This window comes from Herbidospora sp. NBRC 101105 (assembly GCF_030269205.1).
GTDB classification, from domain to species: domain Bacteria; phylum Actinomycetota; class Actinomycetes; order Streptosporangiales; family Streptosporangiaceae; genus Herbidospora; species Herbidospora solisilvae.
In genome coordinates this window covers 679902-793317 of the sequence record NZ_BSSX01000001.1, presented here as the reverse complement: position 1 = coordinate 793317, position 113416 = coordinate 679902, and the positions used below count along the sequence as shown (strand labels likewise).

Genomic DNA, 113416 nt, shown 5'->3' with positions numbered 1-113416 from the left:
TCGCCGACGAGACCCTCGACGAGGCCTACGCATCGCGCGAGCGTTTCGGGGCGCCGGAGTGGGCGGTGGCGGGCTGGGTCACGTCGTATGCGGCGGTGGCGGCCGGGGAGCTCGACGTGGTGACCGACCACGTCGAGAAGGTGACGGGGCATCCCCCGCTGAGCCTGGCCCAGGTGCTGCGCGCCTGAGCGCGGCGGATTCGCGGCGGCGTTCATCTGCGGCCGACACCCGCGGCCGACTCGGGATGTCGATTTCGGGGTGTCTCGTTCGTGTAGGTGGTGAGACCGAAAGGGGCCGCCATCGATGGGCGAGATCGTCGTGACCGAGAGTGTGACGCTGGACGGGGTGATGCAGGCCCCCGGCCGCGCCAATGAGGACACCAGGGACGGGTTCCGGCACGGCGGCTGGGCCGTTCCCTACGCCGACCCGGTGATGATGCGCGTGATGGGCGCGGGCATGGCCGCGACCGGCGCGATCCTGTTCGGGCGCCGGACCTATGAGGACTTCTTCGCCGTCTGGCACGGGCGGGCCGACGGCAACCCGTTCACCGCGAAACTGGACGCCACCCCTAAATACGTCGTATCCAGGACGATGGGCCGGCCGCCCGCCTGGCCGAACTCGACCCTTCTCGAAGGTGAGGGCGTCCCGGCCGTGGAAGCCCTCAAGAAGGAGGTCGACCACGACGTCGTGGTGCTCGGCAGCGGAGAACTGGTCCGGACGCTGCTCGCGCACGGGCTCGTCGACCGGCTGGTGTTGTCGGTGCATCCGCTCGTGCTCGGGTCGGGGCGGCGGTTGTTCCCCGTGGACGGGCCACCGGCGGCCTTCCGGCTGGTGGAGAGCGTGCCGACCGGCACCGGTGTGGTCATCGCGACCTACGAGGTGGAGTGACGTGAAGAACTATCTGCTCAGCATGTACCAGCCGGAGGGCCCCGTCCCCGGGCCGGAGGTCATGGACCGGGTCATGGCCGAGGTCGACGCCCTGCGCCGGGAGCTGGAGTCGGCCGGCTCCTGGGTGTTCGGCGACGGGCTGCACGACCCGGCCACCGCCACGGTGCTGCGGGCCTCGGGCAGCGAGGTGCTGATGACCGACGGGCCGTTCGCCGAGGGCAAGGAGCACCTCGGGGGGATCGTCATCCTCCGGGCCGCCGATCTCGACGAGGCGCTGGCGTGGGGGCGCCGGTACGCCGAGGCCGTCGGCCTGCCCGTCGAGGTGCGCCCGTTCGCGACGGAGGCCGCCGGCTGAGCGGGATCGAGCGGGCCTTCCGCGACGAGTACGGCCGCGCGGTGGCCGTGCTCGTCCGGCTGGCCGGGGACGTCGACCTCGCCGAGGAGGCCGTCCAGGAGGCGTTCGCGGTGGCGGCCGAGCGGTGGCCGCGCGAGGGGACGCCGCCGAGCCCGGCGGGCTGGATCATCACCACGGCCCGCAACAAGCTGATCGACCGCAACCGCCGGGAGGCGACCCGGCCCGGTCGCCACGCCGAGGCGCTCCTGCTGCACGCGCCCGGCGAGCCCGCCGAGGAGGGGGCCGTGCCCGACGACCGGCTGCGCCTGATCTTCACCTGCTGCCATCCCGCCCTGGGCGAAAGCGCCCGGATCGCATTGACGCTGCGCCTGCTGGGCGGCCTGACCACCGGGGAGATCGCCCGTGCCTTCCTGGTGGGCGAGGCCACGGTGGCCCAGCGGATCGTGCGGGCCAAGGCCAAGATCCGGGACGCCCGGATCCCCTACCGGGTGCCGTCCGACGCCGACCTGCCGGGGCGGCTCGGTTCCGTGCTCGCCGTGGTGTATCTGATCTTCAACGAGGGCTACCTGAGCGGGTCCGGCGATCCGGTGCGCGACGACCTGTGCGCCGAGGCGATCCGGCTGGGGCGGCTGCTGGCCGAGCTGATGCCCGACGAGCCCGAGGTCCTCGGGCTGCTGGCGCTGATGCTGCTGATCCATTCGCGGCGGGCCGCCCGGGTCACGGCCGGGGGTTCGCTGGTCCTGCTGGCCGACCAGGACCGGTCCCTCTGGGACCGCGACCTCATCGCCGAGGGCCAGGCCCTCGTCCGCCGCTGCCTGCGGCGCGACCGGCCGGGGCCCTACCAGATCCAGGCGGCGGTCAACGCCGTGCACAGCGACGCGCCGACCGACTGGCGGCAGGTGGTGCGGCTCTACGACCAGCACCTGGCCCTGGCCCCCACGCCCGTGGTGGCCCTGCACCGCGCCGTCGCCGTGGCCGAGGTCGACGGCCCGGCCGCGGCTCTGGGCCTTCTCGACGGCCTGGACCTCGACGGCCACCACCTGTTCCACGCCGTCCGGGCCGACCTGCTGCGCCGCCTGGGCCGGGACGAGGAGGCCGTCCACGCGTATGAAGCCGCTCTCGGCCGCACGGAGAACCCGGCCGAGCAGGAGATCCTGCGCCGGCGCCTGGCTCAGGTACACCCTCTGGAGCAGTAGAAACCAAGACAGAAGGGCAGAGCCGCCCCAAGTCACACTCCGTGGGGAAACGGGCTCTCCGCCCCGACGATCGGCAACGGTCCGCAGCCCGGAAGATGCCCGCAACAAGGACGACCCGGCATCGTCGACCCGGGAGCGTCCATCCGGCGCCGCGACGGCGAAGGGCCGGGCGCCCCCGAATCGGTGGTGCCCGGCCCCTGGAAGACGTCCTACCTGACGGGGTGGCCCGCCTCGCGGAGGGTGTTCTTCACGTCGCCGATCTTCAGTTCGCCGAAGTGGAAGACGCTCGCCGCCAGGACCGCGTCGGCTCCCGCGTCGATCGCCGGGGGGAAGTCCTCAAGCGTCCCCGCCCCGCCCGAGGCGATCACCGGCACCGTCACGGCGGCCCGGACGGCCTTGATCATCTCGATGTCGTAGCCGTCTTTGGTGCCGTCGCCGTCCATCGAGTTGAGCAGGATCTCGCCCACGCCGAGTTCCTGGCCCCGGGCGGCCCACTCGACCGCGTCGATGCCCGTTCCCTTGCGGCCTCCGTGGGTGGTCACCTCGAAGCCCGACGGGGTCGGCGGGCCGTCGACGACGCGGCGGGCGTCGACGGACAGGACGATGCACTGCGAGCCGAACCGCCAGGCCGCCTCGCGGAGGAACTCCGGCCGGGCGATGGCGGCCGTGTTGATGCCGACCTTGTCGGCGCCGGCCCGCAGGAGGCGGTCGACGTCGTCGTTGGTGCGGACTCCCCCGCCGACGGTCAGCGGGATGAAGACCTGTTCGGCGGTCCGCCGGACCACGTCGTACATGGTCGAGCGGTCGGAGCTGGAGGCGGTGATGTCGAGGAAGGTCAGTTCGTCGGCGCCCTCGGCGTCGTAGCGCCTGGCGAGTTCGACCGGGTCTCCGGCGTCGCGCAGGTTCTCGAAGTTGACGCCCTTGACGACCCGGCCCGCGTCGACGTCCAGGCACGGGATCACGCGCACGGCCACGGTCATGACCGGTAGGCCTCCACTTCCACCTCGACCAGCATGCGCGGGTCGATCAGGCCGGCCACGCGCACCGACGTGCAGGCCGGGCGGACCTCGCCGAACAGTTCGCCGTGAGCCTCGCCGACGGCGTCGAAGTCGTCCTGGCTCACCACGAACAGCCGTGTCCTGACGACGTCGGAGAGCGAGGCGCCGGCCTTCTCCAAGGCGTCGAGGGCGACGCCGAAGGCGGTCAGGGTCTGCTGGTAGGCGTCGCCGACGTGCTGGACCTCACCGCCGATGGTGGCGGTGCAGCCGGAGACCAGCACGTGGTTTCCGGCGACGATGGCGCGGGAGTATCCGTAGCGTTCCTCCCACGGACCGCCCGAGGAGATGCGGGTGGGGGTCATGCTCTCACCGCCGCGAGCGCCTCTTCGAGCGTGAACGCCTGGGCGTAGAGGGCCTTGCCGACGATGGCGCCCTCGACGCCGAGGCCGACCAGGCCGTTGAGGGCGCGCAGGTCGTCGAGGCTGGAGACGCCGCCGCTGGCGATCACCGGCTTGTCGGTACGGGCGCACACCTCGCGCAGCAGGTCGAGGTTGGGGCCGCGCAGGGTGCCGTCCTTGGTCACGTCGGTGACGACGTAGCGGGGGCAGCCGTCGGCCTCCAGGCGGTCGAGCACCTCCCAGAGGTCGCCGCCCTCCTGGGTCCAGCCGCGGGCGGCCAGGGTGGTGCCGCGGACGTCGAGGCCGACGGCGATGCGGTCGCCGTACTCAGCGATGATCTTGGAGCACCACGAGGGGTTCTCCAGGGCGGCGGTGCCGATGTTGACGCGGCGGCAGCCGGTGGCGAGGGCGGCCTCCAGGGAGGCGTCGTCGCGGATGCCGCCGGAGAGCTCGACCTGGACGTCGAGCTTGGCGACGACCTCGGCGAGCAGCTCACGGTTGGAGCCACGGCCGAAGGCGGCGTCGAGGTCCACCAGGTGGATCCATTCTGCGCCGGCGTCCTGCCAGGCGAGGGCGGCGGCGAGCGGGTCGCCGTACGAGGTCTCCGAGCCCGCCTCGCCCTGCACCAGGCGGACCGCCTGGCCGTCGGCCACGTCCACGGCGGGCAGCAACACGAGTGACATCTGTTCAGGACCTCCGGTCGAAGAGAACGGTGACGAGCACCGGGACGATCAGGATGGACAGGCCCAGCACCGCGAGCCGCGCCATCATGTCGAGCGTGAGCCAGGCGATGACCTGGACCAGCAGGAACAGCACGAGCATGGCCGCGTTCTGGGCGCGCCGGCGCCGGGCCAGCACCCCGCCCTGCCGGGCCACTCTGACCGGCTTGGGCAGCACGGCCGTGATCCGGCCGCGCAGTTCCCGCCGCCGGGCCGTCCTGGCCTCGCGGCGGGCCCGTTCCTCTGCCAGGCGGGCCTTCTCGGCCTCCCTCTCGGCCCGGCGTCTGGCCCGCTCCTTGCTCATGAGAGGGTGTTCAGCCAGTTCTGGAGCAGGGTCGCCCCCGCGTCGCCGGACTTCTCCGGGTGGAACTGGGTGGCCATGAGCGGGCCGTTCTCGGCGGCGGCCACGAACGACACCCCGTGGGTGGCCCAGGTGACCAGCGGCGCCTTGAACCCCTCGTCGTGGGGGACGAGTTCCCACTCGCGCACCCCGTAGGAGTGGACGAAGTAGAAGCGCGTGCCGGCGTCGAGGCCGGCGAACAGCACCGAGTCGGCGGGCGCGGTGACCGTGTTCCACCCCATGTGGGGCAGCACGGGCGCGTCGAGGCGCTCGACCGTGCCGGGCCACTCGCCGCAGCCCTCGGTGTGGACGCCGTGCTCGACGCCCTTCTCGAACAGGATCTGCATGCCGACGCAGATCCCGAGCACCGGCCGGCCGCCGGCCAGCCGCCGGGCGACGATCTGCTCGCCGCGCACGCCCCGCAGGCCGGTCATGCAGGCCGCGAAGGCCCCCACGCCGGGCACCACGAGACCGTCGCAGTTCAGCGCCTCGTCGAAGTCGGCGGTCACCGTCACGTCGGCGCCGACGCGCGCGAGGGCGCGTTCGGCCGACCGCAGGTTGCCGGAGCCGTAGTCGAGGACGACGACGTTCTTCTTCACTGCCACCACATCACTCCCGCCGTCAGGGCCAGCGCGGACAACGCGCCGGTCACCACCGCGGCCAGCTTCAGCTTCTGCTTGGCGAAGGAGACCACTCCGCCGATCAGGAAGAGGCCGATGAAGATCATGGCGCTGGAGGAGAAGTTCACAACACGCCCTTGGTACTGGGCACCCCGGTCGCCCGGGGGTCGAGCTCGGTGGCCGCGCGCAGCGCCCGCGCCAGGGCCTTGAACTGCGCCTCGACGATGTGGTGGGCGTTGCGGCCGTAGGGGACGCGGACGTGCAGGCAGATCGAGGCCGAGGCGACGATCGACTCCAGGATGTGCCGGGTCATCGTGGTGTCGTAGTCGGGCCCGATCATCGGGGCCATGTTCTCGGGCTCGCTGTGCACGAGGTAGGGCCGCCCCGAGAGGTCGACGGTGACCTCGGCGAGCGACTCGTCGAGCGGGCACGAGGCGTTGCCGAACCGCCGGATGCCCGACTTGTCGCCGAGCGCCTGCTTGAGCGCGGCGCCGAGCGCGATCGCGGTGTCCTCGATCGTGTGGTGGGCGTCGATGTGCAGGTCGCCCTCGGTCTTGACGGTCAGGTCGAACAGGCCGTGCTTGCCGAGCTGGTTGAGCATGTGGTCGAAGAACCCGACCCCGGTCGCGATGTCGACCTCGCCGGTGCCGTCGAGGTCGATCTCGACCAGGACGGACGTCTCCTTCGTCGTGCGTTCGATGCGCCCGACCCTCATGAGAGGACCCCTTCCAGGGCGGCCCGGAAGGCCGCCATCTCGTCACTCGTGCCGATCGATACGCGCAGCCATCCGGCAGGCCCGGTCTCGCGGATCAGGACACCGCGGTCGAGGACGCCCTCCCACACCGCGTGACGATCCGGAAACTTACCGAATAGCACGAAATTGGCGTCGGAGTCAGCCACGGACAGGCCACGTTGCCGTAGCCAGGTCACGGTCGCGTCGCGTTCCCGCCGCAGCGCCTCGACGGTGCCGAGGAGTTCGCCGCGGTGGGCCAGCGCGACCCGGGCCGCGGCCTGGGTCAGCGTCGACAGGTGGTAGGGCAGCCGCACCAGCAGCAGCGCGTCGATCACCGCCGGGTCGGCGGCCAGGTAGCCCACCCGCGCCCCGGCCATCGCGAACGCCTTGGACATGGTCCGCGTGACGATCAGCCGGGGGTGGCGGGGCAGCAGCGTCAGGGCCGAGGGGGTGCCGGTCCGGGCGAACTCGAAGTAGGCCTCGTCGACGATCACCATGCCCGGCGCGGCGGCCAGCACCCGCTCGATCACCGGGAGCGGCAGGGCGGTGCCGGTCGGGTTGTTGGGCGAGGTCAGGAAGACCACGTCGGGCCGGTGCCGCTCGATGAGGGCGACCGCGCGGTCGGGGTCGAGCGAGAAGTCCTCTTCCCGGCCGCCCTCGATCCAGCGGGTGCTGGTGCCGGCGGCGATGATCGGGTGCATCGAGTAGGACGGCTCGAAGCCGATCGCCGAGCGCCCCGGGCCGCCGAAGGCCTGGAGGGCCTGCTGCAGGATCTCGTTGGACCCGTTCGCCGCCCACAGCTGGCTCGCGGTCAGGCCGTGGCCGAGGTAGTCGGCCAGGTCCTTGCGCAGCTCGACCGCGTCGCGGTCGGGGTAGCGGTTGAGGGTCGCGGCGCCCTGCCGGACCGCCCTGGCCAGGTCGTCGAGCAGCGCCTCGGACGGCGGGTAGGGGTTCTCGTTGGTGTTGAGCTGCACCGCCACGTTGAGCTGGGGCGCACCGTAGGGGTGCTTGCCGCGCAGGTCGTCGCGGATGGGCAGGTCGTCGAGCGTGGTCATCAGCCGGGAATCTCCCAATCGAACCGGGCGCGGATCGCGGCGCCGTGGCCGGGCAGGTCTTCGGCGTCGGCCAGCGCGCACACCAGCGGCGCGGCCTCGGCGAGCGCCTCGCGGCTGTAGTCGACGACGTGCACGCCCTTGAGGAACGTCTGCACCGACAGGCCCGAGGAGTGACAGGCGCAGCCGCCCGTGGGCAGCACGTGGTTCGACCCGGCCATGTAGTCGCCGAGCGAGACGGGCGCGTGGGCCCCCACGAAGATCGCGCCGGCGTTCCTGATCCGGGACGCCACCACGGCGGCGTCGGCGGTCTGGATCTCCAGGTGCTCGGCGGCGTAGGCGTCGACGACCTTGATCCCGTCGTCGATCGAGGAGACCAGGACGATGCCCGACTGCCTTCCGGCCAGCGCCTCGGTGATGCGCTCGACGTGCTTGGTGCGGGCGACCTGGGCCTTGAGCTCGACCTCGACCGCGTCGGCCAGCTCGGCCGAGTCGGTGACCAGGACGGCGGCGGCCAGGGTGTCGTGCTCGGCCTGCGAGATCAGGTCGGCGGCGACGTGGACGGGGTCGGCGGTGGCGTCGGCCAGGATCGCGATCTCGGTCGGGCCGGCCTCGGAGTCGATGCCGATGCGGCCCTTGAGCAGCCGCTTGGCCGCCGCGACCCAGATGTTGCCCGGCCCGGTGACCATGGCGGCCGGGGGGCAGTCCTCGGTGCCGTACGCGAACATGGCGACGGCCTGGGCCCCGCCGACGGCGTAGACCTCGTCGACCCCGAGCAGCACGCAGGCCGCCAGGATCGTCGGGTGGGGCAGCCCGTCGGGCGCCTGGGGCGGTGAGGCCACCGCCATCGACGGCACTCCGGCCTCCTGGGCGGGCACCACGTTCATGATCACGCTGGACGGGTAGACGGCCAGGCCGCCGGGCGCGTAGAGGCCGACGCGGTCGACCGGGATCCAGCGCTCGGTGACGGTGCCGCCCGGGACGACCGTCGTGGTGACGTCGGTCCGGCGCTGGTCGCGGTGGACCAGGCGGGTGCGGCGGATGGCCTCTTCGAGGGCGGCGCGGACCTGCGGGTCGAGCGTCTCCAGGGCCGTGTTCAGGGCCTCGGCGGGGACGCGGGCGGTGGGGAGGTCGAAGCCGTCGAACCGATGGGTCAGCTCCCGCACGCCCTCCGCGCCATGATGGCGCACCTTCTCGCAGATGGGCCGCACCTTGTCGAGGGCGGTCTCCACGTCGAGCTCGGCGCGGGGCAGCACGTCGCGCAGGTTCCCCGGAAGGGGCCCGCGCAGGTCGATACGGGAAATCACCCGAACAGTCTACGGACGGCCGGTCCGGAATCCCGCGATGTCCATCATGCGGACATTCGGGGCGACGTAGACGAGCGTCTGCAAATGTGGCGAGTGGAGCGATCCTATCCTTTGCCATAAATAGGATGAGCCGGGTGACCACGATCTCCCCGCCCCTCCCGGTTCCGGCGCGCGACCGCCTCGTGCCGCCGCAGCCCGGCAGCGTGTTGTGGGGATGGCTCGGCCCGTTGATCGTCACGGTGTTCGGCGGCGTCCTGCGGTTCGTGAACCTCGGCAGGCCGCACGAGGTGATGTTCGACGAGACCTACTACGCCAAAGAGGCGCTGTCGCTGCTGCGGTTCGGCGTCGAGACGAAGAGCGTCGAGAAGCCCGACCCGGCCCTGCTGGCCGGTGGCGACGGGGTGTTCCGGACGTGCGCGCGGGTCGCCGAGTGCGGCGATTACGTGGTGCATCCGCCGCTCGGCAAGTGGATGATCGCGCTGGGCGAGTGGATGTGGGGCGTCAACCCGTTCGGCTGGCGGTTCATGGCGGCCGTGGCCGGCACGTTGTCGGTGCTGATCCTGGCCCGCACCGCCCGGCGGATGACCCGCTCGACGCTGCTGGGCTGCCTCGCCGGGTTCCTGCTCGCGGTCGACGGCATGCACATGGTCATGTCGCGGGCCGCGCTGCTCGACATCTTCCTGTCGTTCTGGCTGGTGGCGGCGTTCGCCTGCCTGGTGACCGACCGCGACCACATGCGGGCCCGGCTGGCCGAGTGGCACGCGCGGGCGATCCCCGGCGACTTCGGGCCCCACCTGGGGTGGCGGCCGTGGCGGCTGCTGGCCGGGCTGGCCCTGGGGGCGGCGACGGCGACCAAGTGGACGGGCGCCTTCTTCATCGTCGGGTTCCTGGTGCTAACGCTGTTCTGGGACGCGGGGGCGCGGCGGTCGATCGGGCTGCGCAGGCCCTATCGCGGCTCGTGGAGGCGGGACCTGCCGCTCGCCGTGGCCTGGATGTGGGTCGTGCCGGTGGTGGTCTATCTGGTGTCGTACACGGGATGGTTCGCGAGCGAGCGCGGGTGGGGGCGCAACTGGGCGCAGGCCACCGACCACGGCTGGGCGTTCTTCCTGTTCGACTCGATCAGGTCGCTGGTCTCCTACCAGCTCCAGGCCCTGTCGTTCCACACGGGGCTGGCCTCGGGCCACAGTTACGCCACCGAGCCGTGGCAGTGGCCGCTGCAGTACCGGCCGGTGCTGCTCCACTACAGCTCGCCGCAGGGGTGCGGGGCCGACTCGTGCTCGTCGGCGATCTACGCGGCGGGCACCCCGATCCTGTGGTTCGCGGGGCTGGCGGCGATGGTCGCGATGTTGTCGTGGTACACCGCCACGCGCGACTGGCGGGCCGGGGCGGTGCTGCTCGGCTACGCCACCGGCTGGTTGCCGTGGTTCTACTACGCCATCGCCGACGACCGGACGATGTACCAGTTCTACGCGCTGCCGATGGTGCCGTTCATGATCCTGGCACTGACCCTGGTGGCCGGTCTGGCGCTCGGGAAACGTGAGGCGAGCCCGGCCCGCCGGTCGCGGGGCGCGGTGGCGGTCGGCGTGTTCGCGCTGCTGGTGCTGGCCAACTTCGCCTGGCTGCAGCCCATCCTCACCGGCGACACGATCCCCTACGACGGCTGGCGGGCGCGGCTGCTCTATTCGTCGTGGGTGCCGCCCCAGTAGATCGGGGTGGTCACCACGTCGCGCCCGCCGCCGCGGAAGTGGAGCCGGAAGCGGCCGGGCGGGATCGGCGAGATCCGGAACCCGCCCACCTCGTCGACCGGCAGGCCCGGCCCCGGCCCGGCGCCCGTGACGACGCGGACCTCTCCTTCGGCCGGCGGGTCGAGCTGGCCCAGCAGGGCGTCGCCGCTGACGCCGAGCTCGATCACCAGGCCCGACTCGGTCTGGAAGGCCAGGTCGCGCAGCGCGGCCACCTCGTCGGCCCGCACCAGCGGCCCGGCCGTGCCCGCCGGGCTCAGCTCGGCCAGCTCGGCGTCGACCAGCCGCCAGGTGTAGATCGCCTGCCCCATCTCGACCAGCCCGGGAGGCACCGGGTCGGCGGCCCGCAGCGCGGTCGCGAGCTCCTCCATGAGGGCGTCGTCACGCATGGCAGTCTCCTCCCTCGTGCCAGGGGGCCGCAGGCGGGCGGCCCGTCTGGACACTACAGGGTGAGCTCGGCGAGCACCTCGTCGGCGGACTCGGCCACGATGAGGTCGGCCGCCGCGCGGGCCGAGATGTTCTGCGCGACCGCGCGGGCGGCGATCTCGCCGACCACGGCGGCGCAGGCGAAAGAGGTGCCGCTCCAGGTGGCGTATCCGGTGAACTGCAGTTTGTCCTGTACGGCCACCTCGCCGTTGAGCAGCCGTTCCACCACGTCGACCTCGCCGGTGAGGTAGGTGCTGGTCACCGCGACGCCGTCGGCCAGCACGTTCACCCACGGGACCTTCGGGCTGAACTCGGCGCCCCGGGCGCCCACCGCGACGACGTCGGCGCAGGCGGCCGGCCAGACCGGGGTGACCTCGGTGATCCCGGCCGCCTTCCGCTTCTGCGTGGGCCGGCCGTGGTTGCCGGCCGCCGCGACCAGCACGATCGCGGGCGAGAGCCGCTGCACGGCCCGCTCCAGCACGGTCGGCGGCCGGTTGTCGTGGGTGGTGCAGCCGAACGACAGGTTGAGCACCCGTACGTCGGTCTTCAGGAACCCGACCATGGCCTTGGCGACCGACCACGAGGAGACCTCGACGCCCCTGTTGTCGAGGATCGACCGCATGACCAGAACCGCGTCCGGGGCGTGCTTGAGGATCACGCCCGCGACGAAGGTGGCGTGGCCGACCGGCGAGGGGTGCGGGGCCGGGCCGGTGTAGATGTCCTTGGCCGAGGCGAGGAAGCGGCCCTCCAGGTCGGGGTGCGGAACGATCTTGGAGTCGAGGATGCCGACGTGCGGCCCGACGCCGGGGGCGGTCAGCCGGGCCAGGTCGGCGTTCACTGCCGGGGCCAGCTCGTCGGGCCGGCCGCCGCCGGTGTAGGGCGAGCCCTGGACGCCGTCGAGCAGCCGGTTCTTGGCCATCGGGGGCGACCAGCCGTCGTACCGCTCCTCGAAGGAGGTGCGGAGGGCGTACAGGAGCAGGTCGAGGGCGGGGATCGGGTCGCCGGGGTCGTACTGCTCCTGCCGCGACCGGCGCACGCCCTCCAGGAAGCCCTCGGCGAGCGCCGCCTCGATGGCGGCCAGCTCGGGCAGCTCGCAGAGGGTGAGGCCGAGTTCCGGGCTGGTGTCGACCTCCCGCCAGGTGTGGCCGGTGAGGTCGGTGAGGAGCCGCAGGATCAGCGTCTGGTACCGCCGGTCGACGACGAGCTGGTCGACCTTCCAGGCCTCGGTGTCACTGCGGTAGACGCCGCCCGGGTCGGTGAAAGGCATGGGATCTCCCTCGCGTGATTCGCCACTTCCGATTGATGAGCGGGCACTCACCCGTTTGATACATCCCGTACGGAAACGGAATGGAAAACTGCGACGGGTGACGACGACCGAGGATCCGGCGCGGGCCGCGCTCGTGCTCGCCGAGGCCGATCCGGGGCGGGCGGTGACCGTCGCGGCGGAGCTGGCGGCGTGCGCCCGGGCACGGGGCGACCTGGCCGCGCTGTCGCGGGCCGAACGGGCGATGGGCATCGCGGCCGTCCACCTCGACGACCTGGCGACGGCGGCCCGGCACCTGCGGGCCGCGATCCGCACGGCGGGCCGGGCGGGCTCGCCCGAGCTGGCCGCCGAGGCGCGGATCCGGATGGCGTTCGTGACCAGCATGCGGGGCCGCCCCCGGCAGGCGCTGGCCGACCTGGAGGCCCTGCTGCCCGGCCTGCACGGCGAGCTGCGGGCCCGCGCCGACGCCCAGCGCGCCGCCGTCTTCAACCACCTCGGACGGCACGCCGACGCCCTGGCCGCCTACCGCCAGGCCGTCCCCGTGCTGCGGCGGGCGCACGACCACGTGTGGCTCCAGCGGGTGTTGTCCAACCGCGGCATCGTGTACGGCTACCGCCACGAGTTCGCCGCCGCCGAGGCCGACTTCCACGAGGCCGAGGAGTTGTGCGCGGCCCTCGGGCTCGACCTGTCGCTCGCCGTGGTGCGGCTGAACCTGGGCTGGGTGCGGGGGGTGCGCGGCGACGTGCCGGGCGCCCTGCGCTACCTCGACCTGGCCGAGAGCCGCTTCCGCGACCTGGGCACCCACCAGCTCGGCTGGCTGCTCAGCGACCGGTCGGAGCTGCTGCTGTCCGTCGGGCTGACCGCCGAGGCCCGCGCCGCCGCCGAGGAGGCGGTCGCGGAGCTGCGCCGCCGCCGCCGCGCGATCGTCCTGCCGGAGGTCCGCCTCCTGCTCGCCCGCGCCGCCACCCTGGAGGGCGACCACGAGCACGCGGTCGAGGCGGCCCGGCGGGCGGCCCGCGAGTTCGGCGCCCAGCAGCGCCCCGAGTGGCGCTCCCTGGCCGCGTTCGCGGTGCTGCGATCACGCCTGGCGGCGGGCCACGCGGGCGTCTCGGCGGGCCGGTTCGCGGCCATCGCCGGGGAACTGGCCGAGGCCGGGTGGACGGCGGCGTCGGTGGAGGCGCGGCTGCTGGGCGCCCGGGTGGCGCTGGGCGCCTCGCCGGCCCCGGCAGCCCGCGCCCGCGCGCTCGACCTGCTCACCGTCGCGGCGCGGTTCCGCCAGCGGGGGCCGGCGTTGTCACGGGTGCGGGGCTGGCACGCCGAGGCGCTGCGGCGGCTCACCCTCGGCGACCGGGCCGGGGCGGCGGCCGCGGTGCGGCGGGGCCTGCGGGTGCTCGACGAGCACCGGGCCGCGCTCGGGGCGACCGACCTGCGGGCCCATTCGGCCGAGTTCCGGGTCGAGCTGGCCGAGCTCGGCCTGCGCATGGCCCTCGACCGGGGCGGCCCGGCGCGGGTGCTCGCGTGGGCCGAACAGGGCCGGGCCAGCCATCTGCTGATGCGGCGGGTCCGGCCGCCCGACGACCCCTGGTTGGCCGGGCGGCTGGCCGAGCTGCGGGCGGTGGCGGCGGAGGCGCGGGCGTCCAGAGACCCGTCGGTCACCGAGCGGCAGGCCGCGCTGGAGCGCCGCATCCGCGACCACACCCGCGCCCGGTCCGGCGAGACCCGCGCGCCCGACCGGGCCCGGCGGACCCCCGGCGTGGTCCGGTCGCTCGCTCCCCTGCTGCACGATCGGGCGCTGGTGGAGTTCGTGCTGGTCGACGGGGTGCTGCACGCCGTCACCGTCGTCGGAGCGCGGGCCCGGCTGACCACGCTCGGGCCGGTGGGGCCGGTTCGCGACCTGGTCGAGCGGGTGCCGTTCGCGCTGCGGCGGCTGGCCAGGTCGGGCGACGCGCGCGACGGCTCGTCGGCGGCGGCCCGGATGTTGCGGCACGCCGCCGCGCGCCTCGACACGCTGCTGCTGGCGCCGCTCGGGCTGGGCGACCGGCCTCTGGTGGTGGTGCCGACCGGGCCGCTCCAGGGATTGCCGTGGCCGGTGCTGCCCTCCTGCGCGGGGCGGCCGGTGGCGGTCTCGCCGTCGGCGGCGTTGTGGCGGGAGGCGGCGCTCGGGCCGGGTCACGGCGGCGGGCCGGTGGTGGTGGCCTCGGGGCCCGGGTTGCCCGGCGCGACGGCGGAGGTGACTGAGGTGGCGGCCGTCCACGGCGTCACCCCGTTCGAGGGTGGCGCCGAGGAGACGCTGGCCGCGCTCGACGGCGCCCGGCTCGCCCACCTGGCCGCCCACGGCCGGGTCAACACCGCCAACCCGCTGTTCTCCGCGCTGCACCTGGCCGACGGGCCGCTGACCGTCTACGACCTCGAACGGTTACGGGTCCCGCCCCGGATGGTCGTGCTGGCCGCCTGCGAGAGCGGCCGGTCGGTGGTCCGGGCCGGAGACGAGCTGCTCGGGCTGAGCACCACCTTCCTGGCTCTCGGGACGCGGTGCGTGGTCGCCTCGATGGTGCCGGTGCCCGACGCCCGCGCCCGGCCGCTGATGACCGCCCTGCACGGGCGGCTCGCCGCCGGGCAACCCGCCGCGACCGCGCTGGCGCGCACCCAGCAGGAGGCCGGCGACGACGTGACGGCGGCGGGGTTCGTCTGCATCGGCGCCGACGTGAGCCCCTAACCTAGGCGCGTGGCGAAGACGAAGGGCGGGCAGGGCACCCCCGCGACCGTGGCGCTGACCAAGGCCGGTGCCGATTTCATCCTCCACCCCTACGAGCACGACGCGAACGCGCAGGCCTACGGGGAGGAGGCGGCCGACGCGCTCGGCGTGCCCTACGAGCGGATCTTCAAGACGCTCGTCGCCGAGACCGAGGCGGGGCTCGCGGTGGCGGTGGTGCCGGTGGCCGGGAAGCTCGACCTGAAGGCGTTCGCGGCGGCGCTGAAAGGCAAGAAGGCCGCGATGGCCGAGGCGGCCAAGGTCGAGCGGGTGACGGGTTACGTGGTGGGCGGCATCAGCCCGCTCGGCCAGCGCAAACGGCTGCCGACCGTGGTCGACGCGTCCGCGCTGGCCTTCGAGACGATCTACTTCTCGGCAGGGCGCCGGGGTCTCCAGATCGAGACGGCCCCGGGGAACCTGGTGACGCTCACGGGCGCCATCACCGCGCCGATCGCCAAGGACTAGCCGAAGGGCTAGGCGGGCTCGGCCAGGGAGCCGCAGACGAAGCCCTCTTCACGCTCGGGGTCGAGCTGGACCTGCGTGAGGTTGGTGGTCTCCATGGGGCGGCGGAACGTCTCCTGCTTGTCGCAGTCGTACAGCAGGTAGGTTCCGTCGCTCTCGCCGAGCAGCATCATCCAGCGGCCGTCGTAGAGCGGCTTGTCGTCCTCGGCGTTGGTGAGGATCGCCCACTGGTCCTGGAAGCCGACCGTGCTGAGCAGGAAGTTCGCCTGGCCGGTGTCGCGCATCGTCTGCGCCGCGGAGGCGAGGTTGAGGATCAGCAGGAAGCCCAGGCCGAGGCCGGTCAGGCCGCCGACGAGCACCTTCAGCCCGGCCCGGCCGACGGGCCGGCGGCGCAGCAGCTGGAAGGGCACCAGGAAGGTCACCACGCCCAGCCCGACCGCGATGACGACCATGACCGTCAGGTCGAGGTCGGCGAAGAAGTTGTAGAACCCCCAGTACGTCGCCCCGCTCCACAACGCGGCGATCAGCCCGGCCACCCACGGCCGCGCCCGGATCCACCCGACGAGCCGGCCGGCCCCGCCGAGGGTGATCACGTTGACGAGCCAGGCGAGGCCGACGAGCAGGCCCAGCAGCGGCACGCCCAGCAGCAGGACCAGCACCAGCGTGCTCATGAGGCGGCTGAACAGGACCGACTGGTCGATGCCGGCCTGCTGCGGGTTGATGCCGAACGCCGCGTAGATCTCCTCGACGCCGAGGTAGAGGACGGCGTACAGGGCCACGCCGATCGGGAGCACGACGGAGGCGACGCGTTCGAGCAGGCCCATCACGCTGCCGCGGTCGTCGTTCTCCTCGGTCGGCCGGACTTCCGGCATGTCCCGATTTCTTGTCTCATCTATGGGAATTTCTTGATCTATCACGGTCAAGCAGGGTACAGATCATGACTAGATGAGTGACTGAAAATTCAATTATTTGTTCGCGTGCGGGTCTGTGGCGTTGAGCACAGTCACGACGTGGTCGTAGTCGCCCCGCCGCTCGGCCTCACGCAGGAACTTCACCCGCTCGACCAGGATCTCCTCGGCGTCGGGCCGCGTCTCCAGCAGGGTCATGACCTCGGCCACGAAGTCGTCGAGGGGCAGCGCCCGCTCGTTGTCCCGCTGGCCGGGCATCAGATCGGTCTGGACCGACGGCGGCACCAGCTCGACGACCCTGACCTTCGTGTACTGCAGGCGGATCGACTCGCTGAGCATGTGGATGGCGGCCTTGGAGGCGTTGTAGCTCGGGGTGGCCTTCAGCGGGGTGAAGGCCAGGCCCGAGGAGACGGTGACGATCGTCGGGTCGGGCTGCTTCTGCAGGTGCTCGATGAACGCGGCGATCAGCCGGATCGGCCCAAGGACGTTGGTCGTGACGACCGTCTCGGCCGTGGCCAGGAAGTCGTCGGGCCGGGTCCAGTCCTCGGCGCGCATGATCCCGGCCATGGTGACCAGCACGTTGAGGTCGGGATGACGCCGCAGCACCTCGTCGGCGGCCTGCCGGATGCTGTCGGCGTCGGCGGTGTCGACGCGGACCGTGCCGAAGCCCTCGGCCTTCAGCTCGTCGAGGATCCCGGTCCGGCGCCCGCCGACGACGACGGTGTTGCCCCTGTCGCGCAGGGCCCTGGCCAGAGCGAGCCCGATGCCGCTGGTGGCGCCGGGGATGAAGATCGTGTTTCCGGTGATGTCCATGTCCCCGACCCTTCCCCCTCCGCCGGGAGAGGTGCAGAGACCACTTGTCGGGGGATCGGCGGTCCCTGGTTACCGGTCGCGGGGCGTGCGTAGGTTGGGGACGTGGACCGCTCAGCCCTCTCCGACTTCCTCCGCCGTCACCGGGAGGCGTTGCGCCCCGAAGACGTGGGGCTGCCCGAAGGCGCCCGGCGGCGCGCGCCCGGCCTGCGGCGCGAGGAGGTGGCCGCCCTCGCGCTGATGTCGACCGACTACTACACGCGGCTCGAACAGCGCCGCGGGCCGCAGCCCAGCGAGCAGATGCTCACCGCGCTGGCCCGCGCGCTCCGGCTGACCGGCGACGAACGCGACTACCTGTTCCGCGTGGCCGGCCGGAACGCCCCCGAGACCTTCACCGGCTCGGGCCACGTGGCCCCGGCCCTGCTGCGGGTGCTCGACCGCCTCGACGACACCCCCGCGCTGATCCTGTCGAACCTGGGCGAGACCCTGGTCGCCAACCGGATGGCCCAGGCCCTGCTCGGCGACCGGTCGGGCTACACGGGCCTGGCCCGCAGCGAGATCTACCGCTGGTTCACCGACCCGGAGAACGAACGCCGCCTCTACCCCGAGGACGACCGTCCCCGCCAGAGCCGGGCCATGGTGGCGAGCCTGCGGGCGGCGTACGGGACGATGGGCCCGAAGTCGCGCGCGGGCGAGCTGGTCACGGCCCTCCAGAAGGCCAGCCCGGAGTTCACCGAGATCTGGGACCGTCACGAGGTGGCCCGCCGGTTCGAGGACCACAAGGTCCTCATCCACCCGCAGCTCGGCCCGATCGAACTCGACTGCCAGGTCCTGTTCACCGAGGACCAGTCGCAGACGCTGCTGGTGCTGACCGCTCCCCCGCGCAGCGAGGGCGACGAGAAGCTGAAGCTGCTCGCGGTCGTGGGCCACGAGCGGTTCCCGGTCTAGTCAGACGGGCGAGCCGCAACACTTCTTGTACTTGCGGTCGGAGCCGCACCAGCACGAGTCGTTGCGTCCCGGGGGCCAGGCGACGTCGCCGGCCGGGTCGGTCAGCGTGACCAGGGCCAGGCGCTCCTCCTCGGAGGCGGGGGCGTCGTCCGGAAGACGGACGACCGCGACCCTGGTCTCCAGGTCGGCCTTCCGGAAGCGCGCCTCCAGCGCCCGCAGGTCGTCGCCGGGCACGTAGGGCAGCCGCACGGTCGGCTTCTTCTCGATCACCGGCTGGGTCGGCTTCGGCGCGGCCGGTTCGGCCGTGACGTGGGCCTCGACGCGGTCGGACAGCGGGCCGGGGCCGCCGAAGCGGCGGCGCAGCAGGTCGAGGTAGCGGACCGTCGCGGGCGGGCGGCCCAGGTCGAGCGTGAGCCGCAGGCCCTCGTCGAGGAGGTCGGCGGCGAAGCCGGGGTCGAACGGCCCGGCGATCATCGCGGCGGCCGGGTAGAACTCCTCGTCGCGTTCGTCCTCGGGCAGCCGGGCGAGCTCGGCCCGCCGCGTGCGCAGCAGCCGCAGCGCCGTCGCCGAGTCGCCGAGCTGGCCGTGCAGCTCGGCCATCGGGGTGCGCAGCGGGCCGGTCAGCTCGGGTTCCACGCCGATCAGGTCGTGGAGGAGGTCGAGGGTGTCCTGCTCCCACCCGTCGAGGGTGTAGTCGTCGATGAGCTCCACCACGTAGGCCGGGATGCGCCGGTCGCCCCGGGCCCTCGGGTCCATGAGGGCGTCGGCGAGCAGTTCCCAGGCGGCCTTCTCCTCACCCCGGTCGTAGGCGCGTTCGAGCGCGGCGTCGAGGTCGAGTGGGCCGAAGAGATGGTCCGGAAGCACCAGGGCACCCTACCGAGGGTGTAGCCGAGGTTCACCTTCCCGGAGGACGAAACGGGCATACCTCCGGGCGTACCGTCGGATCACACGGTCGGCGGCGGCGCGGGGGCCCGCCACCGCTCGGATAAGGTGACGCCGGTGACGGAACTGCACTATCTCACCGCGTCGGAGACCTCGGCCCTGCTGCGTGCACGGGAGATCGGCGCGGCCGAGGTCACCCAGGCTCATCTCGACCGCATCGAGGCGGTCAACCCGCAGGTCAACGCGATCGTGACGGTCACCGCCGAGCAGGCCCTCGACCGGGCCCGGGAGCTCGACCGGGGTGAGTGGCAGGGGCCGCTGCACGGGCTGCCGGTCGCCCACAAGGACCTGGTGTCGACCAAGGGCGTCCGGACCACGTTCGGGTCGGCGCTGTTCGCCGACCACGTCCCGACCGTCGACGACCTCATCGTCCGCCGGGTGCGCGACGCGGGCGGGGTGATGATCGGGAAGACCAACACGCCCGAGTTCGGCACCGGCTCCCACACCGTCAACGAGGTCTTCGGGGCCACCCGCAACCCCTACGACCTGACCAGGTCGGCGGGCGGGTCGAGCGGCGGCGCGGCGGCGGCGCTCGCGGCCGGGATGACCCCGCTGGCCGACGGCTCCGACATGGGCGGCTCGCTGCGCAACCCGGCGTCGTTCTGCAACGTCGTCGGGCTGCGGCCGACCCCCGGCCGGGTGCCGTCGAAGTCGACGACCGCCGCGTGGTTCACCCTGGGGGTGTCGGGGCCGATGGCGCGGACCGTACCGGACCTGGCGCTCTTCCTGACCGCCATCGCGGGCCCCGACCCGAGTTCGCCGCTGTCGATCAGGGAGGACGCGTCGATCTTCGGCGGCTCCCTGGAGACCGACGTCAGCCGGTTGCGCATCGCCTTCTCCCCCAGCCTCGGCGGCCTCCCGGTCGACGCCGAGACGGCCGGGGTGACCGCGCGGGCGGCCGAGGTCTTCCGCGACCTGGGCGCGACCGTCGAGCACGCCGACCTGAACCTGGCGGGCGCCGACGAGGCCTTCCGCACCTACCGCGCCTGGTGGTACGCCGCCACCTACGGCGACCTGGAGGGCGTCGGCGAGAACGTGCGCTGGAACGTCGAAAGGGGCCGCGAGGTCACCGCAGAGGACCTGGCGACGGCGGAGAAGCTGCGCACCCGCCTCTGGCACCGCGTGAACGGCTTCTTCGGCACCTGGGACTACCTGATCGCCCCGGTCAGCCAGGTCCCGCCGTTCCCGGTCGAAGATCCCTATGTACGTTTCGTCGACGGCCTCCAGATGCCCGACTACCTGGCCTGGATGCGCTCGTGCTACCTGATCAGCGTGCTCGGCGTGCCGGCCCTGTCGGTGCCCTGCGGGTTCACCGACACCGGCCTGCCTGTGGGCGTGCAGATCATCGGCCGCCCCTGGGACGACCTCGGCGTCCTGCGGGTCGGCCACGCGTTCGAGCGGGTCACAGGGGCGGGATCGACCCGTCCGCCGCTTTCCGCTCCCGGTAGGTGACCGCGAACTCGCGCGCCCAGAACACCCCGGCCGCCAGCACCGCCCAGAACACCAGCACGCCCTTGGCCGTCAGGCCCAGCAGGTCGCGGGTCGCGAACTCCCCCGCCGACGTCGCGGCCCGGACGACCTCGCCCCCCATCGACGACCCGACGAGGAACGCGACGGCCGACCCGGCCAGCCCGCCGGCGCCCAATCCCAGGACGATCGGCAACCCGTCGTCGCCCGCCCGCCGGTAGGCGACCAGCCCCGCGACGAGCCCGATGGTCGCCGTGATCAGCGCGAAGTAGCCGTCGGCCGCGATGAGCGCCTGGGTGTTCGGATCGGCCACCCGCCAGACGCCCTCGTAGAGGACGTATCGGGTGCGGGGCGCGAGGAACGACCACAGGAATCCCGCGGGCACCCCCAGCACCGCGAGGAGCAGGACCGTCCCACCGAAGTACTTCACAGGCCGCACCGTCCCGATGGTACCTACCTAGACCAGGCCGGCCGCGCCGTTAGCATTGGCGGGTGAACGAACAAGCGTGGCTCATCGAACCCTCCGGTCCGCTGCGGGGGGACGTCGAGGTCCGAGGGTCCAAGAACGCCGTGTCCAAGCACATGGTCGCGGCCATGCTCGGCGACGGCCCGAGCACCCTGCACAACGCCCCCGAGGTCGGCGAAGTCCACCTGACCGCCGCCATGCTGGAGGCCCTGGGCATCCACGTCGAGATCGGCGACGGCGAGATCACCCTGGAACGCGGCAGCGTCATCGAGCCGAGGGTCCCGGAGAAGTACACCGGCCTCAACCGCATCCCCATCCTGATGCTCGGCCCGCTCCTCCACCTGGCCGGCGAGGCGTTCGTGCCGATGGTCGGCGGCGACCCCATCGGCCGCCGCCCGGTCAACTTCCACCTCGAGGCGCTGCGCTCCATGGGCGCCGAGATCATCGAGGACGAGAGCGGCATCACCGCCAAGGCCTCCCGCCTCCACGGCACCCGCATCACCCTCCCCTACCCGAGCGTCGGCGCGACCGAGACCATCCTGATGACGGCCGTCCTGGCCGAGGGCAAGACGGTCATCAAGGGCGCCGCCATGGAGCCCGAGGTCGTCGAGCTCGCGCTCTACCTCCAGCGCATGGGCGCGATGATCGAGTTGTCCCCCGACCGCCGCATCGTCATCGAGGGCGTCGAGAAGCTCCACGGCGCCTCGACCTGGCTGGCCGGCGACCGCATCGAGGCCTTCTCCTACCTCGTCGCGGGCCTGGTCACGGGCGGCGAGGTGCGCGTCCACGGCTGCCCGCAGGACCGCCTGGTCACCGCGATCACGACCCTGGCCCGCATGGGCGCCCGGTTCGACATAACAGACGACTGGCTGACCGCCTCGGCCCCCGACGGCCTGCGCGCCGCCGCCGTGCAGACCGACACCCACCCCGGGTTCATGACCGACTGGCAGACGCCGCTCATGGTCCTGTTCACCCGCGCCGAGGGCATGTCGGTGCTCCACGAGACGGTCTTCGAGAACCGCCTCGTGTACGTCCCGGCGCTGCAGAAGATGGGCTGCGAGATCGAGGTCTTCTCCCAGTGCCTCGGCGGCCCGGCCTGCCGCTACCACGACACCAACGCCAAGCACTCGGCGGTCGTGCGCGGCGTCTCCAAGCTCCGCGGCGCCGACGTGACCCTGCCCGACATCCGCGCGGGCTTCTCGGCGGTCCTGGCGGCGGCCGTGGCCGAGGGCACCTCCACCCTGCGCGGCGTGAACCACATCGAGCGCGGCTACCACCGCCCGTTCGACCAGTTCACCTCACTCGGCCTGAAGATCCGCCGGGCCGACGTCTGACCCACCACGACGGCCGTGACCCAGCCGGGTCACGGCCGCGTCAGCCGGCGCCGAACCCCGAGACGAGCCACCGGTCCTTCACCCAGTGCACGGCGAAGGGCTCGATGAAGTCGCCGGTGGGATGTCCGGTGTCCCCGCAGAGGTGCATCGACACGCTCACCCGACGGCATTCGCGTCCTGGCGGGCAGTCGAGGTCGGCGGCGTAGGAGTCGCCGATCTCGATGTCGGCGGCGGCGTCCCAGTGCCGGAACGGGGAGAACGGGCCGTTGAACTCCTCGTCGAAGTCGGTCTCGGGCACCATCACGGCCGTGATGGTCTCGCTGTCCTTGCCCAGCGCCGCGTCGATGTAGGCGGCCACGACCTCCTCGGGCGCGGCCCCGGCCGGCGGGATCGGCACCTCATACCGGCCGGGCACGCAGACGAAGCACCCGGCGAGCAGCGGCACGAGGGCCAGGAGTGCCACGCTCCGGCCACGACTGGCGGTCATGACCGAAGGTTAACGATCATCGATCCCGGTTCGCCCGGGAATCGGGCCGATCAGTCGCGGCGGCGGCGGCCCTCGCCGTCGGCGCGGGCGTTGCCTCGGTAGTAGTCGTCGCGGGGGTCGCCGCGGTAGTAGTCGTCCTCCGGGTACAGGTTGCCGTTCTCGTCCTCGTACCAGTACTCGTACTCGACGTCGCCGCGGCGGCCGCGTTCGGCCTCCATCGCCTCGCGCAGGCCCGGGGTGAAGCCGCCGCCGAAGCGGCCCATGTCCGGGGGCGTGAACTCGGTGGCCGGGGTGTCGCGCAGGGCGCCCTGCATCGAGTCGACCCAGATCGGGCCCGGGAGCGAGGCGCCCTGGACCGAGCCGTAGGTCTGGTCGCCGATCCGGACCCCGTTCAGGGGGTATTTGTACGACCCCCGGATGTCTCCCACGCTCACGGCGGCGGCCAGGTTCGGGGTGTAGCCGGCGAACCACGCCGACGTGTAGTTGTTGTTGGTGCCGGTCTTCCCGGCGGCGGGGCGGCCGATCGACTGGCCCTTCATCGTGCCCTGGGTGAAGACGCCCGACAACACGTCGTTCACCGCGTCGGCGACCGCCGGGTCGATGGTCGCGGAGCAGGCCGGGGGGATCTCCACCCGGCGCCCGTCGCGTTCGACGATCTCGGTGATGGCGATCGGCTTGCAGTACTTGCCGCGCGCCCCGAACGTCGCCACGGCCGCCGCCACCGTCAGGGGGTCCATCTCGTTGACGCCGAGGGTGAAGGTCGGGACCTCCGACAGTTTCCCGCCGTCGGCGCGCTGGATGCCGAGCGCCTTGGCGGTCCGGATGACGTCGCAGAGGCCGACCTCGCGCTCCAGCATCATGAAGAAGATGTTGGACGACTTCCAGGTGCCCAGCTCCAGGCTGTAGGGGCCGCCCTTGCCCTCGCCGGACGCGTTGTAGATCTTGGCACTGGGGTCGTTGACCGGTTTGCCGGCGCAGTCGGTGAAGCCCTCCGACGGGACGAACACGCCGGGCGTGTCGAAGCCCTGGCCGAACTTCCAGCCCTTGGCCAGCGCGGTCGCCAGCGTGAAGATCTTGAACGTCGAGCCGGCCTGGAAGCCCATCCCGCCCCCGTGGGCGGTGTCGGCGGCCAGGTTGAAGGTCGTGTTGGGGCCGATGACCTTGCCGCCGGGGTTGCTGCCGTAGCGCTTGCTGGCCGCCAGCGCCCTGATGGCGCCCGTTCCGGGCTCGACCATCGCCTCGGCCGCCACCTCGGTGTCCTCGGCCGCGACGCGCGCCTCGATGGCCTTGTCCGCCGCCTTCTGGGCGACCGGGTCGAGCGTGGTCTTCAGGGTGAGGCCGCCCCGCTGGAGCCGGCGTTCGCGGTCGGCGCGGGAGTGGCCGAAGGCGGGGTTGGCGAGGATCTCGTGCTGGACGTACACGCAGAAGTAGGGGTACTCCGATTCGGCGCAGCCGCCGGGTTCGGCGCGCATGTTGAGCCCGAGGGCCTGCGACTTGGCGGCGGCGGCCTCGGCGGGGGTGATCTCGCCGAGCTCGGCCATGCGGTCGAGCACCAGGTCGCGCCGCTGCTGGAGCTTCTCGCGCTGCGCCTCGCCGCGCGCGGGGTCGGTCGAGTAGGGCGTGCGGACCGCCCCCGCCAGGGCCGCCGCCTGGCCCAGGGTGAGGTCCTTCGCCGACACCCCGAAGAACCGGCGGGCCGCCGCCTGGACGCCGAAGGCGCCCGCGCCGAAGTAGGCGATGTTCAGGTAGCGCTCCAGGATCTGGTCCTTGGAGTACTTCTCCTCCAGCGCCAGCGCGTAGCGCATCTCGGTGAACTTGCGGCGGATGCTGCGGACCTGCGCGGAGTCGCGTTCCTTCTCCGACTCGGCCCGGTTGACCAGGATGTTCTTCACGAGCTGCTGGGTCAGCGACGACCCGCCCTGGCGGATGCCGCCGGCCTGGGTGTTGGCGATCAGCGCCCGGATGGTGCCGCGCACGTCGAGGCCGGCGTGCTCGTAGAAGCGGGCGTCCTCGATCGCCACGATCGCCTCGCGCATCGGCTTGGAGACCTGGTCGATCGTGACCGACTGCCGGTTCTGGGAGTAGAACTGGGCGAACTGGCGGCCGTTCCGGTCGACCAGCCGGGTCACCTCGGGCAGCGGGTCTTCGCGGGGCGGCGGCGGGAGCTTGGTGACGGTCCCGGCCGCCGTGTTGCTCGCCACCCCGGCCCCGGCGACGATCGGCGCGACCAGCGCCGCCGCCAGGACCCCGCCGAGTGCGCCGCAGACCGCCAGCCCACCGGCCGTCGTGACCCGTGCCATGCCGCTCCCCCCGAAACAGCTCGACAACCAGGGGGAACCAGCGTCAACCTAACGTCAACCTAACACAGCGTAACGCCAGGTAACGCTACGCCCCCAGGCAGGCCGGTCCGAGCAGCTGTTTCAGGTCGCCCATCAGGGCCGGGCTCGGGGTGACCCGGAGGCGGTCGTCGAGGCGCATCACGGTCGTACGCGGCCCGTTGTGGACCTGGAGGTGCACCTCGGTCGTGCCGGGATGGGTCGTCAGCACCTCCTTGAGGCGGCCGACCACCGGCGGGGTGACCCGGGCCATCGCCAGGCTGACCACCAGCGGGCCGCCCGACTCGACCGTCAGGTCGGGCTGGGTGACCTCCATCGCGATGATCTTGGCGACGTCCTCGCGCTTGTCGATGCGGCCCTTGACGAAGACGATCGCGTCTTCGGCCAGGATCGTGGCGCAGAGCTGGTAGGCCGACGGGAAGATCATCACCTCGATCGAGCCGCCGAGGTCTTCGAGCTGGGTGAGGACCCAGGTGTCGCCCTTCTTGGTGACCTTGCGCTGCACGCCGCTGAGGATGCCGCCGACCGTGACGATCTGGCCGTCGGGCCGGGAGTCGTCCTGGAGGGCGGTGATCGAGCAGTCGGCGCCGCTCGACAGGATGTGCTCGACGCCGAGGAGCGGGTGGTCGGAGACGTACAGGCCGAGCATCTCGCGCTCGAACTGCAGGAGGGTGTTCTTGTCCCATTCGCCCTCGGGGATGGTCACCTCGAAGGTCTGGTCCTCCCCGCCGTCGACCGCGCCGAACAGCGAGTCCTGCCCGATGGCCTCGTTCTTCTTGATGTCGATGATCGCGTCGACGGCCTGCTCGTGGATCATCACCAGGCCCTTGCGGACGTGGCCCATCGAGTCGTACGCCCCCGCCTTGATCAGCGACTCGATGACCCGCTTGTTGCAGACCTGGGCCGGGACCTTGCGCAGGAAGTCCTTGAAGTCGGTGAAGCGGCCCTTCTCCTTGCGGGCGGCGATGATGCCGTCGACGACGTTGCCGCCGACGTTGCGGATGGCCGACAGGCCGAACCGGATGTCGGCGCCGCGCGGGGTGAAGTCGAAGTCGGAGTCGCTGACGTCGGGCGGCAGCACCTTGATGCCCATGTGGCGGCACTCGTTGAGGTAGAGGGCCGACTTGTCCTTGTCGTCCTTCACGCTCGTGAGCAGGGCGGCCATGTATTCGGCGCGGTAGTTGGCCTTCAGGTAGGCCGTCCAGTAGGAGACCAGGCCGTAGCCGGCGGTGTGGGCCTTGTTGAAGGCGTAGTCGGAGAACGGCAGCAGGATGTCCCACAGGGCCTTGATGGCCTCCTTGGAGAAGCCGTTGTCCTTCATGCCCTTCTCGAAGAACTCGTACTGCTTGTCGAGTTCCGACTTCTTCTTCTTGCCCATCGCGCGGCGGAGCAGGTCGGCGCCGCCGAGCGAGTAGCCCGCGACGCGCTGGGCGATGGCCATGACCTGCTCCTGGTAGACGATCAGGCCGTAGGTCGTGGACAGGATGTCCTTCAGGGGCTCCTCGAGCTCCTTGTGGATCGGGGTGATCTCCTGCTGGCCGTTCTTGCGCAGCGCGTAGTTGGTGTGGGAGTTGGCGCCCATCGGGCCGGGGCGGTAGAGCGCGAGGGCGGCGGAGATGTCCTCGAAGTTGTCGGGGCGCATCAGCCGCAGGAGGGTGCGCATGCCGCCGCCGTCGAGCTGGAAGATGCCGAGGGTGTCGCCGCGGGCCAGCAGCTCATAGGTCTTGGCGTCGTCGAGCGGCAGGTCGAGCAGTTCGATCTTGTTGCCGGTGTTGAGCTCGACCATCTTCAGGCAGTCGTCGATGATCGTCAGGTTGCGCAGGCCGAGGAAGTCCATCTTCAGCAGGCCGAGCGTCTCGCAGGTCGGGTAGTCGAACTGCGTGATGATCGCGCCGTCGGAGTCGCGGCGCATGATCGGGATGTAGTCGGTCAGCACCTCCGACGACATGATGACGCCGGCGGCGTGCACGCCGGTCTGCCGGATCAGGCCCTCAAGGCCGCGCCCGAGGTCGATGGTCGACTTGACGTCGACGTCTTCTTCGTAGAGTTTGCGCAGCTCACCGGCTTCGTTGTAGCGCGGGTGGTCGCTGTCGAAGATGCCGGAGAGCGGGATGTCCTTGCCCATCACGGCGGGCGGGAACGCCTTGGAGACCTTGTCGCCGAGCGCGTAGGGGTAGCCCAGGACGCGGCCGGCGTCCTTCACGGCCGCTTTCGCCTTGATCGTGCCGAAGGTGGCGATCATGGCGACCTTGTCGGAGCCCCACTTCTCGGTGACGTACCTGATGACGTCGGCGCGCCGGCGCTCGTCGAAGTCGATGTCGACGTCGGGCATGGAGACGCGCTCGGGGTTGAGGAACCGCTCGAAGTAGAGGCCGAACGGGATCGGGTCGAGGTCGGTGATGCCCAGCGAGTAGGCGACCAGCGAGCCCGCCGCCGAACCACGGCCGGGGCCGACCCGGATGCCGTTGTTCTTGGCCCACATGATGAAGTCGGCGACCACGAGGAAGTAGCTCGGGAAGCCCATCTGGACGATGACGCGCAGCTCGTTCTCGACCCACTCGCGGTGCTCGTCGTCGACGCCGCCGGGGAAGCGGCGGTGCATGCCCTTCCAGACCTCCTGGCGGAAGAACTCCTCCTCGGTCATCCCGTCGGGGATGGGGTAGGTCGGCATCAGGTTCTTGTGCTGGAAGAACCCGGTGGGGTCGACCTTCTCGGCGACCAGGAGGGTGTTGCGGCACCCCTCCTGCCACAGGTCGGAGGAGTCGACGGCGCGCATCTCGTCGGCGGTCTTGATGTAGTAGCCGCTGCCGTCGAACCGGAACCGGCCCGGGTCGGAGAGCTGCTTGCCGGTCTGGATGCACAGGAGCGCGTCGTGGGACTGGGCGTCGGACTCGTAGGTGTAGTGGGAGTCGTTGGTGACCAGCGGCGGGATGCCGAGCTCCTTGGAGATGCGGGTCAGCCCGTCGCGGACGCGGCGCTCGATGTCGAGCCCGTGGTCCATGATCTCCAGGAAGTAGTTGTCCTTGCCGAAGATGTCCTGAAATTTCGCCGCCGCCTTGACGGCCTCGTCGTACTGGCCCAGGCGGAGCCGGGTCTGCACCTCGCCCGACGGGCAGCCGGTGGTGGCCATCAGGCCCTCGGAGTGCTCGGCCAGGATCTCGGCGTCCATGCGGGCCCACTTGCGGTGGAAACCCTCGGTGTAGGCGCGCGAGGACAACTTCATCAGGTTGTGGAGGCCGGCGCGGTTGCGGGCCCAGATCGTCATGTGGGTGTAGAAACCACCCGCCGAGACGTCGTCGCTCTTCTGGTGGGGCTCGCCCCACAGGACCGGCTTCTTGTTGAAGCGGGTGTCGGGGGCGACGTAGGCCTCGATGCCGATGATCGGCTTGACGCCGGCCCCGGTCGCCTGCTTGTAGAAGTCGAAGGCGCCGTGCATGTTGCCGTGGTCGGTGATCGCGATGGCGGGCATGCCCTGCTCGCCCACCAGTTTGAACATCTGCTTCAGCCGGGCCGCACCGTCGAGCATCGAGTATTCGGTGTGGACGTGCAGATGCACAAACGAATCGCCCATGAGACCCCCATCTTCCGACCGACGGAGGTAGAGCCTACGCGTGATCACCTCCCCGCACGAATACGGTCGCGGAAGAGATCTTCCGGGGGGAAAAGGTGGAGAAGACCAATCTCGACGAGGGGTACTCGCACGCCCTCGGCAAACGCCAGGTCCAGATGATCGCCATCGGCGGCGCCATCGGCGTGGGCCTGTTCCTCGGCTCCGGAGGCCGCTTCGCCGCCGCCGGACCGGCCCTGGTGATCTCGTACGCGATCGCCGGGATCGCCGCCTTCTTCGTCATGCGGGCCCTCGGCGAGCTGGTCAGCTACCGGCCCACCTCCGGCTCCTTCGTCTCCTACGCCACCGAGTTCGTCGGCCCCTGGGCCGGGTTCGCCAGCGGCTGGATGTACTGGGTCAACTGGGCCGCCACGGGCATCGCGGAGCTGACGGCCATCGCGATCTACGTGCACCTGTGGGCGCCCGACTTCCCGCGCTGGCTCACCGCGCTGATCGCGCTGGGGGTGGTGCTGATCGTGAACCTGGCGTCGGTGAAGGCCTTCGGCGAGATGGAGTTCTGGTTCGCGCTGCTCAAGGTGGTCGCGATCGTGACGTTCCTGATCGTCGGGCTCTACCTGGTGATCTTCTCGATCGAGGGCGCCTCGCCCGCGAACCTGGTCTCCCACGGCGGGTTCTTCCCGCTGGGGTTCGGGCCCGTCTTCATGAGCCTCCAGTCGGTGGTCTTCGCGTACGCCGCCATCGAGCTCGTCGGCATCGCGGCCGGCGAGACCAAAGACCCCGACAAGGTGCTGCCGAAGGCCGTCAACAGCGTCATCTGGCGCATCGCGATCTTCTACGTCGGGTCGGTGCTGCTGCTCGGCATGGTGCTGCCGTGGACGTCGTACGGCCCCGGGGAGTCCCCCTTCGTGACGGTGTTCACGCAGCTCGGGGTGCCCTGGGCGGGCGACGTGATGAACCTGATCGTGATCACGGCGGCGTTGTCGTCGTGCAACTCCGGGCTCTACTCCACCGGGCGGATCCTGCGGTCGATGGGGCAGCGGGGCGAGGCCCCCCGGTTCACCCGGTCGCTGAGCTCCCGGCACGTGCCGGTGGGCGGCATCCTCATGACGGCCTCGGTCTACGTGGTGGGGGTGGCGGTGTACTCGTACATCCCCGAAAGGGCCTTCACCATCGCGGTGGCGATCTCCTCCCTCGGGACGGTCACCACGTGGGGCACCCTGATCTACTGCCAGATCAAGCTGCGCCAGGCCTGGATGCGCGGCGAGCTGCCCCGGCCCGCGTTCCGGATGCCGGGCTCGCCCTACACGAACTGGCTGACGCTGGCCTTCCTGGGGCTGGTGGTGGCGCTGATGCCGTTCGCCGACGAGGACCAGCGGCTGGCGTTCTACCTGATCCCGGTGCTGGCGGGCGGGATCTGGGGCGGCTGGCGGCTGGTCAGCGCGAAGCGGGCGCCGGCCACTCACGTTCAGCAGCGTGTAGTCCCGCCTCAATGACGGCCGCCATGATCGGGCGCAGGCCCGGTTCGCCCAGGCGCGGCGCGCGCTGCGCCATCGCGGCGACCACCCTGCGCTCCCGTTCGGGGTCGCGCCCCGCGAAGCCGCCGACGGGCTTGAGCCGCTGGATCGCCCCGGCCAGTTCGGCGCGGCGCTCCAGGATGACGGCGAGGGCCGCGTCGGTCCGGTCGATCGCCGCGCGGGCCTGAGGCAGGTCCTCCGGCGCCTCGGGGCGCACCACGGCGCCGATCAGCCGGGCGTCCTCCACGGCGGCGTCGACGACCTCGGGCGGCGCGCCGGGGTCGAGCAGGAGCCCGTCGGCGCCCGCCGCGACGGCGGCCCCGGCGAGCGCGGCGTCCTTCCCCAGGTCGACGATCACCGGCCGCCCCGACTCCGCGCGGGCGGCCTTCACCAGCGCCAGGTCGGGCACCGCCTCGCAGAGCACGACCGAGGCGTTCCCCTCGGCCTCGCAGCGGTCGGCGGCGGTCAGCCACTCCATCAGCGACGCCTCGCGTGGCCGTCTGAGGATCACCGGCAGGGCGAGACGGGCGGCGGCCCGGACGAGCGCCAGGTCGTCGACGACGACCGCGACGGCGGGACCGGCGAGGGCGTCGAGTTCGACCGAAGGCGACAACTCGACGAGCAGCGGACCCCCGAGGACCGCGACCGGCCGCCCTTCTCCGATGGTCAGATCCGCGATCCGTACGGACATGTCGTGAGATTACCAGGGCAGTACTGCTCGCGTTTGATCCCTTTGCCATCCATGGGACGATTCATGGGTTCTGGAAGGGGTGGGGATGACGAACGCGGAAGGCCGACTCGTCGGGGGCCGGTACCACTTGATAGAACCCATCGGCCGGGGCGGCATGGGCATCGTGTGGCGGGCCCATGACGAGCTGCTCGACCGCGCCGTGGCGGTGAAGGAGGTCCGGTACGACAGCGCGATGGGCGACGAGCTGCCCGAGCTGAACCGCCGGACCATGCGTGAGGCGCGCGCCGCCGGGCGGCTGACCCATCCGAATGTGGTCGTCGTCCACGACGTGATCGAGGAGGACGGGCGGCCCTGGATCATCATGCAGCTCGTCGAGTCGCGGTCGCTGGGGCAGGTGATCCGGCAGGACGGGCCGCTGACGCCCAAGCGGGCCACCGAGATCGGGCTGCAGATCCTCGACGCGCTCCGGGCCGCCCACGCGCAGGGCGTGTTACACCGTGACGTGAAGCCCGAGAACGTGCTGCTCGCCGACGACGGGCGCGTGGTGCTGACCGACTTCGGCATCGCGCGGGTCGAGACCGACTCGACGATGACCCGCACCGGCCTGGTCGGCACCCCCGCCTTCATCGCGCCCGAGCGGTTGCGCGGCGGCCCGGCCCAGCGCGAGTCCGACCTGTGGTCGCTCGGCGCGACCCTCTACGCCGCCGTCGAGGGCCGCCCGCCCCACGACAAGGGCATGGCCATGGCGACCATGCACGCCGTGCTGACCGAGCCGCCCGACCCCGCCAAGAACGCCGGACCGCTGCGTCCCGTCCTCGACCGCCTCCTGGAGAAGGACCCCGCGACCCGCCCCGGCTACGACGAGACCGCCCGCCTGCTGCGCCGCGCGGCGACCGAGCAGGCCGCGCCCCGTCCCGTCGACGCCTCCGGCTGGCCGTCGCCGCCCTCCCCGCAGCGTTCCGGCCGGGCCAACGGCGTGCCCAAACCGTCGGCGGTGCCCCCGGAGGCCTTCGAGGCCACCGACCCCGACCTCCCGACGACCCCGACAAAACACCCCAAGAAATCCCCTTCCGCACGCCCTGACGACGCCCCGGCCGAATCCCCCGCCGAGAAACCGTCCCCGTCGAGCGGCGCCGAACCGGCGGGGCCGCAGACCGGCGACGCGATCCCGGCCCAGCGGCCGGCCGAACCGGCGAAACCCTCGGCGAAACCGGCCAGGAAGCCGGTGAGACCGGCGACGGGCGCGAAGGCGGCCGGCAAGCCCGCCGACCCGGCCGGGAACGCCCCCGACGACTCCGCCGCGGACAAGGCCGCCGCGGCCGCCTCCAGCCGGGACGCGGCCAAGGCCTCCCCCGGCACGGCGGCCAAGAAGCCCGCCGGAAGCGGAGCCACCGGTCCCGGCGCGGGCACGAAGGCCGACTCCGCCCCCGCCGCCGGCACGACCGACGGTGACGTCAGGCCCGAGCCCGTGCGCGAGTTCGCGCAGGAGGACGGCGCGGAGTCCCGCAAGGAGCCGCCCGCCGAACCCAGGCCCGCTCCCAAGCCCGGCAACCGCAGGCCGCCCAGCGCCCCCTACGGCGGCGCCGGGGTGCGTCCGGGCGCGGGCCGTCCCGCCGAGGCCGCCCGGCCGGGTGAGCCCGCCCCGGCCCGTCCGGCGGCGGCGGGCGCCACCCGACCGGAACCCGCCCGCCCCGCACCGCTCCACGCCGACGAGCCCGGCCACACCCGGCTCGGCGAGCACGCGTCCCTGCCGCTTCGCGAGTCGGGCCGCAACTCCTGGGCGACCGTCGACATCCCCGAGCGGCGCAACGGCCTGCTCAAGGCGGCCCTGATCGCGATCCCGGCGATCCTCGTGGTGGGCGGCGTCGCGTTGTGGCTCGGCATGAAGCAGGCCAACGAGGGCTCCGGCACCGCCGCGACGATCAAACCCCCGGCCACCTCCGCCGCCGCCGACCCGTCGGGCGACCCGACCGGGGAGGCCGGGGCCGAGGAGTCCGGCAAGCCGTCGGCGAGCCCTTCGGAGGACGAGGAGAAGGAACCCTCTCCGGAGCCCTCCGAATCCCCCTCCAAGGAGGAGGACAAGGACGAGGACAAGCTGCCGAAGGGCTGGAAGACGCACAAGAACGCCGCGGGCTTCTCCATCGCCCTTCCCCCCGGCTGGAAGCAGGTGCGCTCCGACAGCGGCAACGTCTGGTTCGAGGGCCCGCTCGACGGCGCCTACCTCCAGATCGGCCACACCAGCACTCCGGGCAAGGACGCGCTCGCCGACTGGAAGTACCAGGAGGCGAACTCGGCCCGCTACTCCTTCTCGGGATACAAGCGGCTCAGCATGAAGAAGGTCGACTACTTCCGCAACGCCGCGGACTGGGAGTGGACCTTCGACACCGACGGTTTCAAGGGCCACATCCTGAACCGCGGTTTCGTCGTCGACGACAAGCACGGCTACGCGATCCTGTGGAAGACCCGCGACAAGGACTGGGACAAGTACCGCCACTACTTCGACAACTTCGCCAAGTCCTTCGAACCCGACAAGTGACCCCCGTTATGGGACGATGCCAAACGGTTCGAAGGGGGATGATGTGGAAGGGTCGCGCCGCCTCGCGGGGAGGTACCAGCTCGAGGAGCGGATAGGCCGCGGTGGGATGGGCGTCGTCTGGCGTGCCCACGACGAGCTGCTCGACCGCCCGGTCGCGGTCAAGGAGGTCCTCTACACCGCGCTCAGCGACGACGACCGCGCCGAGTTCAACCGCCGCACCATCCGCGAGGCCCGTGCGGCGGGCCGGTTGTCCCACCCGAACGTGATCGTCGTCCACGACGTCATCGAGGAGGACGGCCGCCCCTGGATCGTCATGCAGCTGGTCCGCTCGACCTCCCTGGGCGACGCGCTGCGCGAGCACGGCCCCCTCGTGCCCGACCGGGTGGCCGCCATCGGCGCGCAGGTCCTCGACGCCCTGGTGACCGCCCACGCGGCCGGCATCCTGCACCGCGACGTGAAGCCCGAGAACGTCCTGCTGACCTCCGACAACCGGGTGGTCCTCACCGACTTCGGCATCGCGTCCATGACCGAGGACCCGTCGGTGACCCTGACGGGCTCCATCACCGGCACCCCGGCCTTCCTCCCGCCGGAACGCCTGTCCGGCCACCCGGCGACCCCCGAGTCCGACCTGTGGTCCCTGGGCGCGACCCTGTGGGCGGCGGTCGAGGGCCGCTCCCCCTTCGACCGGGGCACGCCGATCGCCAGCATGGCCGCGGTCCTCCACGAGGAGACCCCGGTCTCCCACCGGGCCGGGCCGCTCGCGCCGGTCCTCGACGGCCTGATGTGCAAGGACCCCGTCCGCCGCATGGGCCCCGACGAGGCCATGGACCTGCTCCACCGGGCCGCGAGCGGCCGGTGGAACCCCCAGGGCGGCCAGTCCAGGAACACCCCGCAGAACACCCCCCAGAACGCCGCTCCGGCAGGTCGCCCCGGGGCCTTCGCCGACCAGGGGACGACCGGCGCCGGTCCCCGCGACGGGTTCGGCTCACCCGGCTTCCCGGGGCAGGCCGGTCCGGTGAGCACTCCACCCGACGGCACGGGCGCGCCCGGCCACTTCTCCGGCGGGCCGCCGCACACCGCGCCCGGCGCGTTCGGCGGCCAGGGCGGGCCCGCGCCGACCCCCCAGGCGTTCGGCGCCCCCGCCTACGGTTCGCCGGGGACGCACGGGCACACGCCGGCCGACGTCACGGTCGTCCCGCAGGAGAAGGACCGGGACAAGTTCCTGATCGTCACCCTGGCCACCCTGCTGGTCGCGCTGGTCGGCATCGGGGGCTATTTCGCGTACACGACCCTCAATCCCGCCGCCGACCCGGGCGTCGTCGCCGGCGGTCCCGACCCGGTCACCCAGCCCGCCCTCGAACCGTCGGCCGAGCCCTCGCCCGAACCGTCGGCGGCGCCCTCGCCGGAACCCACGCCCAGCGCCGGCGACGCCCCGCCGCTGCCGCAGGGCTGGAGCGAGTACCAGGACGAGGACCTGCGGTTCGCGGTGGCGCTGCCGCCCGGATGGGAGGCCTACCGGAAGGAAGGGCAGCGGGTCTACTTCAAGGGGCCGGGCATGCCGGGCTACCTGCAGGTCGACCTCACCCCGTGGGAGCGCGAGGACCCGGTCGAGGCGCTCGAGGTGGTCGAGCAGGCCTCGACCACGAAGGGGTACCTGCGCGGCTACAAGCGCATCGCGTTGAAGCGCACCGCCCTCGTCGTCGGCGGGTTCGACGCGCCGGGCGCCGACTGGGAGTTCCTGCACACCACGTCGGCCGGGGTGCAGCGGGTCTACGACCGCGCGTTCCGCATCGACAACCAGTGTTACGCCCTCTACTGGCAGGTCCCGCAGACCTCCTGGGAGAAGGCCGCCCCCTGGTTCCGGATCTTCGCCAGAACGTTCCGGCCGATCTGATGTCCGCGCGGCACGACGCGGTCCGCGCCGGGCTCGGCGTCGGGCTCGCGGTGGGGGTGTCCGGGCTGGCGTTCGGCGCGGCGGCGGTGACGGCCGGGTTGTCGGTGGCGCAGGCGTGCGCGCTGAGCCTGTTCGCGTTCACCGGCGCGTCGCAGTTCGCGCTGGCGGGGGTCGTGGCCGGGGGCGGGGCCCTCGTCCCGGGCGTCGCGGGCGCGCTGCTGCTGGGGGCGCGCAACGGTCTGTACGGCCTGCGCCTCGCCTCCGTCCTCCCGGCCCGCCTCCGCGTGCTCACCGCCCACGGCGTCATCGACGAGACCTCGGCCGTCGCCTTCGCCCACCCCGGCGCGGCCAGAGCGGGCTTCTACACCACCTTCGCCGCCCTCTACGTCACCTGGAACCTGACCACCTTCCTGGCGGCCGTGGGCGCCTCGGCGGTCGCCGACCCGTCGGTGTTCGGCCTCGACGCGGTCGGGCCGGCCACGTTCCTGGCCCTGCTCTGGCCCCGGCTGAAGGAGTCGCCGGAAGACCGGAAGGTGGCGCTGGCCGGGGTGGTCATCGCGCTGGGCGCCACCCCGTTCCTGCCGCCCGGCGTCCCGGTCCTGCTCGCGGCGGCGGGCGCGCTGGCGGTGCTGGTCAGATGAGTCTCTGGTGGGCCGTCATCGCCACGTGCGTAGGCTGCTACCTGCTGAAATACGCCGGGCTCGCGGCTCCGCGCAAGGTGCTCGACCACCCGGGCGTGCGGCGGTTCGCCACGGTCGTGCCGGTGGCGCTGCTGGCGGCGCTGATCGCCGTCCAGTCGTTCGGGCAGGGTTTCGACTGGCCCAGAACGGCGGGATTGGGCGCCGCCGTGGTGGCCCTGCTGCTGCGCGCCCCGTTCCTGCTCGTCCTCGTCGTCGCGGCCCTCGTTACGGGACTGCTGCGAATAACGGGCATGTGATTCCGCTGCCGGGGTAGCCGGGCGGCATGCCCGAGTCTCAGACGTCCGACCGTATCGTCGCCAGCCGTTATCGCCTGATCGAACCTCTCGGCCGGGGTGGCATGGGCACCGTGTGGCGTGCCCTGGACGAAACCCTGGAACGCGAAGTCGCCGTGAAAGAGCTCAACGCCGACCTGTCCGGCGCGGATCGCGAGATCTTCACGATCCGCACCCTGCGCGAGGCGCGGGCCGCCGGTAGGGTGAGCCACCCGGCGGTGGCCGCCGTCTACGACGTCTTCGAGGAAGGCGGCCATCCGTGGATCGTGATGCAGTACGTGCCGTCCACGACCCTGGGCGCGCTGATCCGCGACGAGGGGCCGATGCGCCCCCACCGGGTCGCGACGATCGGCCTCCAGGTGCTGAGCGCGCTGAAGGCGGCCCACGCCGCGGGCGTGCTGCACCGGGACGTGAAACCCGACAACGTGCTGATCACCCCTGACGGCCGGGCGGTCCTGACCGACTTCGGCATCGCGGCGATGGAGGACGACAGCCCGGTGACGAGGACGGGCTCCCTCGTCGGCACGCCGGCCTTCATCAGCCCGGAGCGTGCGGCAGGGGGCCGCGCGGTCCGCGCCTCGGACCTGTGGTCGCTCGGGGTGACCCTCTTCCTGGCCGTCGAGGGCCGCTCGCCGTTCCACCGGGGCCACGCCATGGCGTCGCTGGCGGCGGTCATGTACGAGCCGTACGGCCAGCTCTACCGCGCCGGACCCCTCACCCCGGTCCTGCACGGCCTCCTGGAGAAGGACCCCGCCCGCCGCATGACGGCCGTGGAGGCCGAAAGCCATCTCCACAACATCGTCAGCGGCATCACCTCGGAGCCGACGGCCCCGTTCATCCCGATCCCGCCGCCCCCGCCCGTCAAGGAGAGCCCCCGCAGGAGGTGGCCCTTCACGGCGGTCGTCTCGGCCGTCCTGGCGGTGGGGCTGAGCGCGGGCACCGTCGCGTACATGACGGCGGGAGACGCCCCCGTGAGCCCGGCCGACACGATCCCGGCGCAGGTCCCCGCGAAGAAGAAGGCCACGTCCACCCCCGAGCCCACGTCCGAGGCCACGGCGGAGAAGACGGCCGACGAGGAACCGGAGGCCCCGCCGACCGAACGGGCCCAGGGAGAACGGCAGCCGGAGAGGGCGCAGGCCCCCTCCCCAAAAGCCAGTCCGTCCGGCCGGTCAAGCGAGAAGTCGAGCCCACCGGACGAGGAATCCGAGGAAGAGCCCACCCCGAGCCAGGAGCCCACGGAAGAGCCCGCGGAAGAGCCCTCCATGGAGGAGAGCACCGGGGAGGAAAACCAGGAAAGTCAGGGAAGCCAGGAAAACCAAAGCCTGGAAAGCACAGGTCAGCTTGAGGGCCGACTTCCTGACGAATGATCACCCCTAACGGGGTCACGACCGGGCACGGGACGCACATGGACGACATCACCGGCGGAATCCTCAAACTCACCGACGACCTGGCCCTGACGAGAATGGGCTACGGCGCGATGCGCCTGACCGGCCCGGGGATCTGGGGCCCGCCGAAAGACCGGGCCGAGGCGGTCCGCGTGTTGCGGACGGTCGCCGACCTGGGCCTCCTCCACATCGACACCAGCGACTACTACGGCCCCCACGTGGTGAACGACCTCATCCGCGAGGCGCTGCACCCCTATCCGGAGGGCCTGCGCATCGTCACGAAGGTCGGCGGCCGACGCGGCCCCGACAGGTCGTGGCACCCCGCCCTGACCGAACCGGAACTGATCGAGGCCGTGTACGACAACCTCAAGCGCCTCGACGTCGAACGCCTCGACGTGGTGAACCTGAGGATGTTCGACGCCGGCGACCCGACCGTCCCCTTCAGCGTGCTGGCCGCGCTCATGGACGAGGGCCTGATCGCCCACCTGGGCGTCAGCAACGTCACCGCGGAACAACTGCTGACCTGCCGGGGCATCGCGCCGGTGGTCTGCGTCCAGAACGCCTACAACCTGGTCGACCGGAGCGACGACGCCCTGGTGGACCTCTGCGCCGAGCAGGGCATCGCCTATGTCCCGTTCTTCCCGCTGGGCGGCTTCTCCCCGCTCCAGTCGGAGGTCCTGGACGAGGTGGCGGCGAGCCTGGACGCCACCCCCCAGCAGACGGCGCTGGCGTGGTTGCTGCACCGCTCCCCGACGATCTGCGTCATCCCGGGCACCTCGTCGGTCGCCCACCTGCGGGAGAACGTGGCGGCCTCGGGCCTGCGCCTGCCGGCCGACGCGCTGGCCCGGCTCGGCTCACTCGGCTGAGGTCACGACTCGGCGATCACGTCGAGCGCGTGGGCCAGGTCGGCCGGATAGCCGGCGGTGAAGGTGACCCATTCTCCGGTCGAGGGATGCTCGAAGCCCAGCGTCACCGCGTGGAGCCACTGCCGGGACAGGCCCAGCCGGGCCGAGAGCGTCGGGTCGGCGCCGTACTGCAGGTCGCCCACGCACGGGTGGCGCATGGTCGACATGTGCACCCGGATCTGGTGGGTCCGGCCGGTCTCCAGGCGGATGTCGAGCAGGGAGGCCGACCGGAAGGCCTCAAGAGTGTCGTAGTGGGTCACCGAGTCCTTGCCGCCGGCGACCACGGCCCAGCGTCCGTCGCCGGAGGGGTGCCGGTCGATCGGCGCGTCGATGGTGCCGCGCAGCGGGTCCATGTGGCCCTGGACCAGCGCGTGGTAGCGCTTCTCGACGGTGCGCTCCTTGAACGCCCGCTTCAGCAGGGTGTAGGCCCGCTCGCTCTTGGCCACGACCATGCACCCGGTCGTGTTGGCGTCGAGCCGGTGGACGATGCCCTGCCGCTCGGCCGCGCCGCTGGTGGAGACGCGGTGGCCCGTGCCGAGGAGGCCGCCGATGACGGTCGGGCCGGTCCAGCCGACGGAGGGGTGGGCCGCCACGCCGATGGGCTTGTTCACCACGACGACGTCGTCGTCCTCGTACAGGATCGTCATGCCGGGGACCGGCTCGGCCACCGGCATGGGCGCGGCGACCGGCGGGGGGATGGTGACGTCGAGCCACGACCCGGCCGAGACCCGGTCGGACTTGCCGGCGGGCGAGCCGTCGACGAGCACGTCGCCGCCGACGATGAGCTCGGCCGCGCGGGTGCGCGAGAAGCCGAAGAGACGGGCGAGAGCGGCGTCGAGCCGCTCTCCCTCCAGCCCGTCGGGCACGGGCAACGACCGCTGGTCAGGCATCCTTGACCGCCCCCTCGCGGGTGCCGTCGATCTGGTAGCCGCGCCAGGCCAGGAACACGGCCAGGATGCCGCCGCAGACGATCGCGGAGTCGGCCACGTTGAAGATCGGGAAGTTGGTCGCGGGGAAGACCTGGACGAAGTCGACCACGTGGCCCTGGAACGGCGCCGGCGACCGGAAGATCCGGTCGGTCAGGTTCCCCAGGGCGCCCCCGAGCAGGAGGCCGAGGTCGATCGCCCACGGCAGCGAACGCAACTGCCGGGCGGTGCGGATGATCGCGCCGATCACCACCGCGGCGATGATCGTGAAGACGATCGTCATGCCGGTCCCGATGGAGAAGGCCGCCCCGGGGTTCCGGATGACGTTGAAGACCAGCACGTCGGGGATCAGCACCGTCGGCAGCCGGTCTTCCAGATACTCGACCACGAGGAACTTGGTGATCAGGTCGAATATGTAGATGAGCACGGCCACGGCGGCGAGGAGCTTGATCCGCCGCGCCCGCGTCGCCCCGTCGTCGGTCAGCGGCGTTCCTCCCGCTGCTTGCACGCCACGCACAGCGTCGCCCTCGGGAACGCCTGCAGACGTTCCTTCCCGATCGGCCGTTGGCACGATTCGCACACCCCATATGTTCCCGCGTCGATGCGGGCGATCGCCCGCTCGTTCTGCGCGAGCAGGTCGCGCGCATTCAGGGTAAGGGCGATCTCACGTTCGCGCTCATAGGTCTTGGCTCCGGCGTCGGCCGGGTCGTCGCCGGCGCCCTCGGACGAGTTGCCGAGCGCGAGGGACGCCTCGGCCCGGGCGATGTCGACCTGCAGCTCCTCGATCTCGGTCAGCAACCGGTCGCGGACGGCCGCGAGTTCATCGGCGGACCAGACGTCCTCAGTGACGGCGGTCTTGGCCGCGCGCGTGGCCATGGGGCCTCCCAAATGCAGTGTTGGTGCAAGTCCGGGCATCGTAGGTATGCGAAAACAAGATCGGCAATCGACGCGCCGACGCTTTTACGCCATCCGTACCGGACGGCTTGCTCCTCCCCGTTTGCCGCATACCTCCGCGCCGAGTTGTGGATTCAACACCTACGCCTCGTCGCGTGTTCCGCGCTCCCTACCCCGATATCGGGAAGCCAGCACCCGTGCGCTGCGTTATCTTTGGGAATTGCACGGCATTGATGGGGACGAGTACTCACGCACCCCCTCACATGAGCGACCCGGGGACGGTGGAAGCCCGGGGTGAGGCGCGCGAGGAAGATCACCCCGGAGCCGCCGGAGGAACGGCGTCACGCTCAGTAGAACCGGCAACAAAAGAGTGGGTTCCCCGGAACGGGGGCCAAGGAGGGTGGTACCGCGGGGCCCCACGGCCTCGTCCCTCCGCGCCATTGTCCGAATGAGCGTGGAGGATCCGTGTCCAGCCACCAGTTCCACCCACTGCCCGCGCAGGTCGACCTGCCGCGCCTCGAACACGAGGTGCTGGCCCGCTGGCGCGATGGCAAGGTCTTCGAACGTTCTCTCGAACAGAACTCCACGGGCCCCTCCTGGGTCTTCTACGAGGGCCCCCCGACAGCCAACGGCATGCCCGGCGTCCACCACGTCGAGGCGCGCGTCTTCAAGGACGTCTTCCCCCGCTACAAGTCGATGAACGGCTACCACGTCCCGCGCAAGGCGGGCTGGGACTGCCACGGCCTGCCCGTCGAGGTGGCCGTCGAGAAGGAGCTCGGCCTGTCGGGCAAGCCCCAGATCGAGGCCTACGGCATCGCCGAGTTCAACGCCCGCTGCCGCGAGTCCGTCCTGCGGCACGTCGACGCGTTCGAGGAGATGACCGAGCGGATGGGCTACTGGGTCGACATGTCCCAGGCCTACCGCACGATGGACCCGGCCTACGTCGAGGCCGTCTGGTGGTCGCTCAAGGTCGTCTTCGACAAGGGCCTGCTGTTCCGCGACTTCCGCATCACCCCCTACTGCCCGCGCTGCGGCACCGGCCTGTCCGACCACGAGCTCGGCCAGCCCGGCGGCTACGAGACCGTCTCCAGTCCGTCCGTGTACGTCCGGATGCCGGTCACCTCGGGCCGCTTCGAGGGCGTGGACCTGCTGATCTGGACGACCACCCCGTGGACCCTCGTGTCGAACACGGCCGTGGCGGTGCACCCCGAGGTCACCTACGTGGTCGCCGAGAAGGAGGGCGAGAAGCCGGTCATCGTGGCCGAGCCGCTCGTCGGCGCGGCGCTGGGCGAGGGCTGGTCGGTCCGGGAGTCGTTCCTCGGCACGGAGCTGGAGCACACCCCGTACCGGCGGCCCTTCGAGCTGGTCGACATCCCCGGCGCCCACTTCGTCGTGCTCGGCGACTACGTCACCGTCGAAGACGGCTCGGGCCTGGTCCACCAGGCGCCCGCGTTCGGCGCCGACGACATGCAGGTCTGCAAGAAGTACGGCCTGCCCGTCGTCAACCCGATCGGCCCCGACGGCCGGTTCCTGCCCGACGTCCCGCAGGTCGGCGGCCAGTTCTTCAAGGACGCCGACGAGGGCCTCACGGCCGACCTCGCGGCGCGCGGCCTGCTGTTCCGCGGTTCGCACTTCGAGCACAGCTACCCGCACTGCTGGCGCTGCCACACGCCGCTGCTCTACTACGCGCTCCCGTCGTGGTACATCCGCACCACCTCGGTGAAGGAGCGCCTGCTCGCCGAGAACGAGGGCACCAACTGGTTCCCCGACACGATCAAGAACGGCCGCTACGGCGAGTGGCTCCGCAACAACGTCGACTGGGCGCTGTCCCGGTCGCGTTACTGGGGCACCCCGCTGCCGCTGTGGATCTGCGACGAAGACCACGTCACCTGCGTGGGCTCGCTGAAGGAACTGGGCGAGAAGGCCGGCCAGGACCTGTCGGCCCTGGACCCCCACCGCCCCTACGTCGACGACGTGGTGTTCCCCTGCGGCGACTGCGGCGGCGAGGCCCGCCGGGTGCCCGACGTGATCGACGTCTGGTACGACTCCGGCGCGATGCCCTTCGCCCAGTGGGGCGCCCCCCACGTCAACAAGGAGGTCTTCGAGGCCGCCTACCCGGGCCAGTTCATCTGCGAGGCCATCGACCAGACGCGCGGCTGGTTCTACTCGATGATGACCGTCGGGACCCTGGTCTTCGACCGGTCGTCGTACGAGAACGTGCTCTGCCTCGGCCTCATCCTGGCCGAGGACGGCCGCAAGATGAGCAAGCACCTCGGCAACGTGCTGCGCCCCATGCCCCTGATGGAGCAGCACGGCGCCGACGCCCTGCGCTGGTACATGGCGGTCAACGGCTCCCCCTGGTCGCCGCGCCGCATCGGCCACGCGGCGCTGGAGGAGATCGTCCGCAAGGTCCTGCTGACCTACTGGAACACGGCGAGCTTCTTCACCCTGTACGCCAACGCCTCGTCGTGGACCCCCGGCGCGACGGTCGCCGACCGCCCGCTGATCGACCGCTGGGCGCTGGCCGAGCTCCACCGGACGGTGGCCGAGGTGACCGCCGCCCTCGACGGCTTCGACACCGCCCGCGCGGGCCGCCGCCTGACGGAGTTCCTCGACGACCTGTCCAACTGGTACGTCCGCCGCTCCCGCCGCCGCTTCTGGAAGGGCGAGGAGTCGGCGTTCGCGACCCTGTACGAATGCCTGGAGACCGTCACCCGCCTGATGGCCCCGCTGGTCCCGTTCACCACCGACTACGTCTGGGACGCCCTGCGCACCCCCGACGCCCCGGCGTCGGTCCACCTGGCGTCCTGGCCGAAGGTCGACGCGTCCTACCTCGACCCGGCCCTGACCGAGCAGATGGCGCTGGTCCGCCGTCTGGTCGAACTGGGCCGCTCGGCGCGCGCGTCGTCGTCGGTCAAGACCCGTCAGCCGCTCGGCCGCGCCCTCGTGGGCGCACCGGGCTGGTCGGCCCTGTCGGCGGAGCTGCGCGACCTGATCGCCGACGAGCTGAACGTCCAGGCGCTGGAAGACCTGTCGGGCTTCTCGGCCGACCTGGTCACCTTCACCGTCAAGCCCAACTTCCGGGCCCTCGGCAAACGGTTCGGCAGCCAGACCAAACTGGTCGCCGCCGCCGTCTCGGCCGCCGACCCGGGCATCCTGGCCCGCGCGGTCAGGTCGGGCGGCTCGGCCACCCTGGAGGCGGGCGAGCTCGGCGAGGTGACCCTGGCGGGCGACGACCTCATCATCACCGAGCAGCCCAAGTCGGGCTGGGCGGTCGAGACGGGCGCGGTCGACACCGGCACCGGCGAGACCATCGCCCTCGACCTGGCCATGACCGACGAACTGCGCCGGGCCGGCCTCGTCCGCGAGGTCATCCGCCTGGTCCAGGACGCCCGCAAGTCGACCGGCCTGTCGATCACTGACCGCATCGACCTGTGGTGGTCGGCTGACGGCGACCTGGCGACGGCCCTGCGGGAGGGCGGCTCACTGGTGGCCGAGGAGGTCCTCGCGACCGCCTTCGCGGAGGGCTCCTCCGACGGCCTGCCCACCCACGAGGACACCGACCTGGGGCTGCGCTTCCAGCTCCGCAAGGCCTGACCCCTCGACGTGTGACCCGGAGCCCGGCGGAACCGATCCGCCGGGCTTCTGGGATGAGCTTCACCGACCGGATCAGATCGCGGCCCCGACGGCCCTCCATGGCCACTCGCGGAGCAATGCGCTCTCAGATCGCGGGCCCGACGGCCACCCATGGCCACTCGCAGAGCCATGCGCTCTCAGATCGCGGGCCCGACGGCCACCCATGGCCACTCGCAGAGCCATGCGCTCTCAGATCGCGGGCCCGACGGCCACCCATGGCCACTCGCAGAGCCATGTGCTCTCAGATCGCGGGCCCGACGGCCACCCATGGCCACTCGCGGAGCGATGCGCTGGAGGCCCACCGCGACCACCACACGCCGCTGGCAGCCCTCAACCTCGTGATTTCGACCTGTCGCGCCCGGATCGGCGCATCCTGGTCCCGTGCCGCCCGTCTCCTCCAAGGGACAAATCGCGGTCGGGGTGAATAATCCGGACGTCACCGGGCAGACGCTTGCGCGGGGTGCTACATGGGGCGAAGAAAGGCCCGGCGGATCAGATCCGCCGGGCCTTCTTCATGCGAGGTCTCAGGCTTTGTCGCAGACCGTGCAGGGCGTCAGGCCCGCCTCTTCGGCGGCCGGCTGGGACATGGTCTCGATGCCGTCGTCGTCACCCTTGATCAGCGGGCAGTCGGGCGTGTGGTAGCGCCGGGTGCCCTCCATGACCTTCACCATGGGCGGCGGCAGCTTGCGCTCGACGGTGTCGCCGTCACGGTCCTCGCCGGCCTCTTCCTCTTCGGCCTCTTCCTTGGCGGCCGTAGACGGGGCGGCGGGGCGGGAGAAGGCGTTCCAGGAGGAGGAGGCCTCGGGGATCGTGATGGCCGGCTTGACGGGCCCGTCGGCGGCCTCGGACCGCTCCTTGGCGGGAGGCGCCGGCGCGGCTGCCGGTTCGTCGGCCTCGACCTTGGCGGCCTCGGGGGCGGCCTCGGGCTTCACCGGCTTGAGCTTGGCGGCCTCGGAGGGGGCCTCCGGCTTCACGGGCTTGAGTTTGGCGGTCTCGGAGGCGGCTTCCGGCTTCTCGGCCCTGGGCTTGACGGCCTCGGACACGGTTTCCGGCGCGGCGGCCCCGGGCTCGGCGGCCCCGGGCTTGGCGGCCCCGGGCTTGGCGGCCCCGGCGTCGGCGGCCTTCGGCGTGCCGGGCTCAGACTTGACGGCCTCGGGCCTGACGGGCTCGGGCGTGACGGGCTCGGGCCTGTCGGCTTCGGGCTTGGCGGCCTCGAAGGCCGGAACCGGGCTTGCGGCCTCGGGTTCCTTCTCGGTCTTCGCGCGGGCGGCGGAGTCGGCCTTGGCGTAGGGGTTGCCCCTGGCCGGCGACTCCTTCCTGGCCACCGGTTCCGCGGGGCGGACCGGCTCGGGCCAGCCGCTCGACGCGGCGGGGCGGGAGGTCTCGGACCGGTCGGACGGGACCGGCTCCGGCCATCCGGCCGACGGCGGTTCGGCGCGGAAGACGGCGGTGGATTCCGACGACTCCAGGGAGGGAGCCGCGGGCGGCACGACGGGGACGACGGGAGGGGTGGAGGCGGCCGGAGGCACCGAACCGGCGCGCCCGGGGGTGTCGGCCGGCTCCACCCTCGCTTCCTGGACCGTGGTGGCCCAGGTGTCGTCTGCGGCTGCGTCGACGACGCAGGTCGTGCAGGGCGTGAAGCCCTCTTCCCTGGCCTCCTCGACCGTCAGTTCCTCGGTCTCGCGGCCGACGAGCTGCCGGCAGCCGGACCGGTGGAACCTCTTGCGGCCGGGGATCACCAGGACGATCGAGTCGGGCCCCAGCCCGGGAACGGGCACCGGGGCGGTCACGGTCGGGTTGGGCGGATAGGCAGGGGGAGCCGTCGGCGGCACCGGTGCCGCGGGCGCCATGACCGTCGGCGCACCGTAGACCGGCATTCCCGCGTGGGCCATCTGCGGCGCCATGTGTGGCGCCATCTGCGGCGCCACGGCGGCCTGATGGGCCTCGACGGCGGCCCGGCCTCCGGCGGGGAACAGCTCGTGACGCCTCAGCAGCGCCCCGATCAGCAGGCAGACCGCGCTCAGCACACTGATCACGATCGACCACATCACGAGGAATGCCATCCCGAGTACGACACCGGCGATCAGCAGAACGATCGCCGCGAGAACCAGGGCGGCACTGACAAGGATCACGGGGGGCGGCCTTCCGAACTACCTGTACGCGTGCGAGAAGCGGAAACCCTACCGGCGCTCGCCGTGAGAGCCGTCGGGGGCGGGGAACCCTCCGGTGTGCTGCTCGGTGGCGAACGGGTTGGGGACGGCCTGGATCTGCGGACCGGGGGCGACGGCGTGGGCCATCTGCGGCTGGCCGGGCTGGCCCTGCTGCATGGCCGGGTTGCCGACGATCGGGAAACCGCCGCTGCCCTCGGCCTGGACGTTCAGCTCGGCGAGCTGGTTCTCCAGGTAGAGCTTCAGACGGCTGCGGTATTCGCGCTCGAAGCTGCGGAGCTCGTCGACCTTGCGCTCGAGCTCGTCGCGGGTCTGCACCAGCGAGCCCATCGCCTGACGGTGGCGCTCCTGAGCGTCACGCTCCAAAGTCTCGGCGCGGGCACGCGCGTCGCCGATGACCTGCTCGGCCTGGCGGCGGGCCTTGCCGAGGACCTCGTCGGCCTCACGGCGGGCGCGGGTGACGGTCTCGTCGGCCTCGCGGCGGGCGTCGGCGATCGCCTGGTCGGCGGTCTGCTGGGCCAGCGCGAGCACGCGGGCCGCGGTGTCCATGTTGTCTTCGGCCGGGGGAAGGCCCATGCCGACGGGGACGGGCTCGGGGCGCACCGGCTGCGGCGGAGCCATCGGCTCCGGCTGCGGCACGGGGGCCTGGGGGGTCTCGGCGACGGGAGCGGGGGCCATCTGCATGCCGCCCATGGCCATGCCGCCCGGGACCTTGCCCCGGAGACACTCGGCCAGCTTGGCGCGCAGCTCCTCGTTCTCCTGGATGAGGCGGTCGAGTTCTGCCTCGACCTCGTCGAGGAACGCGTCCACCTCCTCCTCGTCGTAGCCCGGTCGCAACCGGGTGGTACTGAACTGCTTGTTCCGCACGTCGGCGGGCGTCAGCGGCATTTGGGTCTCCTTGGCGCGCTTGGAGTCTGTCCGGAGGGACGGTACCCGATCAACGAAGCGCGGACACGACTTGGATCAAGACCAAGACCACAATGAACAGCACTGTGAAGCTTAGGTCAAAGGCCACCGTACCCAACCTGAGGGGAGGAATGAAACGGCGGAGAAACTTGAGAGGTGGGTCGGTGGCGGTGTATGTGGCCTCCGCCAGGACGAGCACCGGGCCTCGCGGCCGCCAGGATCTGGCGAACGCCTGGACCGTCTCGAAGATCATCCGTCCGATCAGCAGGACCAGGTAGAGGGCCAGGACAGCGACCAAGATCTCACTAACGATCCCCACGGTCGAGCCTCGCCTCCGTCCAGGTCCGCATCCTCCGGGCGTTCGGGCCGCCGGGGAGCCGCTCACTGTTCATACACGGAACTCTAGCTCTGGTTGAAGAAGCCGCGTTCCGCGATCCGTGCCTTGTCCTCAGCCGTCACCTCGACGTTGGCCGGGGACAACAGGAACACCTTGTTGGTAACACGTTCAATGCTGCCGTGTAGGCCAAAAATCAGACCTGCCGCAAAATCGACAAGCCGCTTCGCGTCACTGTCAACCATTTCGGTCAGATTCATGATGACCGGGGTGCCCTCGCGGAAGTGCTCGCCGATGGTGCGCGCCTCGTTGTAAGTGCGGGGATGGAGCGTGGTAATCCGCGCCAGATCGGTCGTACGTCGCTCGATCACGGCCGCGGAGGGTCGCGGCGCCGGGACCGGGGAGTCGTCGTTCGCGTCACGGCCCTGGGTGCCCTGCGGGTTGAAGTCGCCAGGGATGTCGTAGTCGTCGCCGAACTCGTCGGCGTACTCGCGGTATCGGTCGTAACGGTCGTCGTCCTCCACGAGACCGAGGTAGACCGCCATCTTGCGCATCGCGCCGGCCATCGCTCCGTCGTCCTCCGTCTACCGTGCCCAGGGCTGAAGGTCCGTGGCGGAACTCTGCCCGTTGTCTGAGGCAGATTCCCGCGCGAGCCACGGCCGGCCTTCGGCCGTCCGCGTCTCTCGCGGAGGCGAACCGCTGATCGTACCTACTTGTTACTCGGGGGACATTACCTGACGAAGGGCTTCCGGCGGCCGAGCAACGCCGTACCGACTCGCAGGTGTGTCGCGCCGTTGGCTATCGCTTGGGGCAGATCGCCGCTCATGCCCGCCGAGATGACGTCCGCGGCAGGATGATCTTTTTGTACGGCTTGCGCCACCCCGTACAACCGGGCGAACGCGGGAGCCGGGTCCTCCCCCAGCGGCGCGACCCCCATGACGCCCCGCAGGGAGAGCCCGGGGAGCGCGGCCAGGGAGTCGGCGAGCGGAAGGACGTCGGCGGGAAGCGCGCCCCCTCGGCCGGCGCGGCCGTCGAGGGAGACCTGGATGAGGCAGCCGATCTCGCGCCCGGCGCGGACGGCCTCCCGGGACAGCGCCTCGGCGAGGCGGAGCCGGTCGACCCCGTGCACCAGATCGGCGTAGCCGACCACGGACCGGGCCTTGTTGGTCTGCAACTGGCCGATGAAGTGCCAGGTCAGCGCCAGGTCGGCGCATTCGGCGGCCTTGGCGGCCGCCTCCTGGTCGCGGTTCTCCCCCACGTCGGCGACGCCCAGCCCGGCCAGAAGGCGGACGTCGGAGGCGGGGTAGGTCTTGGTCACCGCGATGAGCGTGATCTCGGAGCGGGACCGGCCGGCGGCGGCGCACGCGTCGGTGATGCGGCGTTCGACCTCGGCCAGCCCCGCCGCGATCTCCTCACCCCGGGGGGAGGGTGCGGCGTGGGTCATGGATGAGCGATTACTTCAGGAAGTCGGGCACGTCGAGTTCGTCTTCCTGCTCTTCGAAGACGACCGGGCGGCGCGGCACCGGCTGGGTGACCTTGGAGGTGATCGGCGTCGGCGGCTCGGTCGGGCGCGGGATCGCGAACGGGCTGGTGCCCGACGCGCTCTGCTGCTCGGGCCGGGTCTCGGCGCTCTCGCGGGTGCCGAACGCGCCGGTCGACACGCTGGCCTCCCGCTCGGCCGCGGCGGGCTGCGCCGCCGGGGTGGCCGGGGGCGTGACCGGGGCCGGGGTGGCCGGCGCCGAGGAGACGGGCCGGGCCGGCTGGGCGGGCTGCGCCGGGGCCGGGCGCGGGGCCGGGGCCTCGGCGCGCGGCTCGGGCTTCGGCTTGGGCTGCGGCGCGACGAACGACGAGAGCGTCGGCCGCTCGCGCGCCGGCTGCGCCGCGGCGGCCTGCGTCTGGGCCGGACGGCTCGCGGCGGCCGGGGCGGCGGGCTGCGGGCGCGAGGTCTGCTGCGGCACCGGCTGGGCGCGCACCGGCTCGGGCTCGTCGAACCCGGCCGCGATGACCGTCACGCGCACCTCGTCGCCGAGGGCGTCGTCGATGACCGTGCCGAAGATGATGTTGGCGTCGGGCGCGGCGGCGTTGGAGACGAGCTGCGCGGCCTCGTTGATCTCGAACAGGCCCAGGTCGGAGCCGCCCGCGATCGAGAGCAGCACGCCGTGGGCACCGTCGATGCTGGCCTCCAGCAGCGGGCTGGAGACGGCCATCTCGGCGGCGGCGACCGAGCGGTCGTCGCCGCGCGCGTGGCCGATGCCCATGAGGGCCGAGCCCGCCCCCGACATGACCGACTTCACGTCGGCGAAGTCGAGGTTGATCAGACCGGGCGTGGTGATCAGGTCGGTGATGCCCTGGACACCCGAGAGCAGGACCTGGTCGGCCGCCTTGAAGGCGTCGAGCACGCTGACCTGCCGGTCGCTGATCGACAGCAGCCGGTCGTTCGGGATGACGATGAGGGTGTCGACCTCGGCGCGGAGATTCTCTATTCCGGCCTCCGCCTGCATCGCCCGCCGCTTGCCCTCGAAGGAGAAGGGGCGGGTGACCACGCCTATCGTCAGCGCGCCGAGCGAGCGGGCGATGTTGGCCACGACGGGCGCGCCGCCGGTGCCGGTGCCGCCGCCCTCACCGGCGGTGACGAACACCATGTCGGCGCCCTTGATGACCTCTTCGATCTCCTCGCGGTGGTCTTCGGCCGCCTTGCGGCCCACCTCGGGGTTGGCGCCGGCGCCGAGGCCGCGGGTGAGCTCCCGGCCGACGTCGAGCTTGACGTCGGCGTCACTCATCAGCAGCGCCTGGGCGTCGGTGTTGATGGCGATGAACTCGACGCCCTTGAGTCCCTCCTCGATCATCCGGTTGACGGCGTTGACGCCGCCGCCGCCGATTCCAACGACTTTGATGACCGCGAGGTAGTTCTGCGGTGCTGCCACGACGAGGGGCCTTTCCGCTCGCTTACATATGTCCGTCACGGGCGGGTGCCCGCACTAGCCAACTCTCACCCTCAAGTTGAGATTTAGAGTTATGTCAACCTGAGGATTGATACGGACAGTAGGGTTGCGCGCCGACAGGGTCAACTCACCGCGCCGCAACCGGTCCGGCGTGTCGTGAACGCGTCTCCTCAGCGTACGGTTACGACTTCCGGAGAGCTCACGTCGAACGTCTCGGCCCGCTGGTTCAGCAGCCCGAGAAGGATACGGGTCTTGTCGGCCGCGCGCTCGGGCCCGCCGAAGACGACGGTGCGGCCGTCGGAGAGCAGCAGGGTCACCGAGTCGGCCGTCTTGGCCTGCACCTCGTGGACCTTCCGCAGCAGATGGTCGGGCAGCACGCCGAGCACGGTCAGCGCGGCCCGCACCGCCGGGTCCTGGGGGTCGAGGTGCGGCAGCCGCACCACCGGCAGCCTCGGCGGGGCGACCGCGACGATGTCGAGGACCACGCCGAACCGGTCGACCACGGCCGACTTGCCGTTCATCGGCACCGAGGCCAGCGCGGTGCGCTCGCGGATCCTGATGATGACCGTGCCCGGCCAGACCCGCTCGACCTTGGCCGACTCGACCTCGGTCACCGCGGCCACCCGCTGCCGGACCGCCTCGACGTCGACCGTGGCCATCGGCGTGTCGAGCGGCAGCGCGGCGGCCTGCTCGATCTGCTCGGGCGCCAGCCCCAGCACGCCCTCGACCCTGATCTCCTTGACGCCCAGCACGGGCGAGAGGAACACCAGCCACCCCGAGACGGCCAGCGTGCCGCCGGTGATCAGGGTGGCGGTGGCGAACCGCCAGATGCCCGGCCGCTTGCGGGCCGCCCGCTCGGCGGCGGGCGGCCGGTCGGTGAGGGCCGGGGCTTCCGAAGAGGTCACCGCGACCGCAGCTCCGCGACGATGCGGGGGCCGAGCTCGGTGACGTCGCCCGCGCCCATCGTCAGCACGATGTCGCCGGGACGGGCCCGCTCGGCGACCAGCGCCGGCACGGCCGCCCGGTCGGGCGCGTAGGCCACGTTGCCGGCCGGGAGCGTGACCTTGCCGGCCACCAGCGCGCCGGAGACCCCGGGCTCGGGGTCCTCGCGGGCGCCGTACACGTCCAGGACGATCGCCTCGTCGGCCAGGCCGAGCGCGGCGCCGAACTCGTCGGCGAAGAAGCGGGTGCGGCTGTAGAGGTGGGGCTGGAAGACGGCGATGACCCGGCCCGCCCCGGCCACCACGTCGCGGGCGGCGCGCAGGTCGGCGGCCAGCTCGGTCGGGTGGTGGGCGTAGCTGTCGAAGACGGTGACGCCGTCGGCCTCGCCCTTGGACTCGAACCGCCGCTTGGCCCCGGTGAAGGCGGCCAGGCCGTCTCTGACCTCGTCGAACGGCAGGCCCAGGTCGAGGGCGACGGCGATGACCGCGGTGGCGTTGAGCGCGTTGTGGCGGCCGGGCACCGACAGGCGGACCGCGCCGTGGCCCTTCAGGGTGAACTCGACGCCGAGGCCGCGCGGCACCACGTCGCAGATGCGCAGGTCGGCCTCCTCGCCCTCGCCGTAGGTGACGACCTTCAGGCCCCGCGCGCGGGCGATGGGGGCCAGCGCGGCGGCGCCCGGGTCGTCGGAGCAGAGCACGATCGTCTCGCCGATCCGCTCGACGAAGCGGGCGAAGCTGTCGTAGACGGCCTGCGGCTCGCCGTAGTTGTCGAGGTGGTCGGGCTCGACGTTGGTGACCACCGCGATGCGCGGGGCGAGCATCAGGAACGAGCCGTCGCTCTCGTCGGCCTCGGCGACGAACGCCCGGCCGGTGCCCTCGTCGGCGCCCAGGCCCGTGGTGACGAGCTGGCCGCCGACGCAGTAGGACGGGTCGGCGCCGCACTTCTGCAGCGCCACGGTGAGCATCGAGGTCGTGGTCGTCTTGCCGTGGGTGCCCGCCACGGCGACCCCGGTCTTGCCGGTCATCACGGCCGCGAGGGCGGCGGCGCGCGGGATGATGCGCACGTTCTGCCGCAGCGCCTCCCCCAGCTCGGGGTTGGAGTCGCGGATCGCGGTGGAGACCACGACGGTGTTGACGTCGCGGATGTGCGAGGCGGCGTGGCCGACGTGGACGGTCGCGCCCAGCTCGCGCAGCTCGGTCAGCAGGTCGGAGCTGCGGGCGTCGCTGCCCGAGACGGCCACTCCCCGCTTGAGCAGGATGCGGGCGATGCCGGACATGCCGGCGCCGCCGATCCCGATGAAGTGGACCCGCCCGAGTTCCTCGGCGGGGATGGGCTCAACCAGTTTGACCAGACTCATCGGGCTGCGATCTCCAGAACCTTGCGGGCGAGCGTCACGTCGGCGTCCTTGCGTCCCATCCGTGAGGCGGCCTCGGACATGGCCGCTATCCGGTTGGGGTCGTGGAGCAGGGGCGCGAGGTTGCGCATGATCCAGTCGGGGGAGAGCTCGGCGTCGTCGACCATCAGGCCGCCGCCCGCCCGCACGATCGGCTCGGCGTTCAGGCGCTGCTCGCCGTTGCCGTGGGGCAGCGGCACGTAGGCGGCCGGGAGGCCGACGGCGGTCAGCTCGGCGGTGGTCATCGCGCCGCTGCGGCACAGCACCAGGTCGGCGGCGGCGTAGGCCAGGTCCATGCGGTCGACGTAGGGCAGGATGACGTACTGCGGGTCGCCGGGCGGGGGCTCGACCTCGACGGTGTTCTTCGGGCCGATCACGTGGATGACCTGGATGCCGGCGCGGCGCAGGTGGGGCTCGGCGTTGAGGGCCGAGTTGTTGATCGAGCGGGCCCCCTGGGAGCCGCCGAACACCAGCAGCGTCGGGCGGTCGCTCTCGAGGCCGAAGTAGGACCGCGCCTTGTCGCCCAGCGAGAACCGGTCGAGGGTCGAGACGTCTTTGCGGAGCGGGATGCCGACGTGCTCGGCGTTGGGCAGCGGCGTGTCGGGGTGGCCGGTGAACACGTGGGTGGTCAGCCGTGCGCCCAGCCGGTTGGCCAGGCCCGGACGCGGGTTGGCCTCGTGCACCACGATCGGCACGCCCTTGCGGCGCGCCCCCAGGTAGCCGGGGGTGGCGACGTAGCCGCCGAAGCCGACCAGGATGTCGGCGCCCACCCGCTCCAGGATGTTGCCCGCGGCGCTGATCGCCCCGGCGAGCCGGCCGGGCACGGTCAGGAGCTGAGGCGTCAGCGCGCGGGGCAGCGGAACCGCGGGCACGAGCGCGAGCTCGTAGCCCCGGGCCGGGACCAGCCGCGTCTCCAGCCCGCGTTCGGTGCCGAGGCAGGTGATGCCGATCGACGGGTCGAACTGACGGAGCGCGTCGGCCAGCGCCAGCGCCGGCTCGATGTGGCCGGCCGTCCCGCCGCCGGCGAGGACAACCCTCATGTCTCTCCCTAGTCGTGCTATGGACCTGATTGCCCTGCGCGAGACGCGGCCGGCCGGAGGCCGGCTGTGGCTCGCGCCGGTGAATCTGCCCGGATATACGTCAGGTCTTGAGGCCAAGCCAGCTTAGAGCCCGTGCGGCCGGGCCGGGGCCCCGTGCGGCCAAGGCCTCGGCGGCCCCCGGCTCGCGTTTGGCGAACGACAACAACATGCCAAGCGCCGCGAGCGTCGGCAACAGCGCCGACCCGCCGTAGGAGACCAGGGGCAGCGGGATGCCGGTGATCGGCAGGGCGCCGATGACGGCGCCGATGTTCACGATCGCCTGGCCGCCGATCCAGGCCGTGCAGGCCGCCGCGGTCAGCCGGATGAACGGGTCTCTCGTGCGCGAGGCGATGCGCAGCCCGGCGTAGCAGAGCAGGCCGAACAGGGCCAGCACCGTGAGGGTGCCCATGAGGCCGAGCTCCTCGCCGAGGATCGCGAAAATGAAGTCGCTCTCGCCGTGGGGCAGCCAGTCCCATTTCTGCCGTGACGACCCGAGGCCCAGCCCGAACCAGCCGCCCGACCCCATCGCGATCTGCCCCTGGGCGGCCTGGTAGCCGGACCCCTGCGCGTTGCCCCAGGGATTCAGCCAGCCCTCGATCCGGTCGGACCGATAACCCTCGGAGATGATCATGAAGACGGTGGCCATGGCGAGGAGGGCCAGGATGCCGGCGAAGAGCCGTACCGGAGCCCCGACGACCCACAGCAGCGCCAGGAAGATGATCATCAGCACGATCGTGGTGCCGAGGTCGCGGCCGAGCATGACCAGGACGGCGAGGATCGCCACGCCGGGCATCAGCGGGACCAGCAGGTGCCGCCACTCGATCATGCCGTTGCGGGCCCGCCGGGCCAGCAGGTCGGCGCCCCAGATGACCATGGCCAGCTTGGCCGGCTCCGACGGCTGGATGGTCAGGCTGCCGATGTAGATCCAGCGCTGCGCGCCGAGCTCGGAGGAGCCGATGAAGATGGTCATGACCAGGCCGATGATGGACAACGCCATCAGCGGATATCCGGCCAGCCGGAAATAGCGCTGCGGGAGCTTCGAGCAGACGTACATCAGCGGCAGGCCGAGCCCGACCGAGAGCGACTGCTTGAGGAACCAGTAGAAGGGGTCGCCCATCATCTGCAGCGCCTCGATCGACGAGGCCGACAGCACCATCATGAGGCCGAGCGCCAGCAGCAGGGCGCTGCACCCGAGGATCAGGTAGTAGGAGGTCAGCGGCCGGCTGAGCAGCTCGCGCAGGGCGCCGAGCTGGGTCGCGACCCAAGACGGCCGGGACGGCCGAGAGTCGTCGGCCGTCGCCTCGGTCACCGCTCTTCCAGGGTGCGAACGGCGCGCGCGAAGGCGTCTCCTCGTGCGCCGTAGTTGGCGAACATGTCCAATGACGCCCCGGCGGGGGCCAGCAGCACGGTGTCACCCGGGGAGGCGAGCCGGGCGGCTTCGGTGACGACACGGTCCATGACCCCAGTGTCTTCCCCGCCGACCTCCACAACGGGAACATCCGGCGCGTGTCGCGCGAGCGCCTCGGCGATCCTGGCCCGGTCGGCGCCCAGCAGCACCGCGCCGCGCAGCCGCTTGGCGGACCTCGCGACCAGCTCCTCGACGTCGGCGCCCTTCAGCTGCCCGCCCGCGACCCACACGATGGAGCCGTACGCCGCCAGCGACGCCTCGGCCGCGTGGGGGTTGGTGGCCTTGGAGTCGTCGACGTAGGAGACCCCCTTCACGGTCGCCACGTGGGCGATCCGGTGGGGGTCGGGGGTGAACGCCGCCAGCCCCTCGCGCACCGCCTCGGCCGGCACGCCGAACGACCGGGCGAGCGCGGCGGCGGCCAGCGCGTTCGCGACGTTGTGCGGCGCGAACGGCCGGACGTCGGCGAGCGTGGCCAGCTCGACCGCCGAGGAGCGCGGGTCGTCGCAGAAGGCCCGGTCGACCAGCAGGTCCTCCACCACGCCCAGCTCCCCCGGCCGGGGCACCTGGAGCGTGAAGCCCACCGAATCGTAGGGCTCGGCGAGCCGGGCCGACCAGGGGTCGTCGGCGTTGTGGACGACCACGCCGGCGTTGGCGAAGATCCGGGCCTTGGCGGCGGCGTACTCCTCGAAGGAGCCGTGCCAGTCGATGTGGTCGGGGGCGACGTTGAGGATCGCGGCGGCCGCCGGGGCGACGCTCGTGGACCAGTGGAGCTGGAAGCTCGACAGCTCCACGGCGAGCACGGTGGTGTCGCCGGGGTCGAGGACCGCCTCGATGATCGGCGTGCCGACGTTGCCGACCGCGAGCGGCCGCTCCCCCGCCTTCTCGAGGATGGACGTCAGCATCCGCACGGCCGTCGTCTTGCCGTTGGTGCCGGTGAGGGCCAGCCACGGCGCGGCGCCCTCGTGGCGCAGCCGCCAGGCCAGCTCGACCTCGCCGATGACCTCGATGCCGGCCGCCGCCGCCTCGAGCAGCAGCGGGTGGTCGGGCCGCCAGCCCGGCGAGGTGACGACGAGCTCCACCTTGTCGGGCAGCGCGGCGGCCTTCTCGACCCCCAGATCGGCCAGGTCGGCGGGGAGCGGCCGGTCGGACTGCTCGACCACGACGACCCGCTCGCCGCCCAGGGCCAGGCCGCGCGCGGCGGCGGTGCCCGAGACGCCGAGCCCGGCGACGACGACACGGCTCACGTCTTGGGCATCCATTCCACGTAGAAGAGACCGAGCCCGGCGGCGGCGCACAACATCGCGATCAGCCAGAACCGGACCACGATGGTGGTCTCGGCCCAGCCCTTGAGCTCGAAGTGGTGCTGGAGGGGCGCCATCCGGAAGATGCGTTTCCTGGTCATCTTGAAGAACCCGACTTGGATGATCACCGAGGAGGTGATGACGACGGTCAGGCCCGCCAGGAGCAGCAGGAGGAGCTGGGTGCGGGTGGTGATGGCCAGACCGGCGATCACGCCGCCGAGGGCCAGCGAGCCGGTGTCGCCCATGAAGATCTTGGCCGGGGGGGCGTTCCACCACAGGAACCCGATCAGCGCGCCCAGCACGGCGGCGGCGACGACGGCCAGGTCGAGCGGGTCGCGCACGATGTAGCAGTTGGGCCCGAGGATCGCGGTCGTGCAGCTGTTGCGGAGCTGCCAGTTGCCGATGAGCACGTACGACGCCAGCACCACGCCGGTGGCCCCGGAGGCGAGGCCGTCGAGGCCGTCGGTCAGGTTCACCGCGTTGGAGAACCCGACGATCATGATGAGCACCCAGATGATGAAGCCGATGAGCCCGATCGAGGGGCCGAAGTCACGGAGGAAGGACAACCGCGTCTCGGCGGGGGTGATCGCGTAGGCGTTGGGGAAACGCACCACGAGGATCGCGAAGACGACGCCGACGAGGAGCTGGCCGAGAGCCTTGGCGCCCGACCGCAGGCCGAGGCTGCGCTGCTTGTAGATCTTGATGAAGTCGTCGAGGAAGCCGACCACGCCCAGGCCGGTCATGAGGAAGAGGACGAGCAGCGCGGAGGCGGTGGGGGGCGAGGGATTGGCCGACAACATGGTGGCCAGGTGGGCGACGGCGTAGCCGAGGAGGGCGGCGATCACGATCACCGTGCCGCCCATGGTGGGCGTGCCCTTCTTGTCGTAGTGGCCCTGGGGGCCCTCCTCGCGGATGTTCTGGCCGTAGCCGCGCCGCCCGAACAGCCGGATCGCGATGGGGGTGCCGAGCATCGAGACGAGGAGCGCGACCGCTGCGGCGACGATGATGTCTCTCACCGGGCGTCACCCCCCAACAGGGCTTCGGCGACCTGCTCCAGCCCGGCGGCCCGGGGTCCCTTGATCAGCACGACGTCTCCCGGCGCCAGGCGGCCGGTGAGCTCGGCCACGGCGGCCTCGACGTCGGGGGCGTGGATCGCGTCGGGGGCGCCGGCGATGATCTGCCCGGCGTCGGCGCCCACGACCACCAGGGCCGCCAGACCGGCTCCCGCAGCCAGGCGGCCGACCCCCGCGTTCAGTTCGGCGGCGTCGTCGCCGAGCTCGCGCAGGGCGGCCACGACCGCGTACTTGCGGCGGTGCCCGGCCAGGGCGTGCAGCGCGGCGAAGGCGGCGCGCATCGAGTCGGGGTTGGCGTTGTAGGCGTCGTTGATCACGGTCACGCCGTCGGCGCGGTCGGTGACCTCCATCCGCCAGCGGCTGCGCGGCTCGGCCAGCGACAGCTCCTCGGCGATGGCGGCCGGCGACAGCCCCAGCTCGTGGGCGGCGGCCGCGGCGGCCAGGGCGTTCTCGACCGCGTGGGCGCCGTGGAGGCGCAGCGCGACGTCGGCCTCGCCCGAGGGGGTGTGGAGGGTGAACCGGGCCCGGCCGCGGTCGTCGAGGGTCTCGTGCGAGGCGCGCACGTCGGCGCTGCGGGTGCGGCCGAAGTAGAGCACCCGCGCCCGGGTGCGCGAGCTCATCGCGGCGACCAGCGGGTCGTCGAGGTTCAGCACCGCGACACCCGAGGAGGGCAGCGCCTCGGGCAGCTCGCCCTTGGCCCGCGCGATGGCCTCCTTGCCCCCGAACACGCCCAGGTGCGCGGTGCCGACGTTGAGGACCACCCCGATGGACGGCGGGGCGATTCCCGCCAGATAAGCGATATGTCCGGCATTACGCGCCGAAAGCTCCAGCACCAGGAACCGCGTGTCCTCATCGGCCTTGAGCACCGTGAGGGGGTGCCCGATCTCGTTGTTGTACGACCCCACCGGCGCCACCGTTGGACCGATCCTGGCCGCCAGCCGCGCCAGCAGGTCTTTGGTCGACGTCTTGCCGGCCGACCCGGTCACGCCCACCACGGTCGCCTTCGGCAGGTCGGTCACCACCGCGTTGGCGAGCTTCGCCAGCGCCGCCACGACGTCGTCGACCACGACGGCCGGGCCGTCGACCGGCCGGGAGGCCAGCACGGCGGCCGCGCCCGCGGCCAGGGCCTGGGCGGCGAAGTCGTGGCCGTCGGCCCGCTCGCCCCTGATCGCGACGAACAGCGACCCCGGCTCGGCGGCCCGCGAGTCGATCACGACCGGGCCTCTCACGACGGCGCCCGGGTCGGCCTGGCCCGTGAGGGCGCCCGATGTGATCTCTGCGACCCGGCCCAGCGGCAACGGGATCATGCGTTCCTCCTGCTGATGGCGGCGGCGACCACGTCACGGTCATCGAAGGGGACGACTTCGCCCGCGAAGTACTGCCCCTGTTCGTGGCCCTTCCCGGCCACGACGACGACGTCGCCCCGGCCGGCCCTGGAGATCGCCAGGTCGATCGCGGCGGCCCGGTCGGGCTCGACGACCACGCGGGCACGATCTTCGCGCGGCACGGCCAGCGCGCCGTCGAGCATCGCCACGATGATCGCGAGCGGGTCTTCGCTGCGGGGATTGTCACTGGTGAACACGGCCACGTCGGCCAGCCGCGCGGCGGCCTCGCCCATGAGGGCGCGCTTGCCGCTGTCGCGGTCGCCGCCACAGCCGAGGACGACCGTCAGGGTACCGTCGGTGACCTCGCGCAACGCACGCAGCACCGACTCGACGGCGCCCGGTTTGTGGGCGTAGTCGACGATCGCCTGGAACCCGTCGCCGCCCGGCACCCGTTCCATCCGCCCCGGGACGCCGCGGAACCCGCTCACCCCGTGGACGGCGGTCTGCAGCGGCACCCCCGACTCCACGAGCGCCACGAGCGCGCCCAGGGTGTTGGCGACGTTGAACGGCCCCGGCAGCCCGACGGTCACGTCGGCCTCCACCCCTCCCGGGCCGACGACCCGGAAGGAGCTCCCGTCGGCCCCGAGCCGGACGTCGGTCGCGCGCCACTCGGCGTCGGCCGCGCCCTCGGCGGAGAACGTGGTGATCGGGATCTTCACGAACCCGGCCAGCTCGCGCCCGTGGGGGTCGTCGACGTTGATCACGCCGAGCCGGGAGAACTCGGGCGTGAACAGCCGGGCCTTGGCGGCGAAGTAGTCGTCGAAGTCCTTGTGGAAGTCGAGGTGGTCCTGCGACAGGTTGGTGAAGATCGCGACGTCGTAGAAGATGCCCTCGACCCGGCCCAGCGCCAGCGCGTGGCTGGAGACCTCCATCGTCGCGGCGGTCACCTTCTGCTCACGCATCAGCGCGAACAGGCCCTGCAGGTCGCTGGCCTCGGGGGTGGTCAGCTCGGGCTTGATGACGACGTCGCCCGCGTGGATCTCGACGCCGCCGACCAGGCCGGTGCGGTGCCCGGCCGCGCGCAGCCCCGCCTCCAGCAGGAACGTCGAGGTCGACTTGCCGCTGGTGCCGGTGACCCCGATGACCGGGATGTCGGCGGCCGGCTGGCCGTAGACCCAGGCGGCCACCTGGCCGAGCACCGCGCGCGGGTCGGGCAGCACGAACACCGGCAGGCCGGTCTCGGCGGCCATTTCGGCCCCGTCGTGGTCGGTCAGGATGGCGCTCGCGCCGGCGCCCATGGCGGCCGAGCTGAAGGTTGCGCCGTGAGCGGTCTTGCCCTGGATGGCGACGTAGAGGTCGCCCCGGCGGACCCGGCGGGAGTCGATCGTGACCCCGGTGACCACACCGCGCCCCGCCCCGGCGACCGACTGCACGCCGAGCAGGGCCGTCAGCCCCGAGAGCGGGCGCGGCGGGCTGGACGACGGGCGCATCTGCTGGTCCGGTGAGGGTCGGGCGGTGCGGTCGGGCTCGTTCACGGCGAGAGCGTATCGTTCCCGGTCACCGGAGAAGGCTTGTCGACCCGGTCGGCGGGATTTTCTTGGTCTTCAACGCAAAAGTCATGACTTCCTGGAAAACGGGCGCGGCGATCGTACCGCCGTAATGGTCTTTTTTCGGGTCCTGAATGACGGCCAGGGCCATCAGGCGAGGCGCTTCGGCGGGGGTGAAGCCGACGAAGGTCGCCGTATAACCGCAGTATCCGCCACATTTCTGGTCATAACGCATGGCGGTTCCGGTCTTGCCCGCCACCCGGTAGCCCTCGATGGCGGCGGCGCCGCCGGTTCCGTCGGCTCCGGCGACCGCCTTCTCGAGCATGCCGGCGAGCTGGCGGGCGGTCAGCTCGCTGATCACCCGCGTCTGCTTCGGGGCGGCGGCCGGGACCAGCTGGCCCTTCTCGTCGGTGGTGCCCGCGACGATCGTGGGGGTCAGCCGCACGCCGCCGTTGGCGATGGTCTGGTAGACGCTGGCCATCTGGAGGGCGGTGACGGAGATGCCCTGGCCGTACATGATGGTGCAGCGCTGGGAGCCGCTCCACTCCTGCCAGTCGGGCAGCAGGCCGGCCTCCTCGCTCGGGATGCCGCCGCCGCTCTTGGCGCCGAAGCCGAAGGCCGTGAACATGTTGTGCAGCCGCTGATCGGTGATCTTGGTGCCCGCCATGATCGTGCCGACGTTGCTCGACTCCTCGAGGATCTGGGCGAAGGTCATCTGCTCGGTCGGGTGGGGGTGGGCGTCGCGCAGCACCTTGTCGGCGCACTGGATGTTGTCGGGCACCGTGAACAGCGTCGACGGCGCGACCACGCCCGCCTCCAGCGCGGCGGCGGCGGTGATGACCTTGTTGGTGGAGCCCGGCTCGAACACCTCGGCGGCGGCCTTGTTGCCCCGGTCTTCGGCGCGGGTGGCCTGCCAGTTCCGCAGGTCGACCTCGGGGGCGTTGGCCATGGCGAGGATCTGGCCGGTCTTGACGTCCATGACGATGACGCTGCCGCTGCGCGCCCCGACCGCCTTGACCTGCTTGGCGATCGCCTCGTAGGCGGCCCACTGGATGTACCGGTCGATCGTCAGCCGCAGATCGCGGCCCGGCACCGGCGCGACCCGGGTGCTGCGCGTCATCGGGATGCGCTCGCCACCCCGCCCGATCTCGATGCTCTGCTGGCCGTCCTGACCCGCCAGCGTCTTGTTGTACGCCTGCTCCAGCCCCTCCAGCCCGAACCCGTCGTCGCCGACGAACCCGACCAGCCCGCCGGCCAGGGTCCCGCCGGGGTAGAGCCGCCGGTAGGTGGGCTTGGAGCCCACCCCGCGGAAGCCCATGCCCATGATCTTGCGGGCGACCAGGGGGTCGACGTCGCGGGCGACGACGAGGTAACGCTTGTCGACCTGGGCGAGCTTGGCGGCGATGCCGTCCTTGGGCTTGCCGAGCTCGGCCGAGAGCGTGGTGGCGATCAGGTCGCGCTGGGTCTCCTTGACCTCCTTGGGGTCGAGGTAGATCTCCCGCGCGTCGGCGGTGACGGCCAGCTCGTTGCCGTTGACGTCGGTGATCGACCCCCGCTTGGCCGGCAGGACCTCGGGCGTGACCCGCTGGTCGGCGGCCTTGGCCTGGAACGTCTTGGAGTTCAGCCCCTGCAGCTGCACCAGCCGCCCGGCGAACAGCGACAACACCACGGCCATGGCCATCAGCGCGATGTTGATCCGCCGCCGCGGACTCCCCAGCCGCAACACGGCGGGCCTCGGCGGCGGCCCCGGACGACGCGGCGGCCCCCCGGGCCCGGCCGGACTCCGGCGCGGCGGCCCGTCCCCGTCCCGCCCCCGAACCGGCCGCTCCCCGGGCCGCAACGGCCTCTCACCGGGCCGGATGGGCCTCTCACCAGGGCGCGACGGCCTGCCCGCGCCGTCCCGCCCGCGGACGCCCTCACGAAGCGGCCCGCCGGAAGGACGGCCGTCACGAAGGGACCCTTTGGAGGGACGTCCGTCACGAGACGGCCCATCACGAAGCGGACCATCACGAAGCGGACCGTCGGCGGTGCGACCGCCGTCACGAGACGGCCCGTCGCCGGCCTGTCCGCCCGCACGGGAACGCCCGCCGGCGGAGCGCAGGTCGTCTCTGGACCGCCCGTCTCCCGGACGGCCCCCATCGCGAAACCGGCCCCCGCCGTCGCGCGCTCTCCCGGCGCCCTCACGGCCCTCGTCGCGAAGCCCGGAGTCGCCACCGCGCCCGCCGTCAGGCGATCGGGCCCCGCCGTCACCGGCAGGCCCCCTGGTACGCGAACGCGCGCCGCCGTCGGCGGGGCGGCGGTTGTCGCGGGGCGGTTCGGGGCGGTCGTCGTCGCGGCGGCGTGGGTCGTCGGACGGGCGGCCCTTGCGGGGGGCGCCGCGTTCGGTGTCGGCCTCGCGGGGGCGGCCGGCGTCGTCGGGGCGCCGGGGGCGGCCCGGTCCGTCGGCGCGGCCCGGGTGGGAGCCCGTGCCCGAGGCGCGGCGGCCGTCGCGTGGGCCCCGGTCGCCGGGGCCACCCGGCCGGCCCGGGGACGGTGGGCGGCCGCCGCCACTGCTCACTGCTCGCTGCTCCCCGTCTCCGAAGCGTCCGCCGCGCCGCCGGGCTCGGTGCGGCCCGACGCGGTGGGCTCGGCGTCGTCGACCGCCGGCGTGTGACCGCCGCCGACCCACTTGGGGGCCGACTGGTCGGGCGAGACGCCGTGCTGGACGGCGCCCTTGGCGACCGCGTCGGGCTGGCGGGCGTCGCGGATGCGGCCCTTCTCGGCCTCGGCCTGCTGGCGGAGCTGCTCGTTCACGCGGCGCAGCTCGTTGTGCTTGAACGAGTCCTGCGCCAGCACGGTGTTGAGCAGGAGCAGGCTGACGAGACCACCGCCGAGCAGGCCGACGACGAGCATGACGAAGGGAGCCCGCGGCGGGCGCCGCCGTTCGGAGGGCGGCTGCGGCGCGCGCCGCGCGACCGGGACCTCTGGCCGCTCGACCGGGCGGGCGTGGGTCACGGGGCCGCGCGGACGGCGGCGGACGTCGGGCTTGGCGCCGGGCTTGGCGCCGGTCTTCGGGTCTTTCAGTGGGCTCATCGTTGGCCTCATCCCTGGCGGATCCTCTCTGCCGCCCGCAACCGGGCCGAGGCGGCCCGCGGGTTGCGGGCCAGCTCGTCGTCGTCGGGGAGCTCGGCTCCCCTCGTCAGGTGGCGGAACCGGGGCTGGTGAGCCTCCAACGGGACCGGCAGCCCCGGAGGGCCGGTTTCCCTGGTTCGCGCCGCGAGGACCTGCTTGGTGAGCCGGTCCTCCAAGGAGTGGTAGGAGAGCACGACCACGCGCCCGCCCACCGCGAGCGCGTCGAGCGAGGCGGGCAGGGCCACGTCGAGTGCGGCCAGCTCCGCGTTCACTTCGATGCGCAACGCCTGGAATGTTCGTTTCGCCGGATTGCCGCCGGTGCGGCGGGTCGCGGCGGGGATCGCCTCGCGCACGAGGTCGGCGAGGCGTTTGGTCGAGGTGATCGGCTCGACGGCCCGCTCCTTGGCGACCCGCTCGGCGATGCGCGCGGCGAAGCGTTCCTCGCCGAAGTCGCGCAGCACCCGGGCCAGGTCGCGGGGCTCGTAGGTGTTCACCACGTCAGCGGCGGTCAGCTCCTGGTCGCGGTCCATGCGCATGTCGAGGGGCGCGTCGTAGGAGTAGGCGAACCCGCGGTCGGCCTCGTCGAGCTGCGGCGAGGAGACGCCGAGGTCGAACAGCGCGCCGTTGATGACGGGGTGGCCGCTGTCGGCCAGCACCCGCTCCAGGTCACTGGAGACGGCGCGGACGATGGTCGTGCGGGCGGCGTAGGGCGCCAGCCGTGCGGTGGAGTGTTCGATGGCGAACGGGTCGCGGTCGATGCCGATGAGGTGCACGCCGGGATGGGCGGCGAGGATCGCCTCGGCGTGACCCCCGAGGCCCAGGTTGGCGTCGACGACCACCGGGGACGGCCCGGTGAGCGCGGGAGCCAGCAGCTCCAGCACACGGCCAAGCAGCACCGGAACGTGCCCACCGGTGTTCTGGTCGGTCATTCGTCGTACACCCCCATGAAAAGAAGGCAGGTCGTGGCTCGCGCTGCGGATCTGCCTCGAACAATGCCGCTTCTGGGCTCGCGGTCGCGGCGCCCCGTCGGCTAGACAGTCCCCACCCTCGGTCGACTGCGCCGCCGAGAACTATGGCGGAGAGCCGACCCGTCCGGCCAGGTCCCCATCCGCGGACCGCGTCTCGTGGCACCTGACACCGGGGAAGGTGCATCAGGTACCCGGCGGGCGGGTGGAGACCTCGCCGAACGTCACCGACGGGTCATTTCGAAAGGTCACAGGATCCCTGGCAACACCTCCTCGGAAAGGTCGGCGAATGCCTGCTCCTGGTCGGCGAGATAGGCCTCCCACGCCGGGGCGGCCCAGATCTCCAGCCGGGTGTTGGCGCCGATGACCACGCAGTCACGATCGAGCCCGGCGTACTGGCGCAGGCCGGACGGGATGGTGACGCGCCCCTGTTTGTCGGGGGTCTCATCGGAGGCACTGGCGAAGAAGACGCGGCTGTAGTCGCGGACGGCCTTGGCGGTCACCGGCGCGGTGCGCAAAGCCTCAGTGATGCGCTGGAACTCCTCTACGGGGAAGACGTAGAGGCAGCGCTCCTGGCCTTTGGTGATCACAAGACCCTCCGCCAGCTCCTCGCGATACTTCGCCGGCAGGAACAGCCGTCCTTTGTCATCGAGGCGCGGGTGGTGAGTGCCGAGGAACATCGGCGCCACCTCCCGTGCCATGGGGAACACGAAGCCCTACAGCCACGGTCCTCCATTGGGCTCCACCATACTCCACTTCTCTCCACCGTCAACTGATTCAAACGGTATGACGATCTCGTTTATCGGGCGTTTTCGCAGGTCAAATGCGGTGGTGCGAAGTGGGTCTCCGGAGCGGCGCGGGCGTGTCGCACTCACCGTCGTCAAAGGGAAGGCGTCAAGTCGCGGGCCCGGCGTGTCACGGAATCAGGACTGACGTACCACAGGATCCAGACCGCATAGCACGACACTGTGGGCAGTTCACGCTTCTTTCTGCACAAAGTCGCCGGAGAACCACGTGCGGCATAGTCTCGGTACACACAATGGATGGAAATGGCAAACCCCCAGCAATACGGCACGCCCTTGGAGGCCCGGTGGCAGTAACTCACGGCGTCGGTGACAAAGCCGGCTCGGAGAGTCTCAACGAGCTGGTCGAGACCGCGCACCGGATCCGGGACGCGATCGAATCCGTCATCGAAGGCAAGAGCGACGTGGTTCGGCTGACGCTGACCGTATTGCTCGCGGAAGGTCACCTTCTCATCGAAGACGTACCGGGTGTGGGAAAGACGATGCTCGCCAAGGCCCTGGCGAAGTCGATCGACTGCCCGATGCGCCGCGTGCAGTTCACCCCCGACCTCCTCCCCTCCGACATCACCGGTGTGAGCGCCTACAACCAGCAGACCCGGGAGTTCGAGTTCAAGCCCGGTCCGGTGTTCGCCAACATCGTGGTCGGCGACGAGATCAACCGGGCCTCGCCGAAGACCCAGTCGGCCCTCCTGGAGTGCATGGAGGAGCGGCAGGTGACCGTCGACGGCCTCACCCACCGGCTCGACGCGCCGTTCATGGTCATCGCGACCCAGAACCCCATCGAGATGGAGGGCACCTATCCCCTCCCCGAGGCGCAGCGCGACCGGTTCACCGCGAAGATCGCCATGGGCTACCCCGAGCCGGTCGCCGAGCTGGAGATGCTCGACGTGCACGGCGCCTCGCAGCCGCTCGACAAGCTGGAGCCGGTCGCCACCACCGCCGAGGTGAAGGCGCTGATCGAGGCGGTCCGCGCGGTCTACGTCTCGCAGCCGGTGAAGAAGTACGCCATCGACCTGGTCACCGCCACCCGCCAGACCCCCGACCTGCGGCTCGGCGCCTCCCCGCGCGCCACGCTGCAGCTGGTCAGGGCGGCCCGCGCGCACGCCGCGCTCTCCGGCCGTGACTACGTGATCCCCGACGACCTCCAGGACCTCGCCACGCCGGTCCTGGCCCACCGCCTGCTGCCCAGCATGGAGGCGCAGGGCCAGCGGCGGACGCCCGAGCAGTCGCTCGCCGAGCTTGTGCGCCGCGTCCCGGTGCCCGACACGAAGTAGGACTCCTTTCTATGACCGGACTCAGGGCGCTCACCGCCCGGGGCAGGTCGTTCCTCGCTTCCGGGATCGCCGCCCTGGTGTGCGCGTTCCTGCTCGGGGAGCACGACCTGATCCGGGTGGCGATCCTGATCGTCGCGCTGCCGCTGCTGGCCGTCATGGTGGTGGCGCGGACCCGTTACCGGCTGAGCTGCGCGCGCCGCCTCGACCCCTCCCGGGTCGAGGCCGGCAACGACAGCACGGTCACGCTGCGGCTGGAGAACGTGACCCGGCTGCCCACCGGCCTGCTCCTCGTCGAGGACACCCTCCAGTACGCCCTCGGCACCCGCCCCCGGTTCGTGCTCGACCGGGTCGAGGCCAAGGGCATCCGCGAGATCGACTACAAGGTGCGGTCGGACCTGCGCGGGCGCTACTCCATCGGGCCGCTGTCGGTGCGCATCACCGACCCGTTCGGGCTGGTCGAGCTGGCCCGCACGTTCACCGCGACCGACACCCTCGTGGTGACCCCGCAGGTCATCCCGCTGCCCTACGTGCGCCTGTCCGGCGAGTGGGCGGGCGGGGGCGACAGCCGGACCCGGTCGGTGGCGGCGGCCGGCGACGACGACGTCGCGCCGCGCGACTACCGGCAGGGCGACGACCTGCGCCGGGTGCACTGGCGCTCGACCGCGCGTTACGGCGAGCTGATGGTGCGGCGCGAGGAGCAGCAGTGGCAGAGCCGCGGCGCGCTCCTGCTCGACACCCGCCGGCCCGCCCACCGGGGCGAGGGGCCGCGTTCGTCGTTCGAGGTCGCGGTCTCGGCGGCGGCCTCCATCGGCGTGCACCTCGCGCACGAGGGACTCGGGCTGCGGCTGGTCACCGACCAGGGGCCGCAGCAGCTCGTGGAGGGCGGCGTGCAGGCCTCGCTGCTCGACACGCTCGCCGTGGTGCGCAACAGCCAGGCCCGCTCGCTCTCCAACGGCATCGCCGGACTCCGGCAGGGCGGCGGCGAAGGGCTGATCGTGGCGGTGCTCGGGGCGCTCGACCTCGACGACGCCCAGTCGCTGGCGCGGCTGCGGCACGGCCACATGACCGGCGTCGCGGTGCTCCTCGACGTCGCGACCTGGGAGGGCGGCTCGGACGGCGAGGTCTCCCCCGAACACGAGCAGGCGCAGGCGGTGCTGGCCGCGAGCGGCTGGCGGGTGCTGCGGCTGCCCGCCGGGGTGTCGCTGGCCACGGTCTGGCCCGACGCCGCGTACAAGAGGAGTGCCGCGTGATGCGACTGCCGATCGCCTCCGGGGCGGCCACCGGGGCCGTCGCGCTCACCCTTTATCCGTTGTTCTCCGAGGGCTCGTGGTTCTGGGCGACGCTCGGGATCCTGCTGTGCACGACGCTGGCCGCGACGCTGGTGTCGCGGTACGCCCAGCCCGCGTTCGCGGCGCCGGTCGGCATGGCGCTGGCGGCGATCGTGTTCATGACGGTCACCTTCGCCCGCGACGAGGCGTGGTGGGGGTTCATCCCCAACTTCGACTCCACCGCCCGGATCGCCGAGACGATGGCCGAGGGCTGGGACGAGATCCAGAAGTTCGCCGCGCCGGTCCCCTCGACCGGGGGCATCAGCCTGCTGACCGCGGGCGGCGTCGCGTTCATCGCGATCCTGGTCGACGCGTTCGCGGTGCGGATGCGCTGGGCGGCCCTGGCGGGCCTGCCGCTGCTCGGGCTGTTCACCGTCCCGGCCGCGGTGCTGAACGAGCCGATCGCCTGGCCCGCGTTCATCATCGGCGCGCTCGGGTTCGTCGGCCTGCTGGTCTCCGACGGGCGCGAACGGGTGTCCCACTGGGGCCGGGCCGTGCTGGTACGGCGTTCGCGGACGACCACCACCACCCCCGACGCGGGCAAGCTCGTCCTGTCGGGCAAGCGCATCGGGGTCACCGCCGTGGCGCTGGCCATCGGCATCCCGGCGCTGATCCCCACGCTGACGCCCAACCCGCCGTTCGGGTTCGGGGTCGGCAACGGCCTGGGGCCGGGCGGCCGCAACGTCGGCATCCCCGACGCCATCGCCAAGCTCAGCGGGCAGCTCTCGCACCCGGTGAACGCGCCGGTGCTGACCTACACGTCCAAGGACGACGTGCCGCGCTACCTGCGCATCTACTCGCTCGACGAGTTCGACGGGGAGCAGTTCAAGTCGAGCTCGCTGCGCGGGCGTCCCGAAGACCGGGTGAGCGAGAGCGTCATGCCGCCCGCGCCCGGCCTGTCGGTCACCACGCCGGGCACCCCCGTCGACCAGACCATCACGATCAGCGAGGACATCGAGGAGCTGCGCTTCCTGCCGCTCCCCTACCCGGCCACCCAGGTCATCGCCGACGGCGACTGGCGGGCCGACCGCAACACCCTCATGGTGTTCTCCACCGAGGACGACGCGGCCGGGCTCGAATACCAGGTCATCGGCAAGGACGTGCGGCCCACCCCCGAGATGCTGGACAACGCGCCGATGGCGCCGATCGACGTGCAGGGCCGTTTCCTGACGCTGCCGGCCGACATCGACCCAGCCGTCGTCGCGCTGGCCGAGGACGTCACCCGGGGCGCGGCCACCCCCTACCAGATGGCGGTGAAGCTGCAGGAGTGGTTCACCCGGACCGGCGGGTTCACCTACGACCTGGAGACGAAGGGGTCGGGGCTCGACGCGCTGACCGACTTCCTGCTGGTCGGCAAGTCGGGCTACTGCGAGCAGTTCGCCAGCGCCTTCGCGGTGATGGCGCGGGTGCTGGGCATCCCGTCGCGGGTGTCGATCGGCTACACCGGCGGCACGAAGTCGGAGGGCCGGTGGGTCGTCCGGACCCACGACGCGCACGCCTGGCCGGAGCTCTACTTCGAGGGCGCCGGCTGGCTGACCTTCGAGCCGACCCCGTCGGGCGGGTTCGGGCAGGCGACGGCGCGGGTGCCGTCGTACACGCTGCCGCAGTCGGACTCCGCCGAGCCGTCGCCCGGGGCCTCGGCCAGGCCCTCGGACGACCCCGCCGCCGCGCCGGGGGCGAGCAACCCGGCGCGCGGGATCGGCAACGCCGAGCGGGAGCTCGGGCCGACCGGTCTGCCGGCGGTCGAGGAGAGGTCCATCTGGGTGAACGTCGGCATCGGCGTCGCCGTGGCGCTGCTGCTGTCGCTGATCCCCGCCGTCATGCGCGCGGTGCTCTGGCTGTGGCGGCGGCGGGTGCTCAACCGGGCGGCGGCCGTGCCCGACGACGAGGTGCCCGTGGTGAAGCCGAAGAAGGACGACGACGACGGCTGGAGCGGCGGCGAGGTGATCGGCGGCGAGCCCGCCGACCGGCCCCTGTCGGTCTGGGCCGCCGAGGAGCCCGTGGCGCCCGAGCCCAAGGAGAACACCTTCGCGGCCCCGGCCGTGGAGGCCGCCTGGGCCGAGTTGTGCGACACCCTGGTCGACCTGGGCATGCCCAAGGCGGGCAGCGAGACCCCCCGGGCGCTCGGCCGGCGGCTGGCGGCGGCCTACCCCCTCGACACCGAGGCGGCCAGGGCGCTGACCAAGATCGCCACCAGCGAGGAGAAGCTGCGGTACGCCCGCACGCCCGGCGAGGTCACGCCCCTGGTCGACGACCTGAAGGCGGTCAGGCGGGGCCTGGCGGCGTCGGTGTCGCGGGGGCGGCGGATCGCGGCGGTGCTGGCGCCCATGTCGTCGCTGCTGCGGGTGCGCGGCCTCGGCGAGCGGGTGCTCGACGGGTTCGACCGGCTGGAGAACATCCGGCTGCGCCCGGCGCGCAAGGAAGAGGAGAGCGCGACCGCTGACGACGTGCTGGAGTCACAGGTCGGGTCGCGACGGTAACAGCGGAACAAACGAGCGGGCTCGGGGCGTGTCAGCCCCGGGCCCGCCGTGTTCGCGTGATTAGTGTGACAAGTGAAACCGCGGCGGCTAGCGCTCGTCGTTACGACGGCGCCAGCGCTCCTCCATGCGCTCCATGAAGCCGGGACGGCGCCCACGGCGGGCGGCCGGCCCCTGCTGCTGCGTGGACGTGGCGGAGCGGCTGTCGCCGTGGAAACCGTTCATGCGTTTCCAGCTGGACAGACCCCACAGACACGTCGCGAGCATGACCACAAAGCCGGCGACCCCGAGCCAGATGACGGTGGACACGACGCCGACCATCAGCAGGACGACGCCGAGTGCGAAGCCGATGGAGGCCTTCACCAGGCGGCGCTTGTAATGGCTGCGTGGGTCACTGATCCGGACGGTATTGGCCCACTTCGGGTCCTCGGCATAGAGGGCCTGCTCGATCTGGTCGAGCAAGCGCTGCTCGTGCTCAGACAGCGGCACGGCGCCTCCCAAGGACGGCCCCAAGACGGGGAAGACGGCAACGAACGAAGGATGTCCGAACCCTGCGGTCGGTTATCCCCAGAATACGAGTCTGTAGACGTGGGCGAAAGAAAACGGTCAGAACGTCCACAAGCGCGGTCCAATGCGGAGGTGACGTCATAGATCCATTGGACCAAACCGTTTTCGGACGAGCGAGGCGGGGCGGACCGCATCCGGTCCGAACCTCCGGATCGCCTTGTCCATGGCCTGTTCCGCCTCCCGCCAGCCGATCTCGCGGTCTCCCAGGCCGATTTGCCTGGTCGCCGTGTCTGCCGGGCGGAGGTTCTCCATCCGGACGCCTACGAGTCGCAGCCGCACTCTATCGAGACCTGCGGCCCTGTAGAGGTCGCAAGCGGTGGTATGTATCTCTTTCGCCACATCTGTGGCCTCTCGGAGGGTACGCGACCGCGTGATGGTCGTGAAATCGGACCGGCGCAGCTTCACGCTGACGGTCCGGCCGACGTAGCCGGCGGCGCGCAGCCGGGCGGCGACCCGCTCCGAGAGCCGGAGCAGCTCCCGCATGATCGTCTCGGGGTCGTCGACGTCGTGGGCGAAGGTCTCCTCGTTGCCGATGCTCTTGTCCGGGACGTGGGCGGTCACCCGGCGCTCGTCGCGGCCCCACGCCAGCGCCGCCAGATGGCTCCCCGCGGCCCCGAACTCGCGCTGGAGCGTGGCAACCGGCACCCGGGCCAGGTCGCCCACCGTTTTGATGCCCAGGCGCGTCAGGGCCTGCTCAGTGCGTTCGCCCACGCCCCACAGGGCGGCGACGGGCAGCGGATGGAGGAACTCGACGACGCCCTCGGCCGGGACGACCAGGAGGCCGTCGGGCTTGCACTGGCGGGAGGCGAGCTTGGCGACGAACTTGGTGGACGCGACCCCGACCGAGCAGGTCACCCCGAAGCGCTCGGCCACCTGGGCCCGGATCGCCGCCGCGATCTGAACCGGGGACCCCAGCCTGCGGCGGGCCCCGCCGACGTCGAGGAAGGCCTCGTCGACCGAGAGCGGCTCCACGAGCGGGGTGACCGCGTGGAAGATCTCGAAGACGCCCTTGGAGATCGCGCCGTATTTGCCGTGGGAGGGCGGGATGACCGTCGCCTGCGGGCACAGGCGCATCGCCCGGGTCATCGGCATCGCCGAGTGGACCCCGAACCTGCGGGCCTCGTAGGTGGCGCTCAGCACCACGCCCCGCGCCCCGGCGGCGCCGACGATCACGGGGGTGCCCTGGAGCTCCGGGCGCTCGATCAGCTCGACGGCGGCGAAGAACGCGTCCATGTCGACGTGGAGGATCGGGCAACCGGTGTCGTCGGCGACTTGGGCCGGGCCGGTGACCTGCGGCAACACCTGTTTCCTCGACATGGCGCGAGTCTAACCGAACGCCTGTTTGATTGCGCGGGCTCCGCCCGCGCGGGCCCGAGCGCTTTCAGCCGGCGTCTTCCCTCGTCGCTCCGGGTCGCTTCGCTCTCCTGCGCTCCTCAGTCCGGACACCGGCGCGCTCGGGCACAGCACGAGCAGACCTGCATGTTCACCCGACCCCTCGCCCCGGCCGACGCGCACCCACGGCCGGACCTGCCCGCTCGGCCGGACCGGCTCGTCGGCGAGTGGAGCGGGAGCGGGCGGTTGGCGCCGGGTGCGGCGCTTCCCGGGAGCGGTGGTCGGTGCCGGGGTGGGCGGAGCCGTAACGGAAAGAGGCTTTTAGCGGTGGGCCAAGAGGTGGATCCTGGTCGCGATGTCCCTCAGGACGGGGTGGGCGGTGGCGGCCCTTTCCAGCTCGATCAAGCCGTCCGGGTCGTCTTCGGCGAAGCGGCTGGGGACCAGGTCGGTGAAGACGCGGGCGCCCTGGACCTCGCCGACGGTGAAGCCGGCCTTGCTCAGGAGGGCCGCGAGGGCCTCGCCGGTGAAGCGGCGGGGGGTCGGGTCCTTCTCGCCCCAGGTGCCCGTCTCCAGCACGTCGCGGGCCTCGGCGAAGTTGCCGGCCAGGGCGCGGTGGATGGCGGTGGCGACGGGGTTGGCGGCCAGGACGCTGACCACTCCCCCGGGGCGGACGACCGTGTGGACCGACGCGAGGGCGGCCGAGGGGTCGTCGACGTATTCCAGGACGCTGTGGCAGAGCACCAGGTCGGCGCTGGCGGGCGGGAGGAGGTCGGCCAGGTCGCCGGCGTCGCCCTGGAGGCCGGTGACGGTCACGCCGGCCTCGGCGGCGCGGCGCTCCAGCGCGGCCAGCGAGTCGGGTGTGGGGTCGACCACGGTCACCGAGTGGCCCAGGCGGGCCAGCGGCACCGCGAACCCGCCGGTGCCGCCGCCGGCGTCGAGGATGTCGAGCGCGGATCTGCCGGCGATGACCGCCTGGAGCGACTCCCAGACGACGGCCTGCCGCGTGGCGTCACGCACGGTGATCCTCCGAAATGTCGACGACGGCGTAGGCACGCCAGCCTACGCCGCCGCCGGAGCTCAGAGCGTCAGGGACGGCTTGAGCTGCTTGAACCGGGCCAGCAGGCCGTTGACGAACTGGGGCGACTCGTCGGTCGAGAGCTCACCGGCGAGGCCCACCCACTCACTGATCACGACGCCCTCGGGCACTTCCTCGACCCAGAGCATCTCGTAGGTGCCGACGCGGAGGATGTTGCGGTCGACGGCGGGCATGCGCTCCATCGTCCACCCCTCCGCGTAGGTCGAGATGAGCTCGTCGATGCGGCCCAGCCGTCCGGCCACGCCCTCGACCAGGCTGATCGTGTACTCGTTGACCGGAGGCTCGGCCCGCTCGACCCGCTCGGCGAGGATGTCGAGCGGGTTGGTGTCACGTGCCTCGGCCTCGAAGAGGATGTCGAGCGCGCGGCGGCGCGCCTTCCCCCGGGCAGACATCAAGCGCGACCGAGGTAGTCGCCGGTCCGGGTGTCGACCTTGACCTTCTCGCCGGTGGTGATGAACAGCGGCACCTTGATCTCGGCGCCGGTCTCGAGCGTGGCGGGCTTGGTGCCGCCGGTCGAGCGGTCGCCCTGGAGGCCCGGCTCGGTCTCGGCGATCGTCAGCTCGACGGCGGCCGGGAGCTCGACGTAGAGGACGTTGCCCTCGTTGATCGCGACCGTGGCGAGCATGTTCTCGAGCAGGTAGTTGGCGGCGTCGCCGACGGCCACGCGGGAGACGTTGAGCATGTCGTAGGTCTCGGTGTCCATGAAGACGAACTCGTCGCCGTCCATGTAGGAGAACTGCATCTCGCGGCGGTCGACGGTCGCCACCTCGACCTTGACGCCGGCGTTGAAGGTCTTGTCGACGACCTTGCCCGACATGATGTTCTTCAGCTTCGTGCGGACGAACGCACCGCCCTTACCGGGCTTGACGTGCTGGAACTCCACGACGGACCAGAGGTCGCCGCCGTCGAGTTTGAGCACGAGTCCGTTCTTGAGGTCGTTCGTGGTCGCCACGTGAAGTCTCTTCTCCTGCGTGCGGGCCGCTCACAGGACGAGCAGCTCCCTGGTGGTGAGTGTGAGCAGTTCCGGCAATGGGTCACGCGTCACGAGCGTGTCCTCGATGCGCACACCGCCCAACCCCGGCAGGTAGACCCCGGGTTCGACGGTGATCGGAACTCGATCCTCTAGTCTACCGGTCCGGCCGGGGCCGAGAAACGGCTCCTCGTGGATCTCCAGGCCCACGCCGTGGCCGAGGCCGTGGCCGAAGCGGTCGCCGTATCCGGCGGCGGCGATCACGTCGCGCGCGGCGGCGTCGATCTCGGCCGCCGTCGCCCCCGGGCGGACGGCGGCGCGTCCGGCCGCCTGGGCGTCGTGGACGAGGGTGTAGATCTCGCGCTGCCAGCCGGACGGCTCGCCCAGGGCCACGGTCCGGGTCATGTCGGCGTGGTAGCCGGCGTACAGGGCGCCGAAGTCCATGGTGACGAGGTCGCCCCGCCGGACCGGGCGGTCGCCGGGCGAGTGGTGGGGGACGGCGCCGTTGGGGCCGCTCGCGACGATCGTCTCGAAGGCGGGGCGGTCGGCGCCCAGTTCCGTCATGCGCAGTTCGAGCATCCGGGCGATCTCGCGCTCGGTCATGCCGGCCGCGATCTGCTCGGCGACCAGCGCGAACGCCTGGTCGGTGAGGGCGCAGGCGCGGGCCAGGGCGGCGATCTCGGCGTCGTCCTTGACCGTTCTGAGGTCCTCGACGAGGCCCTCCGTGAGGGGCGCCCTCCCGCCCAGGCGGTGGTATTCGGCGACCGTCAGGTGGTGGGCCTCGACGGCGGCGCCGGGTTCCAGCAGGTCGCCGGCGACGTCGCGGGTCTCCTTGAGCTGTACGTCGCCGCCGAGCCCCCGGGCCGTCTCGATGTAGCGGGAGTCGGTCGCCAGGACCGCGCTCGCGTCGGCCCGCACCAGCACGGCGGCGTTGGAACTGGCCAGGCCGGTCAGGTAGCGCACGTTGACGGGCCGGGTGACCAGCAGGCCGGCGTGGCCGCCCTCGGCGAGGAGGGCGGCCAGGCGGGCGCGGCGTTCGGCGAAGCTCATGGTTGGAATGTAGGACACGTCAGCATGCCGGGGGCTCCAGGCGGGCCTTCGCGCGGACCTCCCCCGGTTTCGCCGCGCCGCCGAGGAGGGCGCGGGTGAGGGACTCGCCGTCGTCGGCCATCCGGTCGAGGACCTCGGCGAAGTGGGCGTCGGTGAGGGCGTGCTCGTCTCGCCGCAGGGCCGTGAGGACGACCCTTCTCAGCAGTTCCTTGATGTAGGAGGCGGTGACGCCCTCGGTGGCCGCGACGATCGCCGCCACGTCGGCCTCGACGGGCCGGTCCCGGGTGTAGAGGCGGACCAGCCGCTCCCGGGCGCGGGCGTCGGGGGGCGGGATCTCGACGGCCAGGTCGATGCGGCCGGGCCGCTGGACCAGCGCCGTCTCCAGGGCCTCCACCCGGTTGGTGGTGAGCAGGAAGGTCACGTCGGCGTCTCCGGCGACGCCGTCCATGGCGTCGAGGAGGCTGAACAGCAGCGGGCTGGTCTGGAAGTGGGAGCGGTCCTCGGCGATGAGGTCGACGTCCTCGACGACCACGATCGAGGGTTGCAGCTTCCGGGCCAGGGCGACCGCGAAGCCGATCTTCGCCATGCCCTCGGCGGTCATCAGGATCGCGGTGCTCTCGGGCCGCCGCCCGAGCAGGTAGCGCACGGTGTGGGTCTTGCCCGTGCCGGGCGGCCCGTAGAGCAGCAGGCCCCGCCGCAGGTGCTGGCCCGCCTCGCGGAGCCGGTCGCCCTGCCGCCCGATGCCGACGACGTGCTCCTCCAGGGCTTCGAGGCGGCCCTCGGGCAGCACCACCTCCTCGGGGGCCAGCTCGGCCCGGGGGACGAAGGTGAGCAGCTCGTTCCTGCGGTGCTCGCTGAAGCCGAAGGTGACCACCCGGCCGCGCAGCGGATCGAGCTCGCGCATGAGGCGGTCGACCTCCTGGCGCACGCCCGTCGCGGTCTCCCTGTCGGCGGCGATGACCGTCAGGACGGAGGCCTCGGTGAAGTCCTCGCGGGTGTTGACCCCCAGCACCACCGGGGCGCCGTCGGGGGCGTGGGTGCACACCAGGCCGAGCTGGACCACGTCGATGGTCTCGTCGGGGCCGACGGCGGCCACCGTGTAGTCGGCGCGGCCCAGCAGCGTGCCGCCGTGGGTGAGGGCGCTGGTGATCATGTTGATCATGCTCATGAAGCGCCGGTCGGAGCCCACCACGCCGAACCATCCGGCGTCGGGGGTGTGGGCGGCCAGGTAGCGGTCGGCGGCGAGCTGGAGGCCGGCGTGCTCGAAGAGGCGGTACTTCTCCTCGACCACCACCAGCTCGCTCAGGGGCCGGCCCAGGTGGCCGGTGACCTTGGCGACGAGGGGCGAGGAGGCGTTGTCCTCGCTCACCCGTCCGGCGACGGCTTCGTAGACCCGGCGGAGGCTCTGGGCCAGGGCGCGGGCGTCGTGCGAGTCGATTGACGTCACCCGGTCATGCTGCCAAACGAGTGCCTCAGGCGGGCTGCCTTCGGCGCTCGTGCCGGCCGCCCCGGGGCTGCGGGGCACCGCCGCCGCGCAGCGGCACCTCCTTGAGGAACAGCACCGCGACCACCCCGAGCACCGCCGCGGGCACCCCGACCAGGAACACGGTCTGCATCGCCTCCGTGTACGACTCCAGCACCGCCTTCACCACCTGCGGCGGCAGGCCGTGGATGGCCTCGGGGGTGCCGAGCTGGGGCGCGGCGGCGCCGCCGCCGAGCCGGGCGGCCAGTTCGTCCTTGACCCGGTTGGTGAGGATCGCGCCGAACGCCGCGACGCCGACCGCGCCGCCCAGGCTGCGGAAGAACGTGACGCCGGACGTGCTGACCGCCATGTCCTCGCGGGAGGCGGCGTTCTGCGCGGCGAGCACGAGCATCTGCATCGTCATGCCGAGCCCGGCGCCCAGGATCGTGATGTACCCCCCGATCTCCACCGGCGTGGAGTCGACGTGCAGCCGCGACAGCAGGAACAGCCCGACCGCGACCAGCACCAGCCCGACGGCCGGGAACGCCTTCCACCGCCCGGTCGACGAGGCGACCTTGCCCGAGACGATCGAGCTGAGGAACAGGCCGACCACCATCGGGAGGGTCATCAGGCCCGACTCGGTGGGCGACATGCCCTTGACGATCTGGAGGTACTGCGGCAGGTAGATCATCGCGCCGAACAGGGCGACGCCGACCAGGAGCGAGGCGACACTCGCCAGCACGAACGTGCGGTCGCGGAACAGCCGCGGCGGCAGGATCGGCGAGGCCGCCGCCCGTTCGGCCACGACCGCCGCCGCGACCAGGACCACCGTGACCGCGCCCAGGACGTAGGTCCACGCCGAGTTCCACTCGAACTCGTGGCCGCCGAACGACAGCAGCAGCATCAGGGCGGTCGCACCGCCGGTCAGCGTGGTCGCGCCCCACCAGTCGATGCGGGCGTCGCGGCTCTCGTGGTCGAACCGGAGCACCCGCTGGACCACCGCGAAGGCCACGACCGCGAGCGGCACGCAGACGTAGAAGCACCAGCGCCAGCCCAGCCAGTCGGTGTCGACGATGAACCCGCCGAGCAGCGGCCCGGCGACGGTCGAGATGCCGAAGACCGCGCCGACGTAGCCGGAGTAACGCCCCCGCTCCCGGGGCGGCACGATGTCGCCCAGGATGACCTGGGTGAGGGCCGACAGGCCGCCCGTGCCGAGGCCCTGGACCGCGCGGGCCGCGATGAGCATGCCGATGTTCTGCGACAGCCCCGCCACCACCGAGGCGGCCACGAACAGGCCGAGGGCGATCTGGAAGAGGCGCTTGCGGCCGAAGATGTCGGACAGCTTGCCCCACAGCGGGGTGGACACGGTCATCGTGAGGAGGGTCGCGCTGGCCACCCAGGAGAGCTGCTCCTGGCCGCCCAGGTCGCCGACGATCGTGGGGAGGGCGGTGCCGACGACCGATGTGGAGAGCATCGAGGTCATCAGGGCGAGCAGGAGACCCGAGAGGATCTCCAGGACCTGACGATGGCTGTAGGTGCGTTGTGGTGCGTCCAAGAGAGTCAAAGCCGGCGTCCCCCCGTGTAAAGAATGCTCCTCAACAGAGTTAGTAGACGCTTGTTTACTTGTCAAACGCAGCTAATATTCGTCAGGTGACGAGAGATCGGGAGGCGACCAGCCGGCGGATCCTGGAGGCCGCCCGCGACCTGTTCGCGGCCCACGGCTACGACCAGGTGACGATGCGCATGATCGCCGCCGAGGCCGGGGCCAACGTCGCCCTGGTGAACCGCTACTTCGGCACGAAGGCGGCCCTCTTCGCCGAGGCCCTGGCGACCGGCTCGACGATCGAGTCGGTGATCGCCGGAGACCCCGCCGGCCTCGCCGCCCGGCTGGCCCACCGCCTGGCGGTCCGCCTGCAGAGCGGCGCGACCGAGCCGGTCACCCGCATGGTCGACCGCGCCGGCACCAGCCCCGAGATCCAGGCCATCCTCCGCGCCCACGTCGAGGCGACCGTCGTCAAGCGCATCGCCGCCCAGCTCGACGGCCCGCAACCGGAACAACGCGCCCTGCTGGCCGCCACGATGATCCTGGGCACCGGTTCGGTACGCCGCCTCTTCGGCCCCGGAGTGATCGAAGAGGTCGACGCCCACCAGGTCGAGGAACGGCTGCGGGAGATGTTCGAGATCTCCCTCCGGCCCTGAGCACCTCGGCACCACCGGCCCGGGCGGCCTCAGACCAGGTCGCTCGCCATCAACTCCCAGAAGGACCGCCCCCGGGCCGCGCCCGCCCGCCACGACGCGAGATGCCAGGCCTCCCACTCCCCGTCGGGGGTGACGACCAGGGGGTTGAGGAGGAGCAGCCCGTCCCAGCATCCGATGAGAAGGGTGTGCGGCACGTATTCGTTGCGGACGAAGCCGTTCTGGCCCCGCCCGTAGACGAAATAGAGGTCGTCGGGCACGCTCGGGACCTTGTCGCCCTCCTGGGGACCCCAGATTTGGCACCACTCGGGTTCCAGGTCGCGCAACCAGCCGACCCGCTCCGTCCGGAACAGGCAGTAATCGTCCTCGTCCGCGTCGCCGTAGCCGTCGGCGTAGAGGAGGAACGCGCGGTAGCTCGGCGGGAGCGGCAGGCCCAGCCGCTCTTCGAGGAGGCGCACCTCCGGCTCACCCGCGGCGGTGTGGAGACCGTGGTCGGGCGGAAGGGGAGGGCCGTCGGCTCCCGGGGATGGCGGGCCTTCCGCCGGGAAGACGCCGGACCACGCAAATGGAGAGTCCATGGTCGGCGACCCTAGAGGGTGCGGCCGACATTCCGTCCCGCCCTTCTCATCCGCCGATGAACGGCCGCGGCCGGGTTCAGCCCGCGAGTTCCTTCACCTTCTCGATCAGGCGCACGCGCTCCTCGTGGGTCGAGGCGATCGGGGTCACGTTGATCGTCGTGACGCCGCTCTCGCGCATCGCGGCCAGCCGGTCCCGGACGAAGCCCTCGCTGCCGATCAGGGACATCTTCTCCAGCAGCTCGTGGGGCACCCGGGCGGCGGCCTCGTCCTTCTTGCCGGCGAGGTAGAGGTCCTGGATCTCGGCGGCCTCCTTCTCGTAGCCGTAGCGGACGGCGAGGTCGTTGTAGAAGTTCTTGCCCTTGGCGCCCATGCCGCCGATGTAGAGCGCCGCCATCGGGCGGCCGAACTCCAGGAAGCCGGCCACGTCGTCGCCGATCGCCAGGTGGGCGGTGGCGATGACGTCCAGGCCGCCCAGTTCGGGGGCTCGTCTGGCCGCGCCGGCCGCCAGGCTCGGGCCCCACACGTCGGCGGCCTTCTCCGGCATGTAGAAGATGGGCAGCCAGCCCTCGGCCAGTTCGGCGGCCAGTTCGACGTTCTTGGGGCCGATGGCGGCGATCACGATCGGGATGCGCTCGCGGACGGGGGCGTTGATCAGCTTCAGGGGCTTGCCGAGGCCGGTGCCGCCCTGGAGGGGCATCGTGTAGTGCTTGCCCTGGTATTCGAGGCGCTCGCGCTTCCACACCTTGCGGGCGATCTCGATGACCTCGCGGGTGCGGCCCAGCGGGGCCGAGTAGGGCACGCCGTGGAAGCCCTCGATCACCTGCGGTCCGGAGGCGCCCAGGCCCAGGGTGAAGCGGCCGTCGGAGACGTAGTCGAGGCCGGCCGCCGTCATGGCCAGCAGCGCGGGGGTGCGGGAGTAGACCGGGAGGATGCCGGAGGCGATCTCCAGGCGCTCGGTCCGGGCGGCGATGTACCCCATCTGGCTGACCGCGTCGAAGCTGTAGGCCTCGGCGACGAACACGATGTCGAGGCCGGCCTTCTCGTAGTCGGCCAGTTCGGCGACGGTCTCCTTGAAACCGCCGGAATAGCTCAGGGCCATCCCGATCCGCATAGATCCTCCTGGACCGAATGTTGTTCCGGTAGTACGGGATTCCGAGGGTACATGTCGGCTCACGCCCTCCGTATTCGGGGAGCCGTACACTTTCCCGGCAGGGGAGGGATCTTGCTGGCTCGTGTGGTGTCGGTGTTCGCGATCGTGCTCGCCGCGATCCTGGCCGGGCATCGGCTGCTGCCCGAACTGGGCGGGGTGATGCCGGTCGTCGAGAGCGTGCTGCCCTGGCTCGGCGTGGTGATCGTCCCGCTGGTGGCGCTGGCGGCGGTGGCCCGGTCGCGGGGGGCGGTCGTGGCGTCGCTGACCCCGGCCGTGGTGTGGGGCGTGATGTTCGGGCCGAGCGTGCTGCGGCATCCGGCCGGCGGGAGCGGCGACTTCACCGTGGCGACGCTGAACGTCGGGGTCGCCAACGACCTGTCCGGCGAGGCGGTGCGGGCCGCGGCCGAGGGCCGTGACGTGGTGGCGGCGCAGGAGCTGACCCCGGGCGGCCCCGCCGCCAAGGAGCTCAGCCGCATCTTCCCCCACCGTTTCCAGGTCGGGACCGTCGGGTTGTGGAGCAAATACCGGCTCGACGACGCCAAACGGGTCGACGTGGGGCTCGGCTGGGCCAGGGCGCTGCGCGCCGTCGTCAAGGCCGAGAAGGGCGACGTGACCGTGTACGTCATGCACCTCGCCTCCGCCCGCCCCGGCGAGACCTCCTTCCGGGACAAGACCCTGAAGGAGGCCGGCGAGGTGATCGCCAAGGACAAGAGCCGCCGGCTCGTCCTGCTCGGCGACCTGAACACCGCCACGACCGACCGGGCCCGGGGCAACCTGGTGCCGCCGCTGCGCGACGCCCAGGAGGAGGCCGGCCAGGGCTTCGGCTTCACCTGGCCGTCGGGCTTCCCGATCACCCGGCCCGACCACATCCTCTACCGGGGCATGGAGGCCACCCTGGCGGAGGTCCGCGAGGCCGCCGGCAGCGACCACCGCGCGGCCGTCGCCGACCTGAGGTTCTAGCCCGTCGGCAGGTCGCCCGGCTCGTCGACGTCCGCCGGGTCTCCCGCGTCGTCGCAGGGCACCTCGGTGACCAGCTCGGGGTGCCGCCTCAGATAGGGGCGCGCGCCCACGTCCCCCGCCAGCGAGGCCGCCACCTCGGCGATGTGGTCGCGGCCGATCAGCACCGGGTTGCGCTGCGCTCCCCCGTAGGTGGCGACGGCGAGTTCGGCCCCGGCCTGGAAGGCGGCGATGAGCCGTTCGACCGCCTCGGGCCGGATGAGCGGCTGGTCGACCAGGGCGACCACCACCCCCGGCGCCTCCGGCGGGACCGCCTCCAGGCCGACGCGCAGCGAGGAGCCCATCCCGGACGCCCAGTCGGGGTTCAGCACGGTCACCGCGCCCCGCACCTGGGCGCACGCCGCCCCCAGCACCACGACCACCGGATGGCAGCCGCCCTCCTCCAGCAGCCGCACCCCCCGGTCGACCAGGCGTTCGCCCTCGTACTCGACCAGGGCCTTCGGGCGGCCGAACCGGCGGCCCGCCCCGGCGGCCAGCAGGATTCCGGCGATCACGCGAGCTCGCCGTGGATGCGGCCCTCGGTGGTGGTCAGCGGGCGGCCCGAGCCGCCCCAGCGCAGCTGGATCAGCTCGGCTGCGATCGACACGGCCGTCTCCTCGGGGGTGCGGGCCCCCAGGTCCAGGCCGATCGGCGAGCGCAGCCGGGCCAGCTCCGCCTCGGTCAGGCCGATCTCGCGCAGCCGGGCCATGCGGTCGTCGTGGGTGCGGCGCGAGCCCATCGCGCCCACGTAGGCGGCGGGCGTGCGCAGCGCCACCTCCAGCAGCGGGACGTCGAACTTCGGGTCGTGGGTCAGCACGCAGATGACGGTGCGTTCGTCGACCGCCGCGTGGGACAGGTAGTCGTGCGGCCACTTCACCACGACCTCGTCGGCGTCGGGGAACCGCTTGGAGGTCGCGAACACCGGCCGGGCGTCGCAGACGACCACGTGGTAGCCGAGGAACTTGCCGACCCGGGCCACCGCCGCCGCGAAGTCGATCGCGCCGAACACCAGCATCCTCGGCGGCGGCGCGAACGACTGGACGAACACCTGGAGGTCGTCGAGGCGGCGTTCGCCGCTGCGGCCGTAGCGCCGGACGCCGGTGGTGCCCTGGGCCAGCATGCCCCGGGCGTCGTCGTCGACGGCGGCGTCGAGCCGGGGCGAGCCGAGGGTGCCGGAGACGTGGTCGTCCCACACGACGCGCCGCGCGCCGATCCGGCCGGGGCCGGACAGTATGGTCGCCACCGCCACCGGGACGCGCTTCTCGATCGACGCCGCGATCTCGCCCAGTTCGGGGTAGGCGTCTCTGGACACCGGCTCGACGAAGACGTCGATGATGCCCCCGCAGGTCAGGCCCACGGCGAAGGCGTCGTCGTCGCTCACCCCGTACCGCTGGAGGACGGGTCTCCCGGAGGCGACGACCTCCTGGGCCAGTTCGTAGACGGCGCCCTCGACGCAGCCGCCCGACACGCTGCCGACCGCCTCGTCGCCGAGGACGGCCATGGCCGCGCCGGGCTGGCGTGGCGCGCTGCGGAAGGTGCCGACGACCGTGGCCAGGCCGAACACGCCCTGATCGGCCGTCCACCAGCGGTTGACCTGCGAAAGGATGTCACGCATGTCCGGCTCTCCTTCCCGCGAGGAGCCGGGCCAGCTCCTCGTAGGCGGCCAGGCTGTGCCCGGCCACCAAGTCGTCGATGTGGGGCAGCGCCGCGCGCATCCCCCCGGTGAGCGGGCGGTACGCCGGATCCCCCTTATGGGGGTTAACCCAGATGACCCGGTGGGCCATCCGGCCCAGCCGCTCCATCTGCGCGCCGAGCAGGGACGGATCGCCGCGTTCCCATCCGTCGGAGGCGATCACCACGATCGCGCCCCGCGCGTCCGGCAGCCGCAGGAAGGCCCGCAGCTCCTCCCCCAGGCGGGTGCCGCCGCTCCAGTCGGGGATGGCGGCCGAGACCTGGTCCATGGCGCGGGCGGCGTCCCTGATCCGCAGTTCGGCGGTGAGCCGGGTCAGCCGGGTCCCGGCGGAGAAGACCTCGGTGGCGCGCGGCGCCGACCGGACCACCGCGTGGGCGACCCGCAGCAGCGTGTCGGCGTACGCCTTCATGGAGCCGCTCACGTCGATCAGCAGCACCACCCTGCGGGGCTTGCGCCGCCGGTCGCGGAACCGCAGCCGGGCCGGTTCGCCGCCCCGTCTCATCGCCTCCCTGACGATGCGGCGGGGGTCGAGGGAACCGCGTTTGGAGGCGGTCAGGCGGCGGGTGGCGCGCGTCTCGCGGGCGGTGCGCATGAGCGCGAGCAGGCGGTTGATCTCGGCGCGCTCCTCGGGGGTGAGCGTGGCGACGTCGCGGGCGCGCAGGACTTCGAGGGTGCTGGCGGTGGCGGCGGTGGTCTGCTCGCGCCCCTCCTCGGGCGCGCCGTCGGGTGCGGCGACGTATCGGGTGACCGTGACGGAAGGCGACGGCCTCGGTGTCGCGCGGCCGTCGAAATAGGCCGCGAAACAGCGGTCGTATCTCGGGAGGTCGTCGGGGCCGGAACACAAAGTGAGCCGGCCGGCCCAATAGACGTCTTTCCTTTCTCCGGCGTCGAGATTCTCCAGGGCGGTCAGGAAACCCCGGGTCCGCTCGTGGTCGGCCGCCACTCCGGCGGCCCGGAGTGTACGGACGAATCCCACCATCAGCGGCACGACGTCAGGCATCGAGAAGCCCGTCGCGAACGGCGGTCTGCTGGTCTTCGCGGTATTTCAGCGCGGCCCCCAGCGTCACGGCCGCCGTCTCCGGGTCGAGCCGTTTCGCCCCCAGCGTCAGCAGCGCCTCGGCCCAGTCGAGCGTCTCGGCGATTCCGGGCGGTTTCAGCAGGTCGGCGGCTCTCAGGCGGGCCGCCGCGCGGGCGACCTGCTCGGCGAGGGCGGACGTACAGGACGGCAGGCGGCGCAGCAGGATGGCGACCTCGCGGTCGAATCCCGGATGGTCGAGCCAGTGGTAGAGGCAGCGTCTTTTCAGGGCGTCGTGGACTTCGCGGGTGCGATTGGACGTCAGCACGACGAGCGGCGGCGCGGCGGCGCGAATGGTGCCGAGTTCCGGAATGGAGATGGTGAAATCCGAGAGCACCTCCAAGAGAAAGGCCTCGAATTCGTCGTCGGCCCGGTCGATCTCGTCGACGAGAAGGACGGCGGGCTGCGATTCGATCGCCTGCAACAACGGCCGGGCGATCAGGAAACGGCGGTCGTAGATCTCGCCTTCGAGGGCCCGCAGGTCGGTTATCCCGGCGGCTTCGGCTGCTTTCAGGTGCAGGAGCTGGCGGGCGAAGTCCCAGTCGTAGAGGGCCTGGGCGGCGTCGAGGCCCTCGTAGCACTGCAGGCGGATCAGCGGGGCGCCGAGGACGGCGGCGAGGTTCTTGGCGAGTTCGGTCTTGCCGACTCCGGCCTCCCCTTCGAGGAACAGCGGCCGGCCCATGCGCAGGGCCAGGTAGGCGGCGGTCGCCAGGCCCGGGTCGGCCAGGTAGTCGCGCTGTTCGAGGAGGTCCCGCAGGGTCTCCGGGGAGTCGATTTCCACCCGTCCAGGCTACTTCGGAGCGTGATCACACGACGATCGCCCTTGGTAGGTTCGCGGGGTGACGCAGGATTTCCCCGACTCCCCCGCGGGGCGCGCCCTGGTCGCGGAGTTGTCCGCACGCTGGGCCGAACCCCACCGCCGCTACCACACGACCCGTCACCTGACCGACGTCCTGGCGGCGGTCGAACCGCTCCGGGCCCACGCCCGTGATCTCCGGGCGGTCCGGCTGGCGGCCTGGTTCCACGACGCCGTCTACGACGGCCGGCCCGGCCTGGACGAGGAGCGCAGCGCCCAGCTCGCCCAGTCGCGCCTGACGACCCTGGGGCTGCGGGTCGCCCGGGAGGTCGCCCGGCTGGTCAGGGTGACCGCGACGCACTCCTACCACCCGGAGGACGGGAACGCGGCGGTGTTGTGCGACGCCGACCTGGCCGTGCTCGGCCAGAGCCCGGAGCGGTACGACGCCTACGCCGAAGCGGTCCGGCAGGAATACCGCCACGTGCCCGACCCCTTGTTCCGCGTCGGCCGGGCCGAGGTGCTCCGCCGGCTGCTCGGCGGTTCTCTCTACGGCACCGAAACCGCCCGTGACCTGTGGGAAGAGCAGGCCAGGCGCAACCTGGCACGGGAGCTCCGGCATATTACCGATTGACTTGGTAGGAAATATGGGTAACTCTGAGGGCGGTCCACTCACCGCTCTCTGCGAGGTTCCCGTATGTCCGTCGTCGAGCTGGCGCGCCCGGTCGAAACACCGCGCGCCACGCCGAAAGGGCCACGGCGCCGCGTCACCGCGTGGCATCGCTGGCTGAGCCCGCTCGCCCTCCTCGTGATCTGGCAGATCGCCAGCGCGACCGGCCTGCTCCCCGAACGCCTGCTGGCCGCACCGGCCACCATCGCCTCCACCGCCGTCGAACTGACCCAGGCGGGGACGCTGCCGACCGCGATCGGCGTCTCGCTCCAGCGGGTGCTGGTCGGCTTCCTGGTCGGCGGCGCGGCCGGAATCCTGCTGGCCCTGGCGGCGGGGCTGAGCCGGGCGGGTGAGAACGCGGTCGACCCGATCATGCAGGCACTGCGGGCGCTGCCGTTCTTCGGCCTCATCCCGCTGTTCATCCTCTGGTTCGGCATCGGCGAGGAACCGAAGATCCTGCTGGTGGCCCTGGCGGTGTCGTTCCCCCTCTACCTCAACACCTTCTCCGGCATCCGGGGCGTCGACGGCAAGCTCGCCGAGGTCGCCAAGACGCTGAAGTTGTCGCGCGGCCAGCTCATCAGGCACATCGTGCTGCCGGGCGCGCTGCCCCAGACGCTCGTCGGGCTGCGGCAGGCCCTCGGCGTGGCCTGGCTGGCGCTGATCGTGGCCGAGCAGGTGAACGCGACCACCGGCCTCGGCTACATGATCAACGACGCCCGCGAGTTCCTGCGCACCGACGTGATCGTGGTCGGGCTGCTCGTCTACAGCGCGCTCGGGCTGGCCACCGACGCGATCGTCCGGCTTCTGGAGCGGAGGGCGCTGGCATGGCGACGCGGCTTTCTGGCGTAGCGCGCGCGTTCGGCGACCGGGTCGTGCTCGACTCGCTCGACCTGGAACTGCGCGACGGCGAGTTCACGGCCCTGCTGGGCCGCAGCGGCTCCGGCAAGTCGACCCTCCTGCGGGCCCTGGCCGGGCTCGACGACGAGGTCACCGGCGCGATCGACGTCACCGACTCGGTCGCGGTGGCCTTCCAGGAGCCCCGGCTGGTGCCGTGGAAGCGGCTGCTGGCCAACATCACGCTCGGGCTGGACGCCCCCGCCGACAAGGCGAAGGCGGCGCTGGCCGAGGTCGGCCTGGCCGAACGGTCCGACGCGTGGCCGCTCACCCTCTCGGGCGGTGAGGCGCAGCGCGCGAGCCTGGCCCGCGCGCTGGTCCGCGAGCCTGAACTGCTGCTGCTCGACGAGCCCTTCTCGGCCCTCGACGCCCTCACCCGGATCACCATCCACCAGCTCGTGCTGGAGTTGTGGGCCCGGCACCGCCCGGCCGTGCTGCTGGTCACCCACGACGTGGACGAGGCGCTGCTGCTGGCCGACCGGGTGCTGGTGCTCGACGAGGGCCGCATCGCCCACGACATCCCCATCACGGCCGAACGTCCCCGCCACCGCGAGGACCCCGACCTGGTCACCCTGCGAAACACCCTGCTCGCCGCGCTCGGCGTCTCACCCGAAGGAAGATCATGAAACGCGCACTGCTGGCCGCCGTCCTGCTGCTGGCCGCCGCCGCGTGCGGCGCTCCGTCGACCGACGCCGGCGCCGCACAGAGCACGGTCACCCTCCGCGTCGGCGACCAGAAGGCGGGGTCGCAGGCGCTGCTGAAGGCGGCCGGGCTGCTCGACGACGCCCCGTACAAGATCACGTTCGCCCAGTTCACGTCGGGCCCGCCGCTGCTGGAGGCGATCAACGCCGGGGCCGTCGACATCGGCGGCGTGGGCAACACTCCCCCGATCTTCGCGGCGGCGGCCAACTCGAAGATCAAGATCGTGGCGGCCTACAAGCAGAACGTGACGGGGGCGGCGGTGGTCGTACCGGCGAACTCGACGGTGACCGGCCCGGCCGGCCTCAAGGGCAAGAAGATCGCGGTGGCCAAGGGCAGCTCCTCCCATTACCACCTGCTGTCGGTGCTGAAGAAGGAGGGCCTGAAGTTCTCCGACATCCAGCCGCAGTACCTCCAGCCCGCCGACGCGCTGGCCGCCTTCTCCGGCGGCACGGTCGACGCCTGGACGATCTGGGAGCCCTTCACCTCCCAGGCGATCCTGCAGCACAAGGCCAAGGTGCTGGTCGACGGCACCGGCTACGTCAACGGCCTGAACTTCACCGTCGCCGCCCCCGAGGCGGTCGAGACCAAGGCCGACGCGGTCCGCGACTACCTGACGCGGCTCGCCAAGGCCCGTGAGTGGGCGCTCACCCACAAGCCCGAATGGGCCAAGGTGTGGGCCGCCGAGACCGGCCTGCCGCAGGAGGTCGCCGACGCGGCGGTCGACAACGCGGTCTCCTCGCCCATCGTGATCGACGACGCGGTGGTCACCTCGGAGCAGGAGATGGCCGACGCCTTCGCCGCCGAGGGCCTCATCCCGGGCGGCCTGACGTTCGCCGACTTCGTCGACCGGCGTTTCAACGACATCGTGGGGGCGGCGCAGTGAGGTTCCACTGGTTCCTGCCGACGACCGGCGACGGCCGCTCGATCGTGGCCGGCGGCCACGGCCTGGGCCGCACCCACGGCGACGCCGAATACCGTCCCCCGTCGGTCGAGTACCTGGGCCAGATCGCGAAGGCGGCCGAGCAGGTCGGCTTCGAGGCGGTGCTGACCCCGACCGGCACCTGGTGCGAGGACGCCTGGCTCATCACGGCGGCCCTCACCCAGGTGACGACCCGGCTGAAGTTCCTGGTGGCGTTCCGGCCGGGCCTGCTCTCCCCGACCCTGGCCGCGCAGATGGCCGCGACCTACCAGCGTGTCTCGGGCGGGCGGCTGCTGCTGAACGTGGTGACCGGCGGCGAGACGGCCGAGCAGGCCCGCTTCGGCGACCACCTGAGCAAGGACGAGCGCTACGCCCGCACCGACGAGTTCCTCAGCGTCGTGCGGGGCGCCTGGCAGGGCGGCTTCGACTTCACCGGGACCTACTACGACGTGGCCGACGCCCGCGTCGCCGCCCCGCCGGAGCCCACCCCGGAGATCTACTTCGGCGGCTCCTCCGGCGCGGCCGGCCCGGTGGCCGCCAAGCACGCCGACGTCTACCTGACCTGGGGCGAGCCGCCCGCACAGGTGGGCGAGAAGCTCGGCTGGATCCGCGAGCTGGCCGCCCGGGAAGGGCGCACCCTCCGGTACGGCGTGCGCCTGCACGTCATCACCCGAGACACCAGCGAGGAGGCCTGGGCCGAGGCCGGCCGCCTGCTGGAGCGCATCCCGAGCGGCGACATCGCCAAGGCCCGCAAGCTCCTGTCGACCAGCGAGTCGGTCGGCCAGAAGCGCATGCTCGCCCTGCACGAGGGCTTCACGAGCGGCAGGGCCCGCGACCTGGAGATCCACCCCGGCCTGTGGGCCGGTGTGGGCCTGGTGCGGGGCGGCGCGGGCACCGCGCTGGTCGGCAGCCACGCCGAGGTCGCCGACCTGCTGGAGGAGTACGCCGCCCACGGGGCGTCGGAGTTCATCCTGTCGGGCTACCCCCACCTGGAGGAGGCCTACTGGTTCGGCGAGGGCGTGCTGCCCGAACTGCGCAGGAGGGGCCTGGTCGCGAAGGCGGCCTAGTGGTCGGGGGCCTCGCTCTTGATCTTGATCAGGGCGTTCAGCTCCGCCACCGCGCGCGCCGCCCGCGCCTTCTCCGAGCCCTGGATCCCCATCGCGCCCACGACGCTCCCGTCGGCGAGGTCGAGGCGGGGCCAGGGCTCGGCCTCCGGGAGGGAGACGCCGAGGATCTCGGCCCACTCGTAGCGGTGCACCCGCACGGCGTTGACCACGGTCACGCCCTGGTCGTCGGCCTCCACCCGCAGGCGGCCCAGCAGGTGGAGGAGGAAGGCGACCGCGCAGCCGAAGACGAAGACCCCGATGCGGTCGGGCAGGTGGAACTGCTCCGGGAGCACGACCGCCAGGATCAGCGCGCCGCCCACCATGATCGCCGCGAGCGTGTAGGCCACGACACGGGCCCTTTTCGGACGCCAGACGACGGGGAGGGGCGGCGCGGGAACACTCGGGAACATGAGACCGAACGTTAGCGCGATCCGGAGGCGAGCTCGCGCAACAGAACCGCCGTCTCCAGGGCCGCGACCGTGGCCTCGTAGCCCTTGTCCTCCTTCGAACCGGGCACCCCCGACCGCTCGACGGCCTGGTGGACGCTGTCACACGTCAGCACGCCGTTGCCGACGGGGGTCGACTCGTCGAGGGAGACCCTGGTCAGGCCGCTGGTGACCGAGTCGCACACGTAGTCGAAGTGGGCCGTCCTGCCGCGGATGACCGCGCCCAGCGCCACCACGGCGTCGTGGGTGCGGGCGAGCGCCTGCGCCACCACGGGGATCTCCAGCGATCCGGCCACCCGGACGACGGTCGGGGTCGCGCCGCAGTCCTTGGCCGCCGCGACGGCCCGTTCGACCAGCTGGTCGGTGATCTTCTCGTGCCACCGGGCCGCGACGATGCCGACCGTGAGGCCCTGCGCCTCGACCGGCCAGGTCTCCGGACGTCCGCCACCACTCATGCTCTCTCCTCGGGAATCTCATGACCAAGCCGGTCACGTTTGGCGTACAGGTACTTCTCGTTGTACGGGTTCACGGCGATCGGCATCGGCTCGCGGCCGAGGACCTTGATGCCGTAGCCGTCCATCCCCCGCATCTTGGCGGGGTTGTTGGTCAGCAGGCGCACCGACTTGACCCCGAGGTCGCCGAGCATCTGGCCGGCGTTGGAGAACTCGCGGGCGTCGACCGGCAGGCCGAGTTCGAGGTTGGCGTCGACGGTGTCGTGGCCGTCGTCCTGGAGGGCGTAGGCGCGCAGCTTGGCCAGCAGGCCGATGCCGCGGCCCTCGTGGCCGCGCAGGTAGACGACCACGCCGCGGCCCTCCTCGGCGATGGCGGCCATGGCGTGGTCGAGCTGCACGCCGCAGTCGCAGCGCAGCGAGCCGAGCACGTCGCCCGTCATGCATTCGGAGTGGGCCCGGACCAGCACGTTCTCGCCGTCGTCGAGGTCGCCGTAGACGAGCGCGACGTGCTCGCCGCCGTCGAGGGAGCTGGCGAAGCCATAAGCCCGCCACATGCCGTAGCGGTTCGGGATCAGCGTCTCGGCGACCCGGGTCACCACCCGTTCGGTGCGGCGGCGGAACTCGATGAGCTGCTCGATGGAGACCAGCGCGAGGTCGTGCTCGTCGGCGAAGGCGCGCAGCTCGGGCAGCCGGGCCATCGTGCCGTCGTCGTTGGTCACCTCGGCCAGCGCCCCGGCGGGGGTCAGCCCGGCGAGCCGGGCCAGGTCGACGGCGGCCTCGGTGTGGCCGGGCCGCACCAGCACGCCGCCGTCGCGGTAGCGCAGCGGGAAGATGTGACCGGGCCGGACCAGCTCGAACGGCTCGGTGGCCGAGTCGGCCAGGGTGCGGATGGTGCGTGCCCGGTCGGCGGCGCTGATGCCGGTGCTGACCCCGTCGCGGGCGTCGACGCTGATCGTGTACGCCGTCCGCATGCGCTCCTTGTTGTCGTTCACCATCAGCGGCAGCCCCAGCCGGTCGAGGTCGTCGCCCCGCATGCCGACGCAGATGACCCCGGAGCTGTGCCGGATCGTGAAGGCCAGCGTCTGGGGCGTGGCCTTGGAGGCCGCGAAGATGAGGTCGCCCTCGTTCTCGCGGTTCTCGTTGTCGACGACCACGACCGGCTTGCCGTCGCGGATGTCGGCGATCGCCCGTTCGATCGGGTCGAGCCTGATGTCGTTCATACTGCGACCGCCTCCTGCTTGCGCCAGTTCGCGAATCCGGTGAGGACCAGGACGAAGAACACCGCGTAGACCGCCCCGGAGACGACCAGCCCCGACCGGAAGGCCAGCGGCACTCCGACGAGGTCGACGGCGATCCAGACCAGCCAGAAGTCGGTCAGCGCCCGGCCCTGGGCCCAGGTCGCGACCGCGCTGCCGACGAAGATGTAGGCGTCGGCGGCCACCAGGAAGTAGCCCTCGGGAAGGGGGGCGTGCGCGCCCCACGAGAGCCCGGTGACGAAGAAGAACCAGCCGACCAGGGCGGTGCCGACGACGACGGTGCCGGTCAGGAACAGCCGCTCGGCGTACGTCGCGGGCCGCACGGCCAGCTCCTCGCCCTGGCTCTTCCACCGCACCCAGCCGTAGACGGCCAGCACGCCGAACATGACCTGCTTCAGCGCGTTGCCGGTCAGCCCCGCGTTCACGGAGGCGGCCAGCAGCAGCACCGACGCGGTCAGCTGGACCGGCCACGTCCAGAGCGACCGGCGGATGGCGAACACGACCGTGGCCAGGGCCAGGATGTTGCCGATGAGGTCGGTCCACAGGACGGTCGTCCCGAGGACCTCGAAGCCGGCGTTCACCGGGCCACCAGCTTCTCCACGTACTTGGCGATGACGTCGGCCTCCAGGTTCACCGGGTCACCGGCGACCTTGCGGCCCAGCGTCGTCAGGGCGAGCGTGGTGGGGATGAGGCTGACGGTGAACTCCTCGCCGGAGACCGACGCGACGGTCAGCGAGACGCCGTCGACCGTGATCGAGCCCTTGTGGACGACGTAGCGGGCCAGGTCGGCGGGCAGCGAGATGGTCACGACCTCCCAGTGCTCGTCGGGTTCCCGCTTCAGGATGGTCCCGGTCCCGTCGACGTGGCCCTGCACGATGTGGCCGCCGAGCCGCTGGTCGGCGCGGACCGCGCGCTCCAGGTTCACCGGCGACCCCACGGTCAGCGCGCCGAGGCTGCTGCGGTCGAGGGTCTCCTTCATGACGTCGACGGTGAAGACGTCGTCGTTGACCTCGACGACGGTCAGGCACACGCCGTTGACGGCGATCGAGTCGCCGTGCCCGGCGTCCTCGGTGACTCTGGGGCCGCGGAAGGCCAGCCGGGCCGCCTGCGGGAGGGGGTCGACGGCGACGACCTCGCCGAGTTCCTCGACGATTCCGGTGAACATGCTCAGTTCTCCTTCGGGGGCGCCGGCCGCGCGGTCACGCGCAGGTCCGGTCCAATGGGGACGACGTCTTCGAACTCCCAGCGGTGGATGCCGTCGACGCCCGTCACGCCGGCGTCGCCCAGGGCGCTCGCCCCGGAGCCGAGGAACGCGGGCGCCAGGTAGGCGACGATCCGGTCGACCAGACCGGCGCGCAGGAAGCTCCCGGCGAGGGTGGGGCCGCCTTCGAGGAAGACGCTGACGATCTGGCGGCGGTGGAGTTCGGTCAGCAGGGCGGGCAGGTCGAGGCCGCGGGGGCCGCGCGGGACGCGCACGGCGTTCTCGTGGGGAACCTCGGCCCCGACGGCGAGCAGCGTCGGCGCGGCGCCGTCGAGCACCTTCGCCCCGGGGGGTGTACGCCCCTCGCTGTCGACCACCACCCGCAGCGGCGTGGCCGTGGCGGGCCGGACGGTCAGGCGGGGGTCGTCGGCCAGCACGGTGCCGATCCCGGCCATGATCGCGTCGTGCTGCGCGCGCAGGCGGTGCACGTCGGCGCGGGCCTCCGGCGAGGTGATCCACTGGCTGGTGCCGTCGGCGGCGGCCGACCGCCCGTCGAGGGTCGCGGCGAACTTCCACGTGACGAACGGCCGCCTCAGCCGCGTGTACGTCAGCCAGTGGGCGTTCCCCCGCTCGGCCTCCGCCCGCAGGAGTCCCGTCTCGACCGCGACGCCCTCACGGCGCAGCCGCTTCGCGCCGCCGGCCGCGGCCGGGTTCGGGTCGGGCACCGCGACGACGACCCGTTCGATCCCGGCCTTGAGCAGGGCCTCGGAGCAGGGCCCGGTCCGGCCGTGGTGGTCGCAGGGTTCGAGGGTGACGTAGGCGGTGCCGCCCCGGGCCAGCTCACCGGCCTCGCGCAGCGCCCAGACCTCGGCGTGCGGCCCGCCGGCCGCGGCGTGGAAGCCCTCGCCGACGACGGAGCCCCCGGCGGACGTGATCACGCACCCGACCACCGGATTCGGGCTCGTCGTGCCCAGCCCGCGCGCGGCGAGGTCGATCGCCCGGCGCATGAAGTGATCGTCCACCCCGGTCCCTTCCCTGAATCAGGGCTCCGGGGCATGGGCATGGAAGCGCCCAAGGACGGACGCACCCCGAACAGGGGCCTCGTCCGCCGCGTGCTGCCTCCCATCCGGACTTTCACCGTCGGTCCTGGAATTCCACCAGGTCAACCGGCCGATGGATTCGGCCGGGTCGCGGACTGTCACCGCCGGTTCGGACTTTCACCGACCCCGGAGCACGCAATGCTTTCTTCGATGTGCGTAAAGGCTGTTGCCTACGCAAGTTATTCCCAGTCTGCCACGAGGGTTCCGGGCGGCGTCAATGTGGCGCCGGTCGCAGTGCCCTGGGGACGGCGTTCAGGCCGGTCCGGACGGTACGCAGCGTCACCGTCGCCCACACGTCGCCGAACGGGGTGGCGGGCAGGCCGTAGAGGCGTCTGGCCCAGCGGGGCAGGCTGGCGAAGGCCACGGCGGTGATCCACGGGAAGACCGGCTTGAGCAGGGTGAGGCGGGCCGGGAGCGGCGGGTTGAGCGACATCAGCAGCGGGTGGGGCGCCTCGGGGACGAACCGCAACTTCGGCCGCTCGGCCTCGATGTAGTCGCGCATCTCGCCCACCGAGTGGGGCACCTCGTCCGGTGACAGGCCGACGACCTCGGCGGCGCGGCGCCATTCGTACACGAACCGGTCGGCCTCGTCGTCGGTCAGGGGCACCCCGGAGCGGCGGGCCGTGGACAGGTAGGAGTCGACCTCCCCGACGTGCACCCAGCGCAGCGCGTCGGGCTCGTCGAGGTGGTAGCGGTCGCCGACGTCGGGGTCGTAGGCGGTCAGGGTCGCATGGATCTTGCGGACCCGGGAGGCGGCCTTCTCCACCTCCTCCGCGGAGCCGTAGGTGCGCACCCGGACGAACTCGGTCGTGCGCAGGAACCGCGCCCACGCCTCGGACGGATCGAACAGCGCCGAGTTCTGGATCACCCCGCGCATCGCCCGGGGGTGGAGGCCCTGCATCAGCAGGGCCCGGAAGCCGCCCACGAACAGTACCGGCTCCGCCATCACCCGCCAGGTGACCGAACCGGGCCCGAAGAGCCCGTCTTGGTTCATGACCTCACGCTACGCCCCCTCGGCGAGGGCGCGAAGTGCCCGGACCGCCTCGGCGGGGTCGTCGCGGCCGTAGACGGCGTTCCCGGCCACGAAGACGTCGGCGCCCGCCTCGGCGCAGCGCTCGATGGTCTCGTCGGCCACCCCGCCGTCGACCTGGATCCAGACCTCTAGGCCGTGCTTGGACACCAGCTGCCGGGCCCGGCGGATCTTCGGCAGCACCCCGTCCAGGAACGGCTGCCCGCCGAACCCGGGCTCGACGGTCATCAGCAGCAGCATGTCGACCTCGGGCAGCAGGTCCTCGTAGGCGTCGACGGCCGTCGCCGGGTTGAGCGCGAACCCGGCCCGCGCGCCCTCCTTGCGGATCGCCCGGAGGGTGCGCACCGGCGCCTTGGCCGCCTCGGCGTGGATGGTCACGCTCTTGGCGCCCGCCTCGGCGTAGCCGACGGCCCACCGGTCGGGGTCTTCGATCATGAGGTGGCAGTCGACCGGCGTCGAGACCGACTTCAGCAGCGCCTCCACCACGGGCAGGCCGAGCGTCAGGTTGGGCACGAAGTGGTTGTCCATCACGTCGACGTGGAGCCAGTCGGCCACCCCCGCGACCCGGGCGGCCTCGTCGGCCAGTCGGGCGAAATCGGCGGACAAAATGCTGGGCGAGATCTGTACGGCCATGACGCCGAAGTCTACGCGGCAAGGTTTTGTCCCCTCATGAACCTGCGGATGATCTGCGCAAACTAGCCTCGAACCATGATCAGCGCATCCGGCCTGACCAAGGTCTACGGCGGCAAGACCGCCCTGGACCACGCCGACTTCACGGTGCGGCCGGGTGTGGTGACGGGCTTCCTCGGCCCGAACGGGTCGGGCAAGTCGACCGCGATGCGGCTGATCCTCAACCTCGACCGGGCGACCTCCGGCTCGGTGACCGTCAACGGGCGCCCCTACCGCGACCTGCCCGCGCCGCTGCGCGAGGTCGGCGCGCTGCTGGAGGCCAAGGCCTGGCACGGCGGGCGGTCGGCGTACGACCACCTGCGGTTCCTGGCCCGCACCAACGGCATCCCCAAGCGCCGCGTCCGGGAGGTGCTCGACATCGTCGGCCTCCACGACGTCGCGGCCAAACGGGCCAAGGGCTACTCGCTGGGCATGGGCCAGCGGCTCGGCATCGCCGCCGCCCTGCTGGGCGACCCCGCCATCCTGATGTTCGACGAACCGGTCAACGGGCTGGACCCCGAGGGCATCCTGTGGATCCGGCGGCTGATGCAGTCGCTGGCCGCCGAAGGGCGGACCGTGTTCGTCTCCAGCCACCTGATGTCGGAGATGGCCCTCACCGCCGGGCACCTCATCGTGATCGGCCGGGGCCGGATCCTGGCCGACACCCCGATGGCCGACTTCATCCCCGCCAGCCACGTGCGGGTGCGCTCCCCCGACCTGGCCGCCCTCGTCCGGGCCGTCGCCGCGGAGAACTGGCGGGCCCGCACCACCGCGGACGCCCTCCTGGTGTACGGGGTGACGCCGGCCGATCTCGGCGACCTCGCCTACCGGCACGGCATCCGGGTGCACGAGCTGTCGCCCGTCCACCCGTCGCTGGAGGAGGCGTTCATGCGGCTGACGGCCGGAAGCGTCGAGTTCCACGGGATCGATGGATGACCCTCCGGAGGGCCACCTTCGCGGGAGCCGTCGCCGGGGAGTGGATCAAGATCTGGACCGTGCGGTCGACGTTGTGGAGCATGTTCTCCACCGTCGTGGTGACCGTGGGACTGTCGTCGCTGCTGGCGCTGGCGTACACGTTGTCCTACGATCGGCTCGGCTTCCGGGCCCGGCTGGCCTTCGACCCGGTCGCCTACGGGCTGGCCGGACTGAACTTCGGGGTGATCACCCTGGGCGTGCTCGGGGTGCTGGCGGTGTCGACCGAGTTCTCGTCGGGGCTCATGCGGACGTCGTTGTCGGCCGTGCCGCGCCGCTCGCGCCTGCTGGCCGCCAAGGCCGTCGTGGTGGCCGTGATCGCGCTGGTCGTGGGGCTGATCTCGTCGTTCGCGGCGTTCTTCGCCTCGCAGGCGATCTTCTCGATGCGGCGGCTCGGCGCCGGGATCGGCGACCCCGAGGTGCTGCGCGCGGTCACCGGCGGCGGGCTCTACCTCACCCTGATCGCGCTGATCTCGCTGGGCGCGGGGGCGATCGTGCGGCACACCGCCGGGGCGATCACGTCGGTGCTCGGGGTGCTCTTCGTGGCGCCGATCTTCGGGGTGTTCCTGCCGGAGGACTGGGGGCGTACCGTCCAGAAGTTCCTGCCCCCGGCGGCCGGGAGCGCGATCCTGACCACCCGCGAGACGCCGTTCACCCTGCCTCCGTGGCAGGGGTTCGGCGTCTTCGCGGGCTACACGGCACTGGTGCTCGTGGTCGCGTTCGTGCTGTTCAGGCGGCGCGACGTCTGAGCAGGGCCAGGAACATCGCGTCGGTGCCGTGGCGGTGCGGCCAGAACTGGGCGTAGGGGCCGTCGCCGAGCCCCGGGACCTCGGGCAGGTAGGCGCGGGCGTCGAGCGTCTCGGCCAGCTCGCCCATGTCGCCCACGACGGCGCGCGTCTCGGCGATGTGCGGCGAGCAGGTGACGTAGGCGACCACGCCGCCGGGACGGACCGCTCGGAGCGCCTCCTTCAGCAGCGCCCGCTGGAGCGCGGTCAGGTCGGGGATGCCGCGCGGGTCACGCCGCCACCGCGCCTCGGGACGGCGGCGCAACGCCCCCAGCCCGGTGCACGGCGCGTCGAGCATGACCCGGTCGAACACGCCCTCCCGCCACGGCGGGTTGGTGCCGTCGGCCACCACGACGGCGGCCTCCTTGGTCGCCTGCCAGACCAGCCGGGCCCGGTGCTCCTGCGAGTCGCCCGCCAGCAGCCGGGCGCCCGTCTGCGCGGCCACCGCGTCGAGCAGGCCCGCCTTGCCGCCGGGGCCGGCGCACATGTCGAGCCAGGTGCCGTCGCGGTCGTCGAGCGGCACCCGGGTCAGCGCCAGGGCGACGAGCTGGCTCGCCTCGTCCTGCACCGCCGCGCGCGCCTCGCCGACCGCCTTGAGCCGGCCGGGGTCGCCGTCGACCAGGTAGGCGCCGTAGGGCGAGTAGGGCGCGGGCTCGGCCCCGGCGTCGACGAGCTCGTCGATCGTGGCCCGGCCCGGCCGCGCGACGAGGGCCACCCGGGGCCGCTCGTTGTCGGCTTCGAGCGCCTTGGCGGTCTCGTCGATCGACCCGCCGACGGCGTCGCGCAGGGCGGTGACGATCCACTTCGGGTGGCTGTAGGTGATCGCGAGGTGGCCGATCGGGTCGTCTTCGACCGGCGGCGCGACGGCCTTCAGCCACTCGTCGAGCGAGCGCTGGCTGACCTTGCGCAGGATCGCGTTGGCGAACCGCGACGGCCCCTGGCCGACCCGCAGCCGGACCAGGTCGATCGTGGCCGAGACGGCGGCGTGGGCCGGGATGCGGGTGCGCAGGAGCTGGTGGACGCCCAGGCGCATGGCGTCGAGCAGCGGCGGGTCGATCTCCTCCGGCGGGCGGTCGCTGCAGGCGGCGATCACCTCGTCGTAGGTGCCCAGACCCCGCAGGGTGCCGTAGGCCAGCTCGGTCGCGAGGGCGGCGTCGCGGCCGGTGATGTCACGCTGGCGCAACATCTGCGGCAGCAGCAGGTTGGCGTAGGCGTCGCGCTCGTCGACGGCCCTCATCAGGTCGTACGCCGCGTTTCTCGCCTCGTCGCGGACGGGCTTGGGGGGCCTCGGAGGGCCGCCGCGCCGACCGGTGAAGCGGGGCCGTCCTGAGGGGTTGTTGCCCCGGTTCGTCATCTGGCGGTTGCCTTCGGTTGGTGGTGGCGAGCGATCATTCAGGGTAGCTCAGCTGAGATGGTCGCCTTCCCCGATTCGGGCACCGCGGGCCCAATCGCCCGCCGTCATCGGCTTCTTCCCTTCGGCCCTCACCTCGCCGAGGAGGACGGGGTGACTGGCCGTGCCGACCCAGATCCGGTTCTTCTGGACGCGGATCTCGCCCGGCGCCAGCTTCTCGGCGTCGGCGGCCGGGGTCACCGGGCCCAGTTTGAGCCGGTGGCCGCGGAACTCCGTCCAGGCGCCGGGATTGGGGGTGCAGGCCCGGATGAGCCGGTCGACCCGGAGGGCCGGGGCGGTCCAGTCGACCCGGGCGTCGTCGACCTGGATCTTCGGAGCCAGGCTGACCCCCTCGGCGGGCTGCGGGCGCGCTTCGAGGGTGCCGTCCTCGATGCCGTCGATCGTGGCGGCCAGCAGGCCCGCGCCCGACTCGGCCAGCCGCGCCAGCAGCTCGCCGCTGCTGTCGGACGGCCGGATCTCCTCGGTCACCACGCCGAACACCGGACCGGCGTCGAGCTCCTTGACGATCCGGAACGTCGCCGCGCCGGTGATCTCGTCGCCGTGGAGCACGGCGTGCTGGACCGGGGCCGCGCCGCGCCAGGCCGGCAGCAGCGAGAAGTGCAGGTTGACCCAGCCGTGGACCGGGATGTCGAGCGCCGCCTGCGGCAGCAGCGCGCCGTAGGCGACCACCGGGCAGCAGTCGGGCGCGATCTGGCGCAGCCGGTCGAGGAAGGCGGGGTCGCCGGCCTTCGCGGGCTTCAGCACCTCGACGCCCGCCTCGGCGGCGAGCTCGGCGACCGGGCTGGGGTGGAGCCTGCGCCCGCGCCCCGACTGGGCGTCGGGCCGGGTCACCACGGCCGCCACCTCGTGGCGGGAGGCCAGCAGGGCCCGCAGCGACGGGAGCGCGGTCTCGGGGGTGCCCGCGAAGACGAGACGCACTAGATGGCCCTCCCGAACGTGGCGTGCGGCGAGAACTTGACGACCGGGGCCGCCAGGCCGCTCCACTCGGCCTCGCGGACCGCCTTCATGGCGAGCTTGCGCTGCTTGGCGTCCATGCGGTCGATGAACAGGATGCCGTCGAGGTGGTCGGTCTCGTGCTGCAGGCAGCGGGCCATCAGGTCGGTGCCCTCGATCGTGACCGGGTCGCCGTGCATGTTGAAGCCCTTGGCGACCGCGCGGATCGCGCGCGGCGTCGGGAAGGCCAGGCCGGGGAAGGACAGGCAGCCCTCCTCGCCCTCCTCGTCGCACTCTTCGCCCAGGTCGAGGACCGGGTTCACCAGATGGCCGACCACGTCGTCGATGTTGTAGGTGAAGACGCGGAGCCCGACGCCGATCTGCGGGGCGGCGAGGCCGGCGCCCGGGGCGTCCATCATCGTGTCGGTCAGGTCTTTGACGAGCTTGCGCAGTTCCTTGTCGAAGGTCTTCACCGGCTCCGCCGGAGTGCGCAACACGGGGTCGCCGAACAGGCGGATCGGCTGAACTGCCACCAGAAGGCTCCTTGGACTAGGGATCAGCCAAGTTTAAGGGCGGTCTCAGCGCGACCGGGTCTTCATCGCCGCCTTGCGCGCGGCCTTGGCGACCACGACGTCGGGATGGTTCTTGCCGAGCAGCTCCAGCACGGCCAGCGCGTCGGGGTGGTCGGCCGCGCCCATGACGGGCACCAGGCTGAGCAGGTCGTCGCCGAGCACGTCGAGGTCGCCGCCCTTGGCCGGGGCGCCGAGGTAGAGCAGGGCGGCCAGGGTGTCGACGGCCACCCAGGCGCCGTCGGCCTCGCCGAGCGCCGGGGCGTCGAAGTCGCGCACGCCCAGCCAGGCGGCGGCGTAGCGCCACATCAGCGGCTCGTCGAGCGCCTCACGCACGGCCGGGGCGGCCTCCGGGCCCAGCTCCTCCAGGATGGTGCCGGCGGTGCCGCGCTGGGCGGCGTTGCCGGTCGCGGCGATCTTGATCAGGTCGCGGGCGGCCTCCTCGGGGGCCCGCCGCTCCAGCCACAGGCTCGCCGCGCTCGCCGACGCCTTCCCGGCGATCAGCGCGTCGATGAGCTCGCCGGCGGTCAGCAGGGCCAGGCCCTCGATCTCGCTCAGCGAGGGGGCGTCGTGGCCCTCACGCAGCAGGTCGCGGCGGACCGCCCAGACGCCGATCGGGGTGAGCCGCACCGAGTCGGCGCCCGCCGACTCGATCAGCCCGCAGTAGGCCAGCAGCTCCATCGCCGCGGCCAGCTCGTCGGGCAGGGCCAGGCGCAGCCGCCGCAGCTCCTGGAGCCCGGCCTCGCAGCCGACCTCGTGGGCCTGCAGGATGCCGGTGGTGAGCAGCGGCAACGCCATGCCCTCGCGCACCGAGTACATCGTGGCCAGGATCTCGGTCAGGTGCTCGTCGACGACGGCCGAGCCGGTCAGCCCCTGCTCGTCGGTCCGGTCGAGCACGTCCATGACGACGCCGTCCCAGAACTCCATGGTGTCGCGCACCCCCGGCCCCGGCCGGGCGCCCTCGGGGGTGATCTCGACGAGGCGGCCGTTGACCGCCACGATCCAGAGCAGCCGCAGGCGGTCGGCCCTCAGGCCGAGGTCGTGGACGGCCCGGGCGGCGTCGTCGGGCCGGAGAACGTGATCGTCGGCGACGGGGCGGGTGCCGGTCCAGGCGGCGAGGCGGGCCGCGTCGCGTACCAGGGGGACCGCCCGCACCTGAGCGGCGAGCTCGTCGTCGAGCGCCAGCTCGACCGGCGGGAAGGTGAGCACGTCGCTGTCGAGGATCGCTGAACCTGGCATTCCTGCAACTTACTCCACACTGGTCACCTGATACCCCGCGAACGAGCCTTGAAGGCGGCCTTCCTGGCGGCCTTGGCGGCGTTGCGGTCGGGCAGGGTGTGGCCGAGCAGTTCGAGCACCTGCACGACGTCGGGGTGCTCCACCTTCCACATGTCCTCGATCACCTCGGGCGACGGCCCGGAGGCGGCCATGTTCTCGGCGAACGACTGGGGATCGGCCTCGGCGGCCGGGATCGCCAGGGCGAGCATGTCGACGCTGACCCAGAGCATCTCGTCCTCGGTCAGCGGCGGCGCCCCCAGGCGACGGGCCGACAACCAGTGGATGACGTGGGGCCGCAGTTCCGGGTCGGACAGGTAGCGCCGGACGGCGGGCTCGGCCTCGAACCCCAGCCGGTCGACGATCGTGACGGCCACCCCACGCACCTCGGCCGGCGCGCCGACGACCGCTTCGAGCAGCTCCCCGGCGGCCTCCGCCGGGGACCGGGCGCCCAGCCACCGCACGATGTCGGGCTCGGCCGCCTCGGGTGTGATCCCGTCGGACAGCAGCCCCGCGATGAGCCCGCTCGCGTCGCCCTCGGCCAGGTCGGGCGCGATGGGGGCGTCGAGGCCGAGTTCGGCGTACATCTCCCGGATCCCCCACATTCCGTGAGGGGTCAGCACCAGACCCTCGTCGGTGACGGCGACGGTGCCCGCGGCGACGAGCCCTTCGAGGGCCTCGGTCAGGTCGCCCACCGGCCCGTCGTCGGCCACCTCGCTCAGGTAGTCGCCCACGGCCTCGACCGGGACCGGGACCTGGAGCCGGTAGAGCAGGTCGTGGATGGCGTAGACCTCCTTGTCGACCACCGCCGACCCGGTGACCTCGCCGCGGTCCTCGCCCAGGAACTCCACCAGCCCCACCCAGAGGTCGAGCACGTCTTCGTCGGCCCGCTCCTCAAGGGCCCGGAACCCCGCCTCGGCGCTCACCTGGACGCCGTCGAGCTCGGCGAGCCCGAGCTCCAGCGCGAGCCCCCAGGCGACCGACGGCCGGGCCACCCCCCGCCCCGCGAGCTCCTTGGCGTCTTTGACCCTGAGCGCCTTGCGGGTGGTCGCGGTGGCGCCGCGCTCGACCATCCAGGCCACGACGGTGTGGGCGTCGCGCAGCAGCGGCACCTCGCGCACCATCTTGGCGACCTCGCCCGGCGCGGCCAGCCGCACCGACGGAAGCGGCGCGCAGCCGGGACAGTCGCAGTCTTCGTCGAGGGTGAGGCTGCGCCCCTGCCCGAGCCGCGGCGCGGCGTCGTCGACCCCCGGCTCGATGAGCTCGAAGGTGTCGGCGCCGATGACGCTGAAGATGCTCTTCGCCATGCCGAACTTGGACGAGTCGGCCAGCGCGGCCGGCATCAGCGGCCCCACCCGGTCGAGCGTGGCCCGCATCTCGGCGGCGGTCGTGCCGTCGACCGCACCGGTGGCGGCCAGGAAGTCGACGAGCGAGTGGGCGGCCGCGACGGTTCCCGGCGCGCTGTCGGGCGGGGTGATCACCTTGCGCGGGTAGATCTCCAGCAGCAGTTCCTCGAAAGTGGCGGGCCGGAAATCCCCCGGCGCGGCGACCTCCAGGTAGTCACTGGCGTAGTCGCACAGCAGCCTGACCTCATCGGCATCGGGCGTGACGCCGTTCTCGTGCCCCCACACACGCAGGCCGTCGATGGCCCGGTTCACCCATTCGATCGACACAGGGAGACGCTAACGGGTTACTGACCGCATCGCGAATCGACGCCCTCGCCCCTAGATCAGGTCACAGCAGATCAACCACCCCGATCCCCACCCTGACCACCTCGGAGACCCCGGCGGACGACGGGCCCATGGCCACCCGGGCCCCTTTTGGGACGGCCCCTTTCGAACCCCGGCTTGGCCGAGCGGGGCGGCCGAACCTCGCCCCGGGGCCTCGGTCAGCGCCCCCATCAGGAGCGACAGCCGGTGAGCGGCAGGTCACAACAGGTCGAGGGGATCGATGTCCACCCGGACCACCTCGGCGGCCTTCCGCGCCGACCGGACCCCCGCGGCGCCCTTGAGGACCCTGGCCAGCTCGGCCCCCCGGGCCTTGGGCGCCCGCAGCACCGCCCGCTCCTCGCCGGTACGCCCCACCGGCACCGGCCCCAGCACCTCCACGCCCTCGGGAAGCGCGGCGATCCCCAGCATCTCCCTGATCGCGGCGGGCGACCCGGTGAGCGTGGCGACATGGGTGACCGGCGGGAACCCGAGCTCGGCCCGGTCGCGGAGTTCACGTTCGGCGTGCGTGACCGGATCCCACCGGACGAGCGCCTGGGTGACCGGCGCCTGCCCGTCGGCGAGCACGACCACCTCCCCGCCCGGCCGCACCAGCGCCGCGGCGTTGAGCCACCGCCGGAGCGCCTCCTCGGCGGCCCTGAGGTCGGGCCTGCTCAGCATGGCCCACCCGTCGAGCAGCGCCGCGGCCGCGTAGCCGCCCTCCGCGACGGGCTCGGCCCCCGGCGTGGCCACCACGAGCGCCGCCGTGCCCGGCACCGACGCGAGCACCCCGTCCCGCCCCGACGTCGTGACCCTGGTGGACGGAAAGGCCCGCCCCAGCTCCTCGGCCGTCCTGCGCGCCCCCACGACGGCCGCTCGCAGGCGCGGGGACCCGCAGTTGTGGCAGCGCCAGTCGCCGGCGATCCGGCCGCACCAGCGGCAGTAGGGCGCCGCGTGCCCGTTCGTCAGCGCCAGCGGCCCGGAGCAGTTCGTGCACCGCGCCCGGGTCCGGCAGTTCTGGCAGTTCAGCGCAGGGAGATACCCCCGCCTCGGCACCTGGACGAGCACCGGCCCCCGTTCCAGCCCCGCCTTGAGCGCCCGCCACGCGACACTGGGCAACCGGGCGGCCCTCGCCGCCTGGTCCCGCCCGAGCTCGGCGTCGTCTCCGGCGGGCCGGACCCGGGGCGCCCACCGCCTGACCTCCTCACGGGCGGCGGTCAGCGGTTTGGCCCACCCGGTGGCGATGAGCCGCGTCCCTTCCGCGGTCCGCGCGTAGCCTCCGATGAGCATCGCCGCACCCGCCGCGTGAACCCGGGTGGCCAGGACCTCCCGGGCGTGCGGGTAGGGCGCCAGCCGCTCGGAGTGCAGGTCGTCGCCGTCGTCCCAGAGCACCGCGAGCCCCAGGTCCCGCACGGGCGCGAACGCCGTCGCCCGGTTCCCCACGGCGACCGTGACCTCACCCCGCAACACCCTGAGCCACCGCCGATACCGCTCGGCGGGCCCTAGGTCAGCGGTGATGGTGACGTGGGGGGTGTCCTGGAGCGCGGCGCCCACGAGCGCGACGTCCTTCCCGTCGGGGACGACCACGACGACCCCACGGCCGGCCGCGACGGTCTGCCGAACGGCTTCGGCGACCGCCCCGGGCCAGGTCGGCGGCCCGCCCGGCAGCGCGGTCCAGACGGCCCGCACCGGCCGGCCGTCCCGGAGCCCGGCGAGAAACGAGAGCCCGGCGGAATAGGCGCCCCAGTAGTCACTGACGAGACCACCCGACTCCTGGACGGGGCCCGGAGCGGCCTCCGCCGCTGTCCCATGTCCCAAAATTTCGGGATCCGCCCTCCACCCGGGACCGCCGCCTGCATGGCGCACCACAGACCCAGCGAGATCCCCAGGTCCCACCTTGTCGGCCATTTCGGGATCTGCACCGGTCGCTACACCGCCCGAAACTTCGTGACCCGCTCCGGATGCCGACCCGCCTTCAACACGGGAGCCCTCGGCTTGCTCGACAAGGGATGCCCCGACTTGAGAGGGCGTCGCCTTCCCCCCATCACCCGAAATTTCGGCATCTGCCCCCAGCTCGGCCCGGGCATCCATGCCATCCGGAAGCCCGCGAAGCGTCCCTGATCCGGAGAGGGCTACCCCATCCAAGCCACCCGACATTTCGGGATCTGCGCTCGGCTCGACCTCGGCATCAGACGCCCCAGCCCCAGAGAACCCCGCACTCCCCACGCCACCCGAAATGTCGGTATCCGCACCGAATCCCGGCGGGGATCCGGCATCCATACCACCAGGAACATCGCCACCGTATGCGCCAGCGCCGGGAAACCCTGTGTCCCCCACTCCGCCCGACATTTCCGGATCTGCGCCCAGCCCTGAGGTAACCCCCAAGCCACCCGATATTTCGGGATCTGCGTTCGGGTCAACCTCGGCATCAGACGCCCCAGGCCCAGAGAACCCCGCACTCCCCACGCCACCCGACATCTCGGCCCCGGGCAAGGACTCGCCACCCTCAGACCCAGAGAACCCCGTTCTCCCTGCGCCCCCCGGCATCCCCGCACCAGGCAAGGACCCGCCGCCGCCAGCCGCAACGTCAGCACCCGCCCCGCCCGAAGACACCGCACCAGGCGAGGAGAGGCCGCCACCCGAAACGTCAGCACCCGCCCGGCCCGAAGACACCGCACCAGGCAAGGAGAGGCCGCCACCCGAAACGCCGGCACCCGCCCGTTCGGAAGACACCGCGGCATCCCCCAGCCGCACGGTCACCCCGGCCCCGCGCCGCCCACCCGCGGCCGCCGACTCACGCCCCGCCTCCGCCCGCGCGTGCCGGGGCGGGATCGCCAGCCGCAGCACGTCGGACAACGTCCCCGCATACCGGTCGGCCACCGCCCGCGCCAGAGCGGCGATCTCCGCCGTCAGCACCCGCTCCGGCGAGATCACCCGGTCGAGGAAGAGCAGCGCCCCCTGATGCTCACTGGACTCCACCCGCTCCAGCAGGAAGGCATCGGTCAGTTTTCCCGCGAACCGTACCCGGACCCGAACCCCGGGCAGGGCGACGTCGTCGAGGGAGGCGGGCACGAGGTAGTCGAAGGGCCGGTCGAGGTGCGGCAGCGGGTTGTCGACCACGACCCGTGCGACCGGTAGAAGGTCAGCGGGTGCGGGCGCGCCTGCGGCCCTCCCTCGGGCTCCCGGGGAGGTCGCGTCGGAGGGAAGCGCGATCAGCGCCTCCTGCGAACCCTCGCTCACAAGGCCCAAGTCCTAGCAGCAACCAAAAGATCCCCGGGCCGGAGCCCGGGGATCTGGGGAAAACTACAGACCGGCGGCGGCGCGCAGCGCGCCGGCGCGGTCGGTCGACTCCCAGGAGAAGCCGTCGCGGCCGAAGTGGCCGTAGGCGGCGGTCTCGGAGTAGATCGGGCGGAGCAGGTCGAGGTCGCGGATGATCGCGGCCGGGCGCAGGTCGAACACCTGGAGCACGGCGGCCTGGATGGCGGCGATCTCGACGGTCTCGGTGCCGAAGGTCTCGACGAACACACCGACGGGCTGGGCCTTGCCGATGGCGTACGCGACCTGGACCTCGGCGCGGTCGGCGAGGCCGGCGGCGACGATGTTCTTGGCGACCCAGCGCATGGCGTAGGCGGCGGAGCGGTCGACCTTCGACGGGTCCTTGCCCGAGAAGGCGCCGCCGCCGTGGCGGGCCATGCCGCCGTAGGTGTCGACGATGATCTTGCGGCCGGTGAGGCCGGCGTCGCCCATGGGGCCGCCGATCTCGAAGCGGCCGGTCGGGTTGACCAGGAGGCGGTAGCCCTCGACCACGATGTCGAGGTCGGCCAGGACCGGCTCGACGACGTGCTCGCGGATGTCGGGGGTCAGCATCTCCTTGAGGTCGATCTCCGGAGCGTGCTGGGTGGACACGACGACCGTGTCGAGGCGGACCGGCTTGTCGCCGTCGTACTCGATCGTGACCTGGGTTTTGCCGTCGGGGCGCAGGTAGGGCACGGTGCCGTTCTTGCGGACCTCGGACAGGCGGCGGGCCATGCGGTGGGCGAGCGTGATCGGCAGCGGCATCAGCTCGGGGGTCTCGCGGCAGGCGTACCCGAACATGAGGCCCTGGTCGCCCGCGCCCTGGCGGTCGAGGTCGTCGGCCTGCTGCTCCTCGCGGTGCTCGATGGCGTCGTCGACGCCCTGCGCGATGTCGGGCGACTGGGCGCCGATGGAGACCGAGACGCCGCAGGAGGCGCCGTCGAATCCCTTGTGGGAGGCGTCGTAGCCGATCTCGAGGATCTTCTCGCGGATGACGCCGGGAATGTCGACGTAGGTTTCCGTCGTCACCTCACCGGCGACGTGGACCTGGCCGGTGGTGATCATCGTCTCGACGGCGACACGGCTCTTGGGGTCGTCCTTGAGCATGGCGTCGAGGATCGCGTCACTGATCTGGTCGGCGATCTTGTCGGGGTGGCCCTCGGTGACCGACTCGGAGGTGAACAGGCGACGGGACAACTCGTGGCTCCTCATGCAGCGGCTGCTGACGGCTAAATGGCTTCGCTGAGTGTAGCCGGACGACCGTCACCCCCGCGAAACCGTCTCATGTCACAAGTCGGGTAGCGGATCCCTCGGCAGGTCCCCCGGCGCGAACGCCTCGGCGTCGGCCGCCCCGACGACGGCGACGTACTCGTCGGCGACCTCGAACGACACGCCGCCGAGCTCGATGACGGGACCCGGCGAGAAGGCGACCGGACCGAGCCGGGTGCGCCGCGGATGGCGGGCCCACACCGACGCTGGTTCGTGGCGGCCGAACACCTTGGTGGCCAGGACCGTGATCGACCGGTCGGTCACCACGACGAGATAGCCGTCGCCGTCGGCGTGGGCCGGGAAGACGTAGCGCAGGTCCTCGCCCGGCGGGAGCAGGGCGCGGCAGCGTTCCCGGATCGCGGCGGACACGGGCATGGCCATCTCCTTCAAGGGCCAAACGAGCCTTTTATGGGCCCCATTCCCTCTTTGTCCCGCGAACCGGTGCGTTACACCAGCCGTGCCGCGATCAGATCCCAGACGACCCGGGCGAGGTCGTCCTTGGGCCCGCGCGGGATCTCGACCGGCTCGCCCCCCGCCACCAGGACGGTCGCGGCGTTGTCGGGCGTCCCGAAGGCGAGATTCTCCCCCACCTGGTTGACGACGAGCAGGTCACAGCCCTTCCGCGCGAGCTTGGCCTGCCCGTTGGCCAGCACGTCGTCGGTCTCGGCCGCGAACCCGACGATCACCGAGGGCGACTTCTCCCCCGCCCGCCGCCGCTCTCCGAGCTCCGCCAGGATGTCCGGGTTCTTGGTGAGATGAATGGCCTCGGGCTCGTCGCCGGTCTTCTTGATCTTCGTACGACTGGGCGCGACCGGCCGGAAGTCCGCCACGGCCGCCGCCATGACCACCGCGTCGGCGTCGGCCACGGCGTCGATCACGGCGTCCCTGAGCTGCAATGCCGACTCGACCCGGACCACGTCCACCCCGGCCGGGTCGGGCAGCGACACGTTGGCCGCCACGAGCGTGACCGCGGCCCCCCGCGCGGCCGCGACCCGCGCCAGCGCGTACCCCTGCATCCCGGACGACCGGTTCCCGATGAACCGCACCGGGTCGATGGCCTCCCGGGTCCCTCCGGCGGAGACGACCACCCGCCGCCCCGCGAGATCGGGAACGGTTCCGGCGAGCACCTCGCGGCAGACCTGGAAGATCGCCGCCGGATCGGGCAGCCGCCCCTTCCCGGAGTCGGCCCCGGTCAGCCGCCCGACGGCGGGCTCGATCACGACGGCCCCCCGCGCCCGGAGGGTCGCGACGTTGGCCTGGGTGGCGGGGTGCTCCCACATCTCGGTGTGCATCGCGGGCGCGAACACGACGGGACACCGCGCCGTCAGCAGCGTGTTGGTCAGCAGATCGGAGGCCAGCCCATGGGCGGCCTTGGCGAGGATGTCGGCGGTCGCGGGCGCCACGACGAGCAGATCGGCACTCTGCCCGATCCGCACATGCGGGACCTCCTCCACGGAATCCCACACCTCAGCCGAAACGGGATTCCCGGAAAGCGCCGCCCACGTCGGCTCCCCCACAAACCGCAAAGCATCCCGCGTAGGCACAACACGGACAGAATGCCCCGATTCGGTAAACAACCGAAGAAGCTCACACGCCTTATAGACCGCGATCCCCGCGGAAACCCCCAACACCACCCGATTCGCCACAGAGAAACCCTACCGACCCCACCCGCGCCATTCCGGCCACCCCCCAGAGCATTCGGCCAACTCGCCACTCCGGCCCAGAACCCCATTCCATTCCGTTACGGCTCCGCCCACCCCGGCACTCCGCGCCGCCGAGACCCCCCACCGCCCCCAACGCCAACCACCGCACCAACCCCCCGCCGCAACGAGCAAAACAAAAACCGAACCGCCCCCGCGCTTCCCCTATCGCGAAGCATTCGCCCGCCACCTTCGACCCGAGCACGACTCAGCCGGCCTTCCAACCCGTCGAAGCAACGCGCCACCCTCGCAAGAAGGCCAGTCGGATGAACCAGTGCGAACACGCCCAACCCTCACCCGCGTGCCCACCTGCTGCCGACACCGCGCCGCCTACTTCGGGAAGACGGCCTGATGATCGCGGCCGGGCCGGCGTCGGCGAAGCCGGTGAATCTCGGCCGAACGGGCCACCTGCCCGCGATCGACCAGCTCAGCGAGGCGACGCGACCGCTGCCGGACCACGCCACATCGCAGACCAGCGAAGCAACGCGGATGCTCGCGCACAAGGAAACAAAGCAGACGAACCGACGCCGAGACGCTCACCCGCCACACCACAGAGCACCCAAGCAACACGCCCTACGGGAACCAAGCGAGTGAACCCTTACTGCCGTGCTCGTCCCACCTTGCCGCAGACCAGCGAAGCAACACGCGCACAAACAAACCAAGCAGACGAATCGATGCCGACATGCTCCCGCCTGGCCACACAGGAAGCACACGATCCCCCGACACGGGAAACCAAGCAGACAGACGGCCGCTCCACCCGCCATGCAGCACACCAGCGCGGTCAACGCCGACCCGACAACACCCTCGGCGAGGCCCAACCCGCACGCAGAAGAGTGACCCAATCCCTCAGGCAGGAGACCAGACGTACACGACCAAACGAAAAGGCCCGGAGGTGAACGAAGTGTTCATCCCCCAGGCCACACAGAACATCCAGGGCAACCAACAAGCCCAAGTCATATGGTGCCCGCTCGGGCGCGCCCGGGTCTGGACTGAGGAGCGCAGGAGAGCGAAGCGAACCGGAGCGACGAGGGAAGACACGGGCTAAAAGCGCCCGAGCCCGCGCATGCGGAGCATGCGCAGATTACACAGCGCCTTCGATCGGCTCCGACGTCAGCAGGCCCTCGGAGACCTCGCGCAGCGCGATCGACAGCGGCTTCTCCTGGGCGTGGGTCTCGACCAGCGGGCCGACGTATTCAAGCAGGCCCTCGCCGAGCTGGGAGTAGTAGGCGTTGATCTGACGCGCGCGCTTGGCGCCCATGATGACCAGGCTGTACTTGCTGTCGACCACGTCGAGCAGCGAGTCGATCGACGGGTTGGTGATGCCCTCGGCGTAGGCGGAGCTGGTGGTCACAGTAGGGGTCCCCTAGCTAGTCGGATCGTCGGCCATCAAATCTATCAGCCGCCGACATACCTCTTGCACCGACGTGTTGACAAGGGTCAGGTCGAATTCTTTCTCGGCCGCCATCTCGACCCGCCCGGCCTCAAGGCGGCGGGCGATCACGTCGGGCGGTTCGGTGCCGCGCCCGCGCAGGCGGCGTTCGAGCTCTTCCCACGTCGGCGGGGCGAGGAAGACGAGCAGGGCCTCGGGCATGCTGGCCCGGACCTGGCGCGCGCCCTGGAGGTCGATCTCGAGCAGGGTGGGCTCACCCTTGGCGAGGCGTTCCTCGACGGCGACGCGGGGGGTGCCGTAGCGGTTGCCGGCGAACTCGGCCCACTCCAGCAGGTCTCCGTCGGCGATGAGCCGGTCGAACTCGGCGTCGTCGGCGAAGAAGTATTCGACCCCGTGGGTCTCCCCGGGGCGGGGTTTCCGGGTGGTCACCGAGACCGACAGCCACACCTCTGGGTGTGCCCGCCGGAGCTCGGCGACGACCGTGGACTTGCCGACGCCGGACGGCCCGGACAGGACCGTCAGGCGTGTCAGAGGCATGGAGCCACCGTATCGCGCCCCGTCCCCTCCGGTTTCCTCGGCCTCGTGAGCCGTGCCGCCGTCGGACCAGGACGTCGTGGTCAACTCAATGCCCCTCTGGTGTCACGCGATCCCCGGCCATCCCGGGGGATGGCCGAAAGCGTACGCCTCAGCTTTCCGCGCCACCGAATTCGCGCTCCAGAGAAGCGCGCTGGTTGGCGCCAAGTCCGCGCACGCGGCGGGATTCGGCGATACCAAGACGTTCCATCAGCTGCTTGGCGCGGACCTTGCCCACGCCAGGGAGCGACTCAAGCAGAGCCGAGACCTTCATCTTGCCGATGACGTCGTCGGTCTGCCCATCCTTGAGCACCTCGGCAAGAGACACCGCGCCATGCTTGAGGCGGTTCTTGACCTCAGCACGCTCCTTGCGGGCCTTCGCAGCCTTCTCAAGTGCTGCGGCGCGCTGCTCGGGGGTCAGGGGAGGAAGAGCCACGCCGGGTCACCTCGAATTTCTGTCGATGTACTCGGACGAGAGGGGAAATTAGCTGGTCCTTGCCCCTTCCGGCAACGTCAAGACCTGTTTCTAGCAAAGAAATCCAAATAAACTACGCCCAGTAATCGCCATTTAACTGTCCGTCGACGAAAACGGCCTCATCAGGGGCGGGACAGTGATGTGCGCCTCAGTGCCGCGGCGATGGCCGCGGCGCTCGCTCCGGGGTCGGCCGAGCCGGTGATCGGGCGCCCGATCACGAGGAGGTCGGCGCCGTCGGCAAGCGCTCTCTCGGGGGTCGCGACGCGCGCCTGGTCCTGTGAGGCGGCGCCCGTGGGGCGCACCCCGGGGGTGATGAGGGTGATGCCCTCCCCCACCTCGGCCCGGACGGCCGCGACCTCCATGGGCGAGCACACGAGCGCCTGGGCCCCCGCGCCCACGGCGAGGGCGGCGAGGCGGCGTACGGCGTCCTGAGGCGGCCCCTGGAGGCCGATGGCGGCCAGGTCGGCCTCCGACAGCGAGGTGAGCACCGTGACGGCCGCGATGCGCGTCTGGGGGGCCGACTCGACGGCCGCGCGGATCATGGCGGCCCCGCCGCCCGCGTGGACGGTCAGGAAGGCGGGCTTGAGCCGGGCGACGGCCTTGGTGGCGCCGGCCACGGTGTTGGGGATGTCGTGGAGCTTCAGGTCGAGGAAGACCTGCACGCCGCTGGCGCCCCGGACGGAGGCGATCACGTCGGGCCCGTAGCGGAGGTAGAGCTCCAGGCCGACCTTGACGGTCGAGACGTGGGGGGTCACCAGGCTCGCCCAGCGGGCCGCGGTCTCCAGGTCGGGCGCGTCCAGGGCGACGGCGATGGGTGCGGGCGTCACGGGGAACTCTCCTCACGGTCGGTGCGGTGGGACGGGCGGTGGGCCAGCCCCACCGCGTCGGCGAGCCGGTCGAACCCGCGCTCCTGGAGGAGTTCCTCCAGCTCTCTGAGCACGCGGTGGCCGGCGTACGGGTCGTGGAACAGGACCGTACCCACCGCGACCGCGCAGGCTCCGGCCAGGACCAGCTCAAGGGCGTCGCGACCGCTCGTGACGCCGCCCATGCCGATGACGGGGGTGCCGGGCAGGGCGGCGTGCACCTGCCAGACGCACTTGACGGCCAGCGGCCGGATCGCGGGGCCGGACAGGCCACCGGTGCCGGCGGCCAGGGCCGGGCGCATGCGGTCGACGTCGATGGCCATGCCGACCGGGTTGTTGATCATCGAGAGGGCCTCGGCGCCGCCGTCGACGCACGCCTTGGCGATGGCCACCACGTCGGCCACGTCCGGCTGGAGCTTGGCGATCACCGGGAGGTCGTAGCGGGCGGCGGTGCGGACCGCCGAGACGACCTCGCCGGCCGCCGAGGGGTCGCGGGCGAAGACGCGGCCCCGGTCCTCGACGTTGGGGCACGACAGGTTGACCTCCAGCG

General features: G+C 71.9%; 106 protein-coding genes, 1 pseudogene and 1 riboswitch (2 of these 108 only partly in view). Of the genes and pseudogenes, 30 read left to right on the top strand and 77 right to left on the bottom strand.

Features of this window, described 5'->3' with window-relative positions; all coding sequences use genetic code 11:
- The 4 genes from QSK34_RS03660 to QSK34_RS03645 form a co-directional block, all read left to right on the top strand.
- A protein-coding gene (locus QSK34_RS03660) for an NmrA family NAD(P)-binding protein (RefSeq protein ID WP_285579822.1) crosses the window boundary here: on the top strand, positions 1–188 show its end. Its footprint begins 649 nt before the window's first position; the window shows 188 of its 837 coding nt (coding positions 650–837); its start codon lies beyond the left edge, outside the window; its stop codon occupies positions 186–188.
- Positions 189–303: 115 nt separating this feature from the next.
- Entirely contained in the window at positions 304–888 is a 585-nt protein-coding gene (locus tag QSK34_RS03655) for a dihydrofolate reductase family protein (RefSeq protein WP_285579819.1), read from the top strand.
- 1 nt (position 889) lies between these two features.
- Complete coding sequence (locus QSK34_RS03650; RefSeq protein ID WP_285579818.1) at positions 890–1243, top strand: YciI family protein; 354 nt, start codon at positions 890–892, stop codon at positions 1241–1243.
- Positions 1240–2439: an RNA polymerase sigma factor gene (locus tag QSK34_RS03645; RefSeq protein ID WP_353051373.1), complete on the top strand. Its 1200-nt coding sequence runs from the start codon at positions 1240–1242 to the stop codon at positions 2437–2439. Before QSK34_RS03650 ends, QSK34_RS03645 begins: the two co-directional genes overlap by 4 nt.
- A 209-nt stretch (positions 2440–2648) precedes the next feature.
- Here QSK34_RS03645 and hisF read toward each other — a convergent pair whose 3' ends face one another.
- The 9 genes from hisF to hisD are packed head-to-tail and all read right to left on the bottom strand — an operon-like array spanning position 2649 to position 8606.
- A complete protein-coding gene (gene hisF, locus QSK34_RS03640) occupies positions 2649–3419 on the bottom strand; it encodes an imidazole glycerol phosphate synthase subunit HisF (RefSeq protein WP_030450280.1) in 771 nt (256 codons plus the stop codon).
- Entirely contained in the window at positions 3416–3799 is a 384-nt protein-coding gene (locus QSK34_RS03635) for a RidA family protein (RefSeq protein ID WP_030450281.1), read from the bottom strand. Before QSK34_RS03635 ends, hisF begins: the two co-directional genes overlap by 4 nt.
- Positions 3796–4518, bottom strand: a complete 723-nt coding sequence (priA, locus tag QSK34_RS03630; protein WP_030450282.1) for a bifunctional 1-(5-phosphoribosyl)-5-((5-phosphoribosylamino)methylideneamino)imidazole-4-carboxamide isomerase/phosphoribosylanthranilate isomerase PriA — start codon at positions 4516–4518, stop codon at positions 3796–3798. Before priA ends, QSK34_RS03635 begins: the two co-directional genes overlap by 4 nt.
- Positions 4519–4522: 4 nt before the next feature.
- Positions 4523–4858, bottom strand: coding sequence for a hypothetical protein (locus tag QSK34_RS03625; protein WP_062354894.1), 336 nt, complete (start codon positions 4856–4858; stop codon positions 4523–4525).
- Positions 4855–5493, bottom strand: coding sequence for an imidazole glycerol phosphate synthase subunit HisH (gene hisH, locus QSK34_RS03620; RefSeq protein ID WP_285582024.1), 639 nt, complete (start codon positions 5491–5493; stop codon positions 4855–4857). Before hisH ends, QSK34_RS03625 begins: the two co-directional genes overlap by 4 nt.
- Positions 5490–5642 (bottom strand): CG2302 family histidine operon protein, encoded by a 153-nt coding sequence (locus tag QSK34_RS03615; RefSeq protein ID WP_169806249.1) that lies wholly within the window; start codon positions 5640–5642, stop codon positions 5490–5492. The genes hisH and QSK34_RS03615 overlap by 4 nt, the downstream gene beginning before the upstream one ends.
- On the bottom strand, positions 5639–6229 hold the full coding sequence (gene hisB / locus QSK34_RS03610) for an imidazoleglycerol-phosphate dehydratase HisB (protein WP_030450285.1): 591 nt from the start codon (positions 6227–6229) through the stop codon (positions 5639–5641). The genes QSK34_RS03615 and hisB overlap by 4 nt, the downstream gene beginning before the upstream one ends.
- Complete coding sequence (locus tag QSK34_RS03605) at positions 6226–7302, bottom strand: histidinol-phosphate transaminase (RefSeq protein WP_161478576.1); 1077 nt, start codon at positions 7300–7302, stop codon at positions 6226–6228. Before QSK34_RS03605 ends, hisB begins: the two co-directional genes overlap by 4 nt.
- Complete coding sequence (gene hisD, locus QSK34_RS03600) at positions 7302–8606, bottom strand: histidinol dehydrogenase (protein WP_285579811.1); 1305 nt, start codon at positions 8604–8606, stop codon at positions 7302–7304. Before hisD ends, QSK34_RS03605 begins: the two co-directional genes overlap by 1 nt.
- Positions 8607–8731: 125 nt before the next feature.
- Between hisD and QSK34_RS03595 the strand changes: the two genes are divergently transcribed.
- Positions 8732–10312 (top strand): dolichyl-phosphate-mannose--protein mannosyltransferase, encoded by a 1581-nt coding sequence (locus QSK34_RS03595; protein ID WP_502875348.1) that lies wholly within the window; start codon positions 8732–8734, stop codon positions 10310–10312.
- On the opposite strand, the gene QSK34_RS03590 is transcribed toward QSK34_RS03595, so the two are convergent.
- Positions 10285–10737: a hypothetical protein gene (locus QSK34_RS03590; RefSeq protein ID WP_285579807.1), complete on the bottom strand. Its 453-nt coding sequence runs from the start codon at positions 10735–10737 to the stop codon at positions 10285–10287. The genes QSK34_RS03595 and QSK34_RS03590 overlap by 28 nt on opposite strands.
- Positions 10738–10790: 53 nt before the next feature.
- Complete coding sequence (locus tag QSK34_RS03585; protein WP_285579805.1) at positions 10791–12041, bottom strand: S8 family peptidase; 1251 nt, start codon at positions 12039–12041, stop codon at positions 10791–10793.
- 97 nt (positions 12042–12138) lie between these two features.
- Between QSK34_RS03585 and QSK34_RS03580 the strand changes: the two genes are divergently transcribed.
- Both QSK34_RS03580 and ybaK read left to right on the top strand, forming a co-directional pair.
- Complete coding sequence (locus QSK34_RS03580; protein ID WP_285579803.1) at positions 12139–14754, top strand: CHAT domain-containing protein; 2616 nt, start codon at positions 12139–12141, stop codon at positions 14752–14754.
- 9 nt (positions 14755–14763) lie between these two features.
- The gene (gene ybaK, locus QSK34_RS03575; protein WP_285579801.1) at positions 14764–15255 is read left to right on the top strand and encodes a Cys-tRNA(Pro) deacylase; all 492 of its coding nucleotides are present in this window, start codon (positions 14764–14766) and stop codon (positions 15253–15255) included.
- 8 nt (positions 15256–15263) lie between these two features.
- Here the strand turns inward: ybaK and QSK34_RS03570 are convergent, their stop codons facing one another.
- Both QSK34_RS03570 and QSK34_RS03565 read right to left on the bottom strand, forming a co-directional pair.
- Complete coding sequence (locus QSK34_RS03570) at positions 15264–16124, bottom strand: hypothetical protein (RefSeq protein ID WP_285579799.1); 861 nt, start codon at positions 16122–16124, stop codon at positions 15264–15266.
- 93 nt (positions 16125–16217) lie between these two features.
- Positions 16218–16973, bottom strand: coding sequence for an SDR family oxidoreductase (locus tag QSK34_RS03565; protein WP_285579797.1), 756 nt, complete (start codon positions 16971–16973; stop codon positions 16218–16220).
- Between the two features lie 102 nt (positions 16974–17075).
- On the opposite strand from QSK34_RS03565, the gene QSK34_RS03560 reads away from it, so the two are divergent.
- A complete protein-coding gene (locus tag QSK34_RS03560) occupies positions 17076–17918 on the top strand; it encodes a helix-turn-helix transcriptional regulator (RefSeq protein ID WP_285579796.1) in 843 nt (280 codons plus the stop codon).
- On the opposite strand, the gene QSK34_RS03555 is transcribed toward QSK34_RS03560, so the two are convergent.
- Entirely contained in the window at positions 17919–18782 is an 864-nt protein-coding gene (locus QSK34_RS03555) for an SEC-C domain-containing protein (RefSeq protein ID WP_285579795.1), read from the bottom strand.
- 135 nt (positions 18783–18917) lie between these two features.
- Here QSK34_RS03555 and QSK34_RS03550 point away from each other — a divergent pair, with 135 nt between their 5' ends.
- Positions 18918–20312, top strand: coding sequence for an amidase (locus QSK34_RS03550; protein WP_285579793.1), 1395 nt, complete (start codon positions 18918–18920; stop codon positions 20310–20312).
- Here the strand turns inward: QSK34_RS03550 and QSK34_RS03545 are convergent.
- Positions 20263–20766: a hypothetical protein gene (locus tag QSK34_RS03545; RefSeq protein ID WP_285579791.1), complete on the bottom strand. Its 504-nt coding sequence runs from the start codon at positions 20764–20766 to the stop codon at positions 20263–20265. The genes QSK34_RS03550 and QSK34_RS03545 overlap by 50 nt on opposite strands.
- A 53-nt stretch (positions 20767–20819) precedes the next feature.
- On the opposite strand from QSK34_RS03545, the gene murA reads away from it, so the two are divergent.
- Positions 20820–22127 carry a UDP-N-acetylglucosamine 1-carboxyvinyltransferase gene (gene murA, locus QSK34_RS03540; protein WP_062432110.1) on the top strand — a complete coding sequence of 436 codons (1308 nt, stop codon included), beginning with the start codon at positions 20820–20822 and terminating at the stop codon, positions 22125–22127.
- A 40-nt stretch (positions 22128–22167) separates the two neighbouring features.
- On the opposite strand, the gene QSK34_RS03535 is transcribed toward murA, so the two are convergent.
- The 3 genes from QSK34_RS03535 to dnaE form a co-directional block, all read right to left on the bottom strand.
- Entirely contained in the window at positions 22168–22614 is a 447-nt protein-coding gene (locus tag QSK34_RS03535; RefSeq protein ID WP_285579783.1) for a hypothetical protein, read from the bottom strand.
- Between the two features lie 50 nt (positions 22615–22664).
- Positions 22665–24914 (bottom strand): transglycosylase domain-containing protein, encoded by a 2250-nt coding sequence (locus QSK34_RS03530; RefSeq protein ID WP_285579781.1) that lies wholly within the window; start codon positions 24912–24914, stop codon positions 22665–22667.
- 85 nt (positions 24915–24999) lie between these two features.
- Positions 25000–28521, bottom strand: a complete 3522-nt coding sequence (dnaE, locus tag QSK34_RS03525) for a DNA polymerase III subunit alpha (RefSeq protein WP_030450302.1) — start codon at positions 28519–28521, stop codon at positions 25000–25002.
- A gap of 95 nt (positions 28522–28616) precedes the next feature.
- Here dnaE and QSK34_RS03520 point away from each other — a divergent pair, with 95 nt between their 5' ends.
- A complete protein-coding gene (locus QSK34_RS03520; RefSeq protein ID WP_285579778.1) occupies positions 28617–30011 on the top strand; it encodes an amino acid permease in 1395 nt (464 codons plus the stop codon).
- On the opposite strand, the gene QSK34_RS37725 is transcribed toward QSK34_RS03520, so the two are convergent.
- Positions 29953–30723: a chorismate mutase gene (locus tag QSK34_RS37725; protein WP_353051362.1), complete on the bottom strand. Its 771-nt coding sequence runs from the start codon at positions 30721–30723 to the stop codon at positions 29953–29955. The genes QSK34_RS03520 and QSK34_RS37725 overlap by 59 nt on opposite strands.
- 85 nt (positions 30724–30808) lie before the next feature.
- Here QSK34_RS37725 and QSK34_RS03510 point away from each other — a divergent pair, with 85 nt between their 5' ends.
- From QSK34_RS03510 to QSK34_RS03485, 6 genes are read left to right on the top strand one after another with little or no spacing between them, the layout of a single operon-like run.
- The gene (locus QSK34_RS03510; RefSeq protein WP_285579774.1) at positions 30809–33259 is read left to right on the top strand and encodes a serine/threonine-protein kinase; all 2451 of its coding nucleotides are present in this window, start codon (positions 30809–30811) and stop codon (positions 33257–33259) included.
- Positions 33260–33275: 16 nt separating this feature from the next.
- Positions 33276–35153, top strand: a complete 1878-nt coding sequence (locus QSK34_RS03505) for a serine/threonine-protein kinase (protein WP_285579770.1) — start codon at positions 33276–33278, stop codon at positions 35151–35153.
- Positions 35153–35794 (top strand): AzlC family ABC transporter permease, encoded by a 642-nt coding sequence (locus tag QSK34_RS03500; RefSeq protein ID WP_285579768.1) that lies wholly within the window; start codon positions 35153–35155, stop codon positions 35792–35794. Before QSK34_RS03505 ends, QSK34_RS03500 begins: the two co-directional genes overlap by 1 nt.
- Positions 35791–36090 carry an AzlD domain-containing protein gene (locus QSK34_RS03495; RefSeq protein ID WP_285579766.1) on the top strand — a complete coding sequence of 100 codons (300 nt, stop codon included), beginning with the start codon at positions 35791–35793 and terminating at the stop codon, positions 36088–36090. The genes QSK34_RS03500 and QSK34_RS03495 overlap by 4 nt, the downstream gene beginning before the upstream one ends.
- A 26-nt stretch (positions 36091–36116) precedes the next feature.
- Positions 36117–37493 (top strand): serine/threonine-protein kinase, encoded by a 1377-nt coding sequence (locus QSK34_RS03490; protein ID WP_285579762.1) that lies wholly within the window; start codon positions 36117–36119, stop codon positions 37491–37493.
- Positions 37490–38377 (top strand): oxidoreductase, encoded by an 888-nt coding sequence (locus QSK34_RS03485; protein WP_285579760.1) that lies wholly within the window; start codon positions 37490–37492, stop codon positions 38375–38377. The genes QSK34_RS03490 and QSK34_RS03485 overlap by 4 nt, the downstream gene beginning before the upstream one ends.
- 2 nt (positions 38378–38379) lie before the next feature.
- Here the strand turns inward: QSK34_RS03485 and QSK34_RS03480 are convergent, their stop codons facing one another.
- From QSK34_RS03480 to QSK34_RS03470, 3 genes are read right to left on the bottom strand one after another with little or no spacing between them, the layout of a single operon-like run.
- The gene (locus tag QSK34_RS03480) at positions 38380–39306 is read right to left on the bottom strand and encodes an RluA family pseudouridine synthase (RefSeq protein ID WP_285579758.1); all 927 of its coding nucleotides are present in this window, start codon (positions 39304–39306) and stop codon (positions 38380–38382) included.
- Positions 39299–39850, bottom strand: coding sequence for a signal peptidase II (lspA, locus tag QSK34_RS03475; protein ID WP_285579756.1), 552 nt, complete (start codon positions 39848–39850; stop codon positions 39299–39301). Before lspA ends, QSK34_RS03480 begins: the two co-directional genes overlap by 8 nt.
- The gene (locus tag QSK34_RS03470; RefSeq protein WP_030450311.1) at positions 39823–40218 is read right to left on the bottom strand and encodes a TraR/DksA family transcriptional regulator; all 396 of its coding nucleotides are present in this window, start codon (positions 40216–40218) and stop codon (positions 39823–39825) included. The genes lspA and QSK34_RS03470 overlap by 28 nt, the downstream gene beginning before the upstream one ends.
- Positions 40219–40701: 483 nt before the next feature.
- On the opposite strand from QSK34_RS03470, the gene ileS reads away from it, so the two are divergent.
- The gene (gene ileS, locus QSK34_RS03465; RefSeq protein ID WP_285579752.1) at positions 40702–43833 is read left to right on the top strand and encodes an isoleucine--tRNA ligase; all 3132 of its coding nucleotides are present in this window, start codon (positions 40702–40704) and stop codon (positions 43831–43833) included.
- A 563-nt stretch (positions 43834–44396) separates the two neighbouring features.
- On the opposite strand, the gene QSK34_RS03460 is transcribed toward ileS, so the two are convergent.
- The 18 genes from QSK34_RS03460 to mraZ form a co-directional block, all read right to left on the bottom strand.
- Positions 44397–46004, bottom strand: a complete 1608-nt coding sequence (locus tag QSK34_RS03460; protein WP_285579750.1) for a hypothetical protein — start codon at positions 46002–46004, stop codon at positions 44397–44399.
- Between the two features lie 48 nt (positions 46005–46052).
- Positions 46053–46928 carry a DivIVA domain-containing protein gene (locus tag QSK34_RS03455; RefSeq protein WP_161484419.1) on the bottom strand — a complete coding sequence of 292 codons (876 nt, stop codon included), beginning with the start codon at positions 46926–46928 and terminating at the stop codon, positions 46053–46055.
- A 49-nt stretch (positions 46929–46977) separates the two neighbouring features.
- Positions 46978–47265: a YggT family protein gene (locus tag QSK34_RS03450; protein WP_030450315.1), complete on the bottom strand. Its 288-nt coding sequence runs from the start codon at positions 47263–47265 to the stop codon at positions 46978–46980.
- 83 nt (positions 47266–47348) lie between these two features.
- Positions 47349–47846 carry a cell division protein SepF gene (locus QSK34_RS03445; RefSeq protein ID WP_161484420.1) on the bottom strand — a complete coding sequence of 166 codons (498 nt, stop codon included), beginning with the start codon at positions 47844–47846 and terminating at the stop codon, positions 47349–47351.
- Positions 47847–48010: 164 nt separating this feature from the next.
- A complete protein-coding gene (locus QSK34_RS03440) occupies positions 48011–48724 on the bottom strand; it encodes a YggS family pyridoxal phosphate-dependent enzyme (protein WP_161484421.1) in 714 nt (237 codons plus the stop codon).
- Between the two features lie 10 nt (positions 48725–48734).
- Positions 48735–50204 carry a cell division protein FtsZ gene (gene ftsZ / locus QSK34_RS03435; RefSeq protein WP_285579740.1) on the bottom strand — a complete coding sequence of 490 codons (1470 nt, stop codon included), beginning with the start codon at positions 50202–50204 and terminating at the stop codon, positions 48735–48737.
- A 188-nt stretch (positions 50205–50392) separates the two neighbouring features.
- Positions 50393–51127, bottom strand: coding sequence for a cell division protein FtsQ/DivIB (locus tag QSK34_RS03430; protein WP_285579739.1), 735 nt, complete (start codon positions 51125–51127; stop codon positions 50393–50395).
- The gene (murC, locus tag QSK34_RS03425; RefSeq protein ID WP_161480065.1) at positions 51124–52521 is read right to left on the bottom strand and encodes a UDP-N-acetylmuramate--L-alanine ligase; all 1398 of its coding nucleotides are present in this window, start codon (positions 52519–52521) and stop codon (positions 51124–51126) included. The genes QSK34_RS03430 and murC overlap by 4 nt, the downstream gene beginning before the upstream one ends.
- On the bottom strand, positions 52518–53597 hold the full coding sequence (gene murG, locus QSK34_RS03420; RefSeq protein WP_161480066.1) for an undecaprenyldiphospho-muramoylpentapeptide beta-N-acetylglucosaminyltransferase: 1080 nt from the start codon (positions 53595–53597) through the stop codon (positions 52518–52520). The genes murC and murG overlap by 4 nt, the downstream gene beginning before the upstream one ends.
- A gap of 100 nt (positions 53598–53697) precedes the next feature.
- Positions 53698–54945, bottom strand: coding sequence for a putative lipid II flippase FtsW (gene ftsW / locus QSK34_RS03415; protein WP_285579738.1), 1248 nt, complete (start codon positions 54943–54945; stop codon positions 53698–53700).
- Positions 54942–56303 (bottom strand): UDP-N-acetylmuramoyl-L-alanine--D-glutamate ligase, encoded by a 1362-nt coding sequence (gene murD / locus QSK34_RS03410; RefSeq protein ID WP_161480068.1) that lies wholly within the window; start codon positions 56301–56303, stop codon positions 54942–54944. The genes ftsW and murD overlap by 4 nt, the downstream gene beginning before the upstream one ends.
- Positions 56285–57361 (bottom strand): phospho-N-acetylmuramoyl-pentapeptide-transferase, encoded by a 1077-nt coding sequence (mraY, locus tag QSK34_RS03405; RefSeq protein ID WP_285579736.1) that lies wholly within the window; start codon positions 57359–57361, stop codon positions 56285–56287. Before mraY ends, murD begins: the two co-directional genes overlap by 19 nt.
- Positions 57358–58725: a UDP-N-acetylmuramoyl-tripeptide--D-alanyl-D-alanine ligase gene (locus QSK34_RS03400; protein WP_285579733.1), complete on the bottom strand. Its 1368-nt coding sequence runs from the start codon at positions 58723–58725 to the stop codon at positions 57358–57360. Before QSK34_RS03400 ends, mraY begins: the two co-directional genes overlap by 4 nt.
- Entirely contained in the window at positions 58722–60233 is a 1512-nt protein-coding gene (locus QSK34_RS03395) for a UDP-N-acetylmuramoyl-L-alanyl-D-glutamate--2,6-diaminopimelate ligase (RefSeq protein ID WP_285582021.1), read from the bottom strand. Before QSK34_RS03395 ends, QSK34_RS03400 begins: the two co-directional genes overlap by 4 nt.
- Positions 60234–60300: 67 nt before the next feature.
- Entirely contained in the window at positions 60301–62016 is a 1716-nt protein-coding gene (locus QSK34_RS03390) for a peptidoglycan D,D-transpeptidase FtsI family protein (RefSeq protein ID WP_456319071.1), read from the bottom strand.
- Between the two features lie 827 nt (positions 62017–62843).
- Positions 62844–63362 carry a cell division protein FtsL gene (gene ftsL / locus QSK34_RS03385; protein ID WP_285579728.1) on the bottom strand — a complete coding sequence of 173 codons (519 nt, stop codon included), beginning with the start codon at positions 63360–63362 and terminating at the stop codon, positions 62844–62846.
- Between the two features lie 8 nt (positions 63363–63370).
- Positions 63371–64330, bottom strand: a complete 960-nt coding sequence (gene rsmH / locus QSK34_RS03380) for a 16S rRNA (cytosine(1402)-N(4))-methyltransferase RsmH (protein WP_161480071.1) — start codon at positions 64328–64330, stop codon at positions 63371–63373.
- A gap of 284 nt (positions 64331–64614) precedes the next feature.
- Positions 64615–65046 (bottom strand): division/cell wall cluster transcriptional repressor MraZ, encoded by a 432-nt coding sequence (mraZ, locus tag QSK34_RS03375; RefSeq protein ID WP_030450330.1) that lies wholly within the window; start codon positions 65044–65046, stop codon positions 64615–64617.
- 410 nt (positions 65047–65456) lie between these two features.
- Here mraZ and QSK34_RS03370 point away from each other — a divergent pair, with 410 nt between their 5' ends.
- Genes QSK34_RS03370 through QSK34_RS03360 form a run of 3 tightly spaced genes read left to right on the top strand, consistent with a single transcriptional unit; the run spans position 65457 to position 70251 of the window.
- On the top strand, positions 65457–66443 hold the full coding sequence (locus QSK34_RS03370) for an AAA family ATPase (RefSeq protein WP_285579727.1): 987 nt from the start codon (positions 65457–65459) through the stop codon (positions 66441–66443).
- An 11-nt stretch (positions 66444–66454) separates the two neighbouring features.
- Positions 66455–67693 carry a DUF58 domain-containing protein gene (locus tag QSK34_RS03365; protein WP_285579725.1) on the top strand — a complete coding sequence of 413 codons (1239 nt, stop codon included), beginning with the start codon at positions 66455–66457 and terminating at the stop codon, positions 67691–67693.
- Positions 67693–70251 carry a transglutaminase TgpA family protein gene (locus QSK34_RS03360; protein ID WP_285582017.1) on the top strand — a complete coding sequence of 853 codons (2559 nt, stop codon included), beginning with the start codon at positions 67693–67695 and terminating at the stop codon, positions 70249–70251. Before QSK34_RS03365 ends, QSK34_RS03360 begins: the two co-directional genes overlap by 1 nt.
- Before the next feature lie 87 nt (positions 70252–70338).
- Here QSK34_RS03360 and QSK34_RS03355 read toward each other — a convergent pair whose 3' ends face one another.
- The 8 genes from QSK34_RS03355 to QSK34_RS03320 form a co-directional block, all read right to left on the bottom strand.
- The gene (locus tag QSK34_RS03355) at positions 70339–70737 is read right to left on the bottom strand and encodes an SCO2097 family morphological protein (RefSeq protein ID WP_030450334.1); all 399 of its coding nucleotides are present in this window, start codon (positions 70735–70737) and stop codon (positions 70339–70341) included.
- 156 nt (positions 70738–70893) lie between these two features.
- Entirely contained in the window at positions 70894–72132 is a 1239-nt protein-coding gene (locus QSK34_RS03350) for a DNA polymerase IV (protein ID WP_285579722.1), read from the bottom strand.
- 336 nt (positions 72133–72468) lie between these two features.
- Positions 72469–73164, bottom strand: coding sequence for a methyltransferase domain-containing protein (locus tag QSK34_RS03345; protein WP_285579720.1), 696 nt, complete (start codon positions 73162–73164; stop codon positions 72469–72471).
- A gap of 60 nt (positions 73165–73224) precedes the next feature.
- Positions 73225–73635 carry a transcription antitermination factor NusB gene (gene nusB / locus QSK34_RS03340; RefSeq protein WP_161480075.1) on the bottom strand — a complete coding sequence of 137 codons (411 nt, stop codon included), beginning with the start codon at positions 73633–73635 and terminating at the stop codon, positions 73225–73227.
- The gene (efp, locus tag QSK34_RS03335) at positions 73635–74195 is read right to left on the bottom strand and encodes an elongation factor P (RefSeq protein ID WP_030450338.1); all 561 of its coding nucleotides are present in this window, start codon (positions 74193–74195) and stop codon (positions 73635–73637) included. The genes nusB and efp overlap by 1 nt, the downstream gene beginning before the upstream one ends.
- A gap of 30 nt (positions 74196–74225) precedes the next feature.
- Positions 74226–75263 (bottom strand): M24 family metallopeptidase, encoded by a 1038-nt coding sequence (locus QSK34_RS03330; RefSeq protein WP_285579716.1) that lies wholly within the window; start codon positions 75261–75263, stop codon positions 74226–74228.
- 19 nt (positions 75264–75282) lie between these two features.
- Positions 75283–76710: an AAA family ATPase gene (locus QSK34_RS03325; RefSeq protein ID WP_285579714.1), complete on the bottom strand. Its 1428-nt coding sequence runs from the start codon at positions 76708–76710 to the stop codon at positions 75283–75285.
- Between the two features lie 25 nt (positions 76711–76735).
- Positions 76736–78289 (bottom strand): MDR family MFS transporter, encoded by a 1554-nt coding sequence (locus QSK34_RS03320; protein WP_285579711.1) that lies wholly within the window; start codon positions 78287–78289, stop codon positions 76736–76738.
- Positions 78290–78375: 86 nt separating this feature from the next.
- Here QSK34_RS03320 and QSK34_RS03315 point away from each other — a divergent pair, with 86 nt between their 5' ends.
- On the top strand, positions 78376–78924 hold the full coding sequence (locus QSK34_RS03315; RefSeq protein ID WP_285579708.1) for a TetR/AcrR family transcriptional regulator: 549 nt from the start codon (positions 78376–78378) through the stop codon (positions 78922–78924).
- Positions 78925–78953: 29 nt separating this feature from the next.
- Here QSK34_RS03315 and QSK34_RS03310 read toward each other — a convergent pair whose 3' ends face one another.
- Both QSK34_RS03310 and QSK34_RS03305 read right to left on the bottom strand, forming a co-directional pair.
- Complete coding sequence (locus tag QSK34_RS03310) at positions 78954–79499, bottom strand: SMI1/KNR4 family protein (protein ID WP_285579706.1); 546 nt, start codon at positions 79497–79499, stop codon at positions 78954–78956.
- 76 nt (positions 79500–79575) lie between these two features.
- Complete coding sequence (locus QSK34_RS03305) at positions 79576–80610, bottom strand: LLM class F420-dependent oxidoreductase (protein ID WP_285579704.1); 1035 nt, start codon at positions 80608–80610, stop codon at positions 79576–79578.
- Positions 80611–80721: 111 nt separating this feature from the next.
- Between QSK34_RS03305 and QSK34_RS03300 the strand changes: the two genes are divergently transcribed.
- Positions 80722–81609, top strand: a complete 888-nt coding sequence (locus QSK34_RS03300) for an endonuclease/exonuclease/phosphatase family protein (protein WP_285579702.1) — start codon at positions 80722–80724, stop codon at positions 81607–81609.
- Here QSK34_RS03300 and QSK34_RS03295 read toward each other — a convergent pair.
- From QSK34_RS03295 to QSK34_RS03280, 4 genes are read right to left on the bottom strand one after another with little or no spacing between them, the layout of a single operon-like run.
- Entirely contained in the window at positions 81606–82160 is a 555-nt protein-coding gene (locus QSK34_RS03295; RefSeq protein ID WP_285579700.1) for a nucleotidyltransferase family protein, read from the bottom strand. The genes QSK34_RS03300 and QSK34_RS03295 overlap by 4 nt on opposite strands.
- Positions 82157–83260, bottom strand: a complete 1104-nt coding sequence (locus tag QSK34_RS03290; protein WP_161480083.1) for an XdhC family protein — start codon at positions 83258–83260, stop codon at positions 82157–82159. The genes QSK34_RS03295 and QSK34_RS03290 overlap by 4 nt, the downstream gene beginning before the upstream one ends.
- A complete protein-coding gene (locus QSK34_RS03285; RefSeq protein WP_285579695.1) occupies positions 83253–84338 on the bottom strand; it encodes a vWA domain-containing protein in 1086 nt (361 codons plus the stop codon). The genes QSK34_RS03290 and QSK34_RS03285 overlap by 8 nt, the downstream gene beginning before the upstream one ends.
- A complete protein-coding gene (locus QSK34_RS03280; protein ID WP_285579693.1) occupies positions 84331–85194 on the bottom strand; it encodes an AAA family ATPase in 864 nt (287 codons plus the stop codon). The genes QSK34_RS03285 and QSK34_RS03280 overlap by 8 nt, the downstream gene beginning before the upstream one ends.
- A gap of 58 nt (positions 85195–85252) precedes the next feature.
- On the opposite strand from QSK34_RS03280, the gene QSK34_RS03275 reads away from it, so the two are divergent.
- The 5 genes from QSK34_RS03275 (at position 85253) to QSK34_RS03255 (ending at position 89458) form a co-directional block, all read left to right on the top strand.
- The gene (locus QSK34_RS03275) at positions 85253–85840 is read left to right on the top strand and encodes an HD domain-containing protein (protein ID WP_285579691.1); all 588 of its coding nucleotides are present in this window, start codon (positions 85253–85255) and stop codon (positions 85838–85840) included.
- Positions 85841–85903: 63 nt separating this feature from the next.
- Positions 85904–86725: an ABC transporter permease gene (locus tag QSK34_RS03270; RefSeq protein ID WP_285579689.1), complete on the top strand. Its 822-nt coding sequence runs from the start codon at positions 85904–85906 to the stop codon at positions 86723–86725.
- Entirely contained in the window at positions 86701–87396 is a 696-nt protein-coding gene (locus tag QSK34_RS03265; RefSeq protein WP_285579687.1) for an ABC transporter ATP-binding protein, read from the top strand. Before QSK34_RS03270 ends, QSK34_RS03265 begins: the two co-directional genes overlap by 25 nt.
- Entirely contained in the window at positions 87393–88355 is a 963-nt protein-coding gene (locus tag QSK34_RS03260; protein ID WP_285579685.1) for an ABC transporter substrate-binding protein, read from the top strand. Before QSK34_RS03265 ends, QSK34_RS03260 begins: the two co-directional genes overlap by 4 nt.
- Entirely contained in the window at positions 88352–89458 is a 1107-nt protein-coding gene (locus QSK34_RS03255; RefSeq protein WP_285579683.1) for an LLM class flavin-dependent oxidoreductase, read from the top strand. The genes QSK34_RS03260 and QSK34_RS03255 overlap by 4 nt, the downstream gene beginning before the upstream one ends.
- Here the strand turns inward: QSK34_RS03255 and QSK34_RS03250 are convergent.
- The 8 genes from QSK34_RS03250 to rpe all read right to left on the bottom strand — a co-directional run bounded on the left by QSK34_RS03250 (position 89455) and on the right by rpe (position 95615).
- On the bottom strand, positions 89455–89907 hold the full coding sequence (locus QSK34_RS03250; protein ID WP_285579682.1) for a PH domain-containing protein: 453 nt from the start codon (positions 89905–89907) through the stop codon (positions 89455–89457). The genes QSK34_RS03255 and QSK34_RS03250 overlap by 4 nt on opposite strands.
- Before the next feature lie 11 nt (positions 89908–89918).
- Complete coding sequence (gene ribH / locus QSK34_RS03245) at positions 89919–90398, bottom strand: 6,7-dimethyl-8-ribityllumazine synthase (protein WP_161480091.1); 480 nt, start codon at positions 90396–90398, stop codon at positions 89919–89921.
- A complete protein-coding gene (locus QSK34_RS03240) occupies positions 90395–91615 on the bottom strand; it encodes a bifunctional 3,4-dihydroxy-2-butanone-4-phosphate synthase/GTP cyclohydrolase II (protein ID WP_285579681.1) in 1221 nt (406 codons plus the stop codon). The genes ribH and QSK34_RS03240 overlap by 4 nt, the downstream gene beginning before the upstream one ends.
- Positions 91612–92232 (bottom strand): nicotinamide mononucleotide transporter family protein, encoded by a 621-nt coding sequence (locus QSK34_RS03235; RefSeq protein WP_285579680.1) that lies wholly within the window; start codon positions 92230–92232, stop codon positions 91612–91614. Before QSK34_RS03235 ends, QSK34_RS03240 begins: the two co-directional genes overlap by 4 nt.
- The gene (locus QSK34_RS03230) at positions 92229–92816 is read right to left on the bottom strand and encodes a riboflavin synthase (protein WP_285579679.1); all 588 of its coding nucleotides are present in this window, start codon (positions 92814–92816) and stop codon (positions 92229–92231) included. Before QSK34_RS03230 ends, QSK34_RS03235 begins: the two co-directional genes overlap by 4 nt.
- 2 nt (positions 92817–92818) lie before the next feature.
- On the bottom strand, positions 92819–93874 hold the full coding sequence (gene ribD, locus QSK34_RS03225) for a bifunctional diaminohydroxyphosphoribosylaminopyrimidine deaminase/5-amino-6-(5-phosphoribosylamino)uracil reductase RibD (RefSeq protein WP_285579678.1): 1056 nt from the start codon (positions 93872–93874) through the stop codon (positions 92819–92821).
- Positions 93875–93960: 86 nt separating this feature from the next.
- Positions 93961–94091, bottom strand: a riboswitch (FMN riboswitch).
- Between the two features lie 75 nt (positions 94092–94166).
- Entirely contained in the window at positions 94167–94946 is a 780-nt protein-coding gene (locus QSK34_RS03220) for an oxygenase MpaB family protein (RefSeq protein ID WP_285579677.1), read from the bottom strand.
- A 9-nt stretch (positions 94947–94955) separates the two neighbouring features.
- Positions 94956–95615 (bottom strand): ribulose-phosphate 3-epimerase, encoded by a 660-nt coding sequence (rpe, locus tag QSK34_RS03215; protein ID WP_161480096.1) that lies wholly within the window; start codon positions 95613–95615, stop codon positions 94956–94958.
- A 75-nt stretch (positions 95616–95690) separates the two neighbouring features.
- Between rpe and QSK34_RS03210 the strand changes: the two genes are divergently transcribed.
- Positions 95691–96587, top strand: a complete 897-nt coding sequence (locus QSK34_RS03210; protein ID WP_285579676.1) for an ATP-binding cassette domain-containing protein — start codon at positions 95691–95693, stop codon at positions 96585–96587.
- The gene (locus QSK34_RS03205) at positions 96584–97372 is read left to right on the top strand and encodes an ABC transporter permease subunit (RefSeq protein WP_285579675.1); all 789 of its coding nucleotides are present in this window, start codon (positions 96584–96586) and stop codon (positions 97370–97372) included. The genes QSK34_RS03210 and QSK34_RS03205 overlap by 4 nt, the downstream gene beginning before the upstream one ends.
- Here QSK34_RS03205 and QSK34_RS03200 read toward each other — a convergent pair.
- The 15 genes and pseudogenes from QSK34_RS03200 to QSK34_RS03130 form a co-directional block, all read right to left on the bottom strand.
- A complete protein-coding gene (locus QSK34_RS03200) occupies positions 97353–98762 on the bottom strand; it encodes an RsmB/NOP family class I SAM-dependent RNA methyltransferase (RefSeq protein ID WP_285579674.1) in 1410 nt (469 codons plus the stop codon). The genes QSK34_RS03205 and QSK34_RS03200 overlap by 20 nt on opposite strands.
- A 48-nt stretch (positions 98763–98810) precedes the next feature.
- Positions 98811–99737 (bottom strand): methionyl-tRNA formyltransferase, encoded by a 927-nt coding sequence (fmt, locus tag QSK34_RS03195; protein WP_285579673.1) that lies wholly within the window; start codon positions 99735–99737, stop codon positions 98811–98813.
- Positions 99737–100285: a peptide deformylase gene (def, locus tag QSK34_RS03190; protein ID WP_285579672.1), complete on the bottom strand. Its 549-nt coding sequence runs from the start codon at positions 100283–100285 to the stop codon at positions 99737–99739. The genes fmt and def overlap by 1 nt, the downstream gene beginning before the upstream one ends.
- A 45-nt stretch (positions 100286–100330) precedes the next feature.
- Entirely contained in the window at positions 100331–101560 is a 1230-nt protein-coding gene (locus QSK34_RS03185) for a hypothetical protein (RefSeq protein ID WP_285579671.1), read from the bottom strand.
- Between the two features lie 23 nt (positions 101561–101583).
- The gene (locus QSK34_RS03180; protein WP_285579670.1) at positions 101584–103269 is read right to left on the bottom strand and encodes a hypothetical protein; all 1686 of its coding nucleotides are present in this window, start codon (positions 103267–103269) and stop codon (positions 101584–101586) included.
- A 255-nt stretch (positions 103270–103524) separates the two neighbouring features.
- The gene (locus QSK34_RS03175; RefSeq protein ID WP_502875398.1) at positions 103525–105459 is read right to left on the bottom strand and encodes a primosome assembly protein PriA; all 1935 of its coding nucleotides are present in this window, start codon (positions 105457–105459) and stop codon (positions 103525–103527) included.
- A gap of 681 nt (positions 105460–106140) precedes the next feature.
- Positions 106141–106422: pseudogene (locus QSK34_RS03170) on the bottom strand (primosomal protein N' family DNA-binding protein); the annotation flags it as partial.
- Between the two features lie 183 nt (positions 106423–106605).
- The gene (metK, locus tag QSK34_RS03165) at positions 106606–107793 is read right to left on the bottom strand and encodes a methionine adenosyltransferase (protein WP_030450370.1); all 1188 of its coding nucleotides are present in this window, start codon (positions 107791–107793) and stop codon (positions 106606–106608) included.
- Positions 107794–107883: 90 nt separating this feature from the next.
- On the bottom strand, positions 107884–108240 hold the full coding sequence (locus tag QSK34_RS03160) for a hypothetical protein (RefSeq protein ID WP_285579669.1): 357 nt from the start codon (positions 108238–108240) through the stop codon (positions 107884–107886).
- A 71-nt stretch (positions 108241–108311) separates the two neighbouring features.
- Positions 108312–109511 (bottom strand): bifunctional phosphopantothenoylcysteine decarboxylase/phosphopantothenate--cysteine ligase CoaBC, encoded by a 1200-nt coding sequence (gene coaBC, locus QSK34_RS03155; protein WP_285579668.1) that lies wholly within the window; start codon positions 109509–109511, stop codon positions 108312–108314.
- A 1135-nt stretch (positions 109512–110646) separates the two neighbouring features.
- Positions 110647–110916 carry a DNA-directed RNA polymerase subunit omega gene (gene rpoZ, locus QSK34_RS03150; RefSeq protein WP_030450373.1) on the bottom strand — a complete coding sequence of 90 codons (270 nt, stop codon included), beginning with the start codon at positions 110914–110916 and terminating at the stop codon, positions 110647–110649.
- A 12-nt stretch (positions 110917–110928) separates the two neighbouring features.
- Positions 110929–111492 (bottom strand): guanylate kinase, encoded by a 564-nt coding sequence (gmk, locus tag QSK34_RS03145; protein WP_161480105.1) that lies wholly within the window; start codon positions 111490–111492, stop codon positions 110929–110931.
- 148 nt (positions 111493–111640) lie between these two features.
- Positions 111641–111964 (bottom strand): integration host factor, actinobacterial type, encoded by a 324-nt coding sequence (gene mihF, locus QSK34_RS03140; RefSeq protein WP_030450375.1) that lies wholly within the window; start codon positions 111962–111964, stop codon positions 111641–111643.
- Between the two features lie 161 nt (positions 111965–112125).
- Complete coding sequence (gene pyrF / locus QSK34_RS03135; protein WP_285579647.1) at positions 112126–112830, bottom strand: orotidine-5'-phosphate decarboxylase; 705 nt, start codon at positions 112828–112830, stop codon at positions 112126–112128.
- A protein-coding gene (locus tag QSK34_RS03130; RefSeq protein WP_285579645.1) for a dihydroorotate dehydrogenase crosses the window boundary here: on the bottom strand, positions 112827–113416 show its 3' portion. It continues 370 nt past the right edge of the window; 590 of the gene's 960 nt are visible here — the last part of the coding sequence; the start codon falls outside the window, past its right edge; the stop codon is at positions 112827–112829. The genes pyrF and QSK34_RS03130 overlap by 4 nt, the downstream gene beginning before the upstream one ends.

What these genes read in the sequence shown, in the direction of transcription:
- hisF (WP_030450280.1), bottom strand. Translation starts at nt 3,419, where the DNA reads ATGACCGTGGCCGTGCGCGTGATCCCGTGCCTGGACGTCGACGCGGGC.
- rsmH (WP_161480071.1), bottom strand. Translation starts at nt 64,330, where the DNA reads ATGACCGACCAGAACACCGGTGGGCACGTTCCGGTGCTGCTTGGCCGT.
- QSK34_RS03205 (WP_285579675.1), top strand. Translation starts at nt 96,584, where the DNA reads ATGACCCTCCGGAGGGCCACCTTCGCGGGAGCCGTCGCCGGGGAGTGG.
- QSK34_RS03360 (WP_285582017.1), top strand. Translation starts at nt 67,693, where the DNA reads ATGCGACTGCCGATCGCCTCCGGGGCGGCCACCGGGGCCGTCGCGCTC.
- nusB (WP_161480075.1), bottom strand. Translation starts at nt 73,635, where the DNA reads ATGTCTGCCCGGGGGAAGGCGCGCCGCCGCGCGCTCGACATCCTCTTC.
- QSK34_RS03175 (WP_502875398.1), bottom strand. Translation starts at nt 105,459, where the DNA reads ATGTCGGGTGGCTTGGATGGGGTAGCCCTCTCCGGATCAGGGACGCTT.
- gmk (WP_161480105.1), bottom strand. Translation starts at nt 111,492, where the DNA reads ATGCCTCTGACACGCCTGACGGTCCTGTCCGGGCCGTCCGGCGTCGGC.
- ribH (WP_161480091.1), bottom strand. Translation starts at nt 90,398, where the DNA reads ATGAGTGGTGGCGGACGTCCGGAGACCTGGCCGGTCGAGGCGCAGGGC.
- QSK34_RS03635 (WP_030450281.1), bottom strand. Translation starts at nt 3,799, where the DNA reads ATGACCCCCACCCGCATCTCCTCGGGCGGTCCGTGGGAGGAACGCTAC.
- hisB (WP_030450285.1), bottom strand. Translation starts at nt 6,229, where the DNA reads ATGAGGGTCGGGCGCATCGAACGCACGACGAAGGAGACGTCCGTCCTG.
- rpe (WP_161480096.1), bottom strand. Translation starts at nt 95,615, where the DNA reads ATGGCCGTACAGATCTCGCCCAGCATTTTGTCCGCCGATTTCGCCCGA.
- QSK34_RS03350 (WP_285579722.1), bottom strand. Translation starts at nt 72,132, where the DNA reads ATGTCGAGGAAACAGGTGTTGCCGCAGGTCACCGGCCCGGCCCAAGTC.
- QSK34_RS03365 (WP_285579725.1), top strand. Translation starts at nt 66,455, where the DNA reads ATGACCGGACTCAGGGCGCTCACCGCCCGGGGCAGGTCGTTCCTCGCT.
- murC (WP_161480065.1), bottom strand. Translation starts at nt 52,521, where the DNA reads ATGAGTCTGGTCAAACTGGTTGAGCCCATCCCCGCCGAGGAACTCGGG.
- QSK34_RS03270 (WP_285579689.1), top strand. Translation starts at nt 85,904, where the DNA reads ATGTCCGTCGTCGAGCTGGCGCGCCCGGTCGAAACACCGCGCGCCACG.
- QSK34_RS03440 (WP_161484421.1), bottom strand. Translation starts at nt 48,724, where the DNA reads ATGACCCACGCCGCACCCTCCCCCCGGGGTGAGGAGATCGCGGCGGGG.
- QSK34_RS03505 (WP_285579770.1), top strand. Translation starts at nt 33,276, where the DNA reads ATGCCAAACGGTTCGAAGGGGGATGATGTGGAAGGGTCGCGCCGCCTC.
- QSK34_RS03260 (WP_285579685.1), top strand. Translation starts at nt 87,393, where the DNA reads ATGAAACGCGCACTGCTGGCCGCCGTCCTGCTGCTGGCCGCCGCCGCG.
- QSK34_RS03265 (WP_285579687.1), top strand. Translation starts at nt 86,701, where the DNA reads ATGGCGACGCGGCTTTCTGGCGTAGCGCGCGCGTTCGGCGACCGGGTC.
- QSK34_RS03535 (WP_285579783.1), bottom strand. Translation starts at nt 22,614, where the DNA reads ATGACCGCCAGTCGTGGCCGGAGCGTGGCACTCCTGGCCCTCGTGCCG.
- QSK34_RS03510 (WP_285579774.1), top strand. Translation starts at nt 30,809, where the DNA reads ATGACGAACGCGGAAGGCCGACTCGTCGGGGGCCGGTACCACTTGATA.
- QSK34_RS03240 (WP_285579681.1), bottom strand. Translation starts at nt 91,615, where the DNA reads ATGAACGACATCAGGCTCGACCCGATCGAACGGGCGATCGCCGACATC.
- QSK34_RS03495 (WP_285579766.1), top strand. Translation starts at nt 35,791, where the DNA reads ATGAGTCTCTGGTGGGCCGTCATCGCCACGTGCGTAGGCTGCTACCTG.
- QSK34_RS03595 (WP_502875348.1), top strand. Translation starts at nt 8,732, where the DNA reads ATGAGCCGGGTGACCACGATCTCCCCGCCCCTCCCGGTTCCGGCGCGC.
- QSK34_RS03330 (WP_285579716.1), bottom strand. Translation starts at nt 75,263, where the DNA reads ATGAGCTTCGCCGAACGCCGCGCCCGCCTGGCCGCCCTCCTCGCCGAG.
- QSK34_RS03210 (WP_285579676.1), top strand. Translation starts at nt 95,691, where the DNA reads ATGATCAGCGCATCCGGCCTGACCAAGGTCTACGGCGGCAAGACCGCC.
- QSK34_RS03285 (WP_285579695.1), bottom strand. Translation starts at nt 84,338, where the DNA reads ATGCCTGACGTCGTGCCGCTGATGGTGGGATTCGTCCGTACACTCCGG.
- QSK34_RS03250 (WP_285579682.1), bottom strand. Translation starts at nt 89,907, where the DNA reads ATGTTCCCGAGTGTTCCCGCGCCGCCCCTCCCCGTCGTCTGGCGTCCG.
- QSK34_RS03590 (WP_285579807.1), bottom strand. Translation starts at nt 10,737, where the DNA reads ATGCGTGACGACGCCCTCATGGAGGAGCTCGCGACCGCGCTGCGGGCC.
- QSK34_RS03395 (WP_285582021.1), bottom strand. Translation starts at nt 60,233, where the DNA reads ATGCGCCCGTCGTCCAGCCCGCCGCGCCCGCTCTCGGGGCTGACGGCC.
- QSK34_RS03625 (WP_062354894.1), bottom strand. Translation starts at nt 4,858, where the DNA reads ATGAGCAAGGAGCGGGCCAGACGCCGGGCCGAGAGGGAGGCCGAGAAG.
- QSK34_RS03490 (WP_285579762.1), top strand. Translation starts at nt 36,117, where the DNA reads ATGCCCGAGTCTCAGACGTCCGACCGTATCGTCGCCAGCCGTTATCGC.
- QSK34_RS03455 (WP_161484419.1), bottom strand. Translation starts at nt 46,928, where the DNA reads ATGCCGCTGACGCCCGCCGACGTGCGGAACAAGCAGTTCAGTACCACC.
- QSK34_RS03305 (WP_285579704.1), bottom strand. Translation starts at nt 80,610, where the DNA reads ATGCGGATCGGGATGGCCCTGAGCTATTCCGGCGGTTTCAAGGAGACC.
- QSK34_RS03470 (WP_030450311.1), bottom strand. Translation starts at nt 40,218, where the DNA reads ATGGCCACGCGCGCGGCCAAGACCGCCGTCACTGAGGACGTCTGGTCC.
- QSK34_RS03310 (WP_285579706.1), bottom strand. Translation starts at nt 79,499, where the DNA reads ATGGACTCTCCATTTGCGTGGTCCGGCGTCTTCCCGGCGGAAGGCCCG.
- priA (WP_030450282.1), bottom strand. Translation starts at nt 4,518, where the DNA reads ATGTCACTCGTGTTGCTGCCCGCCGTGGACGTGGCCGACGGCCAGGCG.
- QSK34_RS03160 (WP_285579669.1), bottom strand. Translation starts at nt 108,240, where the DNA reads ATGCCCGTGTCCGCCGCGATCCGGGAACGCTGCCGCGCCCTGCTCCCG.
- QSK34_RS03220 (WP_285579677.1), bottom strand. Translation starts at nt 94,946, where the DNA reads ATGAACCAAGACGGGCTCTTCGGGCCCGGTTCGGTCACCTGGCGGGTG.
- QSK34_RS03185 (WP_285579671.1), bottom strand. Translation starts at nt 101,560, where the DNA reads ATGCCAGGTTCAGCGATCCTCGACAGCGACGTGCTCACCTTCCCGCCG.
- QSK34_RS03655 (WP_285579819.1), top strand. Translation starts at nt 304, where the DNA reads ATGGGCGAGATCGTCGTGACCGAGAGTGTGACGCTGGACGGGGTGATG.
- QSK34_RS03400 (WP_285579733.1), bottom strand. Translation starts at nt 58,725, where the DNA reads ATGATCCCGTTGCCGCTGGGCCGGGTCGCAGAGATCACATCGGGCGCC.
- QSK34_RS03570 (WP_285579799.1), bottom strand. Translation starts at nt 16,124, where the DNA reads ATGCCGGAAGTCCGGCCGACCGAGGAGAACGACGACCGCGGCAGCGTG.
- QSK34_RS37725 (WP_353051362.1), bottom strand. Translation starts at nt 30,723, where the DNA reads ATGTCCGTACGGATCGCGGATCTGACCATCGGAGAAGGGCGGCCGGTC.
- QSK34_RS03290 (WP_161480083.1), bottom strand. Translation starts at nt 83,260, where the DNA reads ATGCGTGACATCCTTTCGCAGGTCAACCGCTGGTGGACGGCCGATCAG.
- murG (WP_161480066.1), bottom strand. Translation starts at nt 53,597, where the DNA reads ATGAGGGTTGTCCTCGCCGGCGGCGGGACGGCCGGCCACATCGAGCCG.
- QSK34_RS03480 (WP_285579758.1), bottom strand. Translation starts at nt 39,306, where the DNA reads ATGCCTGACCAGCGGTCGTTGCCCGTGCCCGACGGGCTGGAGGGAGAG.
- QSK34_RS03230 (WP_285579679.1), bottom strand. Translation starts at nt 92,816, where the DNA reads ATGTTCACCGGAATCGTCGAGGAACTCGGCGAGGTCGTCGCCGTCGAC.
- murD (WP_161480068.1), bottom strand. Translation starts at nt 56,303, where the DNA reads ATGGATGCCCAAGACGTGAGCCGTGTCGTCGTCGCCGGGCTCGGCGTC.
- QSK34_RS03530 (WP_285579781.1), bottom strand. Translation starts at nt 24,914, where the DNA reads ATGGCACGGGTCACGACGGCCGGTGGGCTGGCGGTCTGCGGCGCACTC.
- ftsL (WP_285579728.1), bottom strand. Translation starts at nt 63,362, where the DNA reads ATGAGCCCACTGAAAGACCCGAAGACCGGCGCCAAGCCCGGCGCCAAG.
- QSK34_RS03585 (WP_285579805.1), bottom strand. Translation starts at nt 12,041, where the DNA reads ATGCCTTTCACCGACCCGGGCGGCGTCTACCGCAGTGACACCGAGGCC.
- QSK34_RS03200 (WP_285579674.1), bottom strand. Translation starts at nt 98,762, where the DNA reads ATGACGAACCGGGGCAACAACCCCTCAGGACGGCCCCGCTTCACCGGT.
- QSK34_RS03445 (WP_161484420.1), bottom strand. Translation starts at nt 47,846, where the DNA reads ATGGCCGGCGCGATGCGCAAGATGGCGGTCTACCTCGGTCTCGTGGAG.
- QSK34_RS03485 (WP_285579760.1), top strand. Translation starts at nt 37,490, where the DNA reads ATGATCACCCCTAACGGGGTCACGACCGGGCACGGGACGCACATGGAC.
- QSK34_RS03605 (WP_161478576.1), bottom strand. Translation starts at nt 7,302, where the DNA reads ATGACCACGCTCGACGACCTGCCCATCCGCGACGACCTGCGCGGCAAG.
- dnaE (WP_030450302.1), bottom strand. Translation starts at nt 28,521, where the DNA reads ATGGGCGATTCGTTTGTGCATCTGCACGTCCACACCGAATACTCGATG.
- mraZ (WP_030450330.1), bottom strand. Translation starts at nt 65,046, where the DNA reads ATGTTCCTCGGCACTCACCACCCGCGCCTCGATGACAAAGGACGGCTG.
- QSK34_RS03500 (WP_285579768.1), top strand. Translation starts at nt 35,153, where the DNA reads ATGTCCGCGCGGCACGACGCGGTCCGCGCCGGGCTCGGCGTCGGGCTC.
- QSK34_RS03565 (WP_285579797.1), bottom strand. Translation starts at nt 16,973, where the DNA reads ATGGACATCACCGGAAACACGATCTTCATCCCCGGCGCCACCAGCGGC.